The organism is Acinetobacter amyesii (genome assembly GCF_023499985.1).
Lineage (GTDB): Bacteria > Pseudomonadota > Gammaproteobacteria > Pseudomonadales > Moraxellaceae > Acinetobacter > Acinetobacter amyesii.
In genome coordinates this window covers 115344-230686 of sequence record NZ_JAMCOU010000028.1, presented here as the reverse complement: position 1 = coordinate 230686, position 115343 = coordinate 115344, and the positions used below count along the sequence as shown (strand labels likewise).

106 protein-coding genes, 4 tRNA genes and 1 pseudogene (1 of these 111 only partly in view) are annotated in these 115343 nt (G+C 40.4%); 50 read left to right on the top strand and 61 right to left on the bottom strand.

From position 1 onward, the window contains the following. On the top strand, positions 1–1393 hold the 3' portion of the coding sequence (locus tag M5F03_RS08200; protein ID WP_372491135.1) for a Lon protease family protein. 1259 nt of this gene lie to the left of the window's left edge; the window shows 1393 of its 2652 coding nt (coding positions 1260–2652); its start codon lies off the left edge, out of view; its stop codon occupies positions 1391–1393. Positions 1394–1576: 183 nt separating this feature from the next. On the opposite strand, the gene grxD is transcribed toward M5F03_RS08200, so the two are convergent. Continuing rightward, positions 1577–1918: a Grx4 family monothiol glutaredoxin gene (grxD, locus tag M5F03_RS08195; protein WP_067762767.1), complete on the bottom strand. Its 342-nt coding sequence runs from the start codon at positions 1916–1918 to the stop codon at positions 1577–1579. 198 nt (positions 1919–2116) lie between these two features. Between grxD and M5F03_RS08190 the strand changes: the two genes are divergently transcribed. Beyond that, a complete protein-coding gene (locus M5F03_RS08190; protein ID WP_180035320.1) occupies positions 2117–3328 on the top strand; it encodes an aspartate aminotransferase family protein in 1212 nt (403 codons plus the stop codon). A gap of 68 nt (positions 3329–3396) precedes the next feature. Here M5F03_RS08190 and M5F03_RS08185 read toward each other — a convergent pair whose 3' ends face one another. The 3 genes from M5F03_RS08185 to surE all read right to left on the bottom strand — a co-directional run bounded on the left by M5F03_RS08185 (position 3397) and on the right by surE (position 6137). Next, positions 3397–4326, bottom strand: a complete 930-nt coding sequence (locus M5F03_RS08185) for a LysR family transcriptional regulator (protein WP_180114900.1) — start codon at positions 4324–4326, stop codon at positions 3397–3399. Between the two features lie 92 nt (positions 4327–4418). After that, the gene (locus M5F03_RS08180; protein ID WP_078191836.1) at positions 4419–5249 is read right to left on the bottom strand and encodes a peptidoglycan DD-metalloendopeptidase family protein; all 831 of its coding nucleotides are present in this window, start codon (positions 5247–5249) and stop codon (positions 4419–4421) included. Positions 5250–5363: 114 nt separating this feature from the next. Beyond that, the gene (gene surE / locus M5F03_RS08175; protein WP_111884223.1) at positions 5364–6137 is read right to left on the bottom strand and encodes a 5'/3'-nucleotidase SurE; all 774 of its coding nucleotides are present in this window, start codon (positions 6135–6137) and stop codon (positions 5364–5366) included. 116 nt (positions 6138–6253) lie between these two features. Between surE and M5F03_RS08170 the strand changes: the two genes are divergently transcribed. From M5F03_RS08170 to M5F03_RS08150, 5 genes are all read left to right on the top strand, one after another. After that, the gene (locus M5F03_RS08170; RefSeq protein ID WP_180101885.1) at positions 6254–6628 is read left to right on the top strand and encodes an MCR_0457 family protein; all 375 of its coding nucleotides are present in this window, start codon (positions 6254–6256) and stop codon (positions 6626–6628) included. Between the two features lie 228 nt (positions 6629–6856). Beyond that, positions 6857–7243: an MCR_0457 family protein gene (locus M5F03_RS08165; RefSeq protein ID WP_180084762.1), complete on the top strand. Its 387-nt coding sequence runs from the start codon at positions 6857–6859 to the stop codon at positions 7241–7243. Positions 7244–7361: 118 nt separating this feature from the next. Further along, positions 7362–8510, top strand: a complete 1149-nt coding sequence (gene dacC, locus M5F03_RS08160) for a D-alanyl-D-alanine carboxypeptidase PBP5/6 (RefSeq protein ID WP_078191838.1) — start codon at positions 7362–7364, stop codon at positions 8508–8510. A 103-nt stretch (positions 8511–8613) separates the two neighbouring features. Next, positions 8614–9156: a gamma carbonic anhydrase family protein gene (locus tag M5F03_RS08155; protein WP_249707911.1), complete on the top strand. Its 543-nt coding sequence runs from the start codon at positions 8614–8616 to the stop codon at positions 9154–9156. 87 nt (positions 9157–9243) lie between these two features. Continuing rightward, positions 9244–9786 carry a hypothetical protein gene (locus M5F03_RS08150; RefSeq protein WP_078191840.1) on the top strand — a complete coding sequence of 181 codons (543 nt, stop codon included), beginning with the start codon at positions 9244–9246 and terminating at the stop codon, positions 9784–9786. Positions 9787–9918: 132 nt separating this feature from the next. Here M5F03_RS08150 and M5F03_RS08145 read toward each other — a convergent pair whose 3' ends face one another. Further along, complete coding sequence (locus tag M5F03_RS08145; protein ID WP_078191841.1) at positions 9919–10305, bottom strand: hypothetical protein; 387 nt, start codon at positions 10303–10305, stop codon at positions 9919–9921. 181 nt (positions 10306–10486) lie between these two features. Here M5F03_RS08145 and M5F03_RS08140 point away from each other — a divergent pair, with 181 nt between their 5' ends. From M5F03_RS08140 to purB, 4 genes are read left to right on the top strand one after another with little or no spacing between them, the layout of a single operon-like run. Then, positions 10487–10972 carry an NUDIX hydrolase gene (locus M5F03_RS08140; protein ID WP_078190179.1) on the top strand — a complete coding sequence of 162 codons (486 nt, stop codon included), beginning with the start codon at positions 10487–10489 and terminating at the stop codon, positions 10970–10972. Positions 10973–10976: 4 nt separating this feature from the next. Next, positions 10977–12113 (top strand): tRNA 2-thiouridine(34) synthase MnmA, encoded by a 1137-nt coding sequence (mnmA, locus tag M5F03_RS08135; protein WP_249707909.1) that lies wholly within the window; start codon positions 10977–10979, stop codon positions 12111–12113. 12 nt (positions 12114–12125) lie between these two features. Further along, the gene (gene hflD / locus M5F03_RS08130) at positions 12126–12857 is read left to right on the top strand and encodes a high frequency lysogenization protein HflD (RefSeq protein ID WP_249707906.1); all 732 of its coding nucleotides are present in this window, start codon (positions 12126–12128) and stop codon (positions 12855–12857) included. Positions 12858–12913: 56 nt separating this feature from the next. Then, positions 12914–14302 carry an adenylosuccinate lyase gene (gene purB / locus M5F03_RS08125; protein WP_180023456.1) on the top strand — a complete coding sequence of 463 codons (1389 nt, stop codon included), beginning with the start codon at positions 12914–12916 and terminating at the stop codon, positions 14300–14302. A gap of 115 nt (positions 14303–14417) precedes the next feature. Here purB and M5F03_RS08120 read toward each other — a convergent pair whose 3' ends face one another. Next, positions 14418–14657 (bottom strand): hypothetical protein, encoded by a 240-nt coding sequence (locus M5F03_RS08120; protein ID WP_180023455.1) that lies wholly within the window; start codon positions 14655–14657, stop codon positions 14418–14420. 212 nt (positions 14658–14869) lie between these two features. On the opposite strand from M5F03_RS08120, the gene M5F03_RS08115 reads away from it, so the two are divergent. Then, positions 14870–15499, top strand: coding sequence for a DUF2238 domain-containing protein (locus M5F03_RS08115; RefSeq protein WP_249707903.1), 630 nt, complete (start codon positions 14870–14872; stop codon positions 15497–15499). Positions 15500–15561: 62 nt separating this feature from the next. Here M5F03_RS08115 and M5F03_RS08110 read toward each other — a convergent pair whose 3' ends face one another. From M5F03_RS08110 to M5F03_RS08085, 6 genes are all read right to left on the bottom strand, one after another. Continuing rightward, positions 15562–17769: an Ig-like domain-containing protein gene (locus tag M5F03_RS08110; RefSeq protein ID WP_249707901.1), complete on the bottom strand. Its 2208-nt coding sequence runs from the start codon at positions 17767–17769 to the stop codon at positions 15562–15564. Positions 17770–18109: 340 nt separating this feature from the next. After that, positions 18110–19072 carry a protease SohB gene (gene sohB, locus M5F03_RS08105; RefSeq protein WP_078190186.1) on the bottom strand — a complete coding sequence of 321 codons (963 nt, stop codon included), beginning with the start codon at positions 19070–19072 and terminating at the stop codon, positions 18110–18112. A 191-nt stretch (positions 19073–19263) separates the two neighbouring features. Then, complete coding sequence (gene pstB, locus M5F03_RS08100) at positions 19264–20187, bottom strand: phosphate ABC transporter ATP-binding protein PstB (RefSeq protein ID WP_218945842.1); 924 nt, start codon at positions 20185–20187, stop codon at positions 19264–19266. A 13-nt stretch (positions 20188–20200) separates the two neighbouring features. Further along, positions 20201–21592, bottom strand: a complete 1392-nt coding sequence (gene pstA, locus M5F03_RS08095) for a phosphate ABC transporter permease PstA (RefSeq protein ID WP_078191850.1) — start codon at positions 21590–21592, stop codon at positions 20201–20203. Further along, entirely contained in the window at positions 21589–22968 is a 1380-nt protein-coding gene (pstC, locus tag M5F03_RS08090) for a phosphate ABC transporter permease subunit PstC (protein WP_180023450.1), read from the bottom strand. Before pstC ends, pstA begins: the two co-directional genes overlap by 4 nt. 100 nt (positions 22969–23068) lie before the next feature. Beyond that, positions 23069–24097, bottom strand: coding sequence for a substrate-binding domain-containing protein (locus M5F03_RS08085; RefSeq protein ID WP_111884206.1), 1029 nt, complete (start codon positions 24095–24097; stop codon positions 23069–23071). 411 nt (positions 24098–24508) lie between these two features. On the opposite strand from M5F03_RS08085, the gene M5F03_RS08080 reads away from it, so the two are divergent. Continuing rightward, positions 24509–25561, top strand: coding sequence for a Rieske 2Fe-2S domain-containing protein (locus tag M5F03_RS08080; RefSeq protein WP_249707899.1), 1053 nt, complete (start codon positions 24509–24511; stop codon positions 25559–25561). Positions 25562–25921: 360 nt separating this feature from the next. Here the strand turns inward: M5F03_RS08080 and M5F03_RS08075 are convergent, their stop codons facing one another. Together M5F03_RS08075 and M5F03_RS08070 are read right to left on the bottom strand one after the other, a co-directional pair. Continuing rightward, positions 25922–27454: a pyridoxal phosphate-dependent decarboxylase family protein gene (locus tag M5F03_RS08075; RefSeq protein ID WP_249707897.1), complete on the bottom strand. Its 1533-nt coding sequence runs from the start codon at positions 27452–27454 to the stop codon at positions 25922–25924. A 2-nt stretch (positions 27455–27456) separates the two neighbouring features. Next, positions 27457–28830 (bottom strand): diaminobutyrate--2-oxoglutarate transaminase, encoded by a 1374-nt coding sequence (locus tag M5F03_RS08070; protein WP_180035339.1) that lies wholly within the window; start codon positions 28828–28830, stop codon positions 27457–27459. Positions 28831–29313: 483 nt separating this feature from the next. Between M5F03_RS08070 and M5F03_RS08065 the strand changes: the two genes are divergently transcribed. The 6 genes from M5F03_RS08065 (at position 29314) to arsH (ending at position 35057) form a co-directional block, all read left to right on the top strand. Continuing rightward, a complete protein-coding gene (locus M5F03_RS08065; protein WP_249707892.1) occupies positions 29314–30015 on the top strand; it encodes an SIMPL domain-containing protein in 702 nt (233 codons plus the stop codon). 142 nt (positions 30016–30157) lie between these two features. Then, entirely contained in the window at positions 30158–32398 is a 2241-nt protein-coding gene (locus M5F03_RS08060) for a TonB-dependent receptor family protein (protein ID WP_372491134.1), read from the top strand. 113 nt (positions 32399–32511) lie between these two features. Then, a complete protein-coding gene (locus M5F03_RS08055) occupies positions 32512–32841 on the top strand; it encodes a metalloregulator ArsR/SmtB family transcription factor (RefSeq protein WP_249707887.1) in 330 nt (109 codons plus the stop codon). Beyond that, positions 32838–33311 (top strand): arsenate reductase ArsC, encoded by a 474-nt coding sequence (locus M5F03_RS08050; RefSeq protein WP_180076934.1) that lies wholly within the window; start codon positions 32838–32840, stop codon positions 33309–33311. The genes M5F03_RS08055 and M5F03_RS08050 overlap by 4 nt, the downstream gene beginning before the upstream one ends. Then, positions 33311–34351, top strand: a complete 1041-nt coding sequence (gene arsB / locus M5F03_RS08045) for an ACR3 family arsenite efflux transporter (RefSeq protein ID WP_249707886.1) — start codon at positions 33311–33313, stop codon at positions 34349–34351. Before M5F03_RS08050 ends, arsB begins: the two co-directional genes overlap by 1 nt. A 1-nt stretch (position 34352) precedes the next feature. Then, positions 34353–35057 carry an arsenical resistance protein ArsH gene (arsH, locus tag M5F03_RS08040; RefSeq protein WP_249707885.1) on the top strand — a complete coding sequence of 235 codons (705 nt, stop codon included), beginning with the start codon at positions 34353–34355 and terminating at the stop codon, positions 35055–35057. A gap of 57 nt (positions 35058–35114) precedes the next feature. Here the strand turns inward: arsH and M5F03_RS08035 are convergent, their stop codons facing one another. From M5F03_RS08035 to M5F03_RS08020, 4 genes are all read right to left on the bottom strand, one after another. Continuing rightward, complete coding sequence (locus M5F03_RS08035) at positions 35115–35633, bottom strand: GNAT family N-acetyltransferase (RefSeq protein WP_249707878.1); 519 nt, start codon at positions 35631–35633, stop codon at positions 35115–35117. A gap of 91 nt (positions 35634–35724) precedes the next feature. After that, positions 35725–36858 (bottom strand): glutamate 5-kinase, encoded by a 1134-nt coding sequence (gene proB / locus M5F03_RS08030; RefSeq protein ID WP_180004924.1) that lies wholly within the window; start codon positions 36856–36858, stop codon positions 35725–35727. A gap of 40 nt (positions 36859–36898) precedes the next feature. Next, positions 36899–38113, bottom strand: coding sequence for an Obg family GTPase CgtA (gene cgtA, locus M5F03_RS08025; protein WP_078190204.1), 1215 nt, complete (start codon positions 38111–38113; stop codon positions 36899–36901). Between the two features lie 214 nt (positions 38114–38327). Next, positions 38328–38702 (bottom strand): winged helix-turn-helix transcriptional regulator, encoded by a 375-nt coding sequence (locus M5F03_RS08020; protein ID WP_249707877.1) that lies wholly within the window; start codon positions 38700–38702, stop codon positions 38328–38330. A 115-nt stretch (positions 38703–38817) separates the two neighbouring features. On the opposite strand from M5F03_RS08020, the gene M5F03_RS08015 reads away from it, so the two are divergent. After that, positions 38818–39672 carry an SDR family oxidoreductase gene (locus M5F03_RS08015; RefSeq protein ID WP_249707876.1) on the top strand — a complete coding sequence of 285 codons (855 nt, stop codon included), beginning with the start codon at positions 38818–38820 and terminating at the stop codon, positions 39670–39672. Positions 39673–39730: 58 nt separating this feature from the next. On the opposite strand, the gene M5F03_RS08010 is transcribed toward M5F03_RS08015, so the two are convergent. From M5F03_RS08010 to uvrB, 7 genes are all read right to left on the bottom strand, one after another. Further along, the gene (locus M5F03_RS08010) at positions 39731–40411 is read right to left on the bottom strand and encodes a hypothetical protein (protein WP_249707875.1); all 681 of its coding nucleotides are present in this window, start codon (positions 40409–40411) and stop codon (positions 39731–39733) included. Between the two features lie 3 nt (positions 40412–40414). Then, positions 40415–41116, bottom strand: coding sequence for an MFS transporter (locus tag M5F03_RS08005; RefSeq protein WP_143221649.1), 702 nt, complete (start codon positions 41114–41116; stop codon positions 40415–40417). 308 nt (positions 41117–41424) lie between these two features. Then, on the bottom strand, positions 41425–42882 hold the full coding sequence (locus M5F03_RS08000) for a glyceraldehyde-3-phosphate dehydrogenase (protein WP_111885541.1): 1458 nt from the start codon (positions 42880–42882) through the stop codon (positions 41425–41427). Positions 42883–43593: 711 nt separating this feature from the next. Then, positions 43594–45273: a hypothetical protein gene (locus M5F03_RS07995; protein ID WP_249707873.1), complete on the bottom strand. Its 1680-nt coding sequence runs from the start codon at positions 45271–45273 to the stop codon at positions 43594–43596. Positions 45274–45491: 218 nt separating this feature from the next. Next, positions 45492–46424 (bottom strand): EamA family transporter RarD, encoded by a 933-nt coding sequence (gene rarD, locus M5F03_RS07990; protein WP_180127258.1) that lies wholly within the window; start codon positions 46422–46424, stop codon positions 45492–45494. 134 nt (positions 46425–46558) lie between these two features. Continuing rightward, positions 46559–47149, bottom strand: a complete 591-nt coding sequence (locus tag M5F03_RS07985; RefSeq protein ID WP_180060292.1) for a lipocalin family protein — start codon at positions 47147–47149, stop codon at positions 46559–46561. Between the two features lie 155 nt (positions 47150–47304). After that, positions 47305–49326 carry an excinuclease ABC subunit UvrB gene (gene uvrB / locus M5F03_RS07980; protein WP_180023439.1) on the bottom strand — a complete coding sequence of 674 codons (2022 nt, stop codon included), beginning with the start codon at positions 49324–49326 and terminating at the stop codon, positions 47305–47307. Positions 49327–49620: 294 nt separating this feature from the next. Between uvrB and M5F03_RS07975 the strand changes: the two genes are divergently transcribed. Together M5F03_RS07975 and M5F03_RS07970 are read left to right on the top strand one after the other, a co-directional pair. Further along, on the top strand, positions 49621–50409 hold the full coding sequence (locus M5F03_RS07975; RefSeq protein WP_180022615.1) for an A1S_2505 family phage non-structural protein: 789 nt from the start codon (positions 49621–49623) through the stop codon (positions 50407–50409). A gap of 197 nt (positions 50410–50606) precedes the next feature. Continuing rightward, positions 50607–52064 carry a sensor domain-containing diguanylate cyclase gene (locus M5F03_RS07970; protein WP_249707938.1) on the top strand — a complete coding sequence of 486 codons (1458 nt, stop codon included), beginning with the start codon at positions 50607–50609 and terminating at the stop codon, positions 52062–52064. A gap of 61 nt (positions 52065–52125) precedes the next feature. Here M5F03_RS07970 and M5F03_RS07965 read toward each other — a convergent pair whose 3' ends face one another. Next, a complete protein-coding gene (locus M5F03_RS07965; protein ID WP_078190224.1) occupies positions 52126–52305 on the bottom strand; it encodes a hypothetical protein in 180 nt (59 codons plus the stop codon). A gap of 442 nt (positions 52306–52747) precedes the next feature. Here M5F03_RS07965 and M5F03_RS07960 point away from each other — a divergent pair, with 442 nt between their 5' ends. From M5F03_RS07960 to M5F03_RS07950, 4 genes are all read left to right on the top strand, one after another. Beyond that, positions 52748–53806: an OmpW/AlkL family protein gene (locus M5F03_RS07960; RefSeq protein WP_249707872.1), complete on the top strand. Its 1059-nt coding sequence runs from the start codon at positions 52748–52750 to the stop codon at positions 53804–53806. A 245-nt stretch (positions 53807–54051) separates the two neighbouring features. Beyond that, complete coding sequence (locus M5F03_RS07955) at positions 54052–55263, top strand: MFS transporter (protein WP_249707870.1); 1212 nt, start codon at positions 54052–54054, stop codon at positions 55261–55263. After that, entirely contained in the window at positions 55256–55390 is a 135-nt protein-coding gene (locus tag M5F03_RS16635; protein ID WP_257221407.1) for a hypothetical protein, read from the top strand. Before M5F03_RS07955 ends, M5F03_RS16635 begins: the two co-directional genes overlap by 8 nt. 221 nt (positions 55391–55611) lie before the next feature. Further along, positions 55612–56568 carry a TauD/TfdA dioxygenase family protein gene (locus M5F03_RS07950; protein WP_111885533.1) on the top strand — a complete coding sequence of 319 codons (957 nt, stop codon included), beginning with the start codon at positions 55612–55614 and terminating at the stop codon, positions 56566–56568. Between the two features lie 106 nt (positions 56569–56674). Here M5F03_RS07950 and M5F03_RS07945 read toward each other — a convergent pair whose 3' ends face one another. Beyond that, entirely contained in the window at positions 56675–57586 is a 912-nt protein-coding gene (locus M5F03_RS07945) for a LysR substrate-binding domain-containing protein (RefSeq protein WP_249707868.1), read from the bottom strand. A gap of 102 nt (positions 57587–57688) precedes the next feature. On the opposite strand from M5F03_RS07945, the gene M5F03_RS07940 reads away from it, so the two are divergent. Then, positions 57689–58540 carry a pirin family protein gene (locus M5F03_RS07940; RefSeq protein ID WP_249707866.1) on the top strand — a complete coding sequence of 284 codons (852 nt, stop codon included), beginning with the start codon at positions 57689–57691 and terminating at the stop codon, positions 58538–58540. A 94-nt stretch (positions 58541–58634) separates the two neighbouring features. Here the strand turns inward: M5F03_RS07940 and M5F03_RS07935 are convergent, their stop codons facing one another. Next, positions 58635–59618: an alpha/beta hydrolase gene (locus M5F03_RS07935; RefSeq protein ID WP_249707937.1), complete on the bottom strand. Its 984-nt coding sequence runs from the start codon at positions 59616–59618 to the stop codon at positions 58635–58637. A gap of 334 nt (positions 59619–59952) precedes the next feature. On the opposite strand from M5F03_RS07935, the gene chrA reads away from it, so the two are divergent. Next, positions 59953–61191: a chromate efflux transporter gene (chrA, locus tag M5F03_RS07930; protein WP_249707865.1), complete on the top strand. Its 1239-nt coding sequence runs from the start codon at positions 59953–59955 to the stop codon at positions 61189–61191. Positions 61192–61225: 34 nt separating this feature from the next. Here the strand turns inward: chrA and M5F03_RS07925 are convergent, their stop codons facing one another. Both M5F03_RS07925 and sthA read right to left on the bottom strand, forming a co-directional pair. Next, complete coding sequence (locus M5F03_RS07925) at positions 61226–62338, bottom strand: AAA family ATPase (RefSeq protein WP_180004940.1); 1113 nt, start codon at positions 62336–62338, stop codon at positions 61226–61228. Between the two features lie 142 nt (positions 62339–62480). Continuing rightward, entirely contained in the window at positions 62481–63896 is a 1416-nt protein-coding gene (gene sthA, locus M5F03_RS07920; RefSeq protein ID WP_078190237.1) for a Si-specific NAD(P)(+) transhydrogenase, read from the bottom strand. A gap of 206 nt (positions 63897–64102) precedes the next feature. Here sthA and lipA point away from each other — a divergent pair, with 206 nt between their 5' ends. The 3 genes from lipA (at position 64103) to M5F03_RS07905 (ending at position 68590) form a co-directional block, all read left to right on the top strand. Further along, complete coding sequence (lipA, locus tag M5F03_RS07915) at positions 64103–65116, top strand: lipoyl synthase (RefSeq protein ID WP_180004941.1); 1014 nt, start codon at positions 64103–64105, stop codon at positions 65114–65116. A 414-nt stretch (positions 65117–65530) separates the two neighbouring features. Beyond that, on the top strand, positions 65531–68044 hold the full coding sequence (locus M5F03_RS07910) for an acyl-CoA dehydrogenase (RefSeq protein ID WP_249707863.1): 2514 nt from the start codon (positions 65531–65533) through the stop codon (positions 68042–68044). A 159-nt stretch (positions 68045–68203) separates the two neighbouring features. Next, positions 68204–68590 carry a carboxymuconolactone decarboxylase family protein gene (locus M5F03_RS07905; RefSeq protein WP_168379173.1) on the top strand — a complete coding sequence of 129 codons (387 nt, stop codon included), beginning with the start codon at positions 68204–68206 and terminating at the stop codon, positions 68588–68590. 104 nt (positions 68591–68694) lie between these two features. On the opposite strand, the gene M5F03_RS07900 is transcribed toward M5F03_RS07905, so the two are convergent. Both M5F03_RS07900 and M5F03_RS07895 read right to left on the bottom strand, forming a co-directional pair. Beyond that, positions 68695–68952 carry a hypothetical protein gene (locus M5F03_RS07900; protein ID WP_249707862.1) on the bottom strand — a complete coding sequence of 86 codons (258 nt, stop codon included), beginning with the start codon at positions 68950–68952 and terminating at the stop codon, positions 68695–68697. Positions 68953–69138: 186 nt separating this feature from the next. Further along, positions 69139–70317 (bottom strand): S1C family serine protease, encoded by a 1179-nt coding sequence (locus M5F03_RS07895; RefSeq protein WP_249707860.1) that lies wholly within the window; start codon positions 70315–70317, stop codon positions 69139–69141. Between the two features lie 169 nt (positions 70318–70486). Between M5F03_RS07895 and M5F03_RS07890 the strand changes: the two genes are divergently transcribed. Together M5F03_RS07890 and sodB are read left to right on the top strand one after the other, a co-directional pair. After that, on the top strand, positions 70487–71245 hold the full coding sequence (locus M5F03_RS07890) for a Nif3-like dinuclear metal center hexameric protein (protein WP_249707858.1): 759 nt from the start codon (positions 70487–70489) through the stop codon (positions 71243–71245). Between the two features lie 156 nt (positions 71246–71401). Continuing rightward, complete coding sequence (sodB, locus tag M5F03_RS07885) at positions 71402–72028, top strand: superoxide dismutase SodB (RefSeq protein ID WP_078192384.1); 627 nt, start codon at positions 71402–71404, stop codon at positions 72026–72028. A gap of 323 nt (positions 72029–72351) precedes the next feature. Here sodB and M5F03_RS07880 read toward each other — a convergent pair whose 3' ends face one another. Next, positions 72352–73695, bottom strand: a complete 1344-nt coding sequence (locus M5F03_RS07880; RefSeq protein ID WP_078191896.1) for a hypothetical protein — start codon at positions 73693–73695, stop codon at positions 72352–72354. Between the two features lie 496 nt (positions 73696–74191). On the opposite strand from M5F03_RS07880, the gene M5F03_RS07875 reads away from it, so the two are divergent. The 5 genes from M5F03_RS07875 to M5F03_RS07855 all read left to right on the top strand — a co-directional run bounded on the left by M5F03_RS07875 (position 74192) and on the right by M5F03_RS07855 (position 75477). Continuing rightward, a tRNA-Asn gene (locus M5F03_RS07875) sits at positions 74192–74267 on the top strand. Between the two features lie 5 nt (positions 74268–74272). Then, positions 74273–74348: transfer RNA gene (locus M5F03_RS07870), tRNA-Asn, on the top strand. Positions 74349–74565: 217 nt separating this feature from the next. After that, a tRNA-Asn gene (locus tag M5F03_RS07865) sits at positions 74566–74641 on the top strand. 256 nt (positions 74642–74897) lie between these two features. Beyond that, positions 74898–74973, top strand: a tRNA-Asn gene (locus M5F03_RS07860). 21 nt (positions 74974–74994) lie between these two features. Beyond that, positions 74995–75477 (top strand): DUF2726 domain-containing protein, encoded by a 483-nt coding sequence (locus M5F03_RS07855; protein WP_283773870.1) that lies wholly within the window; start codon positions 74995–74997, stop codon positions 75475–75477. 75 nt (positions 75478–75552) lie between these two features. On the opposite strand, the gene M5F03_RS07850 is transcribed toward M5F03_RS07855, so the two are convergent. The 4 genes from M5F03_RS07850 to M5F03_RS07835 form a co-directional block, all read right to left on the bottom strand. Next, positions 75553–75813, bottom strand: a complete 261-nt coding sequence (locus tag M5F03_RS07850) for a hypothetical protein (protein ID WP_111884529.1) — start codon at positions 75811–75813, stop codon at positions 75553–75555. Positions 75814–75995: 182 nt separating this feature from the next. Then, positions 75996–77456: an alpha/beta hydrolase gene (locus M5F03_RS07845; RefSeq protein ID WP_249707851.1), complete on the bottom strand. Its 1461-nt coding sequence runs from the start codon at positions 77454–77456 to the stop codon at positions 75996–75998. A 122-nt stretch (positions 77457–77578) separates the two neighbouring features. Then, on the bottom strand, positions 77579–78460 hold the full coding sequence (gene ubiA, locus M5F03_RS07840) for a 4-hydroxybenzoate octaprenyltransferase (protein WP_249707850.1): 882 nt from the start codon (positions 78458–78460) through the stop codon (positions 77579–77581). A 22-nt stretch (positions 78461–78482) separates the two neighbouring features. Continuing rightward, positions 78483–78968, bottom strand: a complete 486-nt coding sequence (locus M5F03_RS07835; RefSeq protein ID WP_111884531.1) for a chorismate--pyruvate lyase family protein — start codon at positions 78966–78968, stop codon at positions 78483–78485. A gap of 202 nt (positions 78969–79170) precedes the next feature. Here M5F03_RS07835 and M5F03_RS07830 point away from each other — a divergent pair, with 202 nt between their 5' ends. Further along, complete coding sequence (locus tag M5F03_RS07830) at positions 79171–80085, top strand: polysaccharide deacetylase family protein (RefSeq protein ID WP_249707849.1); 915 nt, start codon at positions 79171–79173, stop codon at positions 80083–80085. Positions 80086–80169: 84 nt separating this feature from the next. On the opposite strand, the gene M5F03_RS07825 is transcribed toward M5F03_RS07830, so the two are convergent. Then, a complete protein-coding gene (locus M5F03_RS07825; protein WP_180084127.1) occupies positions 80170–80448 on the bottom strand; it encodes a hypothetical protein in 279 nt (92 codons plus the stop codon). A 95-nt stretch (positions 80449–80543) separates the two neighbouring features. Then, complete coding sequence (glnA, locus tag M5F03_RS07820) at positions 80544–81959, bottom strand: type I glutamate--ammonia ligase (protein WP_171263711.1); 1416 nt, start codon at positions 81957–81959, stop codon at positions 80544–80546. Between the two features lie 878 nt (positions 81960–82837). Between glnA and M5F03_RS07815 the strand changes: the two genes are divergently transcribed. Genes M5F03_RS07815 through trpC form a run of 3 tightly spaced genes read left to right on the top strand, consistent with a single transcriptional unit; the run spans position 82838 to position 85310 of the window. Beyond that, a complete protein-coding gene (locus M5F03_RS07815) occupies positions 82838–83422 on the top strand; it encodes an anthranilate synthase component II (protein ID WP_249707848.1) in 585 nt (194 codons plus the stop codon). Positions 83423–83440: 18 nt separating this feature from the next. Next, positions 83441–84487, top strand: a complete 1047-nt coding sequence (gene trpD / locus M5F03_RS07810; protein ID WP_078191968.1) for an anthranilate phosphoribosyltransferase — start codon at positions 83441–83443, stop codon at positions 84485–84487. Positions 84488–84503: 16 nt separating this feature from the next. Next, positions 84504–85310, top strand: coding sequence for an indole-3-glycerol phosphate synthase TrpC (gene trpC, locus M5F03_RS07805; protein WP_249707846.1), 807 nt, complete (start codon positions 84504–84506; stop codon positions 85308–85310). Positions 85311–85343: 33 nt separating this feature from the next. Here the strand turns inward: trpC and M5F03_RS07800 are convergent, their stop codons facing one another. Then, positions 85344–86138 (bottom strand): hypothetical protein, encoded by a 795-nt coding sequence (locus tag M5F03_RS07800; protein WP_249707844.1) that lies wholly within the window; start codon positions 86136–86138, stop codon positions 85344–85346. 145 nt (positions 86139–86283) lie between these two features. On the opposite strand from M5F03_RS07800, the gene M5F03_RS07795 reads away from it, so the two are divergent. The 5 genes from M5F03_RS07795 (at position 86284) to M5F03_RS07775 (ending at position 89414) form a co-directional block, all read left to right on the top strand. Then, positions 86284–86973, top strand: a complete 690-nt coding sequence (locus M5F03_RS07795; RefSeq protein WP_078190270.1) for a Smr/MutS family protein — start codon at positions 86284–86286, stop codon at positions 86971–86973. Between the two features lie 95 nt (positions 86974–87068). Next, positions 87069–87617, top strand: coding sequence for a GTP cyclohydrolase I FolE (folE, locus tag M5F03_RS07790; RefSeq protein ID WP_171262632.1), 549 nt, complete (start codon positions 87069–87071; stop codon positions 87615–87617). A gap of 119 nt (positions 87618–87736) precedes the next feature. Continuing rightward, positions 87737–88093: a cupin domain-containing protein gene (locus tag M5F03_RS07785; RefSeq protein ID WP_078191972.1), complete on the top strand. Its 357-nt coding sequence runs from the start codon at positions 87737–87739 to the stop codon at positions 88091–88093. 249 nt (positions 88094–88342) lie between these two features. Beyond that, on the top strand, positions 88343–88792 hold the full coding sequence (locus tag M5F03_RS07780; protein WP_180084007.1) for a hypothetical protein: 450 nt from the start codon (positions 88343–88345) through the stop codon (positions 88790–88792). 70 nt (positions 88793–88862) lie between these two features. Then, a complete protein-coding gene (locus M5F03_RS07775; protein WP_180023378.1) occupies positions 88863–89414 on the top strand; it encodes a DUF4385 domain-containing protein in 552 nt (183 codons plus the stop codon). A gap of 8 nt (positions 89415–89422) precedes the next feature. On the opposite strand, the pseudogene M5F03_RS07770 reads toward M5F03_RS07775, so the two are convergent. From M5F03_RS07770 to hemE, 5 genes and pseudogenes are all read right to left on the bottom strand, one after another. Continuing rightward, positions 89423–90814, bottom strand: a pseudogene (locus M5F03_RS07770) (diguanylate cyclase). A 106-nt stretch (positions 90815–90920) separates the two neighbouring features. After that, entirely contained in the window at positions 90921–92825 is a 1905-nt protein-coding gene (locus tag M5F03_RS07765) for an Lnb N-terminal periplasmic domain-containing protein (protein WP_372491133.1), read from the bottom strand. 79 nt (positions 92826–92904) lie between these two features. Then, positions 92905–93375, bottom strand: a complete 471-nt coding sequence (locus M5F03_RS07760; protein ID WP_078190276.1) for a DUF3015 family protein — start codon at positions 93373–93375, stop codon at positions 92905–92907. 150 nt (positions 93376–93525) lie between these two features. Beyond that, positions 93526–94317: a DUF817 family protein gene (locus M5F03_RS07755; protein ID WP_249707934.1), complete on the bottom strand. Its 792-nt coding sequence runs from the start codon at positions 94315–94317 to the stop codon at positions 93526–93528. 40 nt (positions 94318–94357) lie between these two features. Next, positions 94358–95428, bottom strand: a complete 1071-nt coding sequence (gene hemE, locus M5F03_RS07750) for a uroporphyrinogen decarboxylase (protein ID WP_078191978.1) — start codon at positions 95426–95428, stop codon at positions 94358–94360. A 205-nt stretch (positions 95429–95633) separates the two neighbouring features. Between hemE and M5F03_RS07745 the strand changes: the two genes are divergently transcribed. Together M5F03_RS07745 and M5F03_RS07740 are read left to right on the top strand one after the other, a co-directional pair. Beyond that, complete coding sequence (locus M5F03_RS07745; RefSeq protein ID WP_078191979.1) at positions 95634–96854, top strand: L,D-transpeptidase family protein; 1221 nt, start codon at positions 95634–95636, stop codon at positions 96852–96854. A gap of 191 nt (positions 96855–97045) precedes the next feature. Further along, positions 97046–97741 carry a pirin family protein gene (locus M5F03_RS07740; protein WP_249707840.1) on the top strand — a complete coding sequence of 232 codons (696 nt, stop codon included), beginning with the start codon at positions 97046–97048 and terminating at the stop codon, positions 97739–97741. Positions 97742–97771: 30 nt separating this feature from the next. Here the strand turns inward: M5F03_RS07740 and M5F03_RS07735 are convergent, their stop codons facing one another. The 16 genes from M5F03_RS07735 to M5F03_RS07660 all read right to left on the bottom strand — a co-directional run bounded on the left by M5F03_RS07735 (position 97772) and on the right by M5F03_RS07660 (position 113846). Then, positions 97772–97975 carry a hypothetical protein gene (locus tag M5F03_RS07735; protein WP_180076854.1) on the bottom strand — a complete coding sequence of 68 codons (204 nt, stop codon included), beginning with the start codon at positions 97973–97975 and terminating at the stop codon, positions 97772–97774. A 708-nt stretch (positions 97976–98683) separates the two neighbouring features. After that, positions 98684–99883, bottom strand: coding sequence for a putative porin (locus M5F03_RS07730; RefSeq protein WP_218948579.1), 1200 nt, complete (start codon positions 99881–99883; stop codon positions 98684–98686). Between the two features lie 103 nt (positions 99884–99986). Then, complete coding sequence (locus M5F03_RS07725) at positions 99987–101417, bottom strand: aspartate ammonia-lyase (RefSeq protein ID WP_249707838.1); 1431 nt, start codon at positions 101415–101417, stop codon at positions 99987–99989. A 183-nt stretch (positions 101418–101600) separates the two neighbouring features. Then, positions 101601–103241 carry a thiamine pyrophosphate-binding protein gene (locus tag M5F03_RS07720; protein ID WP_180083995.1) on the bottom strand — a complete coding sequence of 547 codons (1641 nt, stop codon included), beginning with the start codon at positions 103239–103241 and terminating at the stop codon, positions 101601–101603. A gap of 50 nt (positions 103242–103291) precedes the next feature. Beyond that, positions 103292–104758, bottom strand: a complete 1467-nt coding sequence (locus tag M5F03_RS07715; protein ID WP_249707836.1) for an aldehyde dehydrogenase — start codon at positions 104756–104758, stop codon at positions 103292–103294. 19 nt (positions 104759–104777) lie between these two features. Continuing rightward, positions 104778–105569 (bottom strand): aspartate dehydrogenase, encoded by a 792-nt coding sequence (locus M5F03_RS07710; protein ID WP_249707834.1) that lies wholly within the window; start codon positions 105567–105569, stop codon positions 104778–104780. Between the two features lie 9 nt (positions 105570–105578). Next, positions 105579–106373, bottom strand: coding sequence for an SDR family oxidoreductase (locus M5F03_RS07705; protein ID WP_180076849.1), 795 nt, complete (start codon positions 106371–106373; stop codon positions 105579–105581). A gap of 9 nt (positions 106374–106382) precedes the next feature. Next, positions 106383–107231 (bottom strand): alpha/beta fold hydrolase, encoded by an 849-nt coding sequence (locus M5F03_RS07700; RefSeq protein WP_180083991.1) that lies wholly within the window; start codon positions 107229–107231, stop codon positions 106383–106385. Between the two features lie 17 nt (positions 107232–107248). Then, complete coding sequence (locus M5F03_RS07695; protein WP_180095023.1) at positions 107249–107770, bottom strand: cupin domain-containing protein; 522 nt, start codon at positions 107768–107770, stop codon at positions 107249–107251. A gap of 166 nt (positions 107771–107936) precedes the next feature. Next, positions 107937–109160 (bottom strand): MFS transporter, encoded by a 1224-nt coding sequence (locus M5F03_RS07690; protein WP_249707832.1) that lies wholly within the window; start codon positions 109158–109160, stop codon positions 107937–107939. Between the two features lie 41 nt (positions 109161–109201). Further along, entirely contained in the window at positions 109202–110410 is a 1209-nt protein-coding gene (locus M5F03_RS07685; protein WP_249707831.1) for an NAD(P)/FAD-dependent oxidoreductase, read from the bottom strand. A 25-nt stretch (positions 110411–110435) separates the two neighbouring features. After that, a complete protein-coding gene (locus tag M5F03_RS07680; protein WP_249707829.1) occupies positions 110436–111365 on the bottom strand; it encodes a VOC family protein in 930 nt (309 codons plus the stop codon). A 10-nt stretch (positions 111366–111375) separates the two neighbouring features. Further along, on the bottom strand, positions 111376–112140 hold the full coding sequence (locus tag M5F03_RS07675; RefSeq protein ID WP_180076843.1) for an SDR family oxidoreductase: 765 nt from the start codon (positions 112138–112140) through the stop codon (positions 111376–111378). Further along, the gene (locus M5F03_RS07670) at positions 112133–113197 is read right to left on the bottom strand and encodes a Rieske 2Fe-2S domain-containing protein (protein WP_180083981.1); all 1065 of its coding nucleotides are present in this window, start codon (positions 113195–113197) and stop codon (positions 112133–112135) included. The genes M5F03_RS07675 and M5F03_RS07670 overlap by 8 nt, the downstream gene beginning before the upstream one ends. A 15-nt stretch (positions 113198–113212) precedes the next feature. Then, the gene (locus M5F03_RS07665) at positions 113213–113512 is read right to left on the bottom strand and encodes a recombinase-like helix-turn-helix domain-containing protein (RefSeq protein WP_180076841.1); all 300 of its coding nucleotides are present in this window, start codon (positions 113510–113512) and stop codon (positions 113213–113215) included. Positions 113513–113540: 28 nt separating this feature from the next. Then, on the bottom strand, positions 113541–113846 hold the full coding sequence (locus M5F03_RS07660; RefSeq protein ID WP_078190446.1) for a non-heme iron oxygenase ferredoxin subunit: 306 nt from the start codon (positions 113844–113846) through the stop codon (positions 113541–113543). A 261-nt stretch (positions 113847–114107) separates the two neighbouring features. Here M5F03_RS07660 and M5F03_RS07655 point away from each other — a divergent pair, with 261 nt between their 5' ends. Then, entirely contained in the window at positions 114108–114926 is an 819-nt protein-coding gene (locus M5F03_RS07655; RefSeq protein ID WP_180076840.1) for an IclR family transcriptional regulator, read from the top strand. Positions 114927–115343: the final 417 nt, after the last annotated feature.

Sequence of the window (115343 nt, the reverse complement as noted above, 5' to 3'; positions counted from 1 at the left end):
AAAGTCAGGACATTTAAAGCTGTCTTCACTTGAACATATGCTTACACTGACTGGCAGTATTTCGATTGAACCTGAAGCTATTGATTTAAATATCAAAGTGATCCTACTTGCTGAACCTGATATTTATTACGATATTTTAGAACTCGAACCAGAACTGGGCAGTGTCTTTAAAATTCGTGCCGATTTTACCGATACATTACAACGTAATGACATTAATGAGCAGGCATATATGCAGCTAATTGCTGACTATGTGCAAACAGACAAACTTCTGCCGTTTGACCGTACAGCACTTGCTGCACTGTTAACTGATTCAAGTCGTCAAGCTGAAGATCAAAGCTCTTTGTCATTACATGCCCTCACCTTAGGTGATTTGATTCGTGAAGCTCATCATCATGCAGCACTTGCTGGCGATAAAATGGTGACAGAAACACATATCAACACCGCTCTTGATCATCGTAAATACCGTCTAGGCTACTTACGTGAATTGTATTGGCAAGATCTCAGTCGCGGTACACAGTTAATTGAAACCAAAGGTCATCGATTCGGGCAGATCAACGCCCTCTCTGTGATTCAATATGCAGATGTTGAATTTGGTTTACCGTCACGCTTAACGGCTTCGGTTTATCAAGGCGGCGGCGATATTTTAGATATCGAGCGTAGTGTAGAACTTGGTGGTTCTTTACATGCCAAAGGCGTCCTGCTGATGTCGAGTTTCTTAAAGGCACACTTTGGTCGTGAACAAATTTTACATTTTTCTGCTGCCCTTGCCTTTGAGCAAAGCTATGGCCAAGTAGATGGCGACAGCGCAACTGTTGCAGAGCTTTCAGCTCTGATTTCCGCTATTAGCCAATTACCGATCGATCAATCATGGGCAATCACTGGCTCCATGAACCAATTGGGTCAAGTTCAACCGATTGGTGGTGTAAATGCCAAGATTGAAGGCTTCTATGATGCATGTAAATTACAAGGGTTAACAGGCAAGCAAGGTGTGATTATTCCACGCCAAAATATGCAGCACTTGATGTTACGCAAAGATGTGATTGAAGCTGTGCAAAAAGGTCAATTCCATATTCACGCCATAGATACCATTGACCAAGCATTAGAAATTTTGATGGCGCGTCCAGTAGGCACTCTTGATAAAAAAGGTCGTTATAGCAAAGGCTCAATCTACGCTGCTGTCATGGAGCAACTTGAGTACTGGCAAGCGATTGAAGACGGTGCTGAGTTTGAGGAAGAAGAGCCAAAGAAAAAGAAAAAGAAAAAGAATAAGTCAAAAAAGAATAAAGATAAAAAGGCAAAGAAGTCTGAAGCTCAAGACAGTACTGCTGAAAATGAGACTGCTGAAAACGAGCAACGTGTTGAAGAAAGTCTGACTGAAGACAATCCGTCATAAATCTTCGATGAGTTTATTCATTTGTTGATTTTTCCACCATTCATTATGCTTTAAATGCCTATGAGAATGGTGGAAAAACGCATAACCCCAGACTTTTTAGATAATTAAGTCTTAAAAAAAGCGCCTTAAAGGCGCTATTTTTTATCTGTATCCAATGATTAAAATCATCAAATACATATCCAATTAAGCTTCCGGAGCTGGGCTATACTGTTCAACTAAAGGTTGTAATTCACCTTTTTGGAACATATCAAGCATAATGTCACTACCACCGATCAATTCACCATTGATCCATAATTGTGGGAAAGTCGGCCAGTTTGCAATTTGTGGAAGAGTTGCGCGAATATCTTGATTTTCAAGAATATTTACATAAGCAAATGGACGACCAATTTGACTGAGCGCTTCTACTGCACGCGCAGAGAAACCACACTGTGGAAACTGTGGAGTGCCTTTCATGTAAAGTAGAACTGCGTGTTTAGCAATTTGGTCACGAATTAACGCTTCTGTATCGCGTGCTTGTTCAGTCATTGATATATCCTCAATAAATCTGCTTCGCATTATACCCAAAACTGAGTAAAACAATATGACTAAAGCAATATTTCACGTTTTATTTACATTTCAGCTTTTCAAGTGAGTTATATTTTGCTTATATAGACCTCTTGATGCTCATATATATATGGCGTCTCCTCTATATTATTTCAATCACCTGACAAATTAGAGTTAGTCATGAATAACATTACCCTTGCCCCAGTACAAACTGATCAACCATCGCACTTGATGCCAGTATTTGGCCGCCAACCGATCAGCTTTGTCCGAGGTCAAGGTGCTCACCTGTATACCGCAGATGGCACAGAATACTTAGACGCACTGACAGGGATCGCTGTTTGTGGTTTAGGTCACTCACATCCTGCAATTACAGCTGCAATTGCTGAACAGGCAGCGACCCTCATTCATACCAGTAACTTATTTGAAGTGCCTTGGCAAACGGCTGCTGCGCAAAAATTAGCTGAAGTTGCGGGTATGGAAGAAGTTTTCTTCTCAAATAGTGGTGCAGAATCAAATGAAGGTGCAATCAAAATTGCACGTAAATTTGGTCATATGCAAGGTGTTGCAAGCCCTAAAATTATTGTTGCTGATCATTCATTCCATGGTCGTACCATGGCGACATTATCTGCAACAGGTAACAAAAAAGTTCAGGAAGGTTTTGGCCCACTGGTTGAAGGTTTTATTCGTGTGCCTTTCGGTGATATTGAAGCAATTGAAGAAGCTGCAATTCACCACCCAGACATCGTAGCGATTTTGGTTGAGCCGATCCAAGGCGAAGGTGGCGTCAACACGGCTCCTCAAGGTTTTAGCTATTTAGAAGATATTCGTCGTATCTGTAACCAACACAACTGGTTAATGATGCTTGATGAAGTGCAAACAGGTAACGGCCGTACTGGTAAATACTTTGCATATCAACACACCAATATTATTCCTGACGTGCTAACTACAGCAAAAGGTCTAGGTAATGGCTTCCCTATCGGCGCAGTCATGACTCAAGGTCGTGGTGTTGGCGTTTTAACAGCGGGTAACCACGGTTCAACTTATAGCGGTACAGCATTAGGTTCACGTGTGGTTTATACCGTGATTGATACCATTCAAAAAGAAAACCTTGTTGAAAATGCTGCAAATATGGGTGCGTACCTTGTTGAGCAATTCACAGAGCAACTCGCCGATCAAAACGTAACTGTTCGTGGTTTTGGTTTAATGGTCGGCATTGAATTACCAAAAGCATGTGGTGAACTTGTGAATATTGCACGTGATGAGCATCACTTGATTATTAACGTAACAGCAGGTTCTGTGATTCGTTTATTACCTACGCTGAACATCAATAAAAAACAAGCGGATATCTTAATTGAACGCATTGTTAAAATGGTGAAAAACTTTCTAGCGTAATATGTGCCGAAAGTAAAAAAAGCCGCTGATTGCGGCTTTTTTTATATCTTTTTAAACCTTTTTTGTTTTTATGAGGCTTCTTGGTATACACGTCCGCCTGGTAATTGACTGAAATACAATTTTAATGCATCTAGGCAACGATGAATCTTGGTAGGCTGTTGATCACGTTTAGACATCACCGCATATAGAGTAAATGATGGTAAACGCCATTCTGGTAAAACTTCAACAAGAGAACCGTTTAATAAGTCTTTTTGCGTATCTAGATATAATATTCTTGCAATGCCATGTCCTTGTTGACACATTGCTTTTGCAGCAAATACATTATTTGTTGTAAATCGGGAGTGCACATCCAATGCAACCTGCTCTTTAGTCACTGCATTTTCAAATGCAAAATGCTGAAAGTTTCTAACCAAATTTATTTGAACCATATCATGATTTTGTAAATCTTCTGGTCGTGTAATTAAACTGGTTTGGTTGATATAGCTTGGTGCAGCAACGAGAACTTGTTCAACATGTGCCAATGGCACCACATGAAACTGTTGATCATCAATTTTTGAACTCATTCGTAGCGCAATATCAATGCGTCCATCAATTAAGTCGATATATTGATTATCTGCTTCTAGATGAACGGATAAACCACGATGTGCCGACATCCAATGTGACAATGCAGGAATCACATGATTCGCACAAATTTCTGGTGTTGATGCAATACGTAATTCACCGACTAAGTCGTCACGAAGTTCATTGATACGAATTTTGCCGCGCTCTGCGGCAGATAGCATCTCTTGGCAACTATGAAAAAAAGCTTGTCCAGCTTCTGTCAAACTTAACTTACGTGTTGAACGATGTAAAAGAATGACTTCCATATCCTGCTCTAGTGAGCGGATTTGCTGACTCACGGCACTCGTGGTAATACCTAACTCACGAGCAGCACCGCTAAACGAATTTTTTTCCACAACGCAAGCAAAGACACCCATTGCTCGAAGTTGATCTAACATAAATTTCCCTCATAAACTTATGAGAAGCTTCATCTTTCGATAAAAGCAACTCATTGTATTATACGGGGATATTTTGCTTTTGCATTATATATTTAATTATTTGGTAAAACTGAAGTTGGATTGATTGGTTTACCATCTAAACGCACTTGGAACTCAAGCATCGTGCGGTTGGTACCCGATGAACCCATCTCACCAATTTGCTGCCCTGCTTTCACAGTATCGCCACTTTTGACATTCATTTTACTGTTATGTGCATATGCAGTGATATAGCCATTAATATGCTTCACCAAAATCAAATTGCCGTACTCTTTAAGACCATCGGCGGCATAGACCACTTGACCATCAGCTGCTGCAAAAATAGGATCACCTGTATTACCTGCGTAACGTGTTCCTTTCACATTCGATGCTAAGTTATAGCCTTGTAATACCGTAGGACGCGATACTGGACTCACCCAACGTAAACTTGAAGAACTGACCACTGGCGTTGGAACTGTAGTTCGCGTCACTGTCGATGGAGTGGTTGAAGCTTGAGTCACGGGCGCTGTTTGCGTTGGCATTGCAATCGTTTGGCGTTGAATTGGTGCCGCTTGAGTCATGGCTTGTGTAGACGTCGTACGACGAGAGCCACTATTTTTAAGGCGAATGGATTGTCCAACATAGATGCGATAAGGCTGGGCAATATCGTTCATTTCTGCGATGCTGACATAGCTCAAGCCATAGCGAGCTGCGATGCCACTTAAAGTATCTCCCGAACGAACTGTATAATAATCCGGAGCAGTCGCATAACGGGTCGCATTATTAATTTGTGGTTTTGACGCACAGCCAGTCATGACCAAAGTTGTAACCACAGCAGCAGATAAAACAAGGGTCTTAAATAATGCTGCAGGAGCGGTAATAACGCGATATTGTGACACCAGGGACATCATCTTCCTCACTAATAATTCAAATATAGTCATTATGAATGGGCTAAGATTAGCAAAAATCCACTCTAAAAAAGTTGCGGCATAACCATTTTCACAAAGTTATAACACTAATACTTAAATTTTAGATAACTCTGCGTGTAAGTTATTCAAAATCTCATAGTTTGTAGCATCCATTTGTATAGGCGTTACACTGACATAACCATTTGCCACTGCAAAAAAATCTGACTCGATATCGGTTAAGCCTTTCTTAGGCTCTGCCACTGCCTCGCCTGCCAATCCAATCCAATAGACTTGACGACCACGCGGGTCTACATGACTGGTAATCGGTTTGGACTGTAAACGTCTTCCTTGATAGGTAACTTTGGTGCCTTGAAGTTCAGCAACATCTGGAATATTAATATTAAAAATATGTCGTGCAGGTAGCGCAGGTAAGCCATTGGCAATAAAATCATGCACCCATTGCGCGGCGACTGCATAATCTTCTGGGTTATTATAACTACGCACATTTGGCCCAGCCAAAGACACGGCTAGCGCAGGTTGTTTCATTAAACGGCCTTCAAATGCCGCACCCACTGTCCCTGAATACAGCACATCATCACCCAGATTTGCGCCACTATTGATTCCACTCACCACCAGATCAAATTCAAAATCAAACAGACCATTCATTGATAAATACACACAGTCCGCAGGTGTACCATTTACTGCCCACATATTCGGTGCAATTTCGACAGGTCGTAATGGTCGATCTAAAGTTAAAGCACTTGAAAAACCGCTGCGTTCGCTTTCAGGCGCCACGATCACCACACGACCGAGAGGACGCAATGCATGTGCTAAAGCTTGGATACCGGGAGCAAAAACGCCATCATCATTGGCAATTAAAATATTCACAACTAAATTTCCATTACTAAAAAATTAAAAATGACTCGCAAGAACATTTTATTGAAATATATGAATAATTATATATATTTACATTTCAACATCCAGCATAAATGTGTGTGTACAAAATGAATAAAACCGTAGCACTTCGTGGTTTATTGAGCTTTGCTCTAGCAGCTTGCATGACTCAAACTGTGGTCGCAAACAATGACTTCACTCAAGAAGAAGCCAATACCATCGTAAAAGAAGATATTGCATCTGCACAAGTCATGTTAGAAGTATGCCCTGCGATTATTGGTCAAAATGCAAAATTTGATGCCAACATTCAAGCACTCACTAAAACATATCTTGCTGATTATTCTGATAAATCAATGACATTAGAAAAATTACAGTCTGACAGCGAATATAAATCAGTTCTTGAAGAAGCGCGTCAAGCTGCTAAAGAAACTGATAAAGCTGAGCAAAAATCAGTTTGTGATGACGTTTTAAGTTATGAAGGTTAATTGATCATTCAGCTTTGGACGTCCTCTAAATAGGTTAGTCCTTATTGCATCAAACCTGCCCAAAAAAGGATGACGCTTTATAGCCTCATCCTTTTTTCTTTCACAATGTATTGATTTTTAAACAGCTTCAATACAATTTTCTACTGATCTCTACCAGAAATACGATTAAGCTAAGCAAATAAATTTTAGCTATTTGATATCTTTTAGGTTATTTAACAGGTTATTTAAATGAAAAACTCCTTTGTAAAATCTCTTTATGCCCTTAGCCTTTCTGCTTTTGCTTTCACTACCATGTCTGCACATGCCGCAGATGAAAAAATTGAAGTCACCCCTACACCTCAAGTGACTAGTCAAGAACTTGCAGCTATCTATGTACTATCTGAAGTCTGCCCAAAATTGGTGAATGACAAAGATCAACCAAAGTTTGAAGCGGGTTATGCAAAATTAGCTAAAGAATATATGCCGAATGAAAAGAACCCAGTAAATGCTTTACAGCAACTCAGCAAACAAAAAAGTTTTAAAGACGCTTTAAAAGAAGCGCAGTCTGATGCGAAGAAAGCTGGCGATAAGAAAAATGGTGCGATTTGCAAAGAATTGACTGCTTACAGCAAATAATACCAATTGGTTACAATACTTTTAAAATAAGCGCTTGCACCCCATAGCAGTCCGCCTAGCTTTGTCCTAAAATGCTAGGCTCTTTGTGCTTATACCTAAGTTATTGGAACCACCCAGAATGACCCGAAAAACCGCCCTTGCCGCATTACTACTTGCACCTAGTTTTTCATTCGCGGCAACTGTCCTTTCTGCACCACCTGAATTAAATAATAAATCTTATGTGCTGATGGACTATGAGACAGGGCAAATCCTTGCTTCTAAAAATGAAAACGAAAAATTAGCTCCTGCTTCAATGACAAAAATGATGACCAGTTACATCATTGAGCAAAAGTTATTAAGCGGTGAACTAACTGAAAATGAAAAAGTACGTATGAATGAGTCGGCTTGGTGTCGCGGCAGCAGCACTGAGTCATGTATGTACGTTCCGCTCAACGGTACTGCAACTGCATTAGAAATGTTACGTGGCATTATCATTCAGTCGGGTAACGATGCTTCTAAAGCTATGGCAGAACATATTGCTGGCAATGAAGGCACCTTTGCCCACATGATGAACCAAGAAGCGAAACGTATTGGCATGGTGAATACTCAATTCATCAATGCGACAGGTATGCCAGCTGAAGGACATTTCTCGACTGCCAAAGATATGGCGACTCTTGCGCAACATATCATTCATGACAGTTCAAAATACTATCCGATCTACTCTGAAAAAGAATTTACGTTCAATGGCATTAAGCAAGGCAACCGTAATGCCCTGCTTTATACTGACCCAAGTGTAGATGGTTTAAAAACTGGCCATACTGAAGAAGCGGGCTACTGCTTAACGACTTCAGCTAAACGTGGTCCTTTACGTTTAATTTCAGTGATCTTTGGTGCGCCAAGCATGAACGAACGTGCATCTCAAACACGTGAAATTTTAGCTTGGGGTTATGCAAACTTTGAAACTGTAAAAGTTCAACCTGCTAAACAAGTGCTTGCAAAAGCAAAAGTTTGGTACGGTAAAGACAATGAAGTTCAAGTAGGTCTAGCTGAAAACTTTAACGTGACGATGCCTAAAGGCGAAGCGAACGCCATTAAAACTCAATTGGTTGTTCAACCAAAATTAACTGCTCCTTTAAAACAAGGTCAAGTGGTTGGTAAATACGTTGCAACGCTTAATGGCAAAGTCATTGCTGAAAAACCACTTGTAGCTCTACAAAATGTCGAAGAAGCTGGTTTCTTTGCAAAAATGATTGATCACATCAAACAATTCTTTAGTAACTTATTCTAAATTTGATGAAAACTCGATATTAAGACTAAAGTGAAAGCATCTAGATTTCGGTCTAGGTGCTTTTTTATTTTATACTGCCTAAAAACCTGTAGATGACTTTCCTATGAGCCAAAACATTCGCCCTTATTTAGACACTGTTCCACGTATTGCTGACTCTTGCTATATCGATGAAATGTCAGTCTTGATTGGCGATGTTGTATTGGCTGAAAATGTTTCGGTTTGGCCATTTGCTGTGATTCGTGGTGATGTAAACCATATTCGTATTGGTAAAAACTCTAATGTGCAAGATCACTCAATGTTGCATGTGAGTCATAAAAAAGCCGATAAACCTGAGGGTTCTCCACTGATTATTGGTGAAGATGTGACAATTGGTCATCATGTGAAATTACACGGTTGTACCATTGGTAATCGTGTTTTAATCGGTATTGGCACGATTATTTTGGATGATGTAATTGTTGAAGATGATGTGATGATAGGCGCTGGTTCACTTGTCCCACCCAATAAAGTTCTAGAAAGTGGTTATTTATATGTGGGCAGTCCCGTTAAGAAAGTTCGCCCACTGACCGATAAAGAAAAAGCGTTCTTGCCTTATTCAGCGCAGAATTATGTGAAGGTGTCGAATAATTATCTTGATCAAAATAAATAATATACGCATTCGTTTTTAGTTTTACAGTTCCAGCTTATGTCTAAATGCTTCATTGACAGACAAATTCAAATACAGAGTAACTCTTTAATGTTGATTAAACCTTATACTTTATTAATTACTAGAATATTTTTTGCAGGCGTAATTTTAACCTCTACAACTGCTTTTGCGAATTCAACGCAGTGTAAAGATGATTATGAAAAAATCATTGCCAAAGAAATTAAAGATATCGGCACAGCCTTAAATAAGGGTAATTATGCATTAATCACCGAAAAAACAGATTCATCTATTATCAATTATGCAGGTGGTAAAGATAAATATAATGCCATATTAGAACTTGCTGCAAACTCCTTTAAACAAAATAAAATATATGTCTCTCAAGTTGACACTCATCCTCCAAAACAAAGTTATATCATTGGTAGAAATGAGTTTTGTGCCGTACCTAAACAAGTCACGATTTCTATGAATGGTCGAAAAATGACAGGTGATCTTTCCTTCATGCTTGCAGTACGTCCAATTGAAAGTAAGGAGTGGAAATACATTGATGGTGCGGGTCTTCAAAAGAATCCTGATATGATTTACACGCTATTCCCTGATTTTCCTCGTGATAACAAGACTCCCTTCATTGAATAAAGATTTTAATATTTAACATGACTGCTTTTTAAAGCAAGTATTTTAAAAAGCTGTAATGTTAAATCTATAACAATTCGGTCAGTACTGGACAAAAATATAATTTAACTAAATAATTAAACAATACACTTTTATTTAACAATTTTTCTTACTATAAACAAAAGAAAATAAAACTGTATCATTCATATCATATGTAATTGACTCCACAGAATAATCCCAACCAAATGTTTCCAATAAAGATTTGCAAATAACATTCTTTACAGAATCTGATTTTGCATACTCTTCTAACAAATATATTTTATCTTTTGGAAATGTATAATTATCCATCTGATATATTAATTTAATAGTTGCACCATCTCTGTATATATCTTTCCAAACTGTATATGCATTATTTTTCTTTGGCAGCGTTTGTTTAACGTCGAGAATTGCATCATCTACAAGCAACAAATTTTCATCAGCACCGCTTTTTGCCGTACAACTAACCATTAACATAACAAATATAAATAAACTTAATATTTTCATCTAATTCTCAAAATAATTTTCAGTGTGAAGATATGTACAATGGATTTATCTTACAAGATTCCTCCACGTTCTTCTTACTTCAATATTGAAACGCATCTCAAGGAAATTAAGAAAAAAATCAATCATAGCCACCGCTCCCTAAATTTTGTAGAATAGCGTTTTTACCCCATGGTGCTTTTCTATGACCGCTTGGACTGCTCACGTCACTGTTGCGACAGTCGTTGAAAAAGACGGAAAATTCCTATTTGTTGAAGAACATACAGAAGGTGTTACCCATACTGTATTTAATCAACCTGCAGGTCATGTCGAAGCTGGCGAAACCATTATTGAAGCAGCCATTCGAGAAACCATGGAAGAAACAGGTCACGATGTAGAAATCACGAACCTCCTAGGCATGTATACTTATACTCCTCCGATGTTCCCTGATCGTACTTATTTCCGTTTCTGTTTCTTAGCTAAAGACATTCAGCACCATGCCGATGCACAATTAGACACAGGTATTGTCGGTGCAGTATGGATGACGCTTGATGAACTCATTGAGTCTGCCCGTGCACGCAGTCCATTAGTCATTAAGGCAGTGCAAGATGCTCTTTCAGGTCAAAAATTTCCTTTATCGCTCATTTACGAGCACCAAAATTCTCCCTTAATTTCAAATTTGGATGCTTAATCCTATGCAACAACGTGTCATCGTCGGTATGTCTGGTGGTGTAGATTCTTCTGTATCTGCAGCACTTTTACTTCAACAAGGTTATCAAGTTGAAGGTCTTTTCATGAAAAACTGGGAAGAAGATGACGGCACGGAATACTGTACGGCAATGGAAGATCTTGCCGATGCTCAAGCCGTTTGTGACAAAATTGGTATCAAACTTCATACTGCAAACTTTGCAATGGAATATTGGGACCGTGTCTTTGAGCATTTCTTAGAAGAATATGCCGCAGGTCGTACACCAAACCCAGATATTCTCTGCAATAAAGAAATTAAATTCCGTGCATTTCTAGACCATGCTGTGAACTTAGGAGCTGACTTTATTGCGACAGGCCACTATTGCCGTCGTGGTGAAACGCTAAAAAATTCACGTGGTGAAGAGTATGCCCCTCTACTACGTGGCCTAGACAACAATAAAGACCAAACCTATTTCCTACATGCAGTGCATGGTCGCGAAATTAACAAGACTTTATTCCCTGTAGGTGAAATTGAAAAACCACAAGTGCGTAAAATCGCTGAAGAATTAGGTCTAATCACCGCGAAGAAAAAAGATTCAACAGGAATCTGCTTTATTGGTGAACGTCGATTTAATGACTTCTTAAAGCAATATTTACCTGCTCAACCCGGAAAAATCGTCTTAGACACGGGTAAAGAGGTTGGTGAACATCACGGCTTAATGTACTATACGCTCGGCCAACGTGGTGGCATCGGTCTTGGTGGTCTAAAAGGTGCTGAAGAAGGCGCTTGGTTTGTACTTCACAAAGACATTGAGGGTAACCGCCTAGTCGTTGGTCAAGGTCATGAACATCCACTCATGCAAAGCACCATTTTATGGTCTGAAGCGATTGATTGGGTGGCTGGTGAACAAGAGATTCCTGAATCAGGTTTCCGCTGCACAGCGAAAACTCGTTATCGTCAGCCTGACCAAGACTGTACATTATTTAAAGACTCTACAGCGCCAAATGGTGTGCGTGTCGAATTCGATGAGCCACAACGTGCTGTTACACCGGGTCAAAGTGTGGTGTTCTACACCGGTGAAGTTTGTTTAGGTGGTGGTGTGATTCATCATACCAATGCCCCTAAACCGGATTTTATTTCATAAGGATTGTTTCGGATGACAGAGTTACCGTTTCAACAGCCTCAAACTCTGAATACTCGCCAAAATCGCGCATTGGCGTTAGCTGCTGTATTTCAAGCAACACAGCTGACTCATATGACTGCATTGACTGGGCAACAAAGTATCGGGGAAAGCGGTAACTTTTATTTTGAACATCTCATCAAAGCCAGTTTGAATATCCGTCCTAAATCCAATCAGTCCAATCAAACGCTCGATTTTTTTGATAAATTGGCGGATATTTCTCTCGGTTTAAAAACTTTAGAAAGCAGCATTACCCAGCCATTTAACACTTCCCCAAAATCTAGATTGCCTAAACTTGCCAATACCAAGCTACCCATGACGTATGCGATGGCGTTATTGCAGTTAGAAAAGAAAGTCTACAGCAATCCCAAATTTGTCGAAATCATTGAACAATCCCAACAAAAAATCCTAAGACAGCTTTCCTTTTTCGATAATAATTATTTACATCCAAGTATCATTGCCAATTTAGCGCAAACCTATATTGAAACTGCTGGCCAAATTAATCCACGTATTATGGTTCGTGGTAATGCCGAAGCACTTAAAGACACCTCTCATACCAATCGCATTCGCGCCACCTTATTTACCGGCTTACAAATGGCACATTTATGGCGTCAGCTCGGTGGTAGCTCATGGGGTATGATTTTCAGTAAGCGCAAGCTACTACAAGATATTCAAGATCTTGCCCGTTTACAGTATCAGGTGGTTTAACTGATGCAGTACGGGCTTTTTGTTTTACGTTTAATTCCAAAATTTAAGGAATCGCTATGAACGCTTTAACCGCACTTTCTCCATTAGATGGACGTTACGCAAGCAAATGTGATGCTCTACGTCCCTTCCTCTCTGAGTTTGGTTTAATCCATGCTCGTGTGACTGTTGAAGTGCGTTGGTTACAAGCGCTTGCAAACCGTCCTGAAATCACTGAAGTTCCAGCGTTCAGTGCTGAAACTAACGCTGCGCTTGATGCAATTGTTGCGAACTTCTCTGAAGACAATGCAAACCGCATTAAAGAAATTGAACGTACAACAAACCATGACGTAAAAGCAGTTGAGTACTTCTTAAAAGAGCAAATCGCACATATCGATGAGCTTAAAAATGCAGGCGAATTCATTCACTTTGCATGTACATCAGAAGACATCAACAACTTGTCTCACGCTTTAATGCTTAAAAATGGCCGTGAAGTTTTAGTTGCAGCAATGCAGCAAATCATCGATTCAATCGTTGCTTTGGCTGAACAACACGCTGAACAACCAATGTTGTCTCGTACACATGGTCAAACTGCAAGCCCAACAACTTTGGGTAAAGAAATGGCGAACGTGGCTTACCGCCTTGCACGTCAAATCAAACAATTCAAACAAGTTGAACTTCTAGGTAAAATTAACGGTGCTGTAGGTAACTACAACGCTCATTACTCTGCTTATCCTGAAATTAACTGGCCTGCTCATTCTCAAGCTTTTGTAGAGTCTTTAGGTTTAACCTTCAACCCCTACACGACTCAGATTGAACCGCATGACTACATGGCGGAACTTTTTGATGCGCTACGTCGTTTCAACACAATCTTAATCGACTTTAACCGTGACGTTTGGGGATACATCTCACTTGGTTTCTTCAAACAACGTTTGAAAGAAGGCGAAGTTGGTTCTTCAACAATGCCACATAAAGTTAACCCAATTGACTTCGAAAACTCTGAAGGTAACTTGGGTATTGCGAATGCGGTATTGGCTCACCTTGGTGAAAAACTTCCTGTATCTCGTTGGCAGCGTGACTTAACTGACTCAACTGTGCTTCGTAACATGGGTGTTGGTTTTGCACAAAGCTTGATCGCATTTGAAGCTTGCTCTAAAGGTATTGGCAAACTTGAGTTGAATGCTCAACGTATTCTAGAAGACCTCGACCATGCTCAAGAAGTTCTTGCTGAACCAATTCAAACTGTAATGCGTCGTTATGCAGTTGAAAAACCATACGAAAAACTTAAAGCGCTTACTCGTGGTCAAGCAATGACTCGCGAAATGATGGTTGATTTCGTAAATGGTAACGAATTAGAAGCTGTTCCAGCTGCTGACCGTGCACGTCTTGCTGAAATGACACCTGCAACATATACAGGTAATGCATCAACTCAAGCAGCAAACATTAAAGATCTTATTTCTAAAATCTAATTTTAGATAGATCAAAAAAACGAGGCTTCATGCCTCGTTTTTTATTTATAATACTTCTTCTCTCTTTGAGATAAGGAGCATGCTCCGCAAGGAGATAGAAAATTTAGACGTAATTTTATTCTGCAGGGCAATATTTCGCCCAATCATCTTTCATCCGTTGTAATTCACAGCCTGTTAAAACATCTGAATAATAAACATAATATGTGGCATCGGGATATTGAATCTCATGGCGAAACATCATGCCGCGCAAAGATACAGAGAGCTCTTCTGGAAAATCATCTGTTAAATTAAGTTCTTCAAACTCATAGTTAAAATAACAATTTTGAGTCGCAATAAATGCCTCAACAACAGCCATAGTCACGTCCAAATATATAAACTTCGATATTCATCTGAGTTTAATACAATCTTTTTTAAAATACTTATCCCCAGCCGCAAACTAAAGACATTTGAAAAAATAATGCACAAATTCTAGCGCCGTCTAACTAACACTTTTCATCGCATTATGGCTATACTTGCCGCGAATTATAACCACTGCACACCGATAAAAATTTTGAGCTTTGCCTTTTCATGATTGATTTCAAATTAAAACTTAAGCACATCTTAGCTTTTGCATTATTAACTCTTGCCATTGTGATCGCCAGTATCCAACCTTTAGAAATGGAAGCGTATATCCTCCATCAAATCGGCACAGCGTTTATGCTGATCGTGTTGCTCGTTTTCCTCTATAAAATAGGGCTAACTTTCAGAACAGTTTGTCTATATCTTGGCTTTTTACTGATTCATGTCATTGGTGCCCATTATTTATATTCTTATGTACCCTATTCTGAATGGACACAAGCTCTCCTCGGTTTCAACCTTGATCAAAGCATGGGATGGAGTCGGAACATGTATGATCGGCTTGTACATCTTGCCTATGGATTGCTGCTCTACCCGTTCTTTTATCGCATATTTCAAATCTGGCTACCGCAGTTAAAAGCCGGAACACTCTTTTTATTGGTCGTACAATTCGTCATGGCGACCAGTTTATTTTATGAATGGATCGAATGGCTGATTGCCATTGGCTTATCACCAGAGGAGGCTGAAAATTACAATGGGCAACAAGGTGATATTTGGGATGCGCATAAAGATATGCTGCTTGCAACATTTGGTGCGATGATCACTGGCGGCCTTTTATATTTCAATCTGAAAAAATCTTAAATAAAAAAGCACTCATCCGAGTGCTTTTTTATCGCTATATTCATGAATGGATGTATTAATAATTAATAGAGTGGTAGCACATTTAAGGATTGATCTAACGGATCTAATGTGCCCCATGCTGTTTGGAACGCTGCATTCGAAACTGCTGTCCCACCCGATACAGGATTGATGGACGCATTTAAATAAGATGAATCATCTGATATTACATCAAGAGCATTGTTTGGCTCTTGATTGCTCAATAAGCTGTTCAAATCGATTTGATCATCAGAAATAAAAGAGCTTATTTCTTTTAAGCCAAAGCCCGACACACTGTGCTGCGCAAGTACATCAAATACATTATTATCATCTATTAACTGCGATGCTTGATCATGTAATTCATTCGAAGCCTGTTCTTCTGAGATCAAGAATAAACTCGCTTTAGCAACTGTCATCGCTTCAACTGTAAAATCAAATGCTGAGCTTTTGGCACTGGTATTTCCAGCTAGATCCGTTTGGGTAAAACTATAGCTATACTTACCTGCCGCTAAGTCAGATTCTGGTGTATACAACCATTTTCCACTGGTATCTGCTTTGACCGTTGCCACTGCGACGCCATTTTTATAAATGGTGATCGTGGCATTTGCCTCACCTTTGCCTTCAAAACTTGGGGTTGAATCTTGAGTGCTCTCCCCCTGTTTAATGGTGAGCTTTGTCGTCTCGCGATCATCATACACAGTCGTCAATGTCGGCGCGGATGGCGCAATGGTGTCCTTTGTACCAATCACTTGCGTGCTCTTTGAGCTATTGCCAGCGGCATCTGTCGCAGTCACTTGGACAACATTATTATCTGTTACTGCGCTGCTTAATTTCACCGTATAGCGACCATCGTCACCTACAGTTGCGGTACCAAGCGTATTTCCTGCACTGTTTTTAATGGTAATTTTGGCACCAATTTCAGCGCTTCCCGACACCTCTGTACCATCAGTATTGATTATTGCTGTTGGTGCAACGGGTGCCGTATTATCCGTTCCAGCAGTGACATTTAAAGGTAACGATTGATTCCCTGCTGCATCAACCACAATAATAGTTGTCTTATTACTATCCGACAGTGCTGGGGACAATGTCAGTTTAAATTGACCATTGGCATCTACCGTAGTGGTAGCAATGACTTTTAAATTTGCATCTAATATTTGAATGGTGCTATTGGCTTCGGCAGTACCAACCAGCTCAGTTCCGGCTTTATTCACTTCAATCTTAGGTTGATCAGGTCGAAGCGTATCTTTGCCCATCTCAACTGACTGCACTTCAGATTTGTTGCCGGCTTTATCTTCTACAATGACTTTAGCCGTCTCACCTGCTTGTAAAGTATTACTTAATGCAATGGAGAAATTGCCATCACTTGCCGCAGTCACAGGCCCACCTAAAAGCGTTGTGCCATCTGCAGCATAAACATAAACTTTTGCACCCGCTTCGGCAAAACCAGAGACAAACTTACCGCTTTCATCCACTTGTGCATTTGCAGCGTCCGGCGAAATTGTATCTTTATTACCCGTCAATATCGTCGATTGTGAACTATTTCCCGCCTTGTCTTTCGCGTACAAAATCACACGATTTCCGTCTGTAATCGCGTCATCTAAAGTAATTTTATAGTTGCCATCGGCATCTACTTTAGATTGACCAATCGTATTGCCTTTCGCATCTACGATATAAACCGTTGCACCCACTTCCGCCTTACCGGACACGACTTTTCCGTCACTATCAAAACTTCCAGTTGGCGTACTTGGCGCTGTTTTGTCATTGCTAGAAGATTTATCATCTTCTTTGTCAAAAGCCAGAAGATATACCGCTTCTGCACCTAAGATCGCCAATCCCGCCTTAAGTAGCGATGGCGAACCATCATCCTCACTTGCAACTTCCGTAGCTTGAGCAGGTGTTGTCGCCTGATTTAACTGTGTCGATGCACCTAAAGGTTGCATAAATTCATTCACAGAGCGATAGCTCACCGTTTTGCCATCGACATCCATTTCAACCAATTCAAATTGCTTTGGCCCACTATGTAAAACCAAAGAATTATCAGAGCCAAAGTCATCTGTATAAAAATGATCAATCACGATTTTTTGACCATTTTTCAGGGTAATCACACATTGATTTCCGACTCGATGGATCGACTGAATATCGGCTGGCTTGAGTTCTAACTGAATAACGGACGGTTGAGATATTTGTATTTTTGTGGCCTGAGTTTCTTTTAAAATCGTTTGATCTTTCTTTGATATCACGACAATTTTTGTCATTTCGCCCTCAGTGTTATTATGTAATAAACATCTAATAAATAATTAGTTAAGTACCTTATCAAATTGGTGCTGAACAGACAAACCATTCTGGATGTAAATTCATCAGAATTATTTTTATTTAATTTTTCACCTTAAATTCTACGCCAATAACAGCGGTTTCTATGGTTCTATCCATTTTAATATTTTAAATTCAGCCAAGTTTGGATAATCAAAATTATCAAAGTATTTATAAATGATTGCTGTTTATTAGCCGCGCTTGCTGCAATTTTCAAAGTAGCGTCATTTAGAATAAAAAAAGCTCACCGAAGTGAGCTTTAAAGACATCATAACAAAAACGATTTTAGAGTTTAGGATCACGCAACTGCACGAGACTCGAATTGGCTTTGCTCAATGACTCCATCACTTTAGACATGACTGCAGGAACCAATGAATCCGCAATTTGTGCTGCTTGTAAGCCCAACTTCTCACCAAGTGTTGGCTTTTTGCGGGTTTCAATCATATATACATCATGTTGTGGCATGAGACTTAATAGATATTCATCTGACGTTTGCAATTTGTCGACTAGATTAAGATCAATGGCATCTTGCCCATACCAATGCTCACCTGTTGCAACTTTATCGACATTGAGCTGAGGACGGTATTTTTCAACAAAGTGTTTAAACAAGTTATGCGTTTGCTGTAACTCTTCTTCAAATTTAGCTTTACCTTCAGCCGTATTTTCACCAAACATCGTTACGGTACGTTTGAACTGACCTGCTGTATACAACTCAAAATCGATATGCTTTTCTTTCAATAAACGGTTAAAGTTCGGCACTTGAGCAACCACACCAATCGACCCCACCACAGCAAATGGTGCTGAAACGATTTCATTTGCAATGCAAGCCATCATATAGCCACCGCTTGCCGCAACTTTGTCCACACAAATGGTTAAGTTAAATCCAGCATCGCGTAAACGTACCAATTGTGCAGCAGCTAGACCATAGCCATGCACCATCCCGCCTGGACTTTCTAAACGTAAAACCACGCGGTCGCGCCCAGCTTTTGCCGTCGCTAAGATTAGGGTAATTTCTTCACGTAGACTTGTCACCGCAGATGCAGCGGTATCACCATTAAAATCGATCACATAAATTTTTTGGTTATTCTTTTTACGTGCGCGCGCTTCTTTTGATAATTGTTGGCTTAGTTGCAGCAGCTCAAGTTTAGATGCAGTGGTTTGCGCAATTTTTTTTCGTTGTTCATTAATACGTGCATTTAAATGGCTTACACGAATTTCCGCAGGTAACTTGGGATTATGAAATAGCATAAAATTGAAACTCATTTAATTCATATTTATGTCGTATAACATGTGGGCTGCATCACAAAAATTCAATCTATTTTTTGAAAATAATTCTCATTGAGCCAAATTGAGTATTTTATTTCTACTAAGCTTTTTCTACCTAATCATAAAGTCCATAAAAAAAAGAGCCTTTCGGCTCTATTTTTAAACCGATTAGATTAACCAAAACGCCCGGTAATATACGCTTCAGTCAACTGATGATCCGGTTGAGTAAAGACTTTTTCAGTGGAATTCACTTCAATCAAATCACCCAAATGGAAATATGCGGTACGGTCAGATACACGCGCTGCTTGTTGCATCGAATGCGTCACAATCGCAATAGTATATTGCGCGGATAGCTCGGTGATGAGTTCTTCCACTTTTGCTGTTGCAATCGGATCGAGTGCTGAACAAGGCTCATCCATCAAAATCACTTCAGGACTGACTGCAATGGTTCGCGCAATACATAGACGTTGCTGCTGACCACCTGAAAGCCCCGTACCCGGTTGGTTCAAACGATCTTTCACTTCATCCCAAAGCCCCGCTTTACGCAGGCTATTTTCAACAATTTCTTCCATATCGTATTTGTCACGTGCCAATCCATGCAGTTTAGGACCATAAGCGACATTGTCAAAAATTGACTTTGGAAATGGGTTCGGCTTTTGGAAAACCATACCTACTTGGGCACGCAGTAACACCACATCAAGATTTGGATCATAGATGTCTTGATTATCCATGAGCACTTGTCCTGTCACACGACAAGAATCAATCGTGTCATTCATACGGTTGAGCGTACGCAGGAAAGTTGACTTACCACAACCAGACGGTCCAATAAAGGCAATCACTTCATTTTCATAAATGTTCAGATCAATGCCTTTGATCGCTTCAGATTCGCCATAGTACACATGCACATCATTGGTACTGATTTTCACATTGCTCGATTTCGCATCTTTTTTCGCGCTAGATTGCGTATCGAATTGTGATACAAACGCAGTATTGGTTTGTTTTTGGCTGCCCTGAGCAGAGGTAAATTGTGTTTGTTCTGGATTCACGGACTTATCCTGATATAAGGAATTCTTTTCAGTTGTAACAACGCTATTCATATAATGCCCTCAATTACCAGCGTACTTCAAATTTCTTACGTAACCAGATGGCTAAACTGTTTAAGCCGATCATGAGAGCAAGAAGTACAATGATTGCTGCTGCGGTACGTCCTTCAAAGAAGTTACGTAGCTCATTACCTTGCCAAAGGAAAATTTGTACAGGTAATGCAGTGGATTGATCTAAAGGAGTGGCTGGTACACTTGCTACAAAGGCACTCATACCAATCAATAATAATGGAGCAGTTTCTCCTAGGGCTTGCGCAACACCAATAATGGCACCAGTTAAGATACCTGGTAATGCCAGTGGCAAGACGTGGTGAAATACAGTTTGTAAACGTGATGCCCCCAAACCTAAAGCGGCTTGGCGGATCGATGGAGGAACAGCTTTTAGTGAAGCACGTGTGGTAATAATGACCGTTGGCAAAGTCATCAAACTTAAGACTAAACCACCAACCACAGGAGCCGAAAGCGGCATATGCATCCAACCAATAAAGATCGCTGCACCAAGCAAACCAAAGACAATCGAAGGAACCGCTGCTAGATTGTTAATATTGACTTCGACAACATCGGTAATCCAGTTTTTAGGTGCAAATTCTTCTAAGTAAATTGCGGATGCTACACCGATTGGAATCGAAATAATGATCACGATCAGCATCATAAATAACGACCCCATAAACGCCCCAGCTAAACCTGAAGTTGCAGGTGAGCTACGAGAGTCTGGATTCTTAAATATTTCAGTATTAAATGAGTTAGTAATAACACCATCAGCTTTAAGTTTATCTGCCAGTTGGCGTACTTCTGGGCTCAATTGTTGCTGTTCATCAGGCAAGCTGCGGTCAATATTACCAGCCAACCAGACATCGACATTAGCATCTGCAAGGATTTTAAAATCTTGTTTTTGACCAATCAATGACGGATCTGCCATTACCATGTCACGTAAGCGATAAGCTTCTGAACTTGTATATAAACTGTTGAGATCATCACGTTGTGAGGCAATCGCTGGATCTTTTGCTATGATGCCATTTACGATGAGCGCATCCCAATCCACCATGCCCATTTCAGTTTGCCAAGCAATGTAACGCTCTTGGAACTGTGCAGGTGATTCACCTTCTTTTTGAATTGGTTTCGCACCAACTTTGACAATGTTTGGATCAAAAAACACAGGTACCGTCATTGAGCTTTGCCAAAATGCAGGTAAACCTTTGGCTAAAATACTACCAAACAATAGCACGACGAAAAATAAACCAGTCACTACTGCACTAAAGCCCAAGACACGGAAGGTCTTTTCTTTACGATGTCTTTTCGCCAAAGAGTTTTCAATGATTTTCTTACGTTTTTCACGAAGCTCAGCGGCTGCATGTGAATCAAATTTTTGATCCATGTTTGATGTATTCGTCGTACTCATTCGTATTGCTCACGGTATTTACGCACAATGTACAGTGCAACAATATTCAGCCCTAAGGTAATCACAAACAGTGTTAAACCGAGTGCAAAAGCAACCAATGCTTGAGGACTCGCAAAGTCTGTATCACCTGTTAATTGGTTTACGATGGTAATGGTGACTGTCGACACTGCTTCGAGCGGATTAATGTGTAGTAAAGGACTGTTCCCTGCTGCAAGTACCACAATCATGGTTTCACCAATTGCACGAGATGCTGCCAATAAGAATGCACCGATAATGCCCGGCAAAGCTGCAGGTATCACTACTTGGCGAATCGTTTCTGATTTTGTTGCACCCAAACCGAGTGAACCGTCACGAAGCGCGCGAGGAACTTGAGTAATGATGTCATCAGATAATGATGAAACGAATGGGATAATCATAATCCCCATCACAAAGCCTGCTGTTAGAGCACTGGTTGCATTAATATCGAGTCCAATATATGCGCCAAGCTGTTTTGCAAAGGGTCCAATAATCATTAAGGCAAATACACCGTAAACGATGGTTGGAATACCTGCGAGAACTTCTATGGCAGGTTTTGCCCAAGCACGGAAACTTGGCTTTGCATATTCAGCCAAGTAAATAGCAATCATCAAACCAACAGGAACAGCAACCAATAGCGCAATACCACTGACCATGAGTGTGCCCCAAAGAAGTGGCAGCAAACCATAACTACCTTCGGCATTCCCTGACGTACTAAAACCGGGGTTCCATTCAGTGCCTAAGAAGAAATCGAGTGGACTGACAAAACTAAAGAAACGCATGGCTTCACTAAACATCGACATCACAATGCCAACTGTTGTCAGGATGGCGACACCGGAACATAATGCCAATGCGATATTAATGACTTTTTCGACTTGGTTACGTGCACGATATTTTTCTGCGATGCGGCGTTTAGCCATGACTAAACCAATCAATGCCGCACAAATCACAACGGCCAATTTTGCATATGAGCCGATACTTTCAATTTTCTTTAACTGTTCTGCTGCTGCAAGTTCATATGCAGCTGGGGTATCACTTACTCCAAAACCAGAAGCAATCGCTTGAACGCGGTCAACCATTACGCTCGTGCTTGCAGGATCTAAACTTAAACGAATATTTTCAGGAACATTATTTAAAATAACATGTTGAAAAATACTCGGTTCGACCAAGTTCCAAACAATCAAGATTAAAAAAGCGGGAATCCCACACCATAAAGCGACCAAAACACCATAATAGCCCGGTCGAGAATGCAGCATTGCTGAGTTATTCCCTTTACCTGCAAGTTTACGACTCTTGGTTAAGCCAACTTGATAGGCAATGGCAATAATCGCCAGCAACACACCAATGAGGAGCAGATTCATGTAATCTCCACTGTTTCTTCAATGACACATTTTGAAAAAACTGTTTCTTTGCAAAAAAACCAATGGCAGGTCGACCCTGCCATTGGCTAATTCCATACTTTTATTTAACAGCCTTACCCGCTTTGAAGTTTGCAAGTACCGCAGCACGTTCTTTGTCAGACATTGAAATCAGACCTGCTTTTTCAAGCTTAGAACCTTTACCAGATACTTTTTTGCTTACAAAGAATTCTGTAAATTCTTTCAAGCCTTTGATTGATTTAAGATGCTCACCTTTCACGTAGAAGAACAATGGACGTGATACAGGGTAAGAACCATTCAGAATTGTTTTCTCAGATGGCGCAACATTGTTTACTGTCGCTACACGTAATTTGTCACGGTTTTGATCATAGAAACCTAAACCGAATACACCTACAGCGTTAGGTGAAGTTTTTAAGCGTGCCAATGTCTCTGTATAGTCACCAGCAATTTCAATTACACGGCCATCTTTACGGAATGTAGAACATGCCTTTTTCTTTGCATCTTTATCTAGCTTCGCAAATGCTTGGTAAGTTTCACAGCCAGCATCTACCATTTTCTCTTGGAATACTTCACGAGTACCGTGATTTGACGCTGGAATGACCAATGTAATTGCTTCGTTAGGAAGAGTTGGATCAATTTGGTTCCAACGTGTGTATGGGTTTGGAACCAATTTACCTTTTGAAGGTAATTCAGCAGCAAGTGCAGCAAATACGTGCTGTGGGCGAAGTTTGAATGCCGCTTTTTTCGCATTTGAAGCAAATACGATACCGTCATATCCAACTTTAATTTCTAAGATTTGGTTAACGCCTGCTTTTTTACATGCGGCCAATTCAGTACCTTTAATTTTACGAGATGCGTTTGCAACGTCAATTGTGTTATCGCCTACACCATTACAAAATTGTTTCAAACCACCTGAAGTACCGCCTGAACCTACGACAGGTGCTTTAAATTGTGGGAATGTATTACCAAACTCTTCTGCAACAATACTTGCATAAGGCAGTACAGTTGAAGAACCAGCAATTTGGATCGTGTCACGAGCTGCATTTGCAGTTGTAGCGACTGTTGCCCCAGTAGTGAGTACCATAGCAAGTGCGATATGATTTAAGCGCATTCTCATCTCTCTTAATTGATGCATTTATTGGAGTACGCCACTTTTATTTTTAAAGTCTTGTACTTTTTCGATATCTGCATTTTGATTTTAGAGTATGACAGTTAGGTTACATCTTTATGACGCTTTTATGATAATTGATGATTGCTCATTGATTTAAATATAATTCTTTATTTTTCAATACGTAATGAAATTTATCAAAGTATTGGTCTTATTTATTTCTACTTTGATATTCGTAAGAATTCATGTCACTGTCATATTTTGTCTTATTTTCTTTTTTCAAATTGTCCTCTTTTTCTGAATGATGCACATTTGCATGTTCAATTTTTTATTCCATGTTATTCCAATAATTGAAATTTCATTACATTTTTAGTCCGCTCAATATGCAAGTTTACATAAAAAAAAAAGCCTAAAATGACCAGTAAAGCCAATGCGACATTTAATCCAGACTTGCCTGTGCATATGACTTTTGATGAACATGACTGGCACTTACTTGCAGAATATTGGTATCCGATTGCACTCGCTCGAGACATTACAAAACAGCCTTATGGCACCATGCTTTTAGATATGCCGCTCGTCATTTATAAAATGGGAGATGAACTGATTGTAGCTAAAGATGCCTGCCCACACCGCGGCGTACCCCTAAGTTTAGGCAAGAATGATGGTCAAGGCGTGGTCTGCCGATATAATAGCTTACGCTTTGATGAACATGGTCATTGCAACCGTATTCCTGCACATCCAGAACAGAAAATTTCACCGCACTTTAATTTACGCACCTATGCAGCGGTAGAGCGCTATGGTTTGATCAGGTGCAATCTGACGGCTCATTCTGAAGCTGAACCCAATATACCTAGCATGCCCAATTGGGAAGATGCAGATTTTCAACAATTGGTTTGTCCTACTATAGATTTTCAATGTTTTGCAGGCCGGCAGCTTGAAGGTTTTATTGATGTTGCGCATTTTGCATGGGTACACCCTGATACCTTTGGCAACCCTGCAAATGTAGAAGTACCTGACTACACGACCATCGAAACAGAAACTGGCTTTAATGCAGACTATTGGAGCAGTGTTGGGCGCTATCAAATTGGTTTAGAACAGCGCGGACAAAAGGGTTTCCAATGGCTGCGCCATTTTGAAATTCATCTGCCGTTTACTGCAACGCTGGCGATTCATTTTCCAAATAACAGCAAGCAAGTGATTATGAATGCGGCTTCACCGATGACTGCTCGTTCTACCCGCCTATTTGCTCCCATTTGCCGCAATTATGACAAAGACTTACCTGTCGAAGATGCTTATGACTTTAACCTGAAAATTTTTGAGGAAGACCGCCTTGTATCTGAATCGCAAAAGCCTGAATATTTACCCTTAGATTTAAGCATCGAGGCGCATTTTCCAGCGGACCGCAGTTCCAGCATGTACCGCAAATTATTGCGTAAAAAAGGTTTTAGTCCATTATTTGCGGCATAACATCAATATCGTATTGCATTCACCTCACCCTAACCCTCTCCTACAAGGAGAGGGAAACTCCTTTACAAGCCTTATATTGGTTATAAATATTGTGGTATCTCATTCATCAAATGATAAACATCAATGACTATCGCGACTGGCGACAGGGATGTCGCTGTAAGGTAAAGGTCACATGGATGTACCTTTTGCCTGAGAAGGATTTTAGTTACTTTGATCCCTCAAAGTAACAATCTGCCTACGCAGTAAACTATCATCTCCCAATGAAAAATTGCGGCCATGTAAAAATTAAGCGCCTTTTCATTTAAAACAAAAAAAAAGGAGCTCTTACGAGCCCCTTCACCTACAGCTACAAAATGACAATTAGTCAATTGCAGGTGTATATGTACCGTCAGCGATTGGGCCTTTGATACGGTCAGCTTCTGCAAGCACCAGAGCAAGCAAATTCTTCACGTTGTCTAAAGTCGCTACTGGGCTTAAAGTCGTCATTTTCAAAGATTGAACCTGACCTACTTTAGTAACACCAATATTCGCTTCACCACGTGCAAACAATTCGTCTGCTACGTTTTGGTTCAATGTATCTAACAATTCTGCTGGGTAACCTGCTGGTACTACACGGAACAATACCGATGCAAATTGAGGATCAACCAGCATTTCTAGACCGTCAGTGGCAGTAATATAGTCTGCAACATCACGTGTTAGACCTACACCATGATCAATCATGGAACCGTAAAGCTCTTCACCTAACGCTTCAACCGTCATCCACAATTTCAACGCGTCAAAACGGCGAGTTGTTTGTAGTGACTTAGATACTAAGTTAGGAACGCCATGCTCTTCATCATAAGCAGAGTTTAAATACTCAGCTTCATAATGCATGAAACGATAGTTCGATTCATCTTTAAGCAAAAATGCGCCACATGAAATCGTTTGGAAGTAATGCTTATGGAAATCAAGCGTTACCGAGTCAGACAGTTCAATACCATCTAACATTGAACGATAGTCATTTGAAAGAATCAGTGCACCGCCCCATGCTGCGTCGATATGCATCCACGCGTCATATTTGTTGGTGATTGCACGCACTTCTTTCAATGGGTCAATTGCGCCTGCATCGGTTGTACCCGCAGTTGCAACTACACATGCTACGATTTTACCTTCAGCTTGAAGGTGCGCCATGGTTTTCTCAAGTGCGTCCATATCCATGCGTGCGTTAGCATCTACAGGAACAGTCACAACAGATTGGAAGCCCATACCCATCATGGCCATGTTCTTTTGCACAGAGAAGTGTGCATTTTCAGAACAAATCACTTTGACATTACGCATTGCTTCCGCAGGTACGCCATCGCGCTGTACAGACCACGGGTTACCGTTTTCGTCTTTCCAGTTTTTAGCAATACATGCATCACGTGCAAGCAAAACGCCCATCAAGTTTGACTGCGTACCGCCAGAGGTGAATACACCTGCTTGACCTGCACCATAGCCAACTTTTTGGCGAAGCCAGTCAATTAACTGAACTTCCATCAATGAACCTGCAGGGCTTTGATCCCATGAGTCCATTGATTGGTTCGTTGCATTGATGAGCACTTCCGCGATTTGGCTTGTCACCATTGTCGGGCAATGCAAATGCGCTAAAGAATGTGGGTGATGTACTTTTAAGCTTTTATTTAAGAAAAGCTCAACCATACGGTCTAGTGATTTTTGAACGCCCATACCTTCTTTTGAAGGGTTGAACGCAATTGCACTACGAAGCTCTTTAATGCTACCGCCGGTGTACATTTTGTCATTTTGCAACCATGCAGAAACGGCTTTAACCGCTTCGCCCATTGCTGACTGATAGTCAGCAATGGATTGTGCATCATTGCAGAATAACGCTTTACGATGTTCTGCAAAATCAACCATTATTACGCGCCTCGAGTTGCAACAAGTGCTTCAGCAAGTGCTTTCTTGAAGCGAACGATCACTTCTTCACATTCAGCTTGGTTAATGATCAATGGGCAAAGTAAACGAATTACAGTACCGTTACGACCACCTTTTTCTAACAACAATTTGTTGTTGAAACATGCTGCTTGAATTGCTGCTGCCAATTGAGAATCACCTGGTAAAGAACCCATGTGATCTGCTTTTTGGCGTTCATCAACAATTTCAACACCAATCATCAAACCACGGCCACGTACGTTACCGATACATGGGAATTCTACCGCTAATTTTTTAATTTCAGCTTGTAAGAAGTCGCCACGCTCTTGCGCGTTTTGAGCCAAGTTTTGTTCTTTGATGGTTTTGATTGTTGCAAGACCAGTACCCATAGCAAGTTGGTTACCACGGAATGTACCCGTGTGACCCGCTGGTTGCCATGCGTCAAACTTACGTTTAATGCCCAATACTGCAAGTGGTAAGCTACCACCTACCGCTTTAGACATTACAATGACGTCTGGCTCAATACCTGCATGTTCAAAGGCAAACATTTTACCTGAACGTGCAAAGCCCGCTTGTACTTCATCAAGAATCAACACGATGTTGTGCTTTTCAGTCACTTCGCGGATTTTCTTTAACCATTTTACAGGTGCAGTCACTACACCGCCTTCGCCTTGGATTGCTTCCAAGATTACAGCTGCAGGTTTCGTTACACCGCTTTCTACGTCTTCAATGAAGTTTTCGAAATAATACGTTAATGCGTCTACACCCGCTTCACCACCTATGCCTAATGGGCAACGGTATTCATGCGGATACGGCATAAATTGAACACCCGGCATTAAGCCGTTCACAGCATTTTTAGCAGACAAGTTACCTGTCATTGCTAAAGAACCGTGAGTCATACCATGGTAGCCACCTGAGAAGCTGATTACTGAACTACGACCAGTGTAAGTTTTTGCTAATTTAATTGCTGCTTCTGTACCATCTGCACCAGACGGGCCACAGAACTGTAGACAATACTCTTCTTTACCACCAGGTAATTGCTCAAGTAGTGCTTCAGTAAAAGCATCTTTTAAAGGCGTTGTTAAATCCAAAGTATGCAATGGGAGGCCACTTGCAAGTGTGTCTTGGATACTTTGAATTACCGCAGGATGATTATGGCCTAATGCCAATGTTCCTGCCCCAGCTAAACAATCGAGGTACTCTGTACCTTCAACATCAGTAACCCAACAACCTAAAGCTTTTGCTATCGCAAGTGGAAGTTTACGCGGATAGCTACGAACATTGGATTCCATCTGGCTTTGGCGAGTCAAATAGTATTCGTTAGTAGAATTAGTGGCAGGGTTTACAGAAGAAACGCTCATATCGAATTACCATCTCTGATATGGGTTAAAAGAAATAAGTCGGGTGACTTGCGGTCCTTTGACTCGGTGCTTTATGAGTTCCAGTTAGTTTTAAGAGCTCTCTATATAATGGCTAACTAGAGGGCGGATGATACAGACTTTTTCAAGAAAATAAATCACTTTTATGATCAAATAAAAAGATAATTTAGAGAAAAAACAGATCTATTCCATGGATATCTTGAATTATCATCTTACAGTGTGACAAAACAAAGAAAACCTTTTTATTTTATGCTTTTTTACAACTTATGAATGATTATTGTAATCTTCAATTATTGAAACAACTAAGTACTGATTATTTAAATAAATATTCATCAAGCACTACATTTATTTTTCTTGAAAGATTTACAATCCCACCACAGATTTTCCTTTAATCCATCATAATCCCCTTTTAAGATAACAGCATAAGCTAAATTAGTCATTCTGAAAGAAGAATAGGTCATAACAATGCGTAAAATTATCTTATCCACTGTTTTATTAGCATCCGGTCTAGGTTTGGCAGCAGCAACTCAAGCAGCTGACCCACTCAATTACAACATCGTGAACATTCAGGCGGATGCTACTCGCCAAGTGTCGAACGACCAAATGTATGCCGTTTTATATATTGAAAAATCAAATAAACAACCGGCTGAACTTGCTACCCAAATCAACCAATTGATGACCCAAGCGGTAAACACAGCCCGTAAATACCCTGCGGTAAAAATCGAAACGGGATCTCAAAGCACCTACCCGATTTATGACAATGACAGTCGTAAATTGAAAGAATGGCGTGGTCGTGCCGAAGTGCGTTTAGAAAGTACAGACTTTAAAGCAGCTAGCCAATTGGTGAGCGAGTTACAACAAAATTTCCAAACTCAATCCATCAGCTTTAGTGTGTCAGATGCACAGCGTAAAAAAGTTGAAAATGAACTGATGGTTGAAGTATCCAAAAACTTTCAACAACGTGCCCAAGCGCTCGCTCAGGCATGGAATAAATCAGGCTACAACTTAGTTAATATTAATTTAAATACCAGCAATTATGGTGGTCAGCCAGTTCCGCGTATGGCGATGATGAAAGCTGCAAGTGCCGATGCTATTCCTGAACAAGAAATGGCAGGTGGCGAATCTAAAATCACGGTAAATGCCAACGGTACCATCCAGTTTAAATAATTAAGTATATTTCAAGAAACCGTGCTTTAGCGCGGTTTTTTTGACTATAAATTACACCTATTCTTTATTTAAATTAAAAAGTCTATTAGCTTAATCATATTCATAGTTTTAAATGATAATCATCCTTATTTAAATTTATCGCATGCAAGATTATGATACGCGCTCTCTCTCCATTGCTCACACTTTTATGTATAGTTCAAGCAAAAAATCTCCAAAGCTTCAAAATTTCCCGTTATTACCGCTAACTATTGCCGTAGGTATAAGCATGGTTGCCACTATGGCTTCTGCTGCTGAAAATACAGAGACCGCGCAAGCTGATGTTTTACCGACCATCACCATTGAAACTCAAGGGAACTGGCTGGAAAACGCCAATGAAAAGAAGGTGCAAAAGCATGCCGGTGCGCGGACCATCATTGACCGTAAACGCTTAAACGAAAGCGCAGCAACATCTCTTAAAGATGCGTTACGCCAAGTTCCTGGTGTTCAGGTTCAAGAAAATAATGGTACTGGCGGTAGCGATGTTTCATTAAATATTGGCGTTCGTGGATTAACTTCTCGCCTCTCTCCACGTTCAACTGTGTTGATCGATGGCATACCAATGTCATTTGCACCGTATGGCCAACCACAGCTTTCGATGGCGCCTGTCTCTTTAGGAAATATAGAATCTGTTGACGTAGTCCGTGGTGCAGGTTCTGTCCGTTTTGGGCCACAAAATGTCGGCGGTATTATCAACTTTGCCACACGTAGCATTCCTGAAGACTTTAAAGGTACCATGGCATTAAACTCTGAATATGCGACAGGTACAGATCAGGTAAAATTAAGTCCTAGTCTGTTTGTTGGTGGAACATTAGATAATAGTTTAGGTCTTGCCTTGCTTTATTCAGGCACTAAAGGCAACGGTTATCGTGAAGCAAACAATAAAAATGACATTGATGATGTCATGTTAAAAACCGCTTATGACATCACTGATCAGGATAAAATCGCATTAAATTTCCATCACTACGATGGTACAGGTGAAATGCCTGAAGGTTTAAGTGCTGCTGAATTCGAAGCAAATCCGTATCAAACGTCGCATTATCGTGACTTTTTCACTGGCCGTCGTTCAGATGTATCCTTACGTTATACACATAAAGATGACACGAATAACTTTGAACTTTTAAGTTATTACATCGATTCATTCCGTACCAGCAACCTTGAATCCACATTAACCAATGGTAATCATCGCTTAGATACTTCACCACGTGATTATAAAGTCTTTGCCATTGAGCCACGTTATTCTCGTAGCTATAGCTTAGGTAGCACGCTGAATGAAGTGACTGTAGGCTACCGTTATATGGATGAAGAAAGCACCGAGTTCGCAGGCCGTACTGAATACGCTGCAGATGCTGAACCCGGTCAGTTTATAGCACGTACCCGCAGTGCGGGTGGCACCAAAGCACACGCAGCTTATATCGATAACCGTATAGAATTGGGTAAATGGAATATTACACCGGGCGTTCGTTTTGAATCGATTGATACGCAAAACAGTTTTAGTGCCTATAAAAATGGCGTATTACAAAATACTGTTCATCCCTCGATCCAATCAGACGAATTTTTACCAAGTTTAGCTGTCCTATATAAAGCAACAGACCATTGGAATTTCTTTGCTAATGCCGGTGTATCTTTTGGTCCACAGCAATATAACCAATTAGCAAAAACACAAGGCACTACAGCGGTCACCACCTTAGATGGCTTACATCCTGAAAAGTCTAATAACTATGAAATTGGTACAAAATATTTAGGCAATGGTTTGAATGCTGAATTGACTGCGTTTTATCTAGATTTTGACAAAGAACTGATTTTAGAACGTGATGCTGCAAACAATGGCATTTGGACTGACCTCGGTGCTACAAGTCATAAAGGGATCGAAACCGGTTTTAGCTATGACTTTGGACATTTAGCTGACACCCTCGAAGGCTTGAAAGCCTATGGTAATTACACCTATACCAAGGCAGTTGCTGAAGCAGGTAATTTCAAAGGTAAGGACTTGCCATTCTATTCACAAAATGTCGCAAACTTTGGCTTAGGCTATAAATATGATGCTTGGTCAATCAACGCCGACATGTATGCACAATCTAAACAACGTGCACCCGGCAACCAAGATTCGGGGATCTATCAAACTGAAGAAACTGCAAACGGTAAACTGGGCGATATTCCTGGCTATTCAACTTTCGCTGTACGTACAGGCTATGACTTTAGCGGTTCGCTGCAAGGGGTTAAAGTTGCCGCTGGCATTAAGAATGTCTTTGATAAACAGTATTTCACCCGTTCATCAGATGCAACAGGTGGTAAATATATAGGGCAACCACGTACCTTCTTCTTACAAACTTCATTCGACTTTTAAGCTGGTCTAAATATCAAAATCCCACCGCGTGTGGGATTTTTATTGAACAATACATATGGACATCCACATATTCATATGTAAAGATATATGTAAATCCATATATGCAGATAAACATGGAACAGACTGAATTTTTCAAATTACTTGCAGATGAGACTCGTCTGAACATCATCATGCTGTTGGCTTGTAAAGGTGAACTCTGCGTCTGCGAACTCACTGAGTCCCTTGAATTGAGCCAACCTAAAATTTCGCGTCATTTGGCATTACTGCGTTCATCAGGTGTGCTGAGTGATCAACGTAAAGGTCAATGGGTCTATTACTCCATTCACCCTGCACTGCCTACTTGGTGTACACAAATACTCGATATCATGCGTCACCAAGAACGATTTAAAGACCTCGATTTAAACTCCCCGAAAGGCACTACCACATTGTGTGAAACGCTATGAATTTTTTATTTCTATGTACTGGCAATAGCTGCCGCAGCATTTTATCCGAAGTACTGTTTAACAAGCGTGCCCCTGAAGGTTTCCGTGCCTATAGCGCAGGCAGTAAACCTTCAGGACAAGTCCACCCATTTACCTTAAAAACCCTACATAACCTCAATCTACCGACTGAGGGCTTGTCGAGTAAAACCATCACAGCATGTGAACAATACCAACCCGATGTGGTAATTACTGTCTGTGGTTCTGCAGCTCAAGAAGCTTGCCCAATTTACTTAGGCTCTGCCATCAAAGCACACTGGGGCTTAGAAGATCCTTCCCATTTAGAGCTTGCAGATGACATCAAACTTGCAGCTTTTCTTGATACCGTGGCACATATTAACCGCCGTTTAGATGCTTTATTTGCACTCGATTTTAAGCAATTAAGTCGTGAAGAGCTTAACAAAGAAATCCAAAAAATTTCAGAGATTCAATAATGGCTGCTGCAAAACTGTCATTTCTAGACCGCAATCTCACGCTATGGATTTTTATCGCAATGGGGCTAGGCATTGCGATTGGCGTGTATATTCCAAGTGCTTCAAGGGCTTTAAATCAACTCAATATCGGTGATGTCAATATTGCGATTGCCATTGGTTTAATCCTCATGATGTATCCGCCTTTGGCTAAAGTGGATTACAAAGCCCTGCCTGAAGTGTTTAAAGATAAACGTACCTTATACCTATCACTGGTTCAAAATTGGTTAATTGCGCCTTGCCTGATGTTTATTTTGGCGATCGTTTTTTTACAACACTACCCTGAATACATGACCGGTTTGATTCTGATTGGTTTAGCACGTTGTATTGCAATGGTTCTGGTTTGGAATGATCTCGCTTGTGGGGACAACCAATACGTTACGGCTTTAGTGGCATTTAACAGTATTTTCCAAATTGCATTTTTTAGTACCTACGCATGGTTCTTTTTGAGTTTTTTACCGCCATATTTTGGTATCGAAGCACAAGTGATCCAAGTCAGCTTTTGGACCATCACACATGCAGTATTGGTGTATCTAGGTATTCCCTTCCTGCTCGGTTTCCTGACGCGTGCCATATTGGTAAAACAAAAAGGTCTGGCTTGGTATAAAAATCAATTTATACCCAAAATCAGCCCCATCAGTTTAATGGCATTACTCTTTACCATTGTGGTGATGTTTAGCCTCAAAGGTGCAGATGTCGTGAGCCTTCCGATGGATGTACTGCGTATTGCCATTCCCCTCACAATCTACTTTGTGGTGATGTTTTTCATTAGCTTTTTGATGAGCAAATGGATGGGCAATAACTACGCCAAAACCACTGCGATATCCTTTACAGCAGCAGGTAATAATTTTGAACTTGCCCTCGCTGTTGCCATCGCGACCTTTGGCATTGCATCTCCGATTGCATTTACCACGATTATTGGCCCATTGGTTGAAGTGCCTGTGCTTATTGCATTAGTGAGTGTATCGCTATGGTTAAAACGCAAATGGTATAAAGAGAACTAAAATGAAGCTCCCCAATATTCAACTAGATCTACTTGAAACACCGCGTTTTGAACAAGTTCAAGCTAAAGCACTTGAACATCCGCCACGCATTCTGCTGCTATATGGCTCTAACCGTGAACGCTCATTTAGCCGTTTATCGGTATTGGAGGCGGGTCGAATCCTTGAACATTTTGGTGCAGAAGTCAAAATCTTTCATCCTAAAGGTCTTCCTCTGCCTGAAAATGCTGAAACATCACATCCCAAAGTTCAGGAATTACATGAATTGCTTACATGGTCAGAAGGCATGGTTTGGTGTTCGCCAGAACGACATGGTGCGATGAGCTCTATATTGAAAGCACAAATTGATTGGATTCCTTTAGCTGCAGGTGCCATTCGTGCTACTCAAGGTAAAACGCTGGCGTTAATGCAAGTCAGTGGTGGTTCGCAATCTTTTAATGCTGTTAACCAAATGCGCATCCTTGGGCGTTGGATGCGGATGATCACGATTCCAAATCAATCTTCCGTTGCGAAAGCATTTTTAGAGTTTGATGAAAATGATCGCATGAAACCTTCCTCCTATTACACTCGCATTGTCGATGTGATGGAGGAATTATATAAATTTACCCTACTCACACGTGGTCAATCTGCCTACCTCACAGATCGCTATTCTGAACGAGTTGAAAGTGCGGAAGAACTCTCTAAACGAGTTAATCAAAAGAACCTTTAATGAAAAACTCCTGCATCTGTGCAGGAGTTTTGGTCTAAAATATCCATCCGTTTCAACTTAAACTAATAATTTATAAAATAATGTCGTTGAATCTATTGTACTTGTATGGCTCAATGCAAATTGCGGAATGATCCCAGCTTTTATAAAGTTAAATTTTTCATACAGCTTTTCAGAGACATCGCCTGTACGTGTATCAAGTACGAGTAATTTCAAGTTCAAGTGTTTTGCTTGATCTTCTGCAAGTGTTAATAGTTGGTGAGCAATGCCTCGCTGACGTACCTTTGGATGCACCATAAGTTTTTCAATCTCAGCACGATGCAGCGCATTGGCTTTGGTGGCACGAACCAATTGTACTGTGCCCACAACTTCACCGCTTTGCAGCGCTACCCACAAAAAGGTTTTATGCTTTTGAATATCCTTCGCCACAGCAGACCAATATTCATCATACTGCGACTTAGATTCTTCTGCTAAAAAACCCAGTGATGCACCATCTTGCACACATTGTGCCAATAATTCGCACAGTTGAGCCTGCTCATCTTTTAGATCTTGAATGTTTAAATATTGAATTTCGCTCATCTTCTTTTCCTCTTATTTCTATTTTTATCGTTATATTCAAATGGCATGCCATAAAAAATCCCGCTCGGAAGCAGGATTTTGATCTTTCAATTTAGTAAATCGACATATGATTGCGATGGATCATTTCAAGTGATCGGGCTTCCCCTAAAACTTGATGAACTTTATCTGAGGCCAAACCTTTGACGATTTCTGCCGAACGTGAACTGAAGTTTACACGACCGACGGCAACACGATGACCTTGTGTATCGACACATTCCACCACATCACCACGTTCGAAATGCCCTTCAACCGCTTTCACACCGACAGGTAATAAACTGCGGTGATTATCACGAATGGCTTTGACTGCGCCATCATCAATTACTAAGCGACCAGCTGTTTGTAAATGTGCAGCTAACCATTGTTGATGGGCTGTGACACGGTCATTGTCGGTAATAAATAATGTACCAAGTAATTCACCGGCCATCACGCGTGACAGCACATTATCACTATCACCGCTCGCAATGACTGTTGGGCAACCGGACTTGGCTGCCAAACGTGCCGCACGAACTTTGGTCAACATACCACCACGACCGAATTTACCGCCGCCGCCAGCCATATCGAATAATGATTCATCCATTGCACGTACTGTATGGAACAGTTTGGCATCTGGATTGGAACGAGGGTCTGAGTCAAACATGCCTTCTTGGTCAGTTAAAATCACCAATAAGTCTGCATGTACCTGACCCGCCACCATAGCTGCCAAAGTATCGTTATCACCAAAGCGGATTTCGTCAGTCGACACTGTGTCATTTTCATTGATCACAGGAATCACACGCCAATCAATCAAATGCTGCAAGGCATCACAAGAGTTTAAATAACGACGACGGTCAGCCAAATCGTCATGGGTTAATAAAACTTGAGCTGTACGAATAGAACGTTGTTCTAAAACGCTTGACCAAGTATGTATTAAACCCATTTGTCCAATGGCTGCGCAAGCCTGAAGACTGGGTAGATCTGTGGGTCGGCTGTCCAGATTCATTCGAACCATACCTTCAGCCACAGCACCGGAAGACACAAGAATGATCTCGTGCCCTGCATTGTGTAGTTCTGCAATTTGTCCCGCCCAATGCGAGATTGCATCCAGATCTAACCCTTTTCCGTTTGCTGTGAGTAGTGATGATCCGATTTTAACAACGATACGTTTACAACCCTTGAGCTGACGTTGCCCATCTACCACTTCTATCATCTTGTCCTCAGACTTGTTTGCTTTGACACTTATTCAGCAATTAACGTACGTAGTACGATTCTGCCTCATCATCACCGTCTTCAAATTCATCATCAAAGTCTTCACCTTGACCTGCCAGACGTTGTTGACGACGCATTTCACGATATGCTTCTTTCGCAGCAAGCGTTTGCTCACGTGTTTCAGCTTCAAGCTGATCACGGAACGCTTTAACTTCTGCAGCATATTCAGGATCTTCAGTTTCACGTTCGCGCTGTTCTTCAATTTGATCCATCAGGTAATACACAACGTCTTTAGTACCTTCAAACGTTAAACCTGAAGTTTTGAATACAGGGCCTTTCCACTGTAACTCTTCGAGAATGTGATCACACCATTCATCACGCGTTTCAGCCGCCAATTGGTCTACTTTATTGAGTACCAATACAACAGGTAATTTTGAAAGTGTTGGGGAGAATTTTTTCAACTCTTCCAAAATTGCTTTTGCATTATACGCAGGGTCAGAACCATCAATCGGTTGAACATCTACGATGTGCAATAAAATACGTGTACGCGCCAAGTGTTTCAGGAATCGAATACCTAGACCTGCACCTTCTGCAGCCCCTTCGATTAGACCCGGAATATCCGCCATTACAAATGAACGGTGACTATCGGCATCAACCACACCTAGGTTTGGCACCATTGTGGTAAATGGATAATCTGCAACTTTTGGTTTTGCTGCTGAAACTGCACGGATAAAGGTTGATTTACCCGCATTTGGCATACCCAACAAACCAACGTCTGCGAGTACTTTTAATTCAAGACGAATTTCACGATATTCGCCTTTTGAGCCGTGTGTACATTTACGTGGAGAACGGTTGGTTGAAGATTTGAAGTGAGTATTACCCAAACCACCTTCACCACCTGCTGCCACTAACACACGCTGACCGTCAGCCACTAAGTCGCCGATGATATCGCCAGATTCTGTATCTACAATTGTTGTGCCCACTGGAACGAGCAATACGGTATCTTCACCGCCACGGCCTGAGCAGTTCGCTCCACGACCATTTTTAGCACGTTCTGCACGGAATTTACGTGTATAACGATAATCTACTAGGGTACTTGTGTCGTTGTCGGCTTGAACGTATACGTTACCGCCACGACCACCATCACCACCATCTGGACCACCAAATGGTACGAATTTTTCACGGCGAAAACTGGCTACGCCATTGCCACCGTCGCCAGCCTCTACGGTAATGACTGCTTCATCAACAAAGCGCATGTTTGCCAATCCTCTAAAAACTTTAAAACCGCTTATTCTGCCATATTTTAAAGAATTTCTCGAACAATATTATTCAGCAATACTATAAATTTCATTCATTTTGGTGCTGATGCAAATTTTTAGGAAAATCCGCACCTCGCTCGAAAATCTTTAGCTCATCATCAAAATACCTTTCATAAATGGCAAACGAATTTCACTTCCCCATTTCTGAAAGCTATTTACGTGCATTTTCCTTGACTTCAATAATTTCAGGCAAGGTTCGTTCAACCCAACCAATCAGATGCATTAACTTTTCTGCAGCCTGCGAGCCCATTAAAGTCAGTTGATATTCAACTTTGGGTGGCACGACTGGATAGACTGTCCGCAAGATAAAACCATCTTGCTCGAGCATTTTCAGCGTTTGAGCCAGCATCTTTTCGCTTACCCCTTCGATCCGCTGCTTAAGTTCACTAAAACGGTGTACCCCTTCAGTCAAACAACGCAAAACTAATACTGACCATTTATTGGTGAGATGTTCCAATATTTCTCTAGATGGACAATCTGTGGATAAAACTTGACCTAATAATTTACTTGTAGCGTATGTGTTCATTAAATCTTTCCTCAAAGTCACTAACTTACTTTTTGGTACGTACTTACATTTAGTAAGTTAACAGATTAAGATTCAACCATCAAGATCATTTATTCAACAATCAGAGGGTTTAAATATGAAAATCGCAATTACAGGTGCAACAGGTCAACTAGGCCAATTGGTCCTTCAATTCTTATTGAAAGAAACCGCGGCCGAAAACATCATCGCTTTAGTTCGCTCACCAGAAAAAGCAGCATCCCTACAAGCTCAAGGCATCGAACTTCGTCATTTTGACTATGATCAACCAGACACACTGGTTCCTGCACTACAAGGTGTCGATAAATTATTACTCATTTCTGCCAATGAAATTGGTCGGCGTACTCCACAACACAAAGCCGTAATTGATGCTGCAGTAGAAGCGAAAGTTCCATATCTTGCTTATACCAGCCTGTTACGTGCAGATACGTCACCATTGGGTTTATCTCAAGAACATCGTGAAACAGAAAGTCTGATTCAAGCTAGTGGTTTAACCTATACCTTCTTACGAAATAACTGGTATGTCGAAAACTATCTTGCCGCTGTAGGGCATGTGGTGGAAACAGGTACCTTATTTGGTGCAGCAAAGGATGGAAAAATTAATGCAGCGACACGTGCTGACTATGCTGAAGCTGCTGCAAAAGTACTTACAAGCTCTGGTCATGAAAATAAAACCTATGAACTTGCAAGCTCAGACAGTTTCACATTGGCACAGCTTGCTGAAACCCTACAGCAAGTTTCAGGTCAAAATGTTCACTATCAAAATTTAACTGCAGAAGACTACACACAAGGTTTATTACAAGCTGGCTTACCTGCTGGTCTTGTAGATGTGATCGTCGATGCCGATATCAATAGCATTGACAGTGCGATGCAAAGTGATCGCAAGGACTTGGAACAGCTACTCGGTCACCCAACCACTACTCTACACAGTGCTGTTGAAGCTGCTTTAAAATAAGATCAAACCAACAAAAAAGCCCGAATTGATTCGGGCTTTTTTTTGAGTTAAATCTAACTTATGGATGTACATTTTTTATCGGCAAATCCATATTCATATCTAAATTTGCCTTGGTATTACGCTCTGCGTTGTACATCGTGGCATTAAAGGTTGCGATTTTTCGCATGGTCATCGGGTCATTGAGTTTTAGCTGTGGTGCAAACTGATGTACCACGTGCAAATCAACTTTTTCATTAAACTCAAAATACACAGGACCATTAAAATTAATTCGAATAGGAATGTTATAGGTTCGTTTTAAGTGAAATGGGACATCCAGTTTTATTGGTATATCCATTTTTAGCGGAAACTTCGGCACAAGTTTATTTTTAATCACCAAATCTGTGGTCGCCTCAAGCGGCATCGTCTGGTTAATTTGAATATTGGTGGAATAATCAATATCCACAGAGATCGGAACCTCTACACTAAACTGCAAATCTGCCAGATATTTTCCCTTTAAGGGTAGTTGCAGCTTTCGATCTAAAGTAATCTGCGTATCCAGAGTCCCAATAGACTGCGTTTGCAAATAATTACCAACGGAAATTTTGGTGGGTAGTGAATGCGACAATTGAATATCAGCATTTTTTGCACGTACTTGCATCGACGCATAAATATTTAAATACAACCAAAATAGTACCGCAACCAATAACGCAACTGCGATAAAACTCAAAATGATGCGCTTCGCCGATTGAAATATCCACATGGCTTACTCCTGAGCTTTCGCTTCAGTTTTGGCATGCTCTCTGTTGAGTCGCATTGTTTTTAGTGGAATTACCAATTCACCCTTTTTAATTTGAACCGGCAACGTATTTTGCACATCCACTGTCGCTTTTAATGCCGTTTTAATTGGAACATTTAAATTACCTTCAATAGGAATATTGGTTTTTAAATTTGCATTTAGTGGAATATGTAGGTTTTCTTTCAGCACGGTTTTGACTGGCGCATCAAATTTTAAATGTACTTTTTGCTCCAAAGGCACATTCATATTTACTGGAATATCCAATTGTATCGGGATATCACCTTTGAGCGGCAAAGTCACATCCTGCCCCATGACTTTAACTTTCACTTTGGTATTCACAGGAAGGTTTTGATTCACTTTCAAAGTTTCACGCACTGGAATCGTGGTCTTGATTGGGACTTGATTATCAAAATACACCCGTGGCGTCAGCGTTTGAGTTAAGGGAATATTTAAATTTTCATGTATCGGAATTTCAGCATTCACCCGCCCTGTCACGTCCACATCCAAGGCATCATGAATTTTGACTTCGGCTTGTAACGGCTCTTGCAGGTCAATATTGACGTTCTGATTTTCTAGCGGGATATAAATATTAAAGTGCTTAAACACCCAAATGGCGATAAGTACACCACAGAGCGCAGCAAACACAATAAATGCCAATCCACTGAGCATGTGCTTTGCTTGCAAACTAAATTCCTTTTGCTTTTTATTTTTTACAGTCTCATTTTGAACACATTATACAAACCAGTTTGCAATTTTTTGTATTTAATTCTTTAATAATTTCATTAACTTAAAACTTGAACTTTTTAGTCAGCTTTTCATTATAAATGACTCACACTCATCTAACAGTGGCAGAAAAAACAAGAACTTTTGATACTTTTGATCAATCCATTCGTCATCTATGCCTTAAATTTTTAACCCATACTCTTTAGATAAAAAAAGAGCCTCAAATGAGGCCCTTTTTTTACAGCGTGAACTAATTAAGCATTAGTTTCAGCAGGAACTTTTGGATAGCTTACACCGCCCATTTGCTCAGCAATACGCAATACTTGGCAGCTATAACCCACTTCATTATCGTACCAAACATAAGCAGTTAAACGGTTACCAGAAGCGATTGTCGCTTGAGCGTCAAACACACCAGCAGTACGTGAACCGATAAAGTCAGACGATACAACTTCAGTTGAGTTTGTATAACCGATTTGACCTTGAAGGTTAGAGTTGATTGAAATTTGGCGAATGTATTCATTCACTTCTTCACGGTCAACATCTTGACCCAAAGTAAGGTTCAAAATTGCAAGAGATACGTTTGGAGTAGGTACACGTACTGAGTTACCAGTCAATTTACCTTGAAGAGCAGGAAGTGCTTTAGCAACAGCTTTAGCAGCACCTGTTTCAGTAATAACCATGTTCAATGTTGCAGCACGGCCACGACGGTCAGCTTTATGGTAGTTGTCGATTAAGTTCTGGTCATTCGTGAACGAGTGAACTGTTTCAACGTGACCATTGATCACTGTGTACTTGTCATTTAACACTTTAAGTGTTGGTGTGATCGCGTTTGTTGTACAGCTTGCAGCAGAGATGATTGTATCTTCATCAAGGATGTCAGCTTGGTTCACACCGTATACAACGTTCTTCATGTCACCTTTACCAGGTGCAGTTAGAATTACACGTGCAGCGCCAGCGCATTTAAGGTGCTGTGCAAGACCTTCAGAATCACGCCATTTACCTGTGTTATCGATTACAAGTGCATTGTTAATACCGTAAGCAGTGTAATCAACTTCAGATGGGTTAGACGCATAGATCACTTTGATGAAGTTACCGTTAGCAATGATTGCTTCGTTTTCTTCATCAACAGAAATCGTACCTGCGAATGGACCATGAATAGAGTCACGACGTAACAAAGACGCACGTTTTTCTAAGTCACCGTCAGATGATTTACGAACAACAATTGCTTTAAGGTTAAGACCACGACCTAGACCAGATTGGCTGATCATCAAACGTGCAAGGATACGACCGATACGACCGAAACCGTAAAGTACAACATCACGGTTTTCAACATTAGTTGCATTTCCTTCAAGTGATTTCACAGCGTCAGCAACGAATGCGTCAACATCACCGCCTTTTTCTTTGAACTCAACAGCAAGTTTGCCAAGATCAATTTCAGCAGTACCGATGTTTTCGATTTTTGCCAAAGCTTCAAGAATTGGGAAAGTGTTCACAACTGAAAGTTCAACGTCAAGTACGCGAGTACGACGATGCGCTTTAAGAATTTGGATAACCGAACGGTTAATTAAAGAACGACCGTATACTGTAGCTACGATGTTTTTTTCACGATATAACTGACCCACTAGGGCAATCATACGTTCCGCGATTTCTTCACGGTTTTTCCAGCGACCTTGGTGCTCTGCATGTAGGGCAACGATAGTGTCTTTGCTCACAGATACGTCCTCTAATTAATTGTAAATCTAAGCATAAATTTCAAAACCCCACAATTGTAATGGAAAACTGAAAATTAATGAATCTAAAAGCAGATTTCGACAAGGTTATTTTGTTATATATTCACTATCAATTTTCAAAATAATCATGATTAGTATTATGATTTTATAGCCGAAAGTTGAAAAACTGGCTTTTTCGCAGATTTTTGTCACAAAATTTCAAATGTAGTTTTATCAACCAGATCTCTGCATATTTAGCTCAAAGATGAACGAATATTTATATTTTTCAAATTGTGGTGTTTTTTTATTTTGCTCAATTTATAGTATTTTTACTGATGCTAAGCTCGTAATAATAATTTCACATTTTAAAATGATTTTTGAGACTATTCGACGGAGTCTTACATTTGAGGTTTGAATAAAGGGTTTAGCCTTCAGCTAGAGGTACTCTTACGAAACGTTGTTTCTCATTTGGCAAAATGAGAAGCATGCTTCATAAGAAAACCATCTTGCGGAGCAATGCTCCTCACCGTAAAACTCGTTCACTACCGTCAATTTATTCAAAGTATCGCAAAAACATTTTTTATTAGAAGTAACCTTGTCTTAGACAATTGCGGATAACATTACCGCGTATCGTTCTTTTATTTGGATCAAATTACGCCTCTAATGTTACTGCCTAACATTAGTTTTAAAGTCAGATCAATATTTAAAATTCTGTTAATTTTTCAGATTCTCAGCAAACTTTTCCAAATTAAAATCAAAGAAATTTACACTCAGCTCTAATATTTTCGGTAGTGCATTTAAACCATTCTCTCCAGTACTAATCGCAAAATATCTCCGATCACTAAAAGACTGCACCTTTAAGGCATTTTCACATGGCTCAAAATCGAGATTGACGAGCTGTGACGCATGTTCCTTTAGCAACATTAAAACCTGCATATAAGTTTGTCGCTTTTTTTGCTGCTGCGCTTTTAAAGCATCGGCTTCAAGGCTTTCATAATCCCCTGTTTTCGTCATGCGTTTGGAAAATCCAACATGCGCGCCATGGGTACCCGTATTTTCTACGACGGCTTCAGCAGCAAAGATTTTCTGTTGATCCTCGTTCGGCTGCAAGAGCGCTTTCAACGCCGTATGAATTTGCTGTGACTGCTGATGATGTAACTCCCAATCATCTTCATTTTGAACATGAAAAATGTGCGTACGCCGTTTCAACAAAAGCACCTGCCAAGCCTGTAGTTGAAGTCGCAGTCGCTTCAACTCCAAACTTGCCTCAAACTTAGGGCAACTACTCAAGACGTTTAGACTCGTGATGAGCTTCTGAGATATTTGCAAGCTATGGAAAAATACAAAGTCATGCTGTATCTGCTCATTCAGTTGATATTGAACAGTCTGATGCAATGGCTTCAAGATCAATGCATTGAACTGCTGCTCAAAAGCAGGTAAAACCGTCGCCAATTGTTGAGTGGCATCCTCTACATGCAGCATCAAAAGTAGATGCTTATCTACCCGTGTATGTAGTTGCTGCATTAAATTTTGTAGATCTAAATGTATAAAACCTGCAATGGATGCCAACTTTGAGACTCGAAATTTTAATTGTTCGATCTGTTGATTTTCTAAAGCAGTATTTAAATCTATGGCCACCCCATTAAAAATTTCGTCTGCTAAGGCATCATTATGCTTTGTAGATAAAAATCGAGTTGCTGAATACTGCGTCACCCAATCTAAATCAGGCGACAAAATATAAATAAACTCAGATGTTTGTACAATTTGTAAATATCGCGTTTTTTGTTCACGCTTTAAATAATATTTAAAAATCGGATGTTGCCAAACCTCAGATGATTTTGGTATAGAAGCATCAAAAACTTGCCCTAACATATGTGACTTTAAGAAAATTTCGATCAAGAAAATTTTGACTTGCTGGGCAGTGAGTTGACGTGCATCACTCGGCGCAATCAAATCCATTTTACGAATGATTTGTGCGGCATTTAAAATGAAATGCTGATGTAATACATTTTTTTCATACTGTAATTCAAAATCTTCTTCTGCATCTATTTTATTGATATAGGATAGGTTTTCTTCTAATTTTTGCGCAACTTGAATACTCATTGTCAATGTTCGAAGTTCTTCAAGCTGTGTTGCCAAATACTGTGCATGCTCACGCATGACATCATATTTTAGTACTTTCATCAGCATGCCCAAATTCATCGGTACATCGCTTTGATACGACTGTGATGAAGACTCCCAACGAATACCTTTTTGCAATAACACCTGCTGTATCTGCGGTAAGTTTGATTGATCAAGATCAGTGCACACTTCAGACACGATACTCTGCCAATGCTGATCCAGCACGGGTTGTAGCTGTAAAAGTTTTGCGCTTAGATGAAATGGGACAACCACTGACTGCTTCCTGTATCTTGGTTCTTTAATCAATCTTTTATCGATTTCAGTTTATTTTTATCTAAAATAAATATTTTTGTACACCATCATTCAATGCTGTTCTTCCTAAACAATAAATTGAATCATGTCTTGTTGTAGTTTTCTAAGTTTAAGATTTTACTAAAAAACAGCAAGCATTAATTGTAAACTGATCAATTTATCGTACCAGCATTTTCAGTTTAAGAATCGATTCGATCATTTAACGCTTTTACATTTTTTGCTAGCGCACGTTCATTTTGCTTTTGTTTAAACAGATGCAAAACACCTTCTATCACCAATAACAATACCGCACCCCAAATTGGAATATAGGTCAGCCATTCTTCGGCTTCTACTCGCTCCCCCAATGCGATGGATGCAAAAGCTAACAACACGGGTTCTAAATAACTCAACAAACCAAAAATCACAAATGGCAAATAACGACTCGCCAACATATAGCTACCTAAGCCAAGCGCACTCAGAAAACCCAGTCCTAAAACCGCCAAAATCAGATACGGGAATAACAACATCAGCGCTAAACTATCGCTATGAATAAATCCTAAATAAAAGGCTACAGGCAAAATTAAGCAAAGATCCCACCAAAAACCACCCAAATGATCGGTTTTAAAGGTACGACGTAAAAAGAAATAAATCGGATAAGCCACAGCGACATAGACAGTTTCCCACGCGATACTGCCAATACGCCAAATTTCGTGGCCGACCCCTAAAATTGCCAATGCCACGGCAGCCATCTGCCATTTAGACAGCTTTTCTTTATACAGTACACATCCAACCAGAACCATTACTAAGGGCAATAGAAAATACCCTAAAGATACTTCTAGCCCTCGGCCATTAATTGGTCCCCACAAAAACAACCAAAGCTGTGTAGTACATAAAAATGAACTAATGATTAACCAAATGAGAAAGATCGGTTGCTTGACCACACGCCAAAAAATTTCACTGACTTTGTTTAAATCTTTCATCCACCACATAAATAAGGTTAAAAATGGCAAGGTCGCCAACATGCGCCATGCAAAAGTTTGCTCGCTATCTAGAGGTTTTAAAAAGATGGTAAAGAAATACAAAATACCGAAAGTGACCGATGCCAATACAGACAATGCAACGCCTTTATACATCTTTCACTCCAGTCCAAATGACTACATAATCTTGATATTTTGCTTGATCAATCAAGCTTTTCGCATGGACATTCTAGCAAATAAAAAACCATGCACAGGCATGGTTTTTTAGCATTTGTTCAAATATTTAGGTTTTATGGTTTTACTGTTTGCTTGGTATGAATAATATCTGATAAGTCATAACCGACAGATTGAGCATAATTTAGATATTCCTGAATCACTTCCTGATCTGGATGAGCCGAACGAGAAAGAACCCACATATATTTACGACGTGGCTCACCCACCAAAACTGTTTGATAGTCTTCATCGGCTTTGAGTACCCAATAATCACCACGCCCCACAGGCAACCAACGAATGGCTTCTGGTAAGAAACTAACTTTTAATTTCGTGTTAAACGGTGCATTTTGTACAAATGCCTCGCCTATTGATTGCTTCTTGGTACCATCTTTAGATACACAGCGATTATTTACATTAATGTTGCCATTTTCATTTAGCGTGTAAACCGCAATCACATCACGGTCACAGCTTTTTTGAAAAACCATAGGCTTACGAGCTACTTCATACCACATACCTAAATAACGATCGAGCTCGACTTTTTCCACAGTCTGTAACGGTTTCGTCTGTGCATAGGCCATTGTGGCTGCACCCAAACCAATTAACACTGCTGCACCAAGTGCAATTTTTGCGAGTTTAAAACCAGCTTTCGGAAGATTCGTTGTTGTCATTTTTATGCCTCATTTCGATGCAAAACATTCGATGAAAATTAAGTAATTCTTTCTCTCGTGTTTTTACTCTAGCGGAAAAAATTGCTCTAAAAATCATTTTCTTGTCTGAATTATGTATGTCATTCAAACAATATTCCGCATCTTGTCTAACAAAATTATGAAATCATCTGTGCTTTTAAACGCAAGATTTCATCGCGTAATCGAGCGGCTTGTTCAAACTGTAATTCCTTAGACGCTTTTAGCATTTCTTTTTCCAACTTATTCATATGTTTTGCCAGAAGTTTTGGATCCGACATCAAATGACGTTCATCTGCAGTTAATGCCTTGGCCTGATCTGAAATTTTTGCATCGATTTCATCATCTGTCAGCAGTTCACCAGTATCAATATCATTAACGTTTTGGCGTACAGCACTACGTGGTGTAATGCCATGTTCAAGATTAAAGGCGATTTGTAAATTACGACGCCGATCCGTTTCATCAATGGCTTTTTGCATTGAGTCAGTCATACGATCTGCATATAAAATCGCTTTACCGTTTAAGTTACGCGCTGCACGACCAATGGTTTGAATCAAAGAACGCTCAGAACGTAAGAACCCCTCTTTGTCAGCATCTAAGATGGCGACTAAAGACACCTCTGGCATATCTAAGCCTTCGCGCAGTAAGTTAATCCCGACAATTGCATCGTATACACCTGAACGCAATTCATGAATAATTTTAGTTCGTTCAACAGTGTCAATATCAGAATGTAAATAAGCGACCTTAATACCATATTCTTTCAAATATGAAGTTAAATCTTCTGCCATACGTTTGGTTAATGTCGTAACCAATACACGCTCATTTAAGTTTTTACGATTATTAATTTCTGACAATACATCATCCACTTGCGTTAACACTGGACGAATTTCAATTTCAGGGTCGACCAAACCTGTGGGTCGAACCACTTGCTCAACGACTTGTTCAGACTTTTCCATTTCATAATGTGCAGGCGTTGCACTGACATAAATGGTCGAAGGAATAATCCGCTCCCATTCTTCAAATTTCATTGGCCGGTTATCAAGCGCACTTGGTAAACGAAAACCGTAATTGACCAAATTTTCTTTACGTGAACGGTCACCTTTATACATAGCCCCAATTTGCGGAACGGTAACGTGCGATTCATCAATGATTAATAAAGCATCATCAGGTACATAATCAAACAAAGTCGGAGGTGCTTCACCAGAAGGACGGCCAGACAAGTGGCGTGAATAGTTTTCAATACCGTTGGTATAGCCAAGCTGCTGCATCATCTCTAAATCATAACGTGTACGTTGTTCGATACGCTGTGCTTCGAGTAATTTATCATTTGCACGAAAGAATCCTAGTCGTTCTGCGAGTTCTTCACGAATCGTTCCAATTGCACGCTGTAAATTATCTTTAGGTGTTACGTAATGGCTTTTTGGGTAAATCGTAATACGTGGCACTTTACGGACCATTCTGCCCGTCAATGGATCAAACCATCGAACTGAATCAACTTCATCATCAAATAATTCTATTCGAATGGCATTTTGATCAGATTCAGCAGGAAAAATATCAATAATTTCACCACGAATACGGTATGTGCCCCGTAAAAATTCGAGTTCATTTCGGGTGTATTGCATTTCCACCAAACGACGAATGATATCATCACGGCTAATACGGTCTCCTTCCACGATATGCAGAAGCATACTCATATAAGCATTGGGATCACCCAGACCATAAATAGCTGAAACTGACGCTACGATAATTGCATCACGTCGCTCTAATAATGCCCGTGTTGCCGAAAGACGCATTTGGTCGATATGATCATTAATCGATGAATCTTTTTCAATAAAAGTATCTGAAGATGGAACATAGGCTTCGGGTTGATAATAGTCATAATAACTGACGAAGTATTCCACGGCATTATGCGGGAAGAAGGCTTTAAACTCGCCATAAAGCTGCGCAGCCAAAGTTTTATTATGCGCCATAATAATCGTTGGACGTTGCGTGCGTGCTATCACATTTGCCATGGTATAGGTTTTACCTGAACCTGTTACCCCTAAGAGCAACTGATCATGCATTCCTTTTTCAATCCCCTTCACCAATTTCTCAATCGCTTGAGGCTGATCACCTGCCGGCTGATATTGTGTTACGAGTTCAAAAGGCTGTTCCTGCATCACACTCTTCTTCAACAGTTTTATATGGCTTTATTATGAGGGCAAAGTTGCACAAAACAACGCTAAATTTATGTAAATACCAGAGGCGTGTACGGACTGTAAAATTATCATTCAACATAAACCCATAGATTTTTCTCATGTTTGAAAAATAATTCGCCTGATTTCGCATGTTTTTCTTGAGGAAACTCTTGGCTCTAAAAAAACTCAAGAATAAAGCGTTCATTTATCCCTTATTGATACTTGACCTATATAAATTTCACCTGCAACATGAACAAAAGGACGCCACAGATCAAACTTATGACTTACCAATATCATGACGAAAGTATTGTTAAAAACCTACCCGAAGATACTATTTTTGTTTTTGGCAGCAATATGGCAGGTCAACATGCTGGCGGTGCAGCGCGTACTGCCCTAGAGCATTTTGGTGCAATGAATGGTATTGGTCGTGGATGGGCTGGTCAAAGTTTTGCTATTCCAACAATGAATGAGCATTTACAACAAATGCCATTGTCTCAGATTCAACATTATGTTGATGATTTTAAAATCTATACCAAGAATCATCCGAAGACCAAATATTTCATTACTTCGATTGGCTGTGGTGTCGCTGGCTATAAAGTTGAAGAAATTGCTCCCATGTTTAAGGGGATTTCCAGAAATGTTATTTTTCCAATTTCATTCCGTCCTTTCGTTGAAAAAGCTTTACCTAAACTTACTTCGAAACTTCTACATACAATTTTTCAAGACTCGGTAATTTTTGCACCTTCGGCAGATGAATTGGTTGATGTTCTGGCCTTAACAGATAATGAAAAAAGTCTTGCGAAAATTGTGCTGAATACCCAAATGTACCCGACAGATAGCAATGGTCGTGACCGTATTTTTGAAATTGAAGATATTTTGCATGCCCTGAATGGGAAAATATTTGAGTTTCAAAGCAACTCAGAAGGCCCGATGATGTTTGGCGGCGTCATTTTAGCCCTACTTGAACTGTATAACATCAATGAAAAAGATTTCATTGATGTTTGGAAAGCTGAACGTGAAATCGCTGCACCAAGACCTGAAAATAAAGCTCGTAAAGCCAGCCGCTAAAGACTATTTTCACCTCATTTCCCCCCAAAAAAAGCCAAAGTCTACATTGGCTTTTAATCTAATGTGGATTAATGACTTTTAGCGACTTAAGTCACATTAAAAATAAAGTTTATTTTACATATCACATTATTTTAATATCATTTTTTTCGTCTTATACTACATGCTGTAATTATCATGAAGAATGACGAGCACATAAAATAGACATGCTAGATTCTCCTTTTTTTGAGCTATCCCCCATTGCCATGTGGCTTGAAGATTACAGTGAAGTCAAAAAACAATTTGATCTCTGGCGTCAGCAAGGTGTGCAGGATCTCTCCACTTTTCTTCAACAAGATGAATCACGTATTCTGCAATGTGCAAGAAAAATAAAAATCTTACAGGTCAACACAAAAACGTTAGAACTGTATCAAGCACGTGACTTTGAACATTTATGTCAAAACCTTGATTTAGTTTTTCAGGCGGAGATGTGTCAAACACACATTAGAGAGTTGGTTGCATTGTGGAATGGTGAAACGCATTTTTCCCATTCTGCCGTGAACTATACGCTCAGTGGACAACGCCTAGACATTCAACTCAAGGGCATCGTGCTACCGAGTCATGAGCAGGATTTATCAGCAGTCTTAATTACAACTGAAGATATCACGTCTTATACCGAAGCTTGCCGTTTACAAGAACAAAGTCGTCATTTAGCGGAAGCGCGTTTCCATTATTCGCCAACCTCTCTTTGGGTAGAAGATTTCAGCCGGATTAAAATAAAATTAGATCAGCTTCGCGCTTTAGGTATAGAAGATTTTGTGACATTTTTGGATGTTCACCCCGATTTTGTACAAGAGTGTATTAAGGAAATATTGATCGTTGACGTTAATCAGGCCACCCTTGATTTGTTTGGCGCTTCGGACAAAGAAATATTGCTCAAAAATGTACATAAAGTGTTTGCCAAAGAAATGCTGCAAACATTTAAAGAACAACTGATTGAACTTTGGAATGGCAATCTACATCATCAACGTGAAGCTATAAATTATGCACTTGATGGCAGTATTCGCCACGTCTTACTACAATTTACTGTATTTCCCGATTATCTTGATGATTGGAGCACCGTGCAGGTTGCATTAACCGATATTACCGCACGTAAAAAGGCTGAAAATTATCTTGAGTATTTAGGTAAACACGACGTACTGACCAAACTCTATAATCGTTCATTTTATATAGCAGAACTCAAGCGTCTTGAACGCAATCAATTACGCCCTGTTTCTTGTATTTTTATTGATTTAAATGGACTAAAAGAACTCAATGACAGTATTGGGCACGATGCTGGTGACAGTATCCTCAGACGTCTGGGCAACATTTTAAACCAACTTATTCAGCATACGCCCTATTCTGCTTCGCGCATTGGCGGTGATGAATTTGTCATACTTTTACCGGGTGCTGATGATGCAGCACTGCAAAACTGTTTACAAAGTTTGAATGAGTTGTTATTGGTCGATAACCAATTTTATTCAAATCAACCGATGAGTATATCGATTGGTTCTGCCACCAATATCTTGAATGAGCGAATGGAAGATATGCTTAAACGTGCTGATCTTGACATGTATCGTCAGAAGAAAAAGTATTATCTAAATAATGACCGTAGAATTCAGTCTGAAATACGCAATTAACATCAATCATTTGCAATAAAAAAGCCATGGTTTTAATCATGGCTTTTTTATTTAAATCTTTTTAACGCTTACCCATCGAACGACGTGTACCGCGTGGTGGCATCCAAGTACGATCAGCATAACGCTGAGGTTTTGGACGCATATCTTCAAAGATTTCATCCGAAGCATTATCTTCAGCTTTTTTAATCGGAAAAGGCAAATTGACTAAAGCCTTTTTCTTGGGAGGGTTTTGCGTACTCATACGAATAACTCAATTGAATCTGGCGCTATTGTACAAAAAAAATGGTTTTGGTGTAAAAGGCTTTGAGTGATTAGACTCGATTGGCATATAAAGACTCAATGATCAGCTATGAGTTTTATATCTATAGAGGACAACAGCACAAAAAAGTGCTTTGAATATGGTCGTTTTAAACTATTTTATTGACCTAAACAAATAAATTCACTGTCATTTATGTCAATAAATATTGAATATTTACAAATAGATAGAAGCATTTCTAAATTTCAAAAATGTTCTTTTTTTTACACAAATACCTCATTAAAACCTTCAAACAATACAAATCATCAAGAATGTTACAGGACTATTACGTTTATTCTTGTTTTCTATAACATTTTTTACGCACTAATTTTGAATAATGAGCACTTAGAAAAATTATTATCAATTTACGGACATGGAGTCCTTTCAAATGAAAAAAAGTGCATTGTGCATTGCTGCTTCTATGGCTGCCCTACCAATCATCAGTCATGCAGACTCACCATATTTTAGTTTAAAAGATGGCGATGGCTTCAAACGTTTTTCTGTCTCTGTTGGTGCTTTACATGTTATGCCACAAGGTAAAGCGCAGCCATTTCGTGTAAATACTGCCATCAATGAAGGCTATGAGGCAGAAGTTGGCGAAGTTAAATCACAAACAGTAAAAGACAATATTCGAGAAGGGTACAAAGTTCCGCCCCTACTAGAAGTTGCGCTAAATACTTTGGACACTGTTCCTGCTGCAATGAGTGGTAAAGCCACTATTTCAGGACTTGAACAATGGGACAATCCAGGGACAGGTCTTGAAGCAGACGACGTCACCACGCTTGGGATCATGACCAACTATTTCTTCACTGACAATGTATCACTAGAAATGAAAGCGGGTATTCCGCCAAAAGTTGATTTACAAGGCTCAGGGAAAATTTACGCGCCATTTTCAGCCATTGCAAAACCACTAGGCGGTGCACTGGGAAATCTTGAACTTGAAAATGATATTTTCATTACCGACTTAGGCGCACATGGTGCAGCAGCTTCTGCACGTGCATGGACTCCGGCTGCTGAAATCCAATATCACTTCGGTAAAACTGGCGTCAATAAATTCCGTCCCTATGTGGGTCTAGGCGTGATGTATGCCTACTTCAATGAATTGGAAATGAATCCACAAATTGAGAAAGATTTGATTGCCGCAGGTCACATGATTGCCAACATTAAAGAAGGTAATGCAGGCGCCTCTTTGGAAGGAAAACCAAGTAAGGCAAATCCCAAAGTTGATTTAGAGGCAACTGATGTATTTGCTCCGGTTGCGACGGTGGGCTTCACATATGATTTCAATGATAAATGGTTTGCTGTTGGTTCTGTCAGCTATGCACACCTTCAAAATGAAACCACCATTACCGTTACAGATGCGACACACGGCGAACTGATCAAATCTAAAGCGGATATTGAAGTAAACCCGATCCTTGCATATGCAGGTATCGGTATGCGTTTCTAATTAATAACCTGAATATAAAAAAAGACGGCCACAGCCGTCTTTTTTATTAGGCTATATATGGTCTTTTATTTTGAATTATCTCTTCAATCTCTTTTAAACACTTTTGAATTTCGGCTGTGTCATTTTTCTTTATTCATCCATAGTTACCTATAAAAAAAATTTATTGTTTGGTGAATTAAATTTAATCGCAACTCTGCGTTTATTCGAATACCATTGGATTAAATTTAAAGAATGTAGCCTGCTGTATGTCTGATACTCGTTTCTCAAAGCCCCTGATTTACATGCTCATTGGCAGTGCTATTATTTTGGCATTGTCTTTAGGGGTGCGTCATGCATTTGGCCTCTATCTCGTGCCGATGAGTGATGAATTTGGTTGGGGACATAACGTTTTTAGCCTCGCCATTGCCATGCAAAACTTAATTTGGGGTGCTGTACAGCCAATTACTGGGGCTTTTGCAGATAAATATGGCAGTAAGATCGTGGTCGCCGTCGGGGGTGCATTATATGCCCTAGGGCTATTACTCATGGCCATCAGCTCTACCGGTTTACTGCTTAATTTAAGCGCAGGTTTAATCCTGGGTTTGGCTCTCTCAGCCACATCATTTCCAGTATTACTTTCTGCCGTAGGACGTGCAGCGCATCCAGACAAACGTAGTTTAGCCATGGGTATTGCCAGTGCCGCAGGTTCTTTTGGTCAGTTCATTATGCTGCCCTCTACGTTACTGCTACTGCAAAAATTGGGTTGGTCTTCAGCTTTGGTGGTCAGCGCCATTTTAATTGCGCTTATTATTCCTTTAGCTTGGATGCTAAAAGCACCAATGTATGTTGCACCAAATGCAACTAATACGCATGAAGCCTCTCTGACTTTTAAACAAATTTTGCAATTGGCTTGGGAGCATAAACCCTTTTGGTTTCTAGCACTCGGTTTTTTTGTCTGTGGCTTCCAAGTGGTGTTTATTGGCATCCATCTTCCGGGATATTTAATCGATCATGGCTTTAATGCCACTACGGGCACTATTTTCCTAGCGCTCGTTGGACTGTTTAATATTGTCGGCACCTACACAGCAGGTTGGCTTGGTGGCAAATATTCCAAACCAAAGCTGTTAATGGGACTTTATGGTTTACGTGGCATTGCCATTATTGCCTTTCTTTTGCTGCCTTTAAGCACATGGACAATCTATGCTTTTGGCGTCATTATGGGTCTATTATGGCTTTCTACCGTACCACTCACCAACGGTATTGTGGCCAATATGTTTGGCGTTAAATATCTCAGTATGCTCAGTGGTATCGTGTTCTTTACTCACCAAGTCGGTTCATTTTTTGGTGGCTGGTTGGGTGGTGTGAACCACGATATGACTGGTAACTATAATGCCATTTGGATTTTTTCGATTGTCCTGAGTATTTTTGGGGTATTGGTACATTTCATGGTTAATGAGGAAAGTGTCATTCATGACTAATTCAACATTATGGTTCCGACTCAGTATTGCTATCAGTATTCTGGCCTTGTTAGCCTTATCCATCGGCTTATGGAGCCAAACACCTGAATTATTTGAATACTTTAACCAAGCGTTTTGTGCGCATTAAAAACGTATTGAAATCTTAATTCCGACCCAAACTGCTGTTTTATCAACACTACAACAGCAGTTTTTTAGCTATTTTCTACACGATTCAATAAAAGCTGCATTTTCAGCATATTAGTATTAATAATAAGTTTTTTCATAAACTTAGCTTATTTTTTAATTTTCCAACCTGTGCTTTCTTCCATAGATTAAGTCTCAATAAAGAACAATTTGAGAACTTATGAAATGACCGCATTGACTCAACTTTCACAAGCCATCCATGATGCTCCACGTTGGCATCAAGCAGAACAATTTCAAGATGGCAATGAAATTCGTATTGAAGTGCAACATGACCAAGCTTTGGGGGCTGTGGTTTATGGTTTAGATGCGCGTAAAGCACAGTCTGGGGAAACCATCTACCGTTTAAAACAAGCGTTGGCAGAACACTTGATTTTAATTTTTAAACATCAAAGTCTAGATGATTTACAGTATCTCGCGTTTGCAAGTTACTTCGGTTCAATCTTCCGTCCCGGTGCAGATATTCCTGTGCTGGCGTCACAAGATGATACCGGTACACCACCAGACGTCGTACCTGTTTCAAATGCAGTGGGCAAAGGTGACTATACTGGACATGGTGAATTGGCTGCGCATGCAGACCATCAGTGGACTCCGCTGCCATCTTTTGGTTCATTACTCTATGCCATTGAACTGCCACAAGACGGTGGACAAACCTCATGGTATAACACCATTAAGGCCTATGAAGCTTTAGATGAAGCGACACAAAAACATTTAGACCAACTTCAACTCATTACCTACAACCCATTTGTCCGTGCCAAAAATAATAAAGGCACAACGGGATATGGCGCTACACCGCTATACCGTTTCAAAGACCAACCGATTGTTGGGCATGCCTATCCACATCCGCTTGTACGTACCCATCCAGAAAGTGGCCGTAAAGGGCTGTGGTTAAATGAACGATCTGAAGTGGAATTGGTTCATTATGATGATCAGTCAGGCAGTGAATTGATTGCATCTTTACGTGAACATTTATTGAAACCTGAGTTTCGATATGAACATCAATGGGAAGAAGGTGACATTGTATTTTGGGATAACCAAGCCACTTTACACTCACGCCGCCCTTTCCCTTCAGACCAACGCCGCTTATTAAAGCGAATTAGTCTAGCAGGAGGACGACCATACTAATGTTGAACTTCATGCCAACAATAAAAATAAATAACCCTGTAAAATCCGTGTTTGAGCAATAACTCCAAATAATTAAAATTTTAAAACAATAAGAACACTGCTCAAATTACGGATGATCTATATCTAATGCCTTAAAACCTGAAATTAAATGATCTAACATCGCACGCACACCCGGCAGCATGCCTTGTCGTGTCGCGTATGCAACATGGATGACCCCTTGCGGCAATTGCCATTCAGGAAACAGTTCAATTAACTCACCACTTTTTAAAGCATCACGTACAAACACTTTGGGCAAAGAAGCGATTCCCACGCCAGAAAGAGCAGCAGAAATCATGGCCCTAAAACTGTCAGTTCTTAAGCGTGGATGAAATTCAATTTGTTGGGTTTCACTTTTTTCACGATGTCGGAAATCCCAAAAATGTTTAGGCCGATCAAAACCAATACACGGAAAATTTTGAATCTCAGCCAATTGCTGTGGTATTTCACGCTCGAAGAAAAGTTGTGGCGATGCCACCAAAACATGATCCCAAGCATCTAAATCTCGAACGATCAAATCACTATCCATTAAAGGCATATTACGCACACGAATGGCTAAATCTACGCCTTCCTCAATCACATCAATCCGATGATTGGTCGCCATCAGATGCACACTGATGTCTGGATATTGCTGCATAAAATCAGTGACCATTTTGGCAACAGGCATTTCCACCAAAGCCACAGGACAAGAGATTTTAATTTGGCCACAGAGTTGGTCATTCAACGTACTAAGCACAAAGTTTTCCGTTTCGCTGACTTCCTCTAAAATTTTTAAGCAATGCAAATAGAACTGTTGTCCTATTTCAGTTACTGTAAATTTACGCGTATTACGCTGAATCAGACGCACCCCCAAACGGGTCTCTAATTCTGTGATACGGCGTGATAGCTTAGATTTTGTAATACCCAATGCTTCACTGGCTTTGGTATAACCTTGGTATTTCACCACTTGCACGAAATAGTAATAGTCATTTAAATTTTGCATGATTGTTTCATTTTTAGAATAATCTGTTGAGTTTTTCGCCCTGTCATTCCCTCACTATACCTCAATAATAAATCTCAGAAGCAATAAATTGAGGGCTGAATTATGAATTCAATCAAACGTGTTTATCATAGTGATCGTAGGACTTGGGTGGGCGATGGCTTCCCAACAAACTCTATGCTCCCTATGCAAGAAATGGGCAATCAAACCAGTCCTTTCCTCGTTATGGGCTATACCGGCCAATATCATTTCTCTCCAAGTCATCATCAACGTGGTGTTGGGTCGCATCCACATCGTGGCTTTGAAACAGTAACCATTGTTTATGAAGGAGAATTGGAGCATTTTGACTCTAAAGGAAATCACGGCAGCATTGCCAAAGACGAAGTGCAATGGATGACTGCGGGTCGAGGCATTATGCATGAAGAACATCATTCTAAAGATTTTACCAAAACAGGCGGAAATTTAGACATGGTACAACTTTGGGTCAATTTACCTCGTCATGCCAAAATGACTGAACCTCGCTATCAAGAACTGACAACAGCCAATATTGCTGAAGTAAAGCTTGCACAAAATGCAGGCGTGGTACGCGTCATTGCTGGCCAATTTGAAGATACATTGGGCGCCGCTGAAACCTTTAGCCCGATGAATGTATTGGATGTGCGCTTGAATGCAAATGCTGAACAGGAATTTTCATTCAACCCACAGTGGAATAACATGATTTTTGTATTAAGTGGGGCGATCGAAATTGAAGGTCAACGCTTTGATGCGAAACAGACTTTATATGTCAGTGACCAAGTATCGTCCTTGAAACTTAAATCTTTTGAAGCAACCAAACTGCTTATTTTAAGTGGCGAAGCTTTAAATGAACCGATTGCGGCACATGGACCATTCGTCATGAATACTGAAGATGAAATACGTCAGGCATTTTATGATTTTCAACATGGTCATTTTGCTTAAATATTTCCACGATAAAGTCCCAATAAAAAAACCGCCTTCTGGCGGTTTTTTTATATCTATGTTGGTATGAATTACGCATCACGCTTTCAACAGATTATTGCGTGACTTTTTGATAAAACGCATCTATTGCATTGACCATTTGCTCAAGTCCCGGCTGTTCCAAAGGATAATGTCCTGCATTTTTCAACAGCACGACATCGACTGGAACTTGGTGAATCCGTGCTAAAAATGGCTGACTTAAAGCCAAAGGCGTCCAGCGGTCTTGTTCAGGCTGCGTTAGTAAAATTGGGCAGACATCAAACTGCTCCGGTGGCGTGTCATTTTTATAATATAAATACGAATCTAGAAATTTAACCGATACACTATTCCCAGCTGACGTTTTATCTTTTAAAAAGACCTGCAATGCTGCGTCATTATTCACCAAACGATGCATTTTACTTACCCAACGCATCGGCATTGGCAATGCTGAAAATGGTGTATATGCCGTCACATGAGCCATTGGACTGGCCACGCGACTCATAAATTTATTTAAAGAGACTTGATCACGCACGATTTTATTTGAAGTGTCTAAAAAGGTCATACCGACGATGCCTTTCACCTTTTTATTTTTTGCCGCCACGTGATAGGTCAACATACCACCTGCACTAAGCCCATACAAAACGATAGGACGATGATCTTTTTGTAGCTCGGCTTCAATGAGGTCATTACCTGCTTGAACCCAATCATCATAACGAATTTTTGAGCCCTTTTTGACTTGGGTGAGGCCATAACCGGGCATATCTATAGCGATCGTTTCATAGCCACGCTGTGCCAAAGGATGACCCAAAATCATCGACATTTGTCGACCATTTGTTCCTACACCATGAAACAGAATCACCTTCACTTTTGCATGTGGATTTCGATAAGTATCTAAGTGAACAGTATGACCCTGCCAACTCCACCACTCTTCTTTGGGTCGCTGCGTTTCTGTTAAATGGTATTCTTTGGGTAGATAGTGCTGAATGCCCTGCCAACTGTTTTGATCTGTATAACTTGCTAATGGTTGTGTAGCAGGTAGCTGATCATCTGCAAATACCATGATTGAAAGTAACGATGCAATGCCACTCATCAACCACTTCAAGAAAGCGCTCAAAATTTCTGATAAGGTGTATGATTTTGGAGAAGTCATTTTTAGACAATTTTTTATGTGTATGTGCTGATGCTAATCAGCGGCGGAAACCGACGCCATGTGCATGTGGGACAGCACTATGTCACTTCGTCCAATTATCTTTTTCCCTGCTAAGCACTTCAAAATATTTTTGAAGCAGGATTTACATACTCTTGCAATAATCAGCTTTTAAGATCTTTTAACTTTCATAATTTTATCCTTTAGAAATTCATAACCTTATTTCGATTTTTAATATTGGTAACGCATGAGCCAGTCCACACCACAACGAAACCTTGTCATCTTTCTCACCTTTTTAAGATTAGGGTGTATTGCATTTGGTGGACCTGCGGCACATTTGGTGTTGTTTTTTCAATATTTTGTGAAACAAGAAAAATGGATAACGGAGCATGAATATGTGCATTTGCTTGCCTTGGCTCAAGTCCTTCCAGGCCCAACAAGTAGCCAGCTCGGCATGGCAATTGGATTTCAACTCAACCGCTATCAAGGTGCTTGTTTTGCATGGTTAGGATTTACTTTACCTTCAGCCCTGCTGATGTGTGCCGCGGCCACTTTAAGTATAAAACTCAGTAATCAACTCTCAACTTTATTCTTTCATGTTATTCAGTTAATTGTACTAGCCGTTGTTGCATGGGCATTTTGGCAAATGATGCGAAGCTTCTGTAAAACAAAATTTCAGTATCTAGTCATGCTTTTAGCTGCATTTTTTATTTATTTCTTTCAATTTTCTCTAAATCAAGTTTTGGTGATTTTATGCGCTGCAATTATCGGTTTAGTTTTATCGTCAAATCAATTACACAGCCAAAAGCCAAATATCGCCGAAACAGTTCCACCCAAACATGACAATTTTAGCCAGAATGCACATGAAAATACTCGCACCTCTTGGCTATGGCTTCTCGCCTTTATCAGCCCTTTTTTCGTTCTGCCATTCTTCGATATACAACATAGCAATATATTGGCTTTCAGCTTAGAAAGCTTCTACCGCACAGCATCCCTCGTCTTTGGTGGTGGACATATTATTTTGCCATTTTTACATCAGGACTTTGTCTCTACAGGACTGATCAGTAATGAAAATTTTGACTTAGGCTATGCCCTTGCACAACTCATGCCGGGGCCTTTGTTTAGTTTCGCCGCCTATCTCGGCACGCTTTTACCCATGACTGATGTGCTACTCTTAAATGCTGTACTCGCGACTGTGGCGATATTTTTACCGTCATTTTTATTATTGTTTGGCTTATTACCGTTTTGGAATAAGTTGATGAAATACCCGATGCTTTTTGGCACCTTAAAAATAATCAATGCAGCTGTCGTCGGTCTATTACTGTGTCTACTATTTCAAATGAGCCAGAAATACATCATTCAATGGACGGACTTTATATTTGTTGCCGTCGTTATTGCTTTACTTCGCAGCAAGCTGCCAGTCTGGTTTAGCTTAATAAGCAGTTTTATCGGCTATTATGCTTTTTTAACTTTTCTACCTTTTTAAACTTAAGCAAAAAAACTATAGCTAAAGGAATAATCTAATCCTCATCGATTAAGCTTGCGCCCTTGACCACGGTCTTCCCCTCGACTTGATCTAGTTGATAATGCTGCACATCACTATACTGTTTGATCATTTCAACCAGTTCATTGGAATGTGTGGTCAACCAAAGCTGCGTATAGCGACTTGCTTCGGCAATCAGCATCGCCAAGGCAGGTAATAAATCGGGATGTAAGCTATTTTCTGGCTCATTCAGTGCCATAAAATTTGGAGGTCTAGGACTCAGTAAAGCTACGGCTAAACACAAAAACCGTAAAGTCCCATCTGAAAATTCTGCACTTTCTAAAGGTCTTAAGATCCCTTGCTTTTGCATCATCATTTGAAAGCGCCCACCCATTTCCTGCACATAAAATTGGGTCTGCGGAAAGGCTTTTTCTAGTACTTCAAACAAGGTTTCACTGTTACCACGCTCACGTAAAGTTTCAAAAGCCGCAGCTAAATTTGTACCATCATGCGCTAAAACTGGCGAACGAATGCCCACCTGTGGGACACGGATCGGTGAATTTCCACTGACAGAAAACTCATGATAAAAGCGCCAGTTTTTCATGGTCTCACGCACTTGTGAAACTTCGGGATATAAGTGTGGATCGGACAATTGTCCAAACACCGACTCTTCTGGTGTTAATGCCATCGGATAAGCAATCCGTTCTTCATCAACATTTTTAAGAAATGCCGCTTGGTTGGTTCTTTCCAACAACTCACTCATTTTTCGACGTTGATAGCCGCTTAACCAAATCCCTTCAACTTTGACCAAAGGATCGAGTGCAAACAAGGTGATGAGCGGTTCAGGAAAACCAATTTCAAGTTGATATTCATAATGCTCCATCTCCACTGCAAGCTTCATGCGCTTAGGGTCTTTCGATCGATCACCCGCACGGTGACCACCTGCCCACATGATTTTTTGAATCCCGCCCTCATTTGCAATAGCTTGGGATAATTGGCCATTTGCAGCTTCATGTAGGAGACGTACAGCTTTATATAGATTGGATTTACCACAACCATTCGGACCACTGACAATATTCAGACGCGACAAGGTCAAATTCATATGATGAATAGATCGAAAACCTTGAATAGTCACTGAACGGATCGTCATGGGTTACCTAAAATGAGTTGAAAATGCTGATGATTATGAGTTGATTGACTGTATATTTTGTATGCACTTTATTCTACCCATAAGAAACCCGCAAGCCGAAACTTACGGGTCTTTCATTGCACATTCTAAGTTCAATTTAGCCTTAGAATAAACGGTTCATACCATTCAATGTTGCCACACGGTACGCTTCCGCCATAGTCGGATAGTTAAATGTGGTTTCTACGAAATATTTAATCGTATTGTTCGGGCTGTTCATCACAGCCTGACCAATGTGAATAATTTCCGCAGCATTATTACCGAAGCAATGAACACCTAAAATTTCTAAAGTATCACGATGGAACAAGATTTTAAGCTCGCCCACGGTGTCACCTGTAATTTGCGCACGTGCCAAATGACGGAAAGATGCCTGCCCCACTTCATACGGAATTTTTTCTTCCGTTAACTGTTGTTCAGTTTTACCAATCGAAGAAATTTCGGGAATGGTATAAATACCTGTAGGAATATCCGTTACAGGTGCAATTCCTTCTTCACCGCTCATGTTAGAACCGGCACAGCGACCTTGGTCATATGCAGCAGATGCAAGTGAAGGCCAACCGATTACATCACCCGCAGCAAAGATATTCTCTACTTCAGTTTGATATTGATCATTCACGGTTAATTGACCACGGCTGTTTGGTTTAATACCTACATTTTCTAGGCCTAAACCATCTGTATTACCAGAACGACCGTTACACCACAAAATCGCGTCGGCTTTAATTTTCTTACCACTTTGCAAGTGCAGAACTACATGATCATCATGTGTTTCAAGATGATCAATCTGCTCATTGTGGCGAATAAGTACACCCTGCTCACGTAAACGATATGACAATGCATCCGAGATTTCATCGTCTAAATAGCTGAGTAATTTGTGCTGTGTATTGATCAAGTCTACTTTATGGTCTAAACCAATAAAGATAGACGCGTATTCACAACCAATCACACCTGCACCATAAATGATGATTTTTTGGATTGAATAATCCAGATCCAAAATTTTGTCTGAATCAAATACGCGAGGATGATTAAAGTCTAAAGCAGCTGGACGGTAAGGACGTGAACCTGTAGCAATCACTAATTGCTGGAATACTAAAGTTTCCGTCATACCTTCATTGCTAAAAATCAAAACAGTGTTTTGATCTTGGATATACGCACGGCCGTGGAAAATATCAATTTTATTACGGTCATAAAAACGTGAATGCGTTTCAACTTGTTGTTGAATCACTTTATGCGCATTACGTAACACCTGTTTCATCGTGAACTGTTTCCATTCACCGACTTTTTGGAACATAGGGTCACGTTGGTAACGTAAAATGCTTGAAACGGTCTGACGCAATGCTTTACTTGGAATTGTTCCTACATGGGTACAGTTACCACCAAGCTGTTCACGCATATCTACAATTGCAACTCGCTTACCTGATTTAGCAAGTTTCATTGCAGCGCCTTCACCCGCAGGGCCAGAACCCAGAACTACCGCATCGTATTTCACGAAAGTTCCACTAACGACCTCTTTCTTACGTGGCATTCAACGCTCCTTTACAAATATTCTTTAATCTAGGCTGTATTATGACGTATATCCTAACTTTTTTGGATATTTAGCTCACATATATTATGTGATAACCACATTTATTATATGAATATCGTTTTCCCCCTATTTAAGCTCAAGTCCGCTATAATGATCGAGCTAATTTTTTGAATATCTCCTCGTCAAAAACAGTGGAAAAGTTGAATATGTCTGAGAACCGTAAACCTGTACAGGGTGTAAAACTTCGTGGCGCAGAAAAAGTCGCTCGCATACCTGTGAAGGTTGTGCCAACGGTTGAAACGCCTCGTAAGCCTGACTGGATTCGGGTCAAAATGGCTGCCCCTGATGAAGTTCAACGTATTAAAACAACTTTGCGCGCACAAAAATTACATACCGTGTGTGAAGAAGCGGCTTGCCCGAACTTACCTGAATGTTTCGGTGGCGGTACTGCAACCTTTATGATTATGGGCGATATCTGTACTCGTCGTTGCCCATTCTGCGACGTTGCGCATGGTCGTCCCAATGCTCTTGACCCAGATGAACCACGTCACATGGCAGAAACCATTGCCAATCTTGGTTTGAAATATGCCGTAATTACGTCGGTCGACCGTGATGACCTAGTTGATGGCGGCGCACAGCACTTTGTTGACTGTATTAAAGAAGCTCGTGACTTGAGTCCAAAAACACTTTTGGAAATTCTAGTTCCTGACTTCCGTGGTCGTATGGATGTTGCCCTTCGTATCATGACGGAGTGCCCTCCTGATGTCTTTAACCACAACATTGAAACTGTGCCGCGTTTGTATAAAGCCATGCGTCCGGGTTCTGACTACCAACACTCTCTAAACTTATTAAAAATGTTTAAAGAATACTGCCCAGATGTACCAACCAAATGTGGTTTGATGGTCGGTATTGGTGAAACTGAAGAAGAAGTGATCGCGTTATTAGACGACTTAAAAGCACACGATGTTGACTATGTCACCATTGGTCAGTACTTACAGCCCTCTAAAGAACATGCACCGATCGATCGTTTCGTTACACCTGAAGAGTTTGATCGTTACACAGCACATGGTCAAAAGCTTGGTTTCAAAAACATTTGGGCTGCACCAATGGTCCGTTCTAGCTACTTTGCTGACCGTCAATACTATGGTGAGCCAGTACCTGCGGTACGTCGTAAAACTGATCCTGCAAAGAAAATTGCAGTTCAAACGATTGAAGCTTAATCACGTAAAGATTTAAAACATCGCAAATTAAAGCCCTCATTGATTGAGGGCTTTTTTTTTGTGGCTTTCACACACTCAGCCTAATTCGTTTCCCAATATAAGATCTTTCGAAAATTGTCCGTTCCTTAAACGTTATCCAATATATCGAATCATCCAAGTTTACGTAATGTGACATTTCTTTGCCCGATAGGGATTGTATTGTGATTATTTATTAATCAATCTATTGATAACACTTTATTTGCGCTTTCATTATATTCGCGCAATTGTCCAATCATACTCACCAGCCGAGTGATGCCATTTTGACAGTCTCATGCACTTTAAAATCAGAAAGACAAAAGATGAGATCATTTTTAAACGCATGTAGGCTGTTTTAAACGCATAACGCTCTGGCCCTTGTCACTGGAGCCATAACAAATGCTATTTATACTCAGTGCAGTACTCTTTATTTTTGCTCTTTGGGCCGTTTTTTTCTTTGAACTTTCACGAGCTGTAGGTGCAATAACACTGATATTTGTTTCAATTGCACTCGCCTTTTTAACCCCATGGTCATTAATACTTGGCATCCCGCTTATTGCTTTAAGTTTAGTTATGTTGATTGACCCACTGCGGCTCAATCTGCTCACCAAACCTGCCTATAAAACCTTAGCAAATGCAATGCCGAGTATGAGTATTACGGAACGTGAAGCATTAGATGCAGGAACAAGTTGGTGGGAAAAAGAGCTATTTATGGGCGCGCCTGATTGGAAAAAATTTGAGGCTTATCCCTACCCTCAGCTCAGCGCTGAAGAACAATCCTTCATTGATAATGAAGTCGAGCAACTTTGTGCCATGCTCAACGAGTGGGATATTCACCATAAACATAAAGACCTCCCACCAGAAGCTTGGCAATTCATTAAGGATAATGGTTTCTTAGGACTGGTGATTCCAAAATCTTACGGGGGCCGTGAATTTAGTTCATTTGCACAAAGCCGTGTCATGAGCAAGATTGCATCCCGCTCACTGACTGCCGCCGTCAGTTGTATGGTGCCCAACTCGCTTGGACCGGGGGAATTACTTCTACACTATGGTACCGAAGCACAAAAAGACAGATACCTCCCTGGCCTTGCAAAAGGTGAAGAAATTCCATGTTTTGGTCTCACTAGCCCTGAAGCAGGCTCAGATGCAGGTGCGATTCCTGATACAGGTGTCGTCTGTTATGGCACCTTTGAGGGACAACAAGTGCTCGGCTTAAACATGAACTTCTCTAAACGCTGGATTACCCTTGCACCAATTGCCACCGTCATTGGTCTGGCATTTAAGCTATACGATCCAGATGGCTTATTGGGAGATAAAAATAAAACGGAATATGGCATCACCTGCGCCCTATTACCGGCGAGTCATGACGGTGTCATTACAGGCCCTCGTCATAATCCAGGCTCTCCGTTTATGAATGGTACAGTTGAAGGCAAAGATGTCTTTATTCCCTTAGACTGGATCATTGGAGGGATTGAAAATGCCGGCAAAGGCTGGCGTATGCTGATGGAATGTTTAGCGGTTGGTCGTGGCATTTCACTCCCAGCTTTGTCAACGGCAGCCGGAGAAATGGCATATTTAAATGTTGGTGCATTTGCCAAAGTTCGTCAGCAGTTTAAAATTTCTGTAGGTAATTTTGAAGGTGTACAAGAAGCTTCGAGTGATATCGCATCAGACGCTTATATGCTTGAAGCATTTCGCTATTTGGTGACTTGTGGTTTAAACCAAGGCGGCAAACCTGCTGTAATGACTGCAATGGCCAAATACTATGCCACTGAAACCATGCGGAAAGTGGTGAATCATGGCATGGACATCGTCGGTGGACGTGCCGTGCAAATGGGACCTCGTAATTTTTTAGCTTTGAATTATCAGGCCATTCCCGTATCAATTACCGTCGAAGGCGCCAATATTTTAAGTCGCTCTCTGATGATTTTTGGACAAGGCTCCATGCGTTGTCATCCATATTTATTTGAAGAGCTACAATTACTTCAAGCCGAAGATAAAACCACTGCACTCAATACATTCAATGAAATGCTCTTTAAGCACTTAGGGTATACCTTTAACCGAACTGCACGTGCTTTTGCTTATGCGTTCACAGGTGGCCCATCAGACTCACCTGCTTCAGCAGATGAATTTAGCCGCCCCTACTATAAAAAAATTAATCGATTCAGTGCTGATTTCGCGCTGACTGCTGATATGTGTCTCGGCCTTTTAGCCGGCGATATTAAACGCAAAGAAATGCTTTCGGGCCGACTTGCAGACATTCACTCTTATTTATTTATCGCGACGGCTATTCTTAAATATTATGAACAAGGTCAAAGAAGTGAAGCTGAACAATTACATGCTCAACTTGCATTAGATAAAGCTTTGTACAATGTTGAAGAAGCTTTCCATGGCTTATTTGACAACTTCCCAATGCGGCTGGCAGCAAGCGTAGTAAAAATCATCTGCTTTCCGTTTGGACGAGTTGTTGCTAAACCAACAGACCGTTTAAAACGTGAAGTTGCCACTCAAATGATGCTAGACAATCCTTTCCGACAAGAACTGAAAAAGCACGTGTATTACAGCACTGCAGCAGATGAAGTTTCTGGTCGTATGGAAAATGCCTTTTTACAATTGTTGAAAATTGAACCGCTGTGGAACCAATTTAAAAAAGCTGAATCTAAAGGCCAATTTAAAGGTTTAACTTTTGAAGCACATATAGCCGATGCAATTGCACAAAAAGTCATTACTGCCTCCGAAGCTGAACAGCTCAGCACTTACAACATTCAACGCTATGACAGCATGCTCACAGATGTATTTGACATGCAGCTCATCCACGAACTTGAGCTTTCCAATCCACATTTAACCATTGCACCAGAAGTGAAAAAGCAACAACACACCGATGATGAACCAGAAGCATTTCTGCGTTATTAATCAACTTCTGCATCGCTTTTAAGCTTTATTTTTCTCAAAATAAAAGCCATTCCACCGTTAAACAATGGGATGGCTTTTTTATACGACCATCAGCCAATGGTATCGCAGAGTCAAAGGTATAGGCTGTACTGCAAAATTACATCACAGAGGGTTTGCTACATGTCACAACAAGATTATGAAAATGGCTTAAAAGTTCGTACTGAAGTTATGGGTGAAAGTTTCGTCAAACGTGCTCAAGACAATACCGTGCCATTTACTCAACCTTTGCAAGATTGGATTAATGAGCATGCATGGGGTTCAACTTGGCAGCGTGAAGGCGTTTTACCCCGTAAATATCGCTCACTGATTACCATTGCATTTTTAACTGCACAAAAAAGTCCAACAGAACTCAAGGGTCATGTCCGAGGTGCTTTAAATAATGGGGCGACTGTAGAAGAAATTCAGGAAGTGTTACTTCATAGTTTGCCATATTGTGGCGCACCGGCGACTCAAGAAGCCTTTCGTGCGGCACTTGAAGTCATTAATGACTATCAAAAATCTAAATAAGTTACTGCGTTATAAAACGGCTTTAGAAAACTACGATTATCGTGGTTTTCTAAAGGGTTTCATCTTGTTTTTAACTTAGGACCTTAAATGCAGTGAATCCCGAATCAAATCCAATACACATTAAAATTATAGAAGAATTCATTCACTTCAAATCGAACTTGATATCCCAATTCTGTAAGCTCAGCAGATAAACTTCGAATCTCTTCTAAAGCTAAATGCTTGGGTAAAACCGTAAATACGGCGGTATTCTCCTGTTTGTCATTTTCCTCAATCAGCAAAGCCAAACGTGTCTTATATAAGGCGATATCTAAATTGGCTTGACTAGATAAAACTTTGGCATGTTCAGCGGGTAAAAAGCTCATATTCTTATACGCTTATCTGATTATTATTGCTTATAAATTAAGCCAAATTCAGCAAAGTGTGCAATGCATTTTTGTAATTGATATTTCAATTACAAAGCGCATTGTTTGGCGCAAACGATGCTCTTCAAAGCGATATACAAAAAAAGGTACTCAAAAGAAATCCCTCATGACGAGGGATTTTCTATGCTAGCGGGGTAATGGAATATATTGCGAGTCACTGTTTTGAGTTTGCGGTTTACGCTCTCCCACTTGTACAGGTAATGTCATCGCCTTTCCGTCTCGCTCAATCTCAATTTGCATAGTGCTCAATGGCGCTTGTTGTGCAACGTAATTGATTAAATGTGAGGTCGAGGTAATCAGCTCATTATTCACTTTCATGATTTTATCACCACGTTTTAAACCTGCTTGTGCTGCAGGTCCATTACGAATGACATCTGCGACAATCACACCATTCACACGCGGATCTAAAATATTTTCTTGTTTAATTGGAAGCAAACTAATACCTAACCAACCACGTACCACTCGCCCATCTTTTAAAATAGCGTTCAGCACTTGTTGGCACACTTTTGCAGGAATGGCAAAACCAATCCCCAAAGAGCCACCTGACTGCGAGAAGATCGCGGTATTTACACCAATTAAGTTCCCTGCAACATCAATTAAAGCACCACCAGAGTTACCGGGGTTGATCGCCGCATCTGTTTGAATAAAGTCTTCGTAAGTGTTGATTCCCAAATCTGAACGACCTGTAGCTGAGATAATCCCTTGCGTAACCGTCTGACCCACGCCAAAAGGGTTACCAATCGCTAGGACGACATCACCGACTTCATTGCCACTTAGCTTAAATGGCAAAACCGGTAATTGACTCATTTCAATCTTAATCACAGCTAAGTCTGTATCTGGGTCTGTACCCACAACTTTCGCTTCAGCACGACGACCATCATGTAAAGCCACAACGATCTGATCGGCCTGTGCGATCACGTGGTTATTCGTCAAAATATAGCCATCTGGACGAACAATCACACCTGAACCTAAACTATTTTCGTTTTGATTAGTTTGATCTGGAAGTTGATTACCAAAAAACTCACGGTAAACCGGATCATTTAATAAAGGATGATCCAATTGTTTCACTTTTTGCGTAGTGAAAATATTGACAACCGCTGGAGCAGCAACTTTTACCGCAGCACTATACGAAACTACACCGCCTGTACGCGATGTATCAATGAGGGGTTCAACCTTTTCTGCAGGCATTTTAACCCCATCTGGGGCAATGGGTGCTTTAGGTTTTTGAACCTGTTGCCATGTTAAGAAACCGATGATCACAAGTATTAATAATACCCAAGGTAACCATGTAAAGGTCCGACGCACGTCTATATCCTCTAAATTTTATAATTCATTGATGGCTAAATAATTTATATCGTATTGTAATGTAATATTTTCAACAAACTTAAAAATAAACACAGAGATTTGTGATTCTTTAGTTACAATTTAAACAATCGTAAATTTTGATGCATCTCTTTGAGATTTTGGACAGTATATGGCTCAGTTAAGTGAAATTATTCAGTGGTGTGACAGCACACTCAAAGCACATGAATTTAAGGACTATGCTCCCAACGGCTTGCAAATTGAAGGCTCAGCAGAAGTGCATAAAATTTTATGTGCAGTTACCGCGTCACAAACAGCGATTGAAGCCGCAATCGCAGCAAATGCTGATTTGCTATTGGTACATCATGGTTATTTTTGGAAAGGTGAAGCTTACCCAATCACTGGTATGCGCGGCAAACGCATCAAAAGCCTGATCAAAAACGATATTTCACTCGTTGGTTATCACTTACCTTTAGATAGTCACCCTACTTTAGGTAATAATGCAGCGATAGCTGATTTGCTCGAATTGGAAAATATTGAAGCTTTAGATCCTACTGAACGCAATCCTATTGGCAATGTTGGTTATTTAAAACAAGCCATGACTCCAGCGGCGTTTAAAGACTTTGTTTCTGAAAAATTAGGATTTGATGTCATTCACCTGCCGGCAGATAAACCATCGATTCAAAAAATTGGTTTTTGTACGGGCGGCGCACAAGACTTTATTGGCAAAGCCGCTGCATTAGATTGTGATGCATACATTTCAGGTGAAGTGAGTGAACGTACTTTTTACGAAGCTGAAGAATTAAATGTGCATTATTATGCCTGCGGACATCATGCAACTGAAAGATATGGTGTACAACGACTCGCAAAAGCTATTTCAGAACAGTTCAATATTGAGTATAGTTATTTCGAATTAAACAACCCGATTTAATTTAAATCGTCTTGGTCTTTGACTCAGTCCTTATATGTATATTTTCAGGCTTTATTCTGTATTGTTATTTATAAGCAATGCGCATTTTACTGCAAGAATCTATTACAATAACGGCACTTAATGTCAAAACCCAGCAAAATGCAAGGAATTGAAAACATGACAACGATTACTTTACCAGCATTACCTTACGGTTACGAAGATCTTGCTCCGCACATCAGCAAAGAAACTTTAGAATACCATCACGACAAACACCACAATACTTATGTGGTTAACCTAAACAAAGCAATTGAAGGTACTGACCTTGCTGGCAAAACTTTAGAAGAAATCATCACTGCTGTTAAAGGCGATGCTTCTAAAGCTGGTATCTTCAACAATGCAGCTCAAGTATGGAACCACACATTCTACTGGAACTGTATGGCTAAAAACGGTGGCGGTAAAGCTACTGGCGCTTTAGCAGCTAAAATCGACGAAGCTTTCGGTTCTTACGAAAAATTCGCTGAAGAATTTGCAAATGCTGCTGCAACTCAGTTCGGTTCAGGTTGGGCTTGGTTAGTTGCTGACGAAGTAAACGGCAACCTTTCTATCCTTAAAACTTCAAATGCTGACACTCCACTTGCTCACGGTAAAGTTGCAGTGTTGACTATCGACGTTTGGGAACATGCTTACTACATCGACTTCCGTAACGCTCGTCCTAAATACATCTCTACTTTCTTAGAAAGCCTAGTGAACTGGGACTATGCAAACGCTAAATATGCAGGTCAAGCTGCTGGCGTTGAAAAATAAGTTTTAAAACTTATTTTAAAGTAAAAAAATCACCCTTTTAGGGTGATTTTTTATGGGTTCTATAATTCTAAATTTATAAAAAGTTATTAGAACTTCTGTTTCTTTTTTTAGTTTCAGTGAAGCTAAAAAAATCTATGCAACATGGACTATTTTTCCCATGTTGCATGATAAACATTTAAAAAATTTAAAATCCGTAGTTATGGCCTTTCCCAACACAAGATTCTGAAATTTATTAAAATTAAGGTGTTTTCAAATACTATGTATTAAATTAATTGTAGGAGAATTACCATAGTTATATTTTTGAGAGTATAACTACGCAATTATTACCTTAAGAGATCATTTACGCCTAAATGACCAAACTTGCCATTTATTAGACGACCATCATCTAACTGCACGTTTTTAAATTCTATAGTTCCCTCTGAATCATTGACAGTTACACCACTACAATGATTATTCGTCAATTTACAGTTCCATTTCAGATAGATATTCACATTTAATTGACCCTTCTGTGGTCTTTGATAAGCTACATTTACATTTTTAGTTATAGTATCGTATTTCACTGTGAACTCTAGATCAGATTGCTTATCTCGACTCATAAAACGATAATATTTACTTTCATTCTCTGCATATGCAACTGCTGAAACAGTTTCATCAATTTTAAAAACTTCATCTCCTGCAATGACTTGACCATAAGGAATTTTTTTCACAAAACCTCCAGATACTTCTAAGTCTGGAGACGCAGTATATTCAACAGGGTTAGTAAATAAGTTATTGATGAATTTAAAGGTCGTTATACCATTTTCATAATCTGTATTTAATGTAAAATCTCGATTGAAGTAACCTTTATATATGTACACATCTTTAGGTTGCTCATTACTGAAATAATTCCCCTCTGTTAAGATAAATCTATCATGATCAATATCCAAAGGATTATTAAAATTAAAATAATATTCTTTATCGGTCGTAAAACTTAAAACAGAACTAGTTTTCCAATCCAAAAACTTTTCTATTGTTGCAGGTTTACCATTAACAATTAAGTCTGATTTCGCAGGATATTCATTAAATCTTTTGCTATCCCATACTGGCCAATCAGAATTTACTTCAAACTTAACAGAGCCTTTAATTTTAGCTGTAGATGCAAAGCCAATATTATTTAAACGTCCTGTTATAGAACCATTTGCATCTATAATAAAATAAGTTTTGCCATTACTCTGCTTTTCAATTTTATAAGAAAATGTATCACTGCATGAATTTTGACATTGAACCCGCAGATACCCGTTAGCATTTTCCGAATAGCTAAAAACTCCAACTTTATCGTCATTAGGATAAAAATAAAGACCCGCCAAATTATTAATATGGGCAGACAAATCATTGCTTGGTGTAAGAATTTCTAGATTCCACATATTATTGTTAGTAGCAGATGCTTCAATCACACTATCTGTGTGAAATGGTGAAAACTTGATAGTTGAGTGATTAGCAATGCCAGAATTTTCAATTTCAAAATAGCCATGTGTCAAATCTGGACTTAGTACAGAAGTTTCTTCAATAGGCTTAGGCACAGATGTTTCTGATGACGTTGGACTACTTTCTCCTCCCCCTCCACCGCATGCGACTAATAAAATAGATAAGAGAGTTGAAGTTAATAATTTTCTTCCAATGTGAAGCATATAAATTCCTATTTAAAAATAAATTTTTAAATTTTATAAAATATTGAATTTAGAATACTTTTTTAAATATTCAATAACATTTCATGAAACTTTGTTTTGTTCTTATACAGGAAGCTAAGCCATTTGTGTACTTAGAAGATTTATTTATCTAAAAATTATTAAAAAAATCTGCTAATTAATTAAAACAACTGGAATTTACTGACTAATTATTAACTATTTCAATATAATAAAGGTCATCCGAAATGACGGTACATAGTGCTCTCAGCATGTTCAGAACTAGAATAGCGATCTAACGCAACCTTACCCACCATTCCATCCATCACTCTATTAACTATAATTGTTAAAGTATTCCGATAGGGTTTAACGCAACAAAAGCTTAAAATAATCAATAAATAAGCAAGAAACTCATCTTTGGATAATAAAAAAACATTTAAGCGCTTTATCTTTTATTTTTACTTGACCGCTTTAGCTTTCATCCCTAAAATGCGCATCAGATTCTCCAATAGCTCAGTCGGTAGAGCGACGGACTGTTAATCCGCAGGTCCCTGGTTCGAGCCCAGGTTGGAGAGCCATCTATTCTTCCATAGCTCAGTCGGTAGAGCGACGGACTGTTAATCCGCAGGTCCCTGGTTCGAGCCCAGGTGGAAGAGCCAGATTCTAAAAAGCCCACTCATTGCGAAGTGGGTTTTTTATTGCCTGATATTTAACAAAGCATACCTACTTTTTTGTTTTTGCTTTCCTAAAAAGTATCCGTATATTTACCAAGTTGTCTGATTCGGCTATTTTTAAAACACTTAATTTGATTTTTAAGTATTTTATTTAAATCAGGCTTGACCACCCTCCCATACATCTTTAGAATCCACTTCAGATTCTCCAATAGCTCAGTCGGTAGAGCGACGGACTGTTAATCCGCAGGTCCCTGGTTCGAGCCCAGGTTGGAGAGCCAAATTCTAAAAGCCCACGCATTATGTCGTGGGCTTTTTTTATGCTCTGACTTTTGTTTTAAGATAAGTATAACTTGCTCTATGACCTAAGCTAATCACTTAGCTCTCCGACCACATTAGAAAGAATAGTCAGAGCTTAAGTTTTAAAAACGCTTTATATTAAAGGTGTTTATATTTAATACATTCAGCCTAAATTTCCTTATTTTTTGCAATTCTGACTTGACCTCACTGCATTTGCCCCATAGAATGCGTGCAGATTCTCCAATAGCTCAGTCGGTAGAGCGACGGACTGTTAATCCGCAGGTCCCTGGTTCGAGCCCAGGTTGGAGAGCCAAATTCTAAAAGCCCACGCATCATGACGTGGGCTTTTTTCATATATGTTGTTTATTCCGTGCCAGATCTCAGTCAGTTCATATTTTTTATTATTGGTTGCTTGGCAACTTTTGCCCTTATCTGCTTAGTCTTTCCCAGACTATTTAGAAGCAAACAAAAGTTTTTCCCACGTCGTGTAATCACGGCCTTTGAAAGTAAGATGTTTCATCGTTTAAATGAAGCATTTCCGAACTACCACATTTTAGCCCAAGTAGCTTTTAGCGCACTGATCACTAATCAAAATTACAAAATCAGAAATAGATTTAATCGAAAAGTCACTGATTTTGTCATACTTGACCAAACTTATAATGTATTAGTGATAATCGAACTGGATGACCCTAGTCACATAGGCAAAGAGCAAGAAGATGCTGAACGTAATGCGATGCTTGAAGAAGCTGGCTACCGTGTAATCCGCTACACCAACATTCCAACAGTTCACACGCTCAGGCATGATGTAAATAAATAGTTGTTAAATACTTAAATCAAAATCAAACATTGAATGAATGCGCATTGCATTCACATCCACAATGTAAGCTGAATTTTATTGAGCATTTGACTCTTGAGCAGCCAGCACTTCTGATACTGCTTGGTCAGCCTCAGCAGCCAAAGCCGCATCTTGAGCTTCTTTTTCTTTAATACGCTCAATCATTTCAGCTTGTTGTTGCTTATACTTTTCTTGGTTTTTAGCATCACTATTGACTGCAAGAAAAGCCATACTGACCAAAAATATAGGAATCAATAGCCCAAGTGCCATCAAAATGATCATCTTTTTGGTATTGGGTTTTGGCTTAACTTCAGACATAACGATTCTTTCATTTACATAAATAATTCGACGCCCAATATAGCAAAAAACAAAATTCGCTCAAGCCTTCATATCATTCTTTGCTCGAACTAACGATGCCCCTCATTTTCACGGATTGAATGATTAACAATCCAATATTCAATAAAAAAAGGAGACATGCTCCTTTTTTATTATTTAAAAACTTAGCTTGAAGCAGCTATACCCTTACAATGTGGACTTTGGCTTGCATCTTTTTGCTCATTGGTTAAGACAATACCTGTACCTGCAGACATTTTAGCTTGAATAAATTCGACCGCTTGCGCATTTCTACAGATAATTGCCTGTGTATGACTTGCATTTGGCACAACGTCTAATTGATAACCTTCAGCATAATTTGCATCTGGGAAATACTTCTTCGCTTGTGTTTTCATATTTTCAAATAAAGCTTGAGTCACAGGAGGTAATACAGCTTTATCTTCTTCACCTTGAATAATATAAACAGGGGCTTTAATTACTTTGGCAGCAGTTGCATTTGTCGCTGGCTGATTATCATTTAAAAATTTCTGAACAACGGGATCGGTATCGATTTTATTCAAATCAATTCCGTACTGTGAAACCATATTCGTTGGATCTTTTAAGAATTCAATCACAGCTGCTTTAAACTGTTCTTGCAAACCATTTGCGCCATTTGGATCGGCATAACTTAAACATGCACCGTCATCTCCTGTACGTCCATAGGCTTTTTCTGCAATAACACCAGCATTAGCAGTAAAAATATTTTTTAAATCATAATTTGGCTCATAGGCTTTAATACCCGAACTGGTCAATGCAGCATATGCCAAAAGCTCAGCATAGCCATCTGCAATTTGATCAATTAACGCCTGTGCTTGAACCTCAGAAAGCTGCCCCATACTAAGTGCATAACGCACTTGTGCCAACTGTTCATCCAATCTATTCAATCCATGGGCTTTAGGTTGACCGTTTGCATCTACATTTAGTTTTGGATCTAAGTAAATCTTAATAATCGTGCCTAAACTCGACGCAGGTGCGGCTGCTACTGCACCTTTATAGTTAGTATCGGTATTCGCAAATTCCGCCGTCCCTAAGGATGCATGACCACCTTGCGATTGACCAATCGACATCCACTGACCATTGAGTTGCTTACCATAATGTTCTTTTGCCGCTTTAACTGCAGTAAGCGCCGAATTTGCCGCACTTGATAAATTAAGGTATGGATGAACTCCTTTGGTTCCTAAGCCTTCATAGTCTGGCGCCACAATTACATAACCTGCCGCCATAAGCGTGTTAGCTAGAATTTTAAAACGTGGATGAATTAGATTTTTACTTGGCGCACACTCATCTCCTGCTCCGACTGTCCCATGCTCCCACACCACAACGCGATAACCATCTTTAGGTTGAGTAGCTTTTGGAAACAACACTAAAGCCGTTGCTGTTGCTGCTTTCCCCTGCACATTGGTCATGTTATACGTCATGACTTTTATGGACGATGCATTGTCTACAGTATTGAAAGCATAATTTGCTTCAGACACAAATGTTGATTTTTGATTCGAAGATGATGAGTCATTATCATCGTCATTACACGCGGTTAAAGACAGCATAGAAACTGCAACTGTCAAAGCCAATGCTATTTTTGAACGTTTCATAAAATATCCTTTTTAATCATTATTCTTTAAACATGAAACTACATGCCTTTTTATTAATGCATAAAAAAAAGCACCCGAATAGGATGCTTTAGTTTATTTTAAAAAGTTTCAGATCAATGACATTAAAGAGCCAATGCCATAAAAATTCCAATAAAAATCATAAACCCTATCCAACGGTTATGGCGAAACGCCCAAAAACATAACTGCGGATCACGGCCTCTGGTTTTAGTCCACTGGTAAATAAAATCGGCAGCCACAGCCAATAACGCGACCAAACCGAATGGCATCAAGAGATCTTCTAAATACAGCGCAATAGCAATCAATACAATACTAAGCACCTGCAATAATGAAATGATTTCAATATCGTATTTACCAAATAAAATCGCAGTCGATTTCACGCCAATTTTCAAATCATATTCACGGTCAGTAATGGCATATTGTGTATCATACGCAACCGTCCACGCCAAATTACCAAAGTACAATAACCAACACGTTAAATCAGGTGTTTGCCCCACAGCGGTATAGGCCATAGGAATCGACCATGAAAATGCCGCGCCTAAAAATACTTGTGGCAGATGCGTGTAGCGTTTCATAAAGGGATAAATGAACGCTAAAAACAATGCCCCAAAGGACCAATAAAAAGTTTCTATCGGTAAAAAGAACAACATACATGCGCTAGCAAGCACCAAGATCAAGAACACATATATGGCTTCTTTAGCACTAATTACGCCTGTCGCTAAAGGACGATGTTTGGTTCTTTCCACAGCACCATCGACTTTACGGTCAGCAAAGTCATTAATCGCACAACCTGCTGCACGCATAAATATCGTGCCCAAAATCATAGGAATCAAAATACTGAATTGCGGTGTTCCTTGATTGGCAATCCACAGTGCCCACATGGTTGGCCAAAAAACCAGTTCCGTGCCAATTGGCTTATCGAAGCGACATAAATAGTAATAAGCTTCTAAACGCTGCTGCCAAGTAATCTGTTGCACCACGGCCATGATTGTCCTTCATCTGGTAATGTTATTTCTGCAAATATTGTTCAAAACTCGCTAAAAAAGTTTCCTGAACAATAAATTTACAACCATGCCAAGTATAACAGCTCTGACGTGTCCAACCATCGTCTAGCCACAGTACACGCCGCTCACACTTCGGATTGGTACGCTGAAATAAAAAATGTCCGATCGGTTTTTTACCAATATGCTGAAAAATCCGCGCACGTCCTTGTATGCTAAGGATTGGAAATATACTTTTTGCCTTGACCCACGGCTCAGCTTCACAGCCATATAAATAACTTTCACGTACCCAAGCTGTGTGCTGTATTGGCATTTGTAGCCACCGTGCATCTTGAAGCGTCATACGTTGAAATTGCTCAATACTCGGCTCAACTTTAAATACACCTTGGGCAAAATCTGTTAATTGTTGGGTTAATGAACCCGAAGCATACAACCATGTTCTTAATTCAGGAGACATTCTTTTATCCCGCATTTCGCATGCTTGACGCTGCATATTTCATTTCCCTTTAACCATTTGCTGAGTATAGCGAATCCCTAGTGTAACTAACTCAACATCGTTTTTCATGACCAATAGCTTGTTTTCAGTAAAATGAACAAAACCAAAACTGCTTAAGTACTTCATTACATTTGCAATCAACACAAACCTCACTTACACAGTATGATGTCGTGGATAACCACTAAATTACACAAGCATAATGTTTCCATTTTACCCGCTACATGTTTTTATTTTTTTCGTTTTACTTTGTGCCAATATCACGGCTCAAGCAAAATCTATTGCGCTCAGTTTTGATGATGGATTAAATCCAGTGTTTAACGCACAAGCGGAACAAATCAATGCCCAAATTTTAAAACATCTGCATGATCAACAAATCAAAACTATTGTCTTCCCTAGCCTGATTAAAATTGGCGATTATCAAGGTAAACAACTGATTCAAGCGTGGGGACAATCTGGCCATCTGATTGGCAATCATAGTGCACTGCACCAAAATCTGAATAAAGAAAATGTCACATTAAAAGATTATCTGCACAGCATTGAACATGCGGATACAGTGTTAAAAACGCTGCCGAATTACACACGTATCTATCGTTATCCATTTTTAAAAGAAGGTAATAGCGCTGAAAAACGTGATGCTGTCTATCAGTGGTTAGAGCAGCATCAATACCGCATTGGCGGTGTGAGTATAGATGCCAGTGACTGGTTTTATAACCAAAAATATCTCGACTATGCCAAACAGCAAGATCAGGACAAATTAGACCGACTAAAACAAGCATATATTGCTCACCTGCTTCACCGAGCAGATTATTATGACCAACTTGCCCAGCTCACCATAAATCGTTCACCACAGCATGTTTTACTTTTACATGTAAATGCTATTAATGCCGCATTTTTAAAAGATCTCATTACCGCCTTTCAGCAGCATGGCTGGACATTTATTTCAGCAGCAGACGCCCTACAAAACCCACTATATGCACGGCGCAGCCAAAACATCCCTGCGGGAGAGAGTGTGATTTGGTCCATTGCCAAAACCAAAGGATTAGAAAACTTACGCTACCCTGCCGAAGATGCGCCTTATGAAATCGACAATTTAAAACAGCATGGTTTGCAATGACGATTAGCAAATCACTTAAAGCTCAATAAAAAATGACCTGCAATATTGCAGGTCATTTTTTCAGTTCAATTTTTTAGTGTTGAATTAAAAGTTATCTGTCTTGGCAATGGCTTCAAACTTGCCTTGCGGCGTTTTTATTAAAACCAACCCTTCGGTCGTAATATAAAAACTTTCAGGGTATTCAAACTCCAATGCCAGCTCTGGGTTTTTCAACTCGACAAATTGAACCTGTTTATAGCCTTCAACGGTCCGCCCCACTTCCAAATAAGTCACTTCTGAGAAGTTAAGTTTAAATCCCTTTGCCTGATCCGCTGGATCAATCCAAGGGAAAAAACCGGTATGTTTTTTACGTGGTTTTGCCATGTTTAGATATTCATTCAACTCTTTGCTTTATCTTAACCCATCTCATAAAAAACCCGCACAAGGCGGGTCTTTTTACAGTGCAATTCTGTACAGAATTACAAGCTGTAGTACATGTCGAATTCAACTGGGTGAGTAGTCGTGTTAAGACGACGAACTTCTTCAGTTTTAAGTTCGATGTAGGCATCAAGCATTTCTTTAGTGAACACGCCACCTTTAAGAAGGTAATCATGGTCAGCTGCAAGAGCTTCAAGCGCCATATCTAAGCTATGAGCCACTGTAGGGATTTTAGCTTCTTCTTCAGGAGGAAGGTCGTACAAGTTCTTGTCAGCAGCTTCACCTGGGTGAATCTTGTTTTGAATACCGTCAAGACCAGCCATAAGAAGTGCAGCGAAACCTAAGTACGGGTTCATCATTGGATCTGGGAAACGTGCTTCGATACGTTTGCCTTTAGGGCTAGAAACGTAAGGAATACGGATAGAAGCTGAACGGTTACGTGCTGAGTAAGCAAGCATAATCGGTGCTTCGAAATGTGGAACTAAACGTTTGTACGAGTTAGTTGATGGGTTTGTGATTGCGTTCAATGAACGAGCGTGTTTGATCACACCGCCAATGAAGTACAACGCCATTTCTGAAAGACCAGCGTATTCATCACCAGCAAACAAGTTCTTGCCATCTTTAGAGATCGACATGTGAACGTGCATACCAGAACCGTTATCGCCAACCATTGGTTTAGGCATAAATGTAGCAGTTTTAGCATATTGGTGAGCAACGTTCCAAACAGCATATTTGAACTGTTGAACTTCGTCCGCTTTGCGAACCATAGTGTTGAAGCTTACACCGATTTCAAGCTGGCAAGATGCAACTTCGTGGTGATGTACTTCTACACGACCTGGGCCCATGATGTCTTCAATTTTTGCACACATATCTGCACGCATATCTTGTGAAGAATCTACAGGAGGAACTGGGAAGTAACCACCTTTCACACGTGGACGGTGACCAGAGTTACCAGCTTCGTAATCTTTACCAGTAGACCAAGCAGCTTCTTCAGCGATTAATGTGTGGCGCGCGCCAGACATATCGATGTCCCATTTTACTTCGTCAAATACGAAGAATTCTGGTTCTGGACCAAAATAAGCAGTATCACCGATACCAGTTGATTTTAGGTATTCTTCCGCACGGCGAGCAATAGAGCGTGGGTCACGTTCATAACCTTGACCAGTTGAAGGTTCGATAACATCACAAGTCACAACAACTGTAGCTTCTGCAAAGAACGGGTCGATAAAACAAGTTTCTGCATCTGGACGTAAGATCATGTCAGATGCTTCAATGCCTTTCCAACCAGCAATTGAAGAACCATCAAACATTTTGCCATCTTCAAACGTATCTTCGTCGATTGAATCTGCTGGGTAAGTTACGTGTTGTTCTTTACCCTTAGTATCAGTAAAGCGAAAATCGACCCATTTTGCGCCACTTTCTTGGATGAGTTGAAGGACCTTGTTCGCCATGCTCATTTTGCTCCGATGATTTTTTTGTGCACACTGAAGTGCGTGTTAGTAGTTGGTAGTTATTAAGCAATTACCGTACCAACTTTTAAAAGCCAAGCTAAAATATTGAATTCCTTATCAGAATAGAAGATTTTAGCTCCTAGCTTTTCGACTATTATACTGTGTGTAACAGTAAATGCACCATATTCAGCCACTCTTCATCACTTTTGTTTAAAAACTTCTCGCAGGTGTATCAAAATAGTGCAACTTGGTTTTGCACCAAAATGATTAATCGCTTTCAACGATAAAATCATTGAGATTTTATCAAAGCTTTAAGGTCGAATTTAAATACGATAGAAACTAATGGCTTAGCTAGCTATAGATGGAAAAAAATCAGCGTAATCACTATATTCATGATCGATATTTAGGTTTTTTGAGCGCGTAAAGTACCCATTTTTTGACGTTAATTTAACCATTATGTTTTAATTTTAATCAATTTACCTTTACATTAATTGTGCTCCATTTTGGTGATTTTGCTTCAAAACGGTTCATATTTTTCCATCTAGAGCCTGAATTGCTATTTTTAACGACATCAAGCAGATCTTTTTAAAATATCAATTGAACATATTTTACCCACTTAAATTCAGCCTAATGTCTTGTTCAAATTAAATCCCAAATTTATAAGTCGAAAATTTATTGAAATGATTTCAGTTGCGATGAACTTTGGCGAAATTGTTCAGCAGAAATTGAATAATATTTGCTATGATTGGCTGCATTCTAAATATTTCACTGTTTTTCTATTTAAAATATCCACACGATATTTGGGTCAATATACAACTATTTAGAATCATTTCGGACTATTCAAAGCACATTTAAGTGCATAAATTTCAAAGGTTAATACGCTCATGCTTTTGATGATCGACAATTATGACTCTTTTACCTACAACATCGTCCAATATTTTGGCGAGTTAAATCAGGAAGTAAAAGTTGTACGTAACGATGCCGTGACATTGGAAGATATCGAGCGATGGCAACCGAAGTATTTAGTCATTGGTCCTGGCCCTTGTTCGCCAAGTGAAGCAGGTATTTCAATTCCTGCGATTCAACACTTTGCGGGAAAAATTCCCTTACTGGGTGTGTGTTTAGGCCACCAAGCCATAGGACAAGCTTTTGGCGGCGATATTATTCGCGCTAATAAAGTGATGCACGGTCGTTTATCTGACATGTATCACAGCGATCAAGGCATTTTCAGCAACCTCCCTTCTCCATTTGCCGCTACTCGCTATCACTCTTTGGTGATTGATCAAGCGACTTTGCCAGAATGTTTAGAAGTGACCTGCTGGACCAATGAAGAAGATGGCACGATGGAAGAAATCATGGGAGTCAAACATAAGACATTGCCTGTCGAAGGCGTGCAGTTTCACCCTGAATCGATTCTTAGTGAACATGGCCATCAAATCTTTAAAAACTTCTTAGAAATTTACGCATAATCGAGTGCAAAAAATATTATGAATATTCAACAAGCTTTAAATAACATCACGAAAAATATTGAACTCACTCAACCTCAAATGGAAGAAGTGATGCGCACCATCATGCAAGGTGAAGCAACCGATGCTCAAATTGGCGCACTGATGATGGGCTTACGCCAAAAAGGTGAAAGTATTGATGAAATCACTGCCGCAGCACGTGTAATGCGTGAGTTTGCGATCAAAATTGATGTCAGTGATCTGCCACATTTGGTGGATATCGTTGGTACAGGTGGTGATGGTCAAAACTTATTTAACGTCTCTACTGCGTCTAGTTTTGTTATTGCAGCAGCAGGTGCAACTATTGCTAAACATGGTGGTCGTGGTGTTTCATCAAAATCAGGCTCTTCTGATCTTTTAGAACAAGCAGGAATTAACCTTGACCTTAACATGCAGCAAACTGAACGCTGTATTCGTGAAATGGGCGTGGGTTTCCTCTTTGCACCTAATCATCATAAAGCCATGAAATATGCTGCTGGTCCACGTAAAGAATTGGGCTTCCGTAGTATTTTCAACCTACTTGGCCCGCTTACGAATCCGGCCGGCGTAAAACGTTTTGTGATTGGTGTTTTCTCTACAGAATTATGTCGTCCTATGGCTGAAGTTTTAAAACAACTCGGTGCAGAACATGTCTTGGTGGTGCATTCAAAAGACGGTTTAGATGAAATTAGCCTTGCATCAAGTACTTATGTTGCTGAACTCAAGGATGGCGAAGTCACTGAATGGGAAATTCAGCCGGAAGCTGTAGATATAGAGTCGCAAACCTTAACAGGTCTATCTGTAGATAGTGCTGCGGAAAGTCTAAAATTGATCAAAGATGCTTTAGGTAAAAACAAATCTGCACTCGGTGATAAAGCCGCGAATATGATTGCCCTAAATGCAGGCGCAGGCATTTATGTTTCAGGCTTAACCAATAGCTATAAACAAGGTGTTGCATTAGCACATGACATTATTTATGGCGGTCAAGCACTAGAGAAAATGGGCATTTTGTCTGAATTTACGAAAACTTTAAAAGAATACGAAGCTTAAGATTAGGACTCAAATCATGGTAGATATCGCCAATACAATTTTAGGTAAAATTGTTGACCGTAAAAAAGAAGAATTTGCAGCCCGTCTTAAACAACGTAGCTATAAAGATGTCGAAGAGCTAGCTCAAGCAGCTACACCCATTCGAGGTTTTGCACAAAACCTCGGCTCTAAACGTCCGGGGGTGATTGCTGAAATTAAAAAGGCATCACCATCGAAAGGCATTATTCGTGAAAACTTTAACCCTGCTGAAATTGCGCAGCAGTATCAAGATGCTGGTGCGGCATGTTTGTCTGTTTTAACTGATGTCGACTTTTTCCAAGGTGCCGATGAAAACATTCAGATTGCACGTACGAACTGTGACTTACCTGCGCTACGTAAAGATTTTTTAATTGACCCTTATGGTGTAATTGAAGCACGCGCTTTACATGCGGACTGTATTTTATTAATCGTGGCTTGTTTGTCTGATCAACAACTCGAAGAAATGTCGAAAACTGCTTTTGAGCACAATCTCGACGTGTTGGTTGAAGTACATGACGAAGAAGAACTTGAGCGTGCAATGCGTCTTTCTGACAACTGTCTACTTGGCGTCAATAACCGCAATCTAAAAACCTTTGATGTTGACCTCAACACATCATTACGTTTGAAGAAGTTACTTGAGCCTTCTCGCCTACTTGTGACAGAAAGCGGTATTGCAACACCTGCTGATGTCGCGATGATGCAAGAACATGACATTTATGCATTCTTGGTCGGTGAAAGTTTTATGAAGCAGCCACGCCCTGATCAGGCGTTTAAGGAGCTTTTTTGTGTTCCAAAATCAATATAAAATAAAAGTCTCAGGGTGTACGCATCCTGAGACTTAATTCGAAGGACGAATGGCGGAAATTTCAACCTTATATTTGGGTTGAATACGGTAAATATCGTATGTTGTAGATATTACCGAATCTATTAAATCCAGACTCCCTCCAATAAAAGTATAGGGCTGATCATAATCCGTGATAATGGCCCATTTCCCTTGCCCACAAAATATTCCGTCAGGCTGAGTATTTATACCTACTGTTTCAACTAATTCAGCATAATCGAGCAAGCCATTGCCTTTAAATAGTCGGTAATCTTTTTTTGAGAAGTCATTATTTATATTTCCATACGCAATACTTTTCAAAATGCCATAATGATAAAATATATCTTGATTTTGAAAGGTATTTAAACACGACACAGTAAAATCAAACTGTTCTATACTGCATTCCCCATTCTGTAATTTATCAACATCCCATCCAGCAATTTCTACATCGCTCCTCCACATGATTTCATCAAATGCGGCATAGGTTTCAATATTTAATGCATCTAATGGGTCAAATTTAATACCATAAGCTTGATAAATATCTTGTCGTGTTTTCAATACACCTTGCCCACCATAAAGATGTTGGTTAGGCTGATGCAAAATGATTGCATACGATTCAAAACAATATGGCATAAGCATCGCCATACTTTCCCAGTAAATTTCTTTTAGTGAAGGTGGTATATGGACATCCCTTTGTCCATTTTCTAAATGTTTTAAACTAAAACGCCCATTGCAATAAAAACTTATATAAGTTTTATACCAATTTGGTAAAGCATCATGTACTTCGGTGATCAATATTACCTTCTTTTTCAACCGTTGCCCTCCTTGATAAATATTAAGTAATTAGGTTTAGTGATCGTTTATAATCTAATTCATATGAACTTAACCTTGTTCAATTCAATGTAAATAAAGACTATAATAATTTCATTCACCTTTATATGCCTGTTTTACTGTATTTATGAGCAAACACGATTCTTCGCTTTCAAAAGATCAGTACAACCTACTGAAATCTTTTAAAAAGCAAATTACGAATCCACATTCCTCAACGATTGCTAAACAGCCTGAGCCAACGCCAAAGACTGTTGAACAAGAGCAGGAAGAAGACTTCGCGCTTTTCCAAAAGCAAATGCAAGGTGTTCAAAAAATGAATGCAGGAAATACTGCAAAAATGGAAAAAGTGGGTCGTAAAAAACCTGATGCGCAAACGTTGGCTAAACGTGCTGCTGCAATTGGTCCTATGGAAACAGATGATGCATTACTTTCTGATACGCAAGCGATGCTCAACCCTGTTGCCAGTCAAGCTGCTTTAAGCTATCGCATTGCAACCTTACAACATAAAGTTTTTGAAGATTTGAAAGCTGGTAATCTACGTTGGTTTGAAGCTGTCGACTTACACGGTTGCACTGTTGAAGAAGCCCGTTCTGCCGTGCTGCAAATTATTCAAATGGCGAAAGATGACAATCAAAACGTCATTAAAATTGTGCATGGCAAAGGTCCAGAAGCAATTTTAAAAACTTATGTAAATAGTTGGTTACGTCAACATCGTGATGTATTGGCATTTGTGAGCGCCCCAGAAAAACAAGGCGGCACAGGTGCTGTACTGGTTCTGCTTAAACGTGCAGAAAAAAACCCACAGTTTAAACAATAATCGGATTTAACTCCAAAAGAAGGCATTGTAATAGTTTTCTGCTACAATGCCGTCCTTGTTCAATCTCTCAGTGTAAGTGAACACGTCTTATGTCTATGCAGCAATCCTACGCAAATATCCTAACTGCCGTTGGTGAAGATCTGAATCGCCCGGGTCTTAAAGATACGCCTATGCGTGCTGCTAAAGCTTTTTCATATCTTACTTCTGGTTATAGCCAGACACTTGAAGAAGTGACCAACAATGCGGTTTTCCCATCAGATAACCGTGAAATGGTCTTAGTTAAGAATATCGAATTCTATTCTTTGTGTGAGCACCATTTATTACCTTTTTATGGTCGCGTACATATTGCTTATCTCCCAGAAGGCAATGTTTTAGGTTTATCAAAATTCGCACGTATTACAGAAATGTTTGCCCGTCGCTTACAAATTCAGGAAAACCTCACTCAGCAGATCGCTGAAGCTGTGGCTGAAGTGACTGGTGCACGTGGTGTTGCTGTGGTGATTGATTCAGCTCACATGTGCATGATGATGCGTGGTGTAGGTAAACAAGAGTCTACAACACGTACCGTTTCTTTTGTCGGTGACTTTAAAACCAATAAAGAAGAACGCCGTGAATTCTTAAGTGCTGTGCCTGAAAGCTATTAACAGAACATTCAGCGTTAGCACTCATAAAAAAGCCTCAAACTCTTGAGGCTTTTTTTATTTGTGTTTTAATGTCGCAAATCGTTTGCTTTGATAGCAAAGCACTATTTTCAGGATGAATCATGTCAGATGTATATATTGCCGGTCAGGGTTTAGCGCAAGCCAAACACAGCATAGACTTCCCTCGCCCAGACCGTTTGGTTCAGGGCAATCCTAAACGTGAAACTGCAAGCCTGTATGTACACCCCAATATGGACTGCGGGATTTGGCAATGTGAAGTTGGCGCATGGAATATTGTCTTTGCACCGAACAAACAAGAGTTTTTTACTATCCTTGAAGGATTAGTACGTATTCATGATCAACAAGGTGGATATATCGAGGTTTCCGCTGGCCAAGCGGGCATTATTCCCCCATCGTTTCAGGGCAAGTTTGAAGTTGTCGAAGCCGTCAAAAAATACTATGTGGTTGTAGAAGTTTAATCGCCCAAAATATTTATTTTGAAAAAATATCTTTTAAAAATATTGTTTGTAACCGTGCTGTAAGACTTGTAACTCAAAACTACAGCATAAAATTGATATCAATTACTTAATGTATTTCTGTTCATAAATTAAACATTTCATAACATGATCTCACCCCCCATATTCAAGATTAGTCCGTACATTGAAAACAAGATGAATCCTTTAGATTCATTGCTATTTTCTTTTTTTTACTAACTAAGGGTGATCACTATGGTAGCCGCAAAAAAGACAACTGAAAAAGATGAGAAAAAGACAGCGAAAACTACGGCAAAAACTGCAAAAAAGAATGAGGATAAAGTAAAAAAATCAGCTAAAGCATCGAGTCAAGATTCAAAGAAAGAAACAAAGAAAACTGCTGAAAAAAAATCTAAGGACAGCACTTCTAAAAAAGAAACTGCAACTAAAGATGAAAAAGTAAAAGCTAAAAAATCTGCGTCAACTAAAAGTTCGCCGAAATCTAAAGCTGACAAAAAAGAGGCCCCTAAAAAAGCCAGCACATCAAAAACAAGCACTAAAGTTAAAGATGAAAAGCCAAAAGCTGAGAAGAAAGCAACAAAAAAATCTTCAACAGCAAAGAAAACAGATGCTAAGGCAAGCAAGTCTAAGGGAGAAAAACCCAAGACGACCAAAGCCAAATCCACCAGCAAAAAGACAAAATAAAAAGTAGCCCCAACTGGGGCTACTTTTTAAGCTTAAGCTTGAAATAGAGTAAGGTTGTAATGGAGTGAATATGAATAATAAATCCATCCCCACACCTAAGCGTGTATCACGCGTTCATTCCAATAGTTTTGATTACAGTTTAGATTTTAAAAAGATAAATTTTCGCGAACACCCTGAACTTTATAGAATTGGACGTGGTGAACAAGGTGTATTACTCGTAGAGCCTTATAAATCTGAAATTTTGCCTTATTGGCGATTTGCTAATGAAGAAAAAGCCATCGAAAGCAGTACCAAAATTTGGCAACTTTTTGAAGAGTATTTAGACGCTGAAGATTTTGTCGGTGCAGATATGGCACGTAAATTTTTGCAGATGGGTTTTACACGTGCACGTCGCTATGCCAACCATAAAGGTGGTAAAAAATATGAGGGTCCAGTCCCTAATGATAAAAAAGGATTAAGTGGTGCACATGGACGCGAAGAGCTTCCAAGACAAAAAGAGGATCCCGTCAAAGCTGCTGCTGCACGAGTATTTAAACAAAAATGGGATGAAGCTAAAGTTCATCCCAAGTATGTAGAGCAAAAAGCAAAATTTTTAGATTTTCTACAAAGCAAAATTAAGTGAATATCCATTTAGGATGAAGATGATCTTGTTTGCTGATCAGTTTTAGCAACGTAAATACGGTTACGAGCTGTATTCTTGGCAGCATAGAGTGCTATATCGGCAGCATCTAGTAAACGTTGATAGTCAGGATGACCATTATACTGCACACAACCAACGCTAACGGTTAAACTAAATTGCTGACCTTGTACTGTTCGGATCACTCCGTTTTCAATATATTGGCGAATATTTTCTGCAACTTTCATCGCACGGTTTACATTGGTGTCCACCAAGAGTTACAAGAACTCTTCGCCACCAATACGGAATGCATAATCGCTACCTTGGCTGTAACGCTGCAAAGCTTCGGCAATAAATTTCAGTGCAAGATCACCTGCCGCATGACCAAACTTATCATTGATCATTTTAAAGTAATCCGCGTCAAAGGCTAGCAAAGACAAAGGCGTTTCATTTTGACGTGCAAAAGTAATTTCACGTGAAATAATAGTACTAAGATAACGACGGTTTAGGAGTTGCGTCAAAGAATCATTGCCTGACTCAATATATTCAGCCACCTGAAATAATTGATCGACTAAATGCTGAATTTCACGATTTAAGTCTCGAATCTGTTGAATCAAATGTTGCAGTTGATCTTTATCCGTTATTTGTGTGGTTTGCTGCGTTAGCTCATCCACTTGATAAATTCGATCAATAATTAATTGAACCTGATCTGAACCCGAAAAAGCATATGCCGCTTTATGAATAAACCACAATCCAAATTCTGATTTTGAAAGTAAGGAATGATAAAAACTGACATTTCCCGAAAAGATTTTAAACATCAATTCATTTTCCCAATTGAGCAATGAACCACGTTGTTTATCTTTATGCACTGCAACATCTTGCATCGCTGAAAATAAGCGATAATTATGCTTGGTTTCTTGCTTTTTTTCCGTATTGATCTCATAAGATCGGCACATAATTTCTGTGCTAAATCCGATAATTTGTACAATATAACTGCACATATGGAGAATATTTTGCGTATGGTTTAGCTCTAAAATTTCAAATATTTTACGTTCTATTTCACGTACACCACGCATAATCAACCATGACGGAATGCCGACACGCGCATGCACCATTCCAACTTTTTGCTGCCTTTTAACCGAAATTTCAAAATCATTATTTAGTGCAACATTAAATGTTTCTAATAACCATTTTCTTAAGGTGTCGATGAGCCTTTTTTGAATAATATCGTCTTTAAAAAATTCAGCTGACGCTGGTTCTCGCGACATTTGTTCATAAAAAACAGTAACTAAATGCTCAACATGCTTCTGGATAAATTGCAAAGCTGCAAGATGTTCATTTTCAGTATATTGATCACAAATATCTTTCCAAGTCTGACTTAGACCTGTAATACATTCTTGATTCATTCGGTGACACAAACCACAGCTATTACAAAGCTAGCAATCATACCTTGCTTTACTTACATAAAAAAACAAATTTATTTGATATTTCACATTTTATCTATCTTAAAAATTAATAGAAAAATACATAACTCAATTTCAATTTATTCCAATCTTGATCATCTTGTTGCTGGTATTCGTATCCTAGTCTTAAAGCATTTTGTTGGTTGACGATATATTGTAATTCAGCATCGAGTTTCAGATTCCATTGATGTGTATCTTCCCAATACGGAAGCTCTGCTTGAACCAAACTATTGAATTTTTCTGACCAAATATTTTGGCAACCCAGTGTCGGCCCAAGGCCCACTCGCCATCCATCATCTAGAGACTTACCGCCCTGCACCTGCATTTGAGACTGCACATAACACAAATGTGTACGTTCCTGATTGGCCCAGCTATAACCAGATTGTGCTTTGAATTCAGCAACGCCATGTTGTTTCTTTTCGCTAAATTGACCTGCATCTACAGACACTTGCTGCCAGCCAAAATTGACCCCCCAGCTTAGCGGTGTTTTAAATGGCGTGATCGGATTGTAGGAGTTGACCGATAAAAAATCAAAATGATTGAGTTTGAGTTGGTCGTCTCGATATTGGATCGAGCCATCCCAAAACATCAACTGCGTACCAATCCGAAAGCCACCTTGCGGATCGATCAAATCATGATAAGCCTGACGATGACCAAGTTCGATATACTTTTCACCTTGAACTTCACCTACTGCGGCTGAAAAATTTCGCGCATGATGTCCATTGACTGGGTCTAGACTTGGTTGCTTAGGTTCAGTCCGTTGTTTTGGTTGCGAAGATTGACTACGTAAGGCCAAGATTTGACGTAATTTAGGCTGCGTTTCTTCCGCACTCACCTTTCTCCCAATCAGCAATAAATACAGATGGTCGTACGCCATTTCCAATATTTTCGCTTGCTCTACTTCATTAAACTGTGAGAGCGCTGTAGACATGTTCTCAGGTTTAATTTCAGCGAGCTTATGCGCTTCGCGTGCTAAACGATATCCATGTTGCTGCGCTTGTGACAAAAGCTGCGTTTCTAATGCAGGACGATAAACCGCTGCTTGAATCAGTTGTTCATCATTGATCGCTTTGATCGTCTCAACGGGAATGGAAGCGACTTTAAATTTCTGGGTTAAATTCAGTGTCGGGCGAACCAAATCCATTAAGCCCAATAATCGATATGCACAGTTATCACTGGCGAAATAATAGGGAAAACTTACATTTTGCATTTCCCAAATATGTTTAACCAAATAACTGGTTTCTTGCTCGGTTAGTGCTAGCTCATATTCCCACAAATCACGACTTTCAAAATCACCATATTCTTTCACTTTACGGTAGTACGGCATCAAGGAATATTCGCCAGGATATTGCCCTGTTAAGCCTTTCCATGCATAAGACCAGTTATCTTCTCCAGCAACAGTAGCCGCATAGTTAATGGCATAGGACACCAAATTTAGCTCTTTCTGATTTTTCGGATCGAGACGCAATAAGGTATGTCCAAACATAGAACTTGGATTACCCATAAAGTCTGTGGCGTAGATTAATGTCGCTTTATAAGGCTTAATTTTTCCAAACCATTCATCAAACTCAGGGCAACTTACCGCAGGTAACTGCTCTGAACGGATGGATAACTCTTGCATCAGCCACTGACTACGCGCTGGGAAACGACAACGAAAGGCTTGATTAGGTTCGGCGGTTTGAAACAGTGCAGCAACATCTGCCTCTAATTCGGCTTGGGCATTTTGACGGCCATTTTCGGCCAAAAAGTAACCTTTATAGGCAACTTCACTTTGTCCTTTATGATCTGTATATAAAAGTCGCTGCCAACTGATGTGTTCAGACAGTTTTTTTGATTGTGCAAGTTCAATATATCGCTGTAACTCTACGGTTTTAGAGGGAGTAGAATCTACAACTTGCTGAGCATATATGATGCTCGGAATCATAAAAGTACAAAATAAAGCAATTGATTTCATTCAGTTATATTCAAATCCATTTTAATATATTTTAGATAATAAAAAACCCTGCCGAGAGACAGGGTTTTGAAAGCATCGATTAAACGTATGCTTTAAGTACTTCGTCTTTTGCCATTACACTTTGTAATGAAGCAAGTACTTGTAGAGAAGACTGGTTTTCAGCTGAATAGATTTCAGCAAAATTTGCTTTAGACACAGCAAAGAAACGTGCTTTATCTGTTGATTGGATGTTTAAAAGCTCAGCCAAAACATTCAGGCTCTCACCTTGACCAACCGCCATATCACGAGCAAGTGATTCAGCATTTTCATTGGTAAATGTTACTGCTTGAGCAGTCACTGTACCTGTACCGCTACAACCTAAAGTACCAAAGGTGATACCAAGTAACTGGTTAGTAAAAATACCGTTGGTAGTCGCAGCTAAAATTTTAGGAATTTTACCTGATTGACCAGCCCAAACTTGAGAACCAACACCACAACCTACGTCACGGTCAGCAAAAGCAGCTGTAGAACCTAGTGCAACGACTGCAACTAAAGCTAATTTTTTTAACATAGCACTTCTCCAGGGAATTTTATTCCATTGTTTTTAATTATTAAAACATGTGTAATTTTGATTACACACCTGTAGATTAACTTGATCTTTCAGATAAGGCAAAACATTTTCATCTAAAACTTTTGGCTAAAAATAATACGTTCTTATTCACTATTTTTTGAGCAACCAAGTACCATTTTCATCACGTTTTCCAAGGATTTTGAGCACTAAAACCAAACTGAGTAATAGCAACAAATACCAAGAACCGAGTTTCCCCCAACCGACCATATGCCATGCATCGACCTGACTTGGATATAACCAAATTTGATAGAAGGTACTGATATTTTCTGCGATCCAAATCAAAAATGCCAAAATCAACAGTACAGGTAACATCGGCAACTGAATCACATGATTTTGTAATTGAAAACTGAGCTTGGTTTTCCAAAAGATCACCACACTCCAAGCAAACAAAAACATACGAATATCTGGCACAAAAAATTTGGTCATAAAATTAAGATATGACAAAACGGCTAAGCACAGCATATTGCCAAAACGCGGTAAGTTACTGAACAACACCTGATATAGACGTAACGAACGTGCAAAGAAACTCCCCACCGCCGAATACATAAAACCTGCAAATAATGGCACAGTCAGCAGTTTAAAAACCGCAGGCTGCGGATATTGCCATGAGGCAATATGTGGATGGGTCAGAAATATTTCCATCCCCATTGCAAGGATATGAAACAGTGCTATGACTTTCGCTTCCGCCCAAGACTCGAGTTTTAAGCAGAGTAAACACACTTGAATGATCAGTGCATAAAACAATAAATAGTCATAACGGAAAAAGCCAAAATATTCCTGACTTCCCATTGCTGCAGTTAAAGCAAAAGCGATCAGCAGTAATATCCCAAATAAGGCAGCCGAAGCTGCCTTATAAGAGAACTCAAAACATGATTTTATCATCTTGACCACGGTTGAATCCTAAACCAATTTCCCTAAAGCCTTATAAATACTTGGCACTATATTCGTGTACCGTATCAATAAAGGCTTTTGGATTGGCTGGATCTACCCACTGGGTAATACCATGACCTAAGTTCGCCACATAACCGGTTTTTTCACCGTTGGCATATGCATCATCTAACATGGCACGTGTCGCTTTCGCAATCGCTTCAGGCGAACCATATAATGTTGCTGGGTCTAAGTTACCTTGCAAAGCTGCACGGCCTGCGACTGTTTGACGTGCTACATTTAATGGCGTAGTCCAATCTAAACCAAAAGCATCTGCACCCGTTGCAATCATTGGCTCTAACCATTGACCACCACCTTTGGTAAACAAAATCACAGGGACTTTGCGTCCATCTTTTTCACGCTGTAAACCTGCCACGATTTTTTGCATGTAGTTCAGTGAAAATTCAATGTATTCACGGTGTGCTAATGCCCCACCCCAACTATCAAAGATTTGTACGGCTTGCGCACCTGCATCAATCTGCGCATTGAGATATTCAGTCACCGCCACAGCCAAACGGTCTAATAAGGCATGCAGCACTTCAGGTTGTGCATACATCATTTGTTTTGTAAAACGGAAATCTTTGCTTGAACCGCCTTCCACCATATAGGTTGCCAGTGTCCAAGGACTGCCTGAGAAGCCAATCAAAGGAACTTGTCCGCCCAAAGCTGAACGAATTGTAGTCACGGCATTCATGACATAATCTAAGTCAGATTTGGCATTAAATTTAGGTAAATTCAGTACATCTTGTTCGGTACGTACGGTTTTATGAAACTTCGGACCTTCACCTGCTTCAAAATACAGTCCCAAACCCAACGCATCAGGTACAGTCAAAATGTCTGAAAATAAAATGGCAGCGTCTAAGTCATAACGACGCAAAGGTTGTAAAGTAACTTCACAAGCAAATTCTGTATTTTTACAAAGGGATAGGAAATCACCTGCTTTGGCACGTGTTTCACGATACTCTGGTAAATAACGGCCAGCCTGACGCATCATCCAAACCGGAGTTGCATCTACCGGTTCACGTAATAAGGCACGCAAGAAACGATCATTTTTTAAGGTCGTCATTCACTTTCCCAACTTAATTCGATATTGGCATCATCATATCAAAAAGGTTGTAAATATAATAACTTCTCAAGCATTTAAAAACCGATCATGTTGAGTGCCAAAAATGATATTTACACAAAACAACTACTGCATCTCCACTTTTTTTCTGTAATACTTAGCCAGTTTTTAATACACAGTAAATGAATAATTCTTAAGGTTGAATTACATGTTCGTTCGCACCATGCTCGCACTGAGCCTAAGTTGCATATTTGCTGGTACAGCTATTGCCGCATCTACTGCTGAACAACCATTAACGCCAAAAAAAGTGACTAATGTTGCAGTTCAGGATCCCATTGATCCGTTAGCGACTGAAGCTTCATCTGCAACTAGCCAGATTAGCGCTCAAGAACAAGAAGATCTGAACCAAGCATCGCAAACTTTAGACAGCCTGCAACAATCAGAAGATGTCAAAGCCGACATCGGTGCTGCACCTGCTACAGCGACTGCTACAACTCCAACATCAACTTCGCCTGCTGCCAAAGTTGCTTGGGGTTTAAATGACCTAAATAATGCACAGTGGTATGACAACATTGGTAAAGGTCAATTCCCTGTTTATGCACGTGCGCATGTCATGCTCAATAATGCTCATGCTTCACCGGGTGCAATTGATGGTACCAGTGGTAAAAATACCCTAAAGGCGATCGCTTCATTCCAACAAATGAATGGGTTGAAACCTACAGGGACTTTAACTAAAGAAACTTGGGATGCGCTGATTGCGAAACAAGGTTCTAAACCTGCATTCATTGAATACACGTTGACTGATGCAGACTTGAAAGGTCCTTATGCAGCATCAATTCCACACGACTATGCATTACAAGCAAAAATGAAAGGCTTGTACTACACACGTGTGACTGAAATGTTAGGTGAAAAATTCCACATGGACGAAGACTTTTTGAAAAAGTTGAATCCAAAAGCGACATTTAAAAAAGCTGGTGAAAAAATCTTAGTAGCGAATATTCGTAACGAAGTTCCTGAAGATATTCACCTGATCGTTGCACATAAAGGCGCGAAACAACTTTACTTGTTTAATAGCCGCAACCAAATGATCGGTTCATTCCCGGCAACGATTGGTAGTTCAGATACACCATCACCTACAGGTACATATAAAGTAACAGGTGTTGCACCAAACCCTTGGTACAGCTACTCACCTTCTAACTTTGTTCAAGGCAACAACAGAAAACCATTGTCTTTACCACCTGGTCCAAATGGTCCTGTTGGTAATATCTGGATTGGTTTGAGCAAAAAATCATTTGGTATACACGGTACTCCGAACCCATCTGCAATCTCTAAAACTGCGTCACACGGTTGTATTCGTTTGACCAACTGGGATGCAAATGACTTAGGTAAGAAAGTGAAATCTGGTGTGACTGTTAAATTCTTAGAATAATTTTAGTCATATTTAAAAAAGCCTGCTTCTTGCAGGCTTTTTTATAGTTGCGCCTTTATGCATAACAAAAGACTCAATCTTGGCTGAGCGTTGCAAAAATAGGATGAATTGTCGCTAAAAAACTATATATCCCTATTTAGTTCAATCCTAAAATAGGCATATGTTCAATAATTAAGATAAGGATGAATGCCATGAATGCTTTTTTACATCCAAGTGAAAACCGTGGTCACGTAAAAATGGGCTGGCTTGAGTCTAAACACAGCTTTTCTTTTGGTAACTGGTATGACCCGAAGTACATGGGCGTTAGTGCGCTTCGTGTAATTAATGATGACTTAATTGCAGCCCATGAAGGTTTTGGTCAACACCCACATGACAACATGGAAATTTTGACCTGTGTGTTAAAAGGCACCATTACGCATAAAGACAGCATGGGCAACCATGGTGGCATTTCTGCGGGTGAATGGCAGCTCATGAGCGCAGGTACAGGTGTGCGCCATAGCGAAATGAACCAAGGTGATGAAAATGTGCATTTACTACAAATTTGGATCGTTCCAAATGAACGTGATGCTGAACCGACCTATCAACAAATTAAATGTGATCCACGTGATCAACCCAATCAATGGCATTTAATTGTCGGTCCAAATGACAATGCAGCTATGCATATTCGTCAGCAGGCGGAAGTTAAATCTGCATTTTTGACGAAAGGTCAATCTTTAGACATCCATGCAACGCAGCATATCAATTATATCCATGTTATTTCAGGTTCAGTGCAAATTGCTGAACATAAAGTTGAAGCTGGTGGTGCAATTGCGTTCTTAGAAGATAGCCAAATTGAAGCGCTTGAAGATGCTCAAGTGATTTGGTTTGATTTACCCGAAGTAAAATAACGAAAAAGCCCTCAAATGTGGGGGCTTTTTTTATGCAGCTTGGCTAAGGCGTTCACTGCGTTTATATAACCACATCAACACTAAAGACGGAATAATAAATCCAGCAGCAAGCATGGCTATATGTTTTATTGGAAATGTGCATGGTGACATTTGTAGTGCCAGTAAAGCGAAGAAACTGAGCTGCCAAGTTATGTTTTCACCTTTTTGAGCATGCTTTTTATATTCATAAGCCAATATATGGCAGCAAATCCAATGTCAAAGACCTAAGATCAAGTACCCCATTCCCCCATAAGTCTAAACCAAAGACAATTTTGCAAAAATATAAGTTCATATCTGCATAATACTGAAGGATATCGTCGAAAAATGCAGAAAACATGACAAGACTCTAATTGTCGCAATATGCTTATCTTTAGCCCCAAATATGTATTTTAAAGAATAAAGCAAATTACCTCCCTCACGAGAGAGTGATCCAAATCTATAAAAGTTAAATTAAAATATAAGTATGGAAATGTTTGAAGATTTGAATTTACTTGTAAAAGGCGAAATTACCCGTTTACCTTATAAAAATTAGTAACACAAAATGCCATTAAATCATCTGACCTTGCGTACCAAAGCCCGAATAAAGTTTTTGCTATAACCATGCTCTGCAATAGCAGCAAGCCATTATCGAGGAGATTTTGACAATTTTCTAAATTTTGATCTGCTTAGGACATGGTTTAACTAAGATAAACTGAGAGTTAAATGAACAGATGCTCAGTTAATTCATAAACGATTTTTTTTAGTAAATCTTAAATTTGATACGCCATAGCCCTGATTTAACTTAAAACAAAGACATAAAATATGAAGATTAAATACATCTGAATGCATCTTAAGTGTTCCAATAAAAAAACCTCGATCAAAGCCATTTTGCTTTAACAGAGGTTTTAGCTTGTTGGATATCGATCAGAAGTTAAAGCCAATATTTAAATTGACGCGATACAGCCATTTATCGCTATTTTCAGATGTTGCTGAAGTAAAGCCTGTGCCATTGGTCGCCCCACCAATAATATTGGCATTTTTGCCCCAAGTATAATCTGCCCACACCATAAATGGTGTAGCGATAAACATTGCACCTGTGGTATTCATTTGCGAAGCTGACCAGTCACTGCGTTCTTTGTCTAAATAACTGTAGTCATTGTAAAAACGAATGGCTTTGAGTTTACCCATATTTTGAACAGGTAATGTATATGCCAAATTGACGCTCGAAACTGTACCTTCAGAGGCAATGAAATAGGCTGGTGTTAAACCATTTGCGCCCATCAAGGTCATGTCATTACTTACACCTTCAGGGTTTTCAGCATCATATTGATAATGAATCACCGAAGACTGTAAATTCCAACGTTGGTAGTTGCTGTTGGTATGAATCCCAGCGGCATAATAACTACCTTCATCGCGGGTCGTTTTGTTATGCAATTGTGCGGCAGATCCAGATATACCGACCTCGTGTTTCCCGATTTGATCATTACCGAATTTACGTACAATACGAGTATTCAGCTGATTGTGCTTTTCGTTTTGATAAGCAGCTTGAAAGGGTAAATGATTCTCTGAAAGATCATCATAAGTTGCAGATTCAGGTGAATAGCGTAAATTGGTTTCCAACATACGTGGGTAGTAACCAACTTTCACATCCCATTCAGGATTATTGTAATTCCAGTTAATCCCCGGCGCGATGTTGTTGCCATAGCCCAAGAAGAACGGGATATGATAGGTCCAACCATTTTGCGGATATGGATAAAGCGCAAATGGCTTATAGACAAAACCTGCTTCGATGCTGTTGTTTTTGTCTAGGTTATAACCCACATAGGCTTTTTCAATTGAGGTTTTTTCCTGATCTTGAATTAAATAGCTCGCATTCAAATAGGCATCACCTGATTTGCCTTTTAAGTCGATACGGAAAATATCAAAATCCAGTTTGCCTATGCCGCGTTTATCACTTGGCTCCCACTGTTCATAACGATGATTAAAACGTAAAGCTCCACCCAATTTAAACGATTGTGTGCCATCGTCGCTTTTCCACTCTAATGGATCCTCTTTGGCTTGAACGCTAGCGGCAGCTGCGCTCAAAGACAGCATCATCGCTGTTATCAATATGGTTTTATTCATCTCAAGCACCTGTCCTTATTTTGTTTTGCATGCAAAACTTTGTTTATTTCCATATTTAACTAAAAAAAATTTATTTAGCAGTCACTGCGAACTTCATTTGCAATTAAGCAATGTCTTGCAGCGGTGCTTCGAAGTTTCGAACTTCCGAGATTAAATTTTCAAAAGAAAAGACTTCTTTCAATTGCTCTTCCGTCATCAATCCCTGAGACAGCACCACTTCTTGAATGGTTTTGTTTTCAGCAATACATTGTTTACCAATGGCATCACAGCGGTCATGTCCAAGAATTGGATCAAGCAAAGTCACAATGCCAACACTACGCATGACCAAGTCATAGGCTTGTTGTTCATTGACTTGAATGCCTGCAAAACATTTTTCATCCAAACTGCTGATGCCATGTTGAAGCAATTCAATCGATTCATTCAGTGACAACGCAATCACAGGTTCCATCACGTTCAACTGTAATTGTCCTGCTTCAGCTGCCATGCTGATGGTTAAATCATTACCCATGACTTTAAAGGCAATTTGATTAACCACTTCAGGAATCACTGGGTTCACTTTGGCGGGCATAATGGATGAACCTGCTTGCAATTCTGGTAAGCGAATTTCGGCCAGCCCAGTACGTGGACCTGAGCTGAGTAAACGTAAGTCGTTACAGATTTTTGATAGTTTGCATGCCAGACGTTTTAGGGTACTTGAAATCAGAATGAATACGCCACAGTCACTGGTGGCTTCAACATAGTCTTCGGCGCCTTTGACTGGTAATCCAGTGAGTTCAGCTAAACGTGCCGTAATATGCTGCGCATAACCTTCAGGTGTATTCACCCCTGTACCAATTGCCGTTGCACCTAAGTTGATTTCCAATAAAAATTCACGCATTTTCTTAATCAAACGCATATCTTCATTCAGTAAAGTGGCAAAGGCTTGAAACTCTTGTCCCATGGTCATCGGAACCGCATCTTGCAACTGTGTACGGCCCATTTTCAACACATGTTTAAAATCAGCTACCTTCGCACGAATGGTTTGAATCAATTTATCCAGTGCTAAAAGCAGGTCTTCTATACGGTGATATAAACTGATCCGTAGTGCTGTTGGATAAACATCGTTGGTCGATTGGGATTTGTTGACGTGGTCATTCGGATGCAGAATCGAGTAACTCCCCTTTTGCTCCCCCAAGTATTCCAAACCAATATTGGCAATGACTTCATTACAGTTCATATTGACCGATGTACCTGCCCCACCTTGGTAACAGTCAATTGGAAATGACGCTGCCCATTGCTGTGGCTGTTCAATCAATTGATCAGCTGCATATTCAATGGCTTTAAGCTGTTGCTCACTGATTTTTTTATAATCAAAATTACTTTGTGCAGCTGCTTTTTTGACAAAGCCTAAAGCACGAATAAAATGCAGTGACTGTCCAACCGTTAAATGGGAAATTTTAAAATTTTCTAATGCACGTTGGGTATGAATGCCGTAATACGCACTAAATGGCACTTCTTTAGCACCCAGTAAATCATGCTCAATCCTTGTTTGCATATCCACTCACCTTGTTTTGCTCTACCTTAGTCTGCTGAACTCAGGTTTTATGTCCTTTGACTTTACATGTCGTCTGACTGTAACTCAGGTGCAATTCCCCTTCGGGGAAATTACACCGTTCAATTTCATTCACTTTTGTTTGATCAAAAGGGTTTTAGACTTTACTGATCCAATTCGGATGGATTAGTACAATTTCTTCTGTGGTGGACCCGCAAATTTCAATGGACCAATTGCGTTCATATCAAGCTCAATAACCGCTGGACCATTCAAATCAATGGCTTCTTTGATTGCAGTTTTAAACTCTTCCGCGCTCGCTACTTTCCAGCTCTTCACACCCATTGAATCACCAAGCAATTTGTAGTCTGGCGTATGCAGTTCGTTATAGTATTGACGACCGCCAAAGTAGTTATTTTGAATGCCACGCATGACGCCATAACCACCATCATTCATAATCATCAGCACCATATCGGTGTTTTCTTGCGCCATCGTCGCAATTTCACCAATACCCAGCATCAAGCCACCATCACCCACTAAGCCCACAACTTTTTTGTCTGGGTTAGCAATCGATGAACCAATGGCATGTGCAAGACCCAAGCCGATTGCACCAGCCAATGAGTGGATGTTTTTGTTCGGTGTTTGTACTGGGAACAAACGGCTGCCCCAAGTACTGCCTGACATGGTGATGTCACGAACAAAAATACCGTCTTCTGGTAATGCTGCACGTAAGTGATCACAAATTAATGCGTATTGATCCATTTGCGTACGTAGTGCATCTACCGCATGTTCACGCGCAGCCTTAACATCTGCATCATATGCAGCATCAATTTTGCTTAGGCCATTCAATGCGCTAATGACACGTGCAAAAGTATCTTTGGTATCTGCACATACAAATTGTGAAATCTTGTAGTTACGTTGCTGTGCAACTGGATTTGCATCAATTTGGATGATGTTTTCAGGGAATTCAACTGAGTAAGTCTTGGTTTCATTACTGCGTAAACGTGAGCCTGCAACAATCAATAAGTCCGCTTCTTTCATCAGTTTTTCAACGGCTGCAGAGTTATGGAATGCACGTAAGCTACGTGGATGATCATCTGCCAATACACCGCGTGCATGCGTAGATGAAACAACTGGAATACCTAAGTCAGCCAGCGCTTTCACTTCTGCAACTGCATTTAACGTACCGCCACCAATCCACAGTAATGGACGTTTCGCCTTTTTCAATGCATCTGCAATCATGTTAATTTCAGCATTTTCCGCTTGCGGCAGTTGCATGGCTTTTACTGGGCCAAGATTGGCTGGCAAATCAATTTCAGCCGCTTGCACATCAATTGGAATTTCTACACTGACTGGCCCCATAGGCACAGTCGTCGCAACGCGAATCGCTTCACGAATAACACCAACTGCATTGTCTGGACTAGTAATACGAAAAGCCGCTTTGCTTGATGCTTTTAAGAAAGTCAGTTGATCTTTAGTTTCATGAATAAAGCTTGCATCGCGATCTAAATATTCACGTTCCACTTGCCCTGTTAAATGCAACACTGGACTGCCTGCATTCATTGCTTCAATCAGTGAACCCACAGCATTACCTGCACCAGCACCAGTACTGGTCAAAGCTACACCTAAACCTTTAAAGCGTGCATGTGCGTCTGCCATAGTGACAGAACCTGCTTCACCACGCGCTGCGACAAAGCGCATTTTTTCACGGCGGCCTACGGCATCTGCAATAGGCAAGTTGTGAATAGAAATCACGCCATACATGCTGTCTACATTATGCTGTTCTAAAACTCGAGCGATTGCTTCGCCTACATTTACACGTTCAGTCATTGTTCTTTCCTTAAATTCTTGAATTTTTGATTACTAATTTTTTGAGTCTGCTAGTCCGACCATGGATTGGCTTGCTCGTTTAAACCTAGATAAATACTTTTTTGCTGCATATAAGACAGGATACCGAGACGGCCTTTTTCACGGCCAATTCCACTGTCTTTAAAACCACCAAAAGGTGCGCTGATGGAGAATTTTTTATAGGTGTTAATCCACACCGTACCGACTTCCAGCAAACGGGCAATTTTCCATGCTTTACGGTAGCTTTCTGTCCAAATCCCTGCCGCTAAACCAAAACAGCTATCGTTGGCTTGCTCGAATAAATCTTTTTCATTGTCGTATGGCATAACGACCAACACAGGGCCAAAAATTTCTTCTTGGCAGGTTTGCGCGCTGTTGCTCAAACCCGTGATGATCGTCGGTTTGTAGAAACTGCCTTTGGCAAATTCACCTTCAGTGATCGCTTCACCACCCGTAACAACCGTACCGCCTTCAGCTATGGCTAATTCCACATACCGATGCACAGATTCCAAATGCTTTTGGTTAATGAGTGAACCCATATGTACATTTGGCTGTTCAGGATGGCCCACACGTAAACCTTCAGTGATTTCCACCAAACGCTTTAAAAATTCGTCATAAATGGAAGCGTGAATAAATAGACGTGAACCCGCAATACACGCCTGTCCTGCCGAACTGAAAATACCGTAAGCAATGCCTTTGGCTGCGATTTCAATATCTGCATCTGGCAATACAATCGTTGGCGATTTTCCACCTAACTCTAAAGACGTGGTAATCAACTTTTCTGCGGCAATATGTGCCAAGTGACGGCCCGTCGATGTACCGCCGGTAAAGGAAATTTTTCGAACTAATGGATGTTGGGCAATAGCATCACCAATCACTGAACCGCGTCCAACCAGCACACTCAAAATCCCTTTTGGCAATCCTGCTTCTTCAAAGATTTTAGCCAGTTCCAAAGCAATTAATGATGTCGCTTCGGCTGGTTTTAAAATCACTGCGTTGCCTGCAGCAATGGCTGGCGCCAATTTTTGTACTTCACTGGCAATTGGAGAATTCCAAGGGGTAATCGCTGCCACCACACCCACAGGTTCATGCACGCTCATGGTCAAAAAGTCAGATGCACGCTGCGTAGTCAATTCTTCATTAAACGTTTCGCAGGCTGCGGCATTAAAGCGTGCCGTTGCTGCTGCACTCATCACCAAAGCACGTGTTTCGGCTAAAGGCTTCCCGTTGTCACGGGTTTGCAATTTAGATAATTCATCTGCGCGGGCTTCAATGATATCAGCGACACGGTACAAAATTTTTGCGCGCTCATGCGGCAAAGAATTGCGCCACGCTGGCTTACGCCACGCTTGATCGGCCTTTGTAATCGCTTCTTCAACATCTTCCAACGTTGCTGTAGAAATTTCCGCATTGACTGAATTATCTGCTGGGAAAACACTTTGAATCACGTTGCCGCGGCCTAAACGCCATTCACCTGCAATATAAATTTCTTTAACCATGGCACTCACCAAATTCCTTTTAAATCTGAATCGCATCTACGCTGTTGCGGCATGCACGGATCACACTCAATGCTGCCAATGTTGATGTTTTGGGATTGCTCTCCAAAGGCACACCAATCATTTCAATACTCATTTGACCAAACCGCCCTTGGGCAATAATGGTGTGTTTGTTTTGGCTAATATGCGGATCGACCGTTAGCTCAACCATGGTTTCATCCATGCCGATACCCGCCAATGCAATGGTGGCAGCCACGTTGGCATTGGCTGGAAAATGCAATGCCGCTTCACGCGCAGTACCGGTATAAAAAACGGTGGCTTCAGTCACTTGATCTAAATCAATGAGCTTTTCTGCATAACTGCCACGCCAACTGTTTGGACTTTTGCAGCCTTTATAAGTGACCTTTTCCAATCCACCTTCTTTGGCCGCTGAAATGCCGTCAATTCCTGCAATCGCACCTGCCAGTAAATGAATGTGTGCACCCGAATGTTCAGCGGTATTTTGCAACTCTTCAAAGAAAGCGCTGTCAGCCAAAGTGCCCACAGAGATCAGGCCAATGTTCCAGCCTTTTGCTAAAACTTTCGTGGCATGTTCTTTCACCGCAGCTTGGCCTGCCACTTCAATCACATAGTCGGGCGTGCCATCACAATCGTCGATATCGGAAATGACCTGCACATCTGCGGCAAGCGCGTCCTGTACACTGGCAATACTGCGCTCTGGTACCACCACCCATTTCAATTCAAGGTCTTTGGGCAAATGGCTGCGAACCTCATTGGCCATTGCGCCAAAACCAATCATCATCAGCTGTTTCATATGCCCACCTTATAAATGCTTGTTAAAGCCGCCAGAAACATCGATTGCGGAACCTGTGGTATATGACGCCATTGGCGATGCCAAGAAAACCAAAGCGCGCGCGGGCTCTTCAGGTTTGCCTAATCTCTCCATTGGAATACCTCGTTTTTTAGCGATATTGCCAATCCATTCTTCCCACGTTTGATTTTGATCAGAACGGGCTGCAAAACGGCGTTTCCACTGTGCAGATTCCACCATGCCCAATAGGATTGAGTTGACACGAATACCGTATTGAGAAAATTCATGCGCCAATGAATGGGTTAAATTCAACAGTGCTGCACGTGCAGATGAGGTCGCTATCATGTGCGGTTCAGGCTGCAACGCTAGTAATGAATTGACATTGGTAATCGATGCACACTCTGACTGCTGCAATGCCGGCAAAAATGCGCGGATAGGATGCAGCACACTGAAATATTTTAATTCAACTTCTTTCAGCCAATCTTCATCCGCAGTATTTTCGAAGTTTGAAACACGACCTTGGCCTGCGTTATTAATTAAAATATCCACGCCACCAAATTCTTTTTGAACTTGATCTGCAAATTTTTTCACATCAACTTTATCTAAAACGTTGCAAGTTGAGGTAAAGACTTTGGCATTTGGGTACCGTGATAAAACCTGTGCTTTTGACTCATTCAAACGCTGTTCGTCACGACCACACCAAGCAACTTGTGCGCCTTCGGCTACCAAAAGCTCAACCGTTGCCAAGCCAATACCAGACGAGCCACCGGTGACTACTGCTTTTTTGCCTTCTAATTGGAAGCTCATTTTCCTATCTCACATCCGTGCGTCATGTAGCGACAATAAAATTTGGTTAAATTGCGCTGCTTGATCCAAATAACTCAAGTGGCCTGCAGCGGCAATTTCGTAGCATGGATTCAACTGAAACTGATCCGCCAATGCTTGAATATCCTGTGGAGGCGTTATGCCATCCGCCATGCCTTTAATCACATGAATATTGTACTGTTCTGGGTTTAAATAACTTTGAATCGCGTCATAGGCCAAAAGATACGATGCATCAGTAAAGCCTTCTAATTGAATGTTTTGCATCACTGTTTCAATCAGCGCTAATGCCTCTGCTGAAGCATTAGCAACCAAATGCGGCCCACGTGATTGCGCCATGCCTGATGCGCCTAAGGTCTGCAGCATTTTTGGACGCTTTTCAAAGACATCCTGCTGCTTTTGTGCATCACTACCTTTATAACCCTGCGCTGCATTGGCAAGGACCACTGCATCTACCATGTCTGGATAGCGTGCATTAAAGGCTGCTGCCTGCATTGCACCTAAAGAATGACCGACCAAAATCATTTTGTTTTGATCCGGAGCTGATCCTAAGTTCAGGCCTAATGCAGTCAACATGCCTTTTAAACGCTGTGCATAATCTTCTGCATTCGGCTGTTCTGCAGCTAAAGGATCTGACTGGCCATAACCCGGTGCATCCCATGCAATCACATGAAAATGATGACTCAAATCTTGCAACTGCTTGACCCATGAACCTGAACCCGAACTGATGCCATGCAGCAAGACCAGAACTTTGCCTGCGCCTGCCTCACGGTAAGATTGCTGTACACCGTCAAACTGAACGGTTTTTAATTCAAACTGTGCCAATTGCTCAACTAAAGTCATCTCTTTTCTTCCTAAAATTAACGCTTGATTTGAGACAGAGGGTGTTCAGGCGGATAGTTCGGAATCGTCGGCTTGCCAGTACCTAGCATTACGCACATTAGGGCATCTTCACTTCCTGGGTTAAATAAGCCGCGGTAAATCCCCGGTGGAATTGAAATCAAGTCACGTTCTTTTAAGCGGGTTGAAAACTTCTCGCCTTCATGTTCGATAAAAAGATCAATTTCACCACGCAGCATAAAGAACACTTCTTCTACATCGTGATGAATATGCAACGGACCTTCGCACTGCGGTGGCAAGACCATAGTTGAAAAGGTAAAGTTTTCTGCAGGCACCGTATTTCCATCATTTGCTACACCTGTTGCACCTGTCCCCATATAACGCATTTGCGCACGGCGGTATTTTGGGTCGTAATCTGCTTGGAATTTGAGTGCATCATAATCGTATTGACGGGTTTCAAAGCGAGCGATGCGTCCGCCAATCCAGTCTTCTAATGTTTGACCTTCAGGCTGTTTCCAAGATTCAAATTGCTGTACGGACATGATTCTCTCCTTATTTCAGCTCACTGCGATTTCATAAAAGTGGAGCTGGATCTGATCTAAATTGTTCTTACCGTCAGCACCAGTTGCTTTAAGCGTCATGACGGTCATGTATATCGGTTAAATAAAAGTAAGGGCTAATTTCTTGGCTTTAACTTTGGCTCAAGCCTTAATAACGTTTCAGCATTGGCGCGAGGAAGAAGGAACCGATCACGGCGACTGCTGCCAAGAAGGTAATGCCAATATTGAAACTACCGGTTTGCATTACGATCGCACCAATTAATACCGGTGCCGCTGCACTGGCAAAGTTACCAAGACCATTGAAAATACCGCCTGCTGTTGCGCCTACGTCTGCTGTAGTAATACGTGCTAACAATGCAAATACTGCTGCTACACCGAAGCCCCATGCCATAGCACTTAGAGACATCGCTAGAATCACCATCACAGGATCAGTTGCAATCACCATGGCATACATGAATATCCCTGCAATCAGTAAGCCACCACTCACTTGAATCGCACGTTTGCCCATTTTGTCCGAAAGGAATGCACCAGCGACTTCACCCACTAACATCGCAATGAATGGAAGACTTGAGTAGGCACCGAATTCTTTTAAGTTAAAGCCTTTGTCTTGAATTAAGTACGAAGGCACCCAGCTGTTTAAACCCCAGAGGTAAGTCATCAATGCAATGTTAAAGATGCACAGTAACCAGAATGAACCGTTGCTTAGCAAAGTCTTGGTATGCGCCACATGGGTACGGAAATTTACGCGTTTACCAACACCTTCCAAATCCACTGTGCGTTTCAACTGTAGGTTACGTAGGCCATACACAATCAGTATCAATACAATGAAGGTCAATGCCCCCATAACAAAGAACGTGGTGTGCCAGTCATAGTGCGCCAAAACAAATGCAGTAATCGGAAAGCCTAGGAATGCGCCAATGGGAGTTCCGAGGAGGAACATGGTTGAAGCACGCGCTTGCTGACGGTCGGTATAGGTTTGTTTCACAATGGTATAAGCCAAAGCAAACAATGGGCCTTCAGCTAAACCGAGCAGAACGCGCAGCGTCATCATCGTAGAATAATCTGTGGTGAAACCCATCAAAAACATCAATAGGCCCCAAGACGTCACACTCCAAAACAGCATTTTTTTAGGACAAAAAATATCGCCTAAAAAGCTTAGGAACATTGACGAAAAACCGTAAGCTAGCAAAAAGCTTGTCATCAGCCAGCCTAGTTTTGCCTTGTCCTGTGCAATGCCCATCGCATCTTGGAAGGTTGCATCTGAAAACAAGACAGCAATACTAATTTTGTCAAAGAAAGCCAGTACCACGCAGATCATTAAAATGATCGCTGGGGTCCAATGCTTTAATCCTGTTTTTGCATCATTATCCATGGGTAAATCCTTTCATACATGGGCTAATATTTTTTAAACGCTTATTTCAATTTCATTAAATTAAAGTGTGGATATTGCAATTGAGCTGGATCCAATTCGCGCTGGCTGGCCATCCATCGTTTTGCCAGTTTGATTAATTTTGAATCATTCACTGCGATCATATTCAGCAGCTGTTGATTTGCATCTAAATAGAAAAAACTGATTTGCGTTTCTGTAGTTTTACGAATCACCACCTGATGAGTTTTTTCAGGCTGATAAGTCCCTAAAATCTGAATGTTGCATTGATACTGATCTGACCATAACCAAGGTATATCCTGATAGGCTGTCATCTCACCCAACATTGATTTTGCTGCAGAAATAGCCTGATTTTGCGCATTCGCCCAAGACTGAATGCAGTAACCGAGTGATGGATGAATAGCCACATCACCTGCAGCATAGATATCTACATCTGAGGTTTGTCCATATTCATTTACCACAATGCCATCTTTAACTTCGAGTTCAGCTAAAGTAGCCAATTCTTTTGCAATTTCTGCACCTGCGCCGACCACCACACAATCAAACTGTTTTAATTTAATGTCTGCATCAAATACTTCAACATGATGATCTGCAGTTTCAATCAAATGCAATTTGGTCGCATTTAAATGAATCGCTGTACCATTGCTTTCATGCAAGTGCTTGAGAAAATCAGAGACTTCTGGGCTGACACTGCGTGCGCAAAGGCGTGAACCGTATTCAAAAATTTCGACCTGCTTGCCCTGCTTACGCGCAGTCGCAGCAATTTCTAGACCAATCCAGCCACCGCCAATCACGGCAATATGTTCTGCAGCTTTAAATTTTTCTGTCAGCTTTTGGCAGTCTTGAATATCACGCATGGTGTATACATTCTGCATGCTCGACCAAGCTGAAACAGGAATACGCGCTCGGCTTCCTGTCGCAATCAGCAATTTGTCATAAGGCAAAACTTTGCCGCTTTCCAAATGCACGGTTTTATCCGCTTTATCTAGTTTGACCGCATGATCTGGCTTGTGCCAAGTCACTGAAAAATCATTCACCTGCTCCTGAGAAAACAGATTCAAGCTTTCTACTTCTGCTTCTTGTGACAGCACTTGCTTTGACAATGGTGGACGTTCATAGAACACCTGCTCTTCATTTGAAACTACGTGAATTTCACCGTCAAAGCCTTGACCACGTAAAGTATGTACTGCCCATCCTGCAGCTTGGCCTGCACCGACAATCACTATTCTGTTCATGCTGATCTCCTTATCACCATTTACCTTAGGCAGGCTTTACTTGACGGCGGGTTTCATGGTCCAAACCACCTTCAATTGCCCATTCGGTAAATAATTCCAAGCTGTGCTCTTCTACACGCGGCTGCCATGCTTCAGTTAGATAATCATCATTGGTGTAGTACTCAAAAGCACCGCCCAATGGTGAGTTCACATACCAAAAGTAAGCCGATGATATTGGGTGACGACCCGGACCAATAAAGGTTGACCAGTCTTGACGATTCATACTTAAACCGCCGCCAATGACTTCATGAATATCACGGACCACAAATGCGACATGGTTCAAGCCCGCTGGTTTATTCGGCACGGACAATAAGAACAAATCATGATGGAAACCTTCGCCGCGGCAGCGTAAGAATGCACCGCGCTTACGGTAAGCATCGGATAAATGGAAGCCAACTTTCTCAATATAAAATGCTTGTGTCGTTTCCAAATCTGGTGTGAAAAACACCACATGACCAATGGCTACCGGTTCTGCTTTTTCATACACAGGACTAGCTGCATTCACACGCTGTATATTGCCAAATTGGTTAATGCCTTCTGTTTTTGCTTCTGGCAATGCATGCGTTATGCTTTTTTCAAACACAATGGTCATGCCGTTAGGATCGCGGCACTGCACATGCGATGCTGAACTTGCAAAACCCGGCTCATTGGCTAATTTTGCTTTTAAACTGTCAAAATCTTGATCATTTTCAACACCCCATGTTACTTCACGTAGTGTTGAACCGGCTTCAATGGCTGGCGGTAAACGTGCATCAGAGGTATCAAAAAGATACAGTTTGCTGCCATTTTGCGTTTGATATAAATCTGTACCATCAATATCTGTTGCCACCGACTTTAAGCCAAAATCAGCTAAAAATGTCTTTGCCTCTTGGCGGTTTTCGACACCAAATTTAAGGACTTCAATTCCTGTAATCATGTCTTGCTCCTTAATTAAATACGAAACCGCCATTCACAGGAATATTCTGTCCGGTCACAAAAGATGATAAATCTGAAAGCAGATAAATCGCTGTGCCGTTCACATCCTGCGGAAGTTGTTGACGCTGTATTGCTCTTCCATTCACATACAAATCATGGCGTGATTGCGGGACATATTCTGTGGCTTCGACCAGTGTTAAACCTGGGCTGATGGTATTCACACAGATATTATCTGCGCCTAACTCACTTGCCATTGAACGGGTCATCGAAATAATGGCGCCTTTACTTGCAACATAAGCCATCAGCTTTGGTGCGCCCCACAGCGCTGTATCGGAAGCAATATTGATAATTTTGCCCTGCCCTGACGCTTTTAAATGTGGTACGCAAGCTTGAGAAACCAACCAAGTGCCTTTAACATTGACAGTCATCACACGGTCCCAAAGCGCTTCGTCATAGCTCATCATATCTACACCGCCCACCCCGGTCGCCAAAGCAGCACAGTTGATCAAGCCATCCAATCCACCTAAAACACCTACGGCAATTTGTACGGCATTTTGAATCGAATTTTTATCGCTCAAATCAATCATGACAGATGAGACTTTTAAGCCATTTTTCGCCAAGCTTTGCGCTTCATCATGCACTTGATCTGCCAAGATATCAGCCATCACCACCGCAGCGCCTGCTTCAGCAGCCGCTTGGGCGAAATCAAGTCCTAGGCCGCGCGCAGCTCCGGTGACCAAGATGCGCTTGCCGGCTAAAATCTGCACATTAGCCATTTGACGCTTCCTTCATTTCAATGCGATTTTCATCTTTCACTTCACGCAGCGCTAAGATTTTTTTGATTTGCTTTTCCGCCTCTTTTTTCATGAGGCGGCGTAAGCGCGATAAGCCCACATCATGCTGATAAAGGAATTCGTGTTGACGCGCATTGGGCGCCATGTTTTCTAAGATAATGCGGTCTTGTTCCAGTACATCCCAGTGCAATTGCTCAAGATGGTTACGGTACAAGAAACGCCAAACATTACGTTGCCAACCTGACACTTTACGGCAGCGCCAGAAGAATACGCGAGTGTTGTCGGCATCAATCGGGGTAGCAAAACCGACAATCCAAAACTCACCACCCGGACCAAAAGACTTACGGTAAGGAATCGATAAACGTAACCATGCCGCCCCCGTTTGACCATATTCAACCCAGTCAAAGTTCACACCAGTTTGACCTTCTTTTTCAAAGACGAAACCATCTTGGGTTGCGCGGTGCTTCATTTCAGCTGTACGTTCACCTTCCGCCATCGAGTGCGATGTACAATGCAGGTATGTGCCGTGCATCGGGTCCATCACGTTATCAATGGCATATTGATGATTCACTTTCCAATCTGCCATACATAGGAATGAGCTCCACTCATCACTTGACAGCTGATCGGGTAAGTTAAGTTCTGCAGGCGCTTCACTAGCATCAAGACCAAACCAAATGAAGATCGCATCATTCATTTCTTTGACTTGATATGATTTTACACAGTCGCTGCCTTTGAGCGGGCAATCATTTACTGCTGGCACATCTTCCACCACGCCGTCATGACGTACTTCTACACCGTGATACCAACAAGCAACGCGGTTACCCAAATTCCAGCCAAGCGATAAACGTGCGCCTCGGTGCGGACAGCGGTCTTCTAGTGCATGTACAGCGCCTAGCTCATCGCGCCATACCACAATATTTTCGCCTAAACGGGTAATCCCAACAGGATTTGAACCTACTTCCCAGCTTGCCAAGACTGGATACCATTGATCACGCAGACCAAGATCCAAATATTGTTCTAAATTAATTTCTGCAGTCATGATGAAATCCTTTTCTTAATAGCCTAGACGCTGCATTTCTTTCGAGAAGCTCTCAGTGGTCCAAACCTCTCCTGCTACTGTTCTAAACCCTTGCTGATTCAGTGCATCGGTTAATGCATCCAGTTCTGTCACATCGTTATTGAAGGCTTGAATTAAATGCTGCACAAAATCCAATTCATATTGGCTCGGCGCGCGGCTGCGGTTTTGCCAAACCAAATGTTCAACCTGACCCGGAATTTGAATATTGTTAATGCCTGCGTCATTCGAAGGCGTTGCGTTAATCCATTTAGCTAGCTTTTCGTTAAATGCTTTCATGTGAATATTTCCTTTTCTTCCTTCAGCCTTAGAGTTGAATTTGAACTTCACCGTTTTCAACGCGTACTGGGTAAGTACATAAATCTCTGCAACCAGGGCCACTTTCCAAAGCCCCTGTTTCCAAGTTGAAAATCGCTTCATGCAGCGGGCATTCAACTGTCAGTCCTTCAATGAAGCCTTCTGTCAGTAACGCAAATGCATGCGGGCAGACGTTTTCAACCGCGAAATAATTTTCTTCGATAAGAAAGACACCGATCTTTTTGTCTTCGACTTCAACCGCTTTTGGCTCTTCATCAGCGACTTCATTCACTTTGCAAACAGATATCCAGTTCATATGCTCATCTTCCATGTTTTATATGCAAAACAATATTTAATATTTGAAACATTATGAATAGAATAATGCGTGAGCAATTTAATTGTCAATTTTTATAAATTTATATATTTCATCAAGATAGTTAAAAAACACATTTTGCAATGTTTTATTTACAAATAAATGTTTTATATATAAACATTGCGATCTCATTTTTAGGCCGCTAAAATAGCCCCAATAGGTTATTTATTTTTATATAAACTTGATCAAAGATGAGCTTGGCAAATGAATTCAATTAATAACGATGCCTCTTTAGAGAAAGAAACTGAATCTTCCAATGACGAGCGCTATTTAGTCCCAGGCTTAATTCGTGGCTTGGCCATTTTAAAATTATTCGATCAACATCATCAGGAAATGACCATTTCTGAAATCGCGGAAAAAATAGATGTAAACCGTTCCAGCGCTTTTCGTTTAATTCACACCTTAGAGCACTGCGGCTACCTGCGAAAAATGTCGCAAAAAACCTATGCGCTCAACAGCAATGTGATGGAACTGGGCTTTAACAGCTTATCTAAATCATCACTGACCGATTTGGCTGCGCCGATCATGCGCGAACTGCGTGACCGAATTAAAATTGCGGTGCATTTATCGGTCTTAGAAGGCACAGATATTGTTTTCGTCAGCAATGTTCAGTCCAATGGTCCATTTACCAGTACCGTGCATATCGGCACACGCTGGCCTGCACATGCAACGGTGATTGGTCAATTGATTTTGTCGCAACTTTCGGAAGCTGAAGTCATCAAGCGTTATGAAAATATTCAAGATTGGAAAATATTTTCGGAACGTACACCGCGTAATATTGAGGCTTTATTAGAACGACTACGTGAAGTACGCAATCAGCCATTTATGGTGAGCTGGGGACATTTCAATACAGATATGGCCGCTTGTGCTGCGCCTATATATAGTCAGGCAAGTGGGAAAATGAGCGCTATTTTGTCGGTCAGTTGCCCTTTGAGCACCTATACAGAAGCTCAATTCCGTGGAGAAGTTGCCAATACCGTCATAGAATGTGCCGATAAAATTTCAAAATTCATTTACGTCTAAATAGATGGAATCACTTTAAAAGTCTCGAAATCAAGCATTTCGAGATATTCTTAAATGACACTCAGCATCTAATTATCTAGATAAAATTCATCAATCAATGGTGACTTTATATTGTTGTATTGCCGATACAGTCTACAGTTTCTGTCTTAAGTTTCCACGCGATAAAATGATTTTGCATAAAGACGCCAAACATAGAAGCAAATAATTGCCGATCTTGTTCAGCTTGAAAGATGCCCCCGAAATAGTCCCGATCTGTGGTTAAAATTAAATCTAAGAATGTTGCCTGCTTGGGAACGGCACCCTTTCTTTGGCAATATGCAAAATATGCACTGACATCTTCAAATAAAATCCACCACTCATGTGGACTTCCAATCTGAACGCCACCTAATGAATGCTCTAGATCAAACATCGCATTAA

What these genes read in the sequence shown, in the direction of transcription:
- grxD (WP_067762767.1), bottom strand. Translation starts at nt 1,918, where the DNA reads ATGACTGAACAAGCACGCGATACAGAAGCGTTAATTCGTGACCAAATT.
- M5F03_RS08190 (WP_180035320.1), top strand. Translation starts at nt 2,117, where the DNA reads ATGAATAACATTACCCTTGCCCCAGTACAAACTGATCAACCATCGCAC.
- M5F03_RS08185 (WP_180114900.1), bottom strand. Translation starts at nt 4,326, where the DNA reads ATGTTAGATCAACTTCGAGCAATGGGTGTCTTTGCTTGCGTTGTGGAA.
- M5F03_RS08180 (WP_078191836.1), bottom strand. Translation starts at nt 5,249, where the DNA reads ATGTCCCTGGTGTCACAATATCGCGTTATTACCGCTCCTGCAGCATTA.
- M5F03_RS08170 (WP_180101885.1), top strand. Translation starts at nt 6,254, where the DNA reads ATGAATAAAACCGTAGCACTTCGTGGTTTATTGAGCTTTGCTCTAGCA.
- M5F03_RS08165 (WP_180084762.1), top strand. Translation starts at nt 6,857, where the DNA reads ATGAAAAACTCCTTTGTAAAATCTCTTTATGCCCTTAGCCTTTCTGCT.
- dacC (WP_078191838.1), top strand. Translation starts at nt 7,362, where the DNA reads ATGACCCGAAAAACCGCCCTTGCCGCATTACTACTTGCACCTAGTTTT.
- M5F03_RS08155 (WP_249707911.1), top strand. Translation starts at nt 8,614, where the DNA reads ATGAGCCAAAACATTCGCCCTTATTTAGACACTGTTCCACGTATTGCT.
- M5F03_RS08150 (WP_078191840.1), top strand. Translation starts at nt 9,244, where the DNA reads ATGTTGATTAAACCTTATACTTTATTAATTACTAGAATATTTTTTGCA.
- M5F03_RS08145 (WP_078191841.1), bottom strand. Translation starts at nt 10,305, where the DNA reads ATGAAAATATTAAGTTTATTTATATTTGTTATGTTAATGGTTAGTTGT.
- M5F03_RS08140 (WP_078190179.1), top strand. Translation starts at nt 10,487, where the DNA reads ATGACCGCTTGGACTGCTCACGTCACTGTTGCGACAGTCGTTGAAAAA.
- mnmA (WP_249707909.1), top strand. Translation starts at nt 10,977, where the DNA reads ATGCAACAACGTGTCATCGTCGGTATGTCTGGTGGTGTAGATTCTTCT.
- hflD (WP_249707906.1), top strand. Translation starts at nt 12,126, where the DNA reads ATGACAGAGTTACCGTTTCAACAGCCTCAAACTCTGAATACTCGCCAA.
- purB (WP_180023456.1), top strand. Translation starts at nt 12,914, where the DNA reads ATGAACGCTTTAACCGCACTTTCTCCATTAGATGGACGTTACGCAAGC.
- M5F03_RS08120 (WP_180023455.1), bottom strand. Translation starts at nt 14,657, where the DNA reads ATGGCTGTTGTTGAGGCATTTATTGCGACTCAAAATTGTTATTTTAAC.
- M5F03_RS08115 (WP_249707903.1), top strand. Translation starts at nt 14,870, where the DNA reads ATGATTGATTTCAAATTAAAACTTAAGCACATCTTAGCTTTTGCATTA.
- M5F03_RS08110 (WP_249707901.1), bottom strand. Translation starts at nt 17,769, where the DNA reads ATGACAAAAATTGTCGTGATATCAAAGAAAGATCAAACGATTTTAAAA.
- sohB (WP_078190186.1), bottom strand. Translation starts at nt 19,072, where the DNA reads ATGCTATTTCATAATCCCAAGTTACCTGCGGAAATTCGTGTAAGCCAT.
- pstB (WP_218945842.1), bottom strand. Translation starts at nt 20,187, where the DNA reads ATGAATAGCGTTGTTACAACTGAAAAGAATTCCTTATATCAGGATAAG.
- pstA (WP_078191850.1), bottom strand. Translation starts at nt 21,592, where the DNA reads ATGAGTACGACGAATACATCAAACATGGATCAAAAATTTGATTCACAT.
- pstC (WP_180023450.1), bottom strand. Translation starts at nt 22,968, where the DNA reads ATGAATCTGCTCCTCATTGGTGTGTTGCTGGCGATTATTGCCATTGCC.
- M5F03_RS08085 (WP_111884206.1), bottom strand. Translation starts at nt 24,097, where the DNA reads ATGCGCTTAAATCATATCGCACTTGCTATGGTACTCACTACTGGGGCA.
- M5F03_RS08080 (WP_249707899.1), top strand. Translation starts at nt 24,509, where the DNA reads ATGACCAGTAAAGCCAATGCGACATTTAATCCAGACTTGCCTGTGCAT.
- M5F03_RS08075 (WP_249707897.1), bottom strand. Translation starts at nt 27,454, where the DNA reads ATGGTTGATTTTGCAGAACATCGTAAAGCGTTATTCTGCAATGATGCA.
- M5F03_RS08070 (WP_180035339.1), bottom strand. Translation starts at nt 28,830, where the DNA reads ATGAGCGTTTCTTCTGTAAACCCTGCCACTAATTCTACTAACGAATAC.
- M5F03_RS08065 (WP_249707892.1), top strand. Translation starts at nt 29,314, where the DNA reads ATGCGTAAAATTATCTTATCCACTGTTTTATTAGCATCCGGTCTAGGT.
- M5F03_RS08060 (WP_372491134.1), top strand. Translation starts at nt 30,158, where the DNA reads ATGCAAGATTATGATACGCGCTCTCTCTCCATTGCTCACACTTTTATG.
- M5F03_RS08055 (WP_249707887.1), top strand. Translation starts at nt 32,512, where the DNA reads ATGGAACAGACTGAATTTTTCAAATTACTTGCAGATGAGACTCGTCTG.
- M5F03_RS08050 (WP_180076934.1), top strand. Translation starts at nt 32,838, where the DNA reads ATGAATTTTTTATTTCTATGTACTGGCAATAGCTGCCGCAGCATTTTA.
- arsB (WP_249707886.1), top strand. Translation starts at nt 33,311, where the DNA reads ATGGCTGCTGCAAAACTGTCATTTCTAGACCGCAATCTCACGCTATGG.
- arsH (WP_249707885.1), top strand. Translation starts at nt 34,353, where the DNA reads ATGAAGCTCCCCAATATTCAACTAGATCTACTTGAAACACCGCGTTTT.
- M5F03_RS08035 (WP_249707878.1), bottom strand. Translation starts at nt 35,633, where the DNA reads ATGAGCGAAATTCAATATTTAAACATTCAAGATCTAAAAGATGAGCAG.
- proB (WP_180004924.1), bottom strand. Translation starts at nt 36,858, where the DNA reads ATGATAGAAGTGGTAGATGGGCAACGTCAGCTCAAGGGTTGTAAACGT.
- cgtA (WP_078190204.1), bottom strand. Translation starts at nt 38,113, where the DNA reads ATGCGCTTTGTTGATGAAGCAGTCATTACCGTAGAGGCTGGCGACGGT.
- M5F03_RS08020 (WP_249707877.1), bottom strand. Translation starts at nt 38,702, where the DNA reads ATGAACACATACGCTACAAGTAAATTATTAGGTCAAGTTTTATCCACA.
- M5F03_RS08015 (WP_249707876.1), top strand. Translation starts at nt 38,818, where the DNA reads ATGAAAATCGCAATTACAGGTGCAACAGGTCAACTAGGCCAATTGGTC.
- M5F03_RS08010 (WP_249707875.1), bottom strand. Translation starts at nt 40,411, where the DNA reads ATGTGGATATTTCAATCGGCGAAGCGCATCATTTTGAGTTTTATCGCA.
- M5F03_RS08005 (WP_143221649.1), bottom strand. Translation starts at nt 41,116, where the DNA reads ATGCTCAGTGGATTGGCATTTATTGTGTTTGCTGCGCTCTGTGGTGTA.
- rarD (WP_180127258.1), bottom strand. Translation starts at nt 46,424, where the DNA reads ATGTATAAAGGCGTTGCATTGTCTGTATTGGCATCGGTCACTTTCGGT.
- M5F03_RS07985 (WP_180060292.1), bottom strand. Translation starts at nt 47,149, where the DNA reads ATGACAACAACGAATCTTCCGAAAGCTGGTTTTAAACTCGCAAAAATT.
- M5F03_RS07975 (WP_180022615.1), top strand. Translation starts at nt 49,621, where the DNA reads ATGACTTACCAATATCATGACGAAAGTATTGTTAAAAACCTACCCGAA.
- M5F03_RS07965 (WP_078190224.1), bottom strand. Translation starts at nt 52,305, where the DNA reads ATGAGTACGCAAAACCCTCCCAAGAAAAAGGCTTTAGTCAATTTGCCT.
- M5F03_RS07960 (WP_249707872.1), top strand. Translation starts at nt 52,748, where the DNA reads ATGAAAAAAAGTGCATTGTGCATTGCTGCTTCTATGGCTGCCCTACCA.
- M5F03_RS07955 (WP_249707870.1), top strand. Translation starts at nt 54,052, where the DNA reads ATGTCTGATACTCGTTTCTCAAAGCCCCTGATTTACATGCTCATTGGC.
- M5F03_RS16635 (WP_257221407.1), top strand. Translation starts at nt 55,256, where the DNA reads ATGACTAATTCAACATTATGGTTCCGACTCAGTATTGCTATCAGTATT.
- M5F03_RS07950 (WP_111885533.1), top strand. Translation starts at nt 55,612, where the DNA reads ATGACCGCATTGACTCAACTTTCACAAGCCATCCATGATGCTCCACGT.
- M5F03_RS07945 (WP_249707868.1), bottom strand. Translation starts at nt 57,586, where the DNA reads ATGCAAAATTTAAATGACTATTACTATTTCGTGCAAGTGGTGAAATAC.
- M5F03_RS07940 (WP_249707866.1), top strand. Translation starts at nt 57,689, where the DNA reads ATGAATTCAATCAAACGTGTTTATCATAGTGATCGTAGGACTTGGGTG.
- M5F03_RS07935 (WP_249707937.1), bottom strand. Translation starts at nt 59,618, where the DNA reads ATGGTATTTGCAGATGATCAGCTACCTGCTACACAACCATTAGCAAGT.
- chrA (WP_249707865.1), top strand. Translation starts at nt 59,953, where the DNA reads ATGAGCCAGTCCACACCACAACGAAACCTTGTCATCTTTCTCACCTTT.
- M5F03_RS07925 (WP_180004940.1), bottom strand. Translation starts at nt 62,338, where the DNA reads ATGACGATCCGTTCAGTGACTATTCAAGGTTTTCGATCTATTCATCAT.
- sthA (WP_078190237.1), bottom strand. Translation starts at nt 63,896, where the DNA reads ATGCCACGTAAGAAAGAGGTCGTTAGTGGAACTTTCGTGAAATACGAT.
- lipA (WP_180004941.1), top strand. Translation starts at nt 64,103, where the DNA reads ATGTCTGAGAACCGTAAACCTGTACAGGGTGTAAAACTTCGTGGCGCA.
- M5F03_RS07910 (WP_249707863.1), top strand. Translation starts at nt 65,531, where the DNA reads ATGCTATTTATACTCAGTGCAGTACTCTTTATTTTTGCTCTTTGGGCC.
- M5F03_RS07905 (WP_168379173.1), top strand. Translation starts at nt 68,204, where the DNA reads ATGTCACAACAAGATTATGAAAATGGCTTAAAAGTTCGTACTGAAGTT.
- M5F03_RS07900 (WP_249707862.1), bottom strand. Translation starts at nt 68,952, where the DNA reads ATGAGCTTTTTACCCGCTGAACATGCCAAAGTTTTATCTAGTCAAGCC.
- M5F03_RS07890 (WP_249707858.1), top strand. Translation starts at nt 70,487, where the DNA reads ATGGCTCAGTTAAGTGAAATTATTCAGTGGTGTGACAGCACACTCAAA.
- sodB (WP_078192384.1), top strand. Translation starts at nt 71,402, where the DNA reads ATGACAACGATTACTTTACCAGCATTACCTTACGGTTACGAAGATCTT.
- M5F03_RS07880 (WP_078191896.1), bottom strand. Translation starts at nt 73,695, where the DNA reads ATGCTTCACATTGGAAGAAAATTATTAACTTCAACTCTCTTATCTATT.
- M5F03_RS07855 (WP_283773870.1), top strand. Translation starts at nt 74,995, where the DNA reads ATGACGTGGGCTTTTTTCATATATGTTGTTTATTCCGTGCCAGATCTC.
- M5F03_RS07850 (WP_111884529.1), bottom strand. Translation starts at nt 75,813, where the DNA reads ATGTCTGAAGTTAAGCCAAAACCCAATACCAAAAAGATGATCATTTTG.
- M5F03_RS07845 (WP_249707851.1), bottom strand. Translation starts at nt 77,456, where the DNA reads ATGAAACGTTCAAAAATAGCATTGGCTTTGACAGTTGCAGTTTCTATG.
- ubiA (WP_249707850.1), bottom strand. Translation starts at nt 78,460, where the DNA reads ATGGCCGTGGTGCAACAGATTACTTGGCAGCAGCGTTTAGAAGCTTAT.
- M5F03_RS07835 (WP_111884531.1), bottom strand. Translation starts at nt 78,968, where the DNA reads ATGCAGCGTCAAGCATGCGAAATGCGGGATAAAAGAATGTCTCCTGAA.
- M5F03_RS07830 (WP_249707849.1), top strand. Translation starts at nt 79,171, where the DNA reads ATGTTTCCATTTTACCCGCTACATGTTTTTATTTTTTTCGTTTTACTT.
- M5F03_RS07825 (WP_180084127.1), bottom strand. Translation starts at nt 80,448, where the DNA reads ATGGCAAAACCACGTAAAAAACATACCGGTTTTTTCCCTTGGATTGAT.
- glnA (WP_171263711.1), bottom strand. Translation starts at nt 81,959, where the DNA reads ATGAGCATGGCGAACAAGGTCCTTCAACTCATCCAAGAAAGTGGCGCA.
- M5F03_RS07815 (WP_249707848.1), top strand. Translation starts at nt 82,838, where the DNA reads ATGCTTTTGATGATCGACAATTATGACTCTTTTACCTACAACATCGTC.
- trpD (WP_078191968.1), top strand. Translation starts at nt 83,441, where the DNA reads ATGAATATTCAACAAGCTTTAAATAACATCACGAAAAATATTGAACTC.
- trpC (WP_249707846.1), top strand. Translation starts at nt 84,504, where the DNA reads ATGGTAGATATCGCCAATACAATTTTAGGTAAAATTGTTGACCGTAAA.
- M5F03_RS07795 (WP_078190270.1), top strand. Translation starts at nt 86,284, where the DNA reads ATGAGCAAACACGATTCTTCGCTTTCAAAAGATCAGTACAACCTACTG.
- folE (WP_171262632.1), top strand. Translation starts at nt 87,069, where the DNA reads ATGCAGCAATCCTACGCAAATATCCTAACTGCCGTTGGTGAAGATCTG.
- M5F03_RS07785 (WP_078191972.1), top strand. Translation starts at nt 87,737, where the DNA reads ATGTCAGATGTATATATTGCCGGTCAGGGTTTAGCGCAAGCCAAACAC.
- M5F03_RS07780 (WP_180084007.1), top strand. Translation starts at nt 88,343, where the DNA reads ATGGTAGCCGCAAAAAAGACAACTGAAAAAGATGAGAAAAAGACAGCG.
- M5F03_RS07775 (WP_180023378.1), top strand. Translation starts at nt 88,863, where the DNA reads ATGAATAATAAATCCATCCCCACACCTAAGCGTGTATCACGCGTTCAT.
- M5F03_RS07765 (WP_372491133.1), bottom strand. Translation starts at nt 92,825, where the DNA reads ATGAAATCAATTGCTTTATTTTGTACTTTTATGATTCCGAGCATCATA.
- M5F03_RS07760 (WP_078190276.1), bottom strand. Translation starts at nt 93,375, where the DNA reads ATGTTAAAAAAATTAGCTTTAGTTGCAGTCGTTGCACTAGGTTCTACA.
- M5F03_RS07755 (WP_249707934.1), bottom strand. Translation starts at nt 94,317, where the DNA reads ATGATAAAATCATGTTTTGAGTTCTCTTATAAGGCAGCTTCGGCTGCC.
- hemE (WP_078191978.1), bottom strand. Translation starts at nt 95,428, where the DNA reads ATGACGACCTTAAAAAATGATCGTTTCTTGCGTGCCTTATTACGTGAA.
- M5F03_RS07745 (WP_078191979.1), top strand. Translation starts at nt 95,634, where the DNA reads ATGTTCGTTCGCACCATGCTCGCACTGAGCCTAAGTTGCATATTTGCT.
- M5F03_RS07740 (WP_249707840.1), top strand. Translation starts at nt 97,046, where the DNA reads ATGAATGCTTTTTTACATCCAAGTGAAAACCGTGGTCACGTAAAAATG.
- M5F03_RS07730 (WP_218948579.1), bottom strand. Translation starts at nt 99,883, where the DNA reads ATGAATAAAACCATATTGATAACAGCGATGATGCTGTCTTTGAGCGCA.
- M5F03_RS07725 (WP_249707838.1), bottom strand. Translation starts at nt 101,417, where the DNA reads ATGCAAACAAGGATTGAGCATGATTTACTGGGTGCTAAAGAAGTGCCA.
- M5F03_RS07720 (WP_180083995.1), bottom strand. Translation starts at nt 103,241, where the DNA reads ATGACTGAACGTGTAAATGTAGGCGAAGCAATCGCTCGAGTTTTAGAA.
- M5F03_RS07715 (WP_249707836.1), bottom strand. Translation starts at nt 104,758, where the DNA reads ATGGTTAAAGAAATTTATATTGCAGGTGAATGGCGTTTAGGCCGCGGC.
- M5F03_RS07710 (WP_249707834.1), bottom strand. Translation starts at nt 105,569, where the DNA reads ATGAAACAGCTGATGATGATTGGTTTTGGCGCAATGGCCAATGAGGTT.
- M5F03_RS07705 (WP_180076849.1), bottom strand. Translation starts at nt 106,373, where the DNA reads ATGAGCTTCCAATTAGAAGGCAAAAAAGCAGTAGTCACCGGTGGCTCG.
- M5F03_RS07700 (WP_180083991.1), bottom strand. Translation starts at nt 107,231, where the DNA reads ATGACTTTAGTTGAGCAATTGGCACAGTTTGAATTAAAAACCGTTCAG.
- M5F03_RS07695 (WP_180095023.1), bottom strand. Translation starts at nt 107,770, where the DNA reads ATGTCCGTACAGCAATTTGAATCTTGGAAACAGCCTGAAGGTCAAACA.
- M5F03_RS07690 (WP_249707832.1), bottom strand. Translation starts at nt 109,160, where the DNA reads ATGGATAATGATGCAAAAACAGGATTAAAGCATTGGACCCCAGCGATC.
- M5F03_RS07685 (WP_249707831.1), bottom strand. Translation starts at nt 110,410, where the DNA reads ATGAACAGAATAGTGATTGTCGGTGCAGGCCAAGCTGCAGGATGGGCA.
- M5F03_RS07680 (WP_249707829.1), bottom strand. Translation starts at nt 111,365, where the DNA reads ATGATTACAGGAATTGAAGTCCTTAAATTTGGTGTCGAAAACCGCCAA.
- M5F03_RS07675 (WP_180076843.1), bottom strand. Translation starts at nt 112,140, where the DNA reads ATGGCTAATGTGCAGATTTTAGCCGGCAAGCGCATCTTGGTCACCGGA.
- M5F03_RS07670 (WP_180083981.1), bottom strand. Translation starts at nt 113,197, where the DNA reads ATGACTGCAGAAATTAATTTAGAACAATATTTGGATCTTGGTCTGCGT.
- M5F03_RS07665 (WP_180076841.1), bottom strand. Translation starts at nt 113,512, where the DNA reads ATGAAAGCATTTAACGAAAAGCTAGCTAAATGGATTAACGCAACGCCT.
- M5F03_RS07660 (WP_078190446.1), bottom strand. Translation starts at nt 113,846, where the DNA reads ATGAACTGGATATCTGTTTGCAAAGTGAATGAAGTCGCTGATGAAGAG.
- M5F03_RS07655 (WP_180076840.1), top strand. Translation starts at nt 114,108, where the DNA reads ATGAATTCAATTAATAACGATGCCTCTTTAGAGAAAGAAACTGAATCT.